This is a genomic window from Fictibacillus gelatini DSM 15865 (genome assembly GCF_000430745.1).
Lineage (GTDB): Bacteria > Bacillota > Bacilli > Bacillales > Fictibacillaceae > Fictibacillus_A > Fictibacillus_A gelatini.
This window is the reverse complement of sequence record NZ_KE387231.1, coordinates 1-90,243: the sequence shown is the minus strand read 5'-3', so window position 1 is coordinate 90,243 and position 90,243 is coordinate 1. Positions and strand designations below refer to the sequence as shown.

Below are 90,243 nucleotides of genomic sequence, written 5' to 3'. Positions count from 1 at the left end.
CTTTGCTTGCATGCTCTGCTGCTTCTGAGTTCACTTTGTTTGCAAGAGAAGAATGAGCTTTCTTTGCCTTTTTCTCTAGCTTAACGGCTTTTTTCCTTGCCGCTTTTTTAACTTTCTCAGCAGCTTTTGAAGAATGGTTTGCGACTTCGGCTTTATGTGTTGCCATATGATGTTGAACCGCCTTTTCCATTTTATGACCGGCAGCCTCAGCATGACCCCCGATGAAAACGGAAACCGATAAAACCCCTGCAAATACGAATGATTTTAATAGTGTTTGATTTACTTTTTTCATAGTGTATCGCTCCTTAATTTTCATTTTTTAGAATTTACTATAATGAAAAAGTAAGAAGCGCTTTTGGCGGTTTAGTTGGCGGTGCGTTCACCCATTGGTTCCGAAGCTGTTTCGTCCTTGCCACAAAAGGATGAATTAATTTATTTTCCTCCAGGGCATTATGATTAAAAATAAAAGCCTTCAAATGGAAAGAAAAAGACCCATGTCCGCCGGTGTTCCCTCCTTCACCAGAAGAAGGAGCTTGAGAAGAAGACGGAATCACTGCCTTGTCGGACTGTTTAGTATCGCGTTCCGGCACTGATTTCCGTTTCGGCCCATTCTTTTTGACTTTATGTCCGCTTTCATCTTTCTTTGTATCTGTTAGCGAGACATCCTTTTTACTAACCGTCACGGTCCTTTCAGTTAAAGGATAAACTGCCGCCTTTTTATCGACTTTCTTTTGTACAGGCTGAATTTTCCGTTTCCACTTTTTCTGTTTCTTATGAGTTGAAACAGCTCTTTTTGCCTTTGTCAAATGATCTCTTTTTTTCACAAGATGAGATTTGCCCTTTTTTCGTACATTATGTAGAGGAAAATCCTCTTCTTGTTTTGGCTTTATTTTTATCTTCGATTCCTTTGGGCGAGTCGAATTTTGCATGTTATATGCATGCTTCGAAACTTTTCTTTTCACAATGTTGGCATTTCGCCGGATCGCTTTCTTTTCGATTTTTTGAGTCTCTTTTTCAATTTTTTGCTTTAATTGTTGCCCAGATGGTCCGGGTGTTTTTTTAGTTACTGGTTTCAGCTTTTTCTCTAAACCGCGGACTCTTTGATCGGCGATTTTTTCAGGGATGTTCTTGCCATGAAGCCCATTCCCATTTGCGAAAGCCTCCGTTGGAAGGAAAAATACCGCACCAATAAACAAGCTAAACAAAAGAAAGCTTGTCAGTCGCATTTTTTCACCTCCTCCCTCGCAATCTATTCAAATAGTATTCAGCGAAAAAAGGAGATTTTTGTCGGTATACGCCAAAAACAGGTCTTCTTTCCTGGTTTTTTAGAAAAAACCGCCTCGAAAACGAAGCGGTTTAAATTAAATTTTGCTGTTTTCAATTTCTTCAACAAGTTCGGAAAGCTCTGCCCAGCGATTCATTTTTTGCTCAAGTTGAGCCGCTACTTCCTTCTGCTCACGAAATAATTCGTCAATGACGCCATAATCGCTACCCGCTTCAAGAATTTGTTTTTCTAGCTCCTCGTGCTTATCTTCCAATGCGGCGATTTCATCTTCAATTGTTTCCCATTCTTTTTGTTCTTTATAGGAAAGCTTTTTTCGCTTTTCTTTAACCGGCTTCGTAGAGGTTTCTTTCGGACAAATGGCCGTTTTTTCCTCTCTTTCCCTTTTCAATTCCAAATACTCCGAATACGTTCCGTCAAAACGCCTGATTTCGCCGCTTCCTTCAAAGGCAAATAAATGATCTGTCGTCCGGTCAAGAAAATAGCGGTCATGAGAAACGGTAATAACCGCCCCTGGAAACTGTTCCAAATAATCTTCCAGGATCGAAAGTGTTTCAATATCGAGATCATTGGTCGGTTCATCTAAAAAAAGAACATTTGGCTCTTCCATTAAAATGCGAAGTAAATAAAGCCGCCTTCTCTCTCCTCCCGATAAGCGGGAAATGTACGTCCACTGCAGCTCAGGGGTAAACAGGAAGCGTTCAAGCATTTGTGATGCAGTGATCGTTTGTCCGTCTTTCGTTCGGATCACTTCCGCCGCTTCACGAATGTATTCAATTACGCGCATTGACTCATCCATCTCTTCATTGTTTTGCGTATAAAAGCCTAATTTAACCGTTTCGCCCACTTCGACATGCCCGGAATCAGGAAGAATTTTACCGGCCAATACATTCAGCAGCGTTGATTTTCCGCTTCCGTTATTCCCGATAATTCCGAGGCGGTCATCTGGCATGACGATATAACTGAAATTTTTAAACAATAGCCGGTCTCCATAAGACTTCGATATTCCTTCGATTTCGAGCACCTTTTTACCGAGGCGGTTCGATCCAATCGCCATATCGAGCTTCTCTTTTTTCGCCGGTCCTTCCATATCACGAAGTGCTTCCACCCGCTCTACACGTGCCTTTTGTTTCGTCGTCCGCGCTTTTGCTCCCCGCTTCAGCCAGGCGAGCTCACGACGAAGAAGATTTTGCCTTTTTTGTTCCGAGGCGGCTTCTCTCTCCTGGCGCTCTGCTTTTTTTTCTAAAAACATTTCATAATTTCCTTCATAGCTGTACAACTTGCCGCCGTCAAGTTCCAGCATCCGGTTCGTCACCCGGTTTAGAAAATAGCGGTCATGGGTGACCATTAAAAGCGCCCCTTTATATTTCGCTAAAAAGTCTTCCAGCCATTCTACAGTTTCATTATCAATATGGTTCGTCGGCTCATCCAATATTAAAAGATCTGCCGGCTGGATGAGGGCACGGCTAATAGCGACCCTCTTTTGCTGGCCGCCTGATAGTTCGGCAATGTTTTGCGTCAGGTTAACAATGCCGAGTTTGCTCAATATTGTTTTCGCCGCCGTATTCGCGTCCCATGCATCCATCGCATCCATTTTTTGCTGGAGGGTAAACAGATGGCTTTGCCGTTTTTCATTTGTCGGTTCTTCTTCCAATGCTTTTAACGCTTGTTCATATTCTTTCATTAATCGGATAAGCGGCGCGTCACTATAAAAAACCGCATCTAGCACGCTCATGTTTTCGGGGAACTCAGGCGTTTGCGGTAAATATTCAATATGAAAATCGTTCGCATGAATGATTGATCCGCTGTCCGGTGACTCAATTCCAGCAATAATTTTTAACAGGCTCGATTTTCCCGTCCCATTCACTCCAATAATGCCTATTCGCTGCTTTTCACTCACCGTAAATGAGATTTGTTCAAATAACGTTTTATCCCCATAACTTTTTGTTACATTTTCAACTGATAATAGACTCATCTTTTATCCCTGCTCACTTTTTATAATTTCTACGATTATTTTATCAGAGAAATGGGTATGGAAAAATGGAAGTCCTGTTTTTACATAAATTGTATTGTATAATAAAAAATATCTTTTAATTTTAAAAAAGGGGGAACTATTCATGAGAGCAGAAGACGCAGTTGCAGGTCTATTTTTTGGCTTCATCGGTATAGTTTATATTCTTGTACTTTTGTTCATGGTCGTCCTAACAATTGTTTTTATTTTCAAGGCAATGTCGTTTATGAAACGGAAAAATGAAAGCGACCAAATTCTTAACCAAAATGTCCAACGACTCATCGGGCTTCTTCAACATAGCATAATTGAAAAAGAAGGGATCGAGCTTCCAACTGGCCCTCTAGCGGGCGGTGAGGAAAAATCAAAGGCTAATAAGGAAACGCTTGATCCTATCGAGGAGCAAAAATAAGCAAAGGGCCTGAAAAACAGGCCCTTTGCTTATTAATCTCCGTCAAATATATTAAACAGCCCTTTCGCTATGCTTCCTTCATCTTTTGAACCAGGAATCGCGGCAACTACCCGGCTGGCCAAACGGCTAAATGGCAATGATTGAACCCATACTTTTCCCGGACCGCGCAATGTTGCGAAGAACAATCCTTCGCCCCCGAACAGCATCGTCTTTACGCCTTTTACAAACTCAATGCTATAATCCACATCTTTCGTCATGGCAACAAGACACCCTGTATCTACCCGGAGCATATCGCCCGCCTGGAGCTCTTTTTCGATAATGGTTCCCCCGGCATGAACAAATGCCATTCCATCTCCTTCAAGCTTTTGCATAATAAAGCCTTCCCCGCCAAAGAACCCTGTACCGATTTTCCTTTGAAACTCAATTCCAACCGATACTCCTTTCGCAGCGGCTAAAAAAGAATCTTTTTGGCAAATGATTTTTCCATCATATTCACTTAAGTCCATTGGAACAATTTTCCCCGGATAAGGAGCGGCGAACGAAACGTGTTTTTTTCCTGTACCTACATTCGTAAACGTTGTCATGAATAAACTTTCGCCTGTTAATAGACGTTTTCCCGCACCGAATAATTTTCCCATGAATCCGCCCTGGTTTGTACCATCGCCAAAGATCGTTTCCATTCGGATATCTTGATCCATCATCATAAGCGCTCCTGCTTCAGCAATGACCGTTTCATCTGGATCAAGCTCCACTTCGACAAATTGCATATCATCTCCGTAAAGCTTGTAATCAATTTCGTGGTTATTCATATTTCTCCTCCTCGAATTATGTAAAACATAAACTTATTTTACCATATGCTTGAAATTGTATCCTTCTTTTGATTCGCCATTTTTAATACTTTTATCTTTAGTGAACATACTAAAGCCAAAAGGAGGGAAGCAAATGAAGAAAGAGAAAAAAGGGTCTGAAAATGAAGGGCGTGACCAGCTGTACCTCGATATTGACCGAATGATTAACGAAGGAATGGCCGGTGGAACAGTTGCAAGTGAATATGATTTAAATCAAATCGGCTATACGACTGGCATTACTGATCAAGAAGAACCCCCTATTAAACAAGAAGAAGAATAGTCCTCTTAACAAGAGGGCCTATTCTCTTCTTTTTTTCAAAAAACTTTAGTCTTCAAACCTTTTAATATCAACTTTTTTCATTCTTTGCTTATCCTGTACTCTTTGCAGCCGAATATACAGGAAGCCCTTTTTATAAAACGCTTGAACCGGTTCACTTTTAACTCTGAACGGAAGCTCGACTTCTCTTTCAAAGCTGCCTGTAGCAAATTCTTCATTGACCGGCCGATACTTCCCTTTTTTTACATGTGTGCTCCCTTTAACTTTTATGGAATGAATGTCAACATAAATTTCGACATCATCTGGCCCTTCTACTCCGGGAAGCCGAAATACACATAATATTTCTTTATCTGATTCGTATACATTTACGGGTGGATTATTCGTTGTTCGTTTTTCTTGCGTTATGGGAGCAAAAAAACTTTGACCAAGGTATTGATCGGCATACTGTTTCCATTCCATCATTTTTTTCCAATGATCCATAGAGCATAATCCACCCCCCTTTTCACTCCAAATTTTTATTCTTGACGTGCGCCTGCGCCTGCTCCACCGGCTCCTGCACCGACTCCAGCTGCGCCGCTAACCGCTCCTGCTCCGGCTCCTGCTGCCCCGCTACCGGCACCAGCACCTACCCCTATTGGCAATGAAATGAGTGGCTGCCCCACTTGTGGTGCGGGAGCGGTAAACCCGCCTGTATTCGCTAAATTTGCAACAGCTCGAATCATCCCTGAACTGCCAATTTGAAAAACAGAAGAATTCGACACTCCGTCCACTCTCAGCTGATGAATGACAATGGATTGATTGACAAAGAGGTTCATATTATCTCTCCTCATTCATTTCCTTCGCCCGAAGGATCGCTTACTAAATCTGAAGGGCTGCCTTGCAGCATCCTTACATTGATGGTTCTTGATTGTAAATGGATGCTTTTGGTTGAACCGACATGAAGCGTTGCCGAGGTCGAAACGAGAACGATAGTAACCGAATTCACTCGAATGAAAGGGTCTTCGTTAAACGTTATTTTCCGAACCTTTTTCACTTCTGGTAGCACGGGATTCGGCTTTGAAAATATTTTATAATGAGCGAAATCCGGGATTTTCTGCACCTGATTATTCATCTCGGGGGACTGAAAAGCCATGATCCACGCTGTGCTATTAATGGTCTCGCTATCGCCAACTTCAAATACTGCTGTACTTGTGACATTGACAATGTTCATATGGTCAACTGCTGAAGTACGTTTAATCATGTTCCCCTCGCGGCGCGCTTACCGGCGGCAGTCCCACAATTAATGATTCAGGAGGCGTATCAAAAAAGGAGACAAGATTAATGTCATCGGTGTCGCCAATAAGTAGAACAGATGCTGCGGTGACCGCAACCATCTGGATGGATCCAACCGAGATTTCACGATTTGTCACCTGAAAGTTCATCGTCTTCTCCCCCCGTACTGTTATTCCTTAAATTTCTAATAAAGTTCTCTAATCCAGTTTTAATATCCACTTTCACTTTTTCAACTATCGAGGAAACGAAGTCCTCATCGTTCCGATTTAAATGTTTCATATATTCTAAAATTCGATTAGGGATTTGTTTTTTAATATCCGTTAAAATAAATTGCCGGTATGGCCCATCAAGCGGATGGCCATACTGTTGTTCAAATTGCATTAAGTCCTCGAGGCCTGCGCTATTTAAATATTGATCGACCTGGCTGCTAATCTGGTTAAATGCATCGTCGGTCACCTGATCGACAGAATCCTCTCCCGATAATGTCTTCCCATTGACCGTAAAATCATCCACCAGTCCTTTTTCATCGGCTCCTGACGTTAAGCCTATGTTTAATGTTCCTTCCAACCGTTCTATTTTTAATTGATCGAACTTATACTCGATTTTCGTAGTCATCGACTTTTGTTTCAGGTTGTTGACTTCTTCCCTGAGCTGATGAACTTCCTTTTTCAATTCATCAATCTTTGCTTGCTGAGCTGTAGCCATCGCCTGAAGCTGCTGTATATATTGGTAAAAATTATATCCATCAGCCATCATTATCATCTCCTTAGTAAGTTTTATGCCCCATTCCAAATAAATTTGCATAAAACTTAAAGAGAGCAATCTTACAGGCCATCACCGATAATGGAGTCATCAATTTCATTATTATCAATTGTATACGTTACGTTATGTCCATTTTTCACGTCGATATTATAACCGGTCACGAAAGAGCCCGACCCCGCAAATATCTTTGAATAACTTGTTGGCGTAATGTATTGCACATCGCCAATGTTCATTACCCCGCTCGTAGAAATAACCGTTAATTTTATCGATCCAACAATAGCAGGCATATAAAACATCCTTTTTTCATTCTTAGTTCTAACGTATGTTCATTTGTTTTTGGGTGTTCATACTACTTTATTTTTTTATTATCGTTACACGTTTTCCGCATCATTCTCATACATCTAAAGTAAAGAATATCCTGGGTCATGTATTGGAAGTAAATTACGAGAGGAGAGTTACTTTTGCCTTCACTTATTGTTGCACCAATTAAAATTACATCCGTTGGGGATGGAACCGTTAACTTTGGAGACACCCTGTTAATTAACCCGAAGAGTACCGCAAAAACGTATACAGGTTCCGGTGCAGCGTGTACCGGTGACTTCCTTCAAACAATATCTTTTGTCAGCAATACGAACACGATTGATACCGATGCAGCTGACGCCAATACTCCAGGCGGATTCTAGCGATTTATAAAAGCTCCTTGAAGCCCCGCCAAATAAGAAAAGGAGGTTATGAATGAATGTCTGAAGGACCTTTATCACCGTTTTTTAATGATAAATCTCTTTCAAGCTGGATCAAGTCATTAGAAGAATTCATCGATAAAAGTTTCCAGCAATATAATCATATGATTGAAAAACTTTCTTTTCCCGTAGATGTTTATGAATCAAAAGACACGTACGTCATTCAAGCGCAATTACCCGATTACCACCGTGACCATATTCATCTAGAAGTACTTGAGAGGGCGATTCGTATCATGGCACACGCTAGTGATGGAACGGAATTGGTAAATGATAAAACAAATTTCTCACAATTCAGCCAGGCGGTAAGACGTACAGAACGAGTCATTCCTTTGCCTTTTCCGGTTTCACAGGATGATGTAAGGGCAACCTTTGGGAATGGAATTTTAAAAATTTATGTAAAGAAGAAGAGAGCAACCAATTATATTGATGTTGAACCAGAATTCATTAATGAAGATGACTAGCACCTGTAGAAAAAACTACAGGTGTTTTTCATTGTCTTTCTTTTACAGATTTTCCGAACGAGAAAGCCCATCGCCTTTAGGCATGGGATGAACGTGAGGCTTCGATGTGGTCATAGGTTGTAAACGTTCAACCTCTAAATTCCGTTTATTTTTTTATTAAAAAGTGTTCTAATTTTTCGACTTCAATGGTAGAATAAAACCATATACGAATATATGTTCTGGCTTGTGAAAAACCAAAGGGAGGTGAGTCGAAATGTTTGTCACCCATTCTTTTCGCATTCCTTATGATCCATTGATTTATAAACAATTGCGAAACATGCAACGTGAAGCGGCTTCGGTTTGGAATGATATTGTCCGGGAAGCAACGAGTTATTTCTTCACCTTTAAAAAATGGCTCAGTAAATCAGATATTCAAGCTGCACGAAAAGGCTCCTATAATCTCCATTCCCAAACTGTTCAAGCAATAGTCGATAAATACGATGCCAACCGCCAGACGACCCGAAAACTACGAAAGTCAGATAAAAAAATAAAGTACCCCTGGAAAGAAAAGTATTATTATTGTATTCCGCTCAAACAAGCCTCTATGGACATTTCAGACGAAACGATCGGCATCAAAAAAGCAGAGTATCGCCTGTCTCTTGTCGACTTCGTTACAAAAAAGAAGAAGAAAAACTGGAATGAGAAGTTTCCGAAAAGAAATGAACAAGTGATCATTCCGAACCTCGCAAAAGAACCATTAAAAAATTGTAAATACGCTGAAATCGTTTGGAAAAACGGTGCCTATTGGTTTCATTATTCCATTAAAGTACAAGAAAAAGACCTTTCTTCCTTACCTTTATGTCCTGCCGGAGCGGACTTAGGGGAAATCCATGCCGTCACCGTAGCGACCGAAAACAAAGCGCTCGTCGTCTCTGGACGTGCCATTCGAAGCATCTCTCAATTTCGCGCCAAAGTGATGGCTAACCTTCAAAAGAAAATGTCCCGATGTAAAAAGGGCTCCCGCCAATGGAAAAAATACAATACCGCAAAGAAACGAATCCGCCAGAAATCTAGCAACCAATTAGCAGACCTCGAACATAAAACAACGAAAGAAGTCATTCTATTTTTAGAAAAGGAAAATGTTACGAATCTTGTCATCGGACGGGTGGGAGGGATTGAGAAAAATACAAAAAAAGACAAAAAGAAAAAGTCGAAAACAACAAAAGTCAGAAGGCAACAGCTTTCTCTTTGGAACCAGGGAAAGATTAAACAAAAGCTAACGTATAAGGCAAAGCTTAAAGGCATCAAAGTGGAAGAAACGGAAGAAAGCTATACGTCCCAAACTTGTCCGTTCTGTCATGGAAGACATAAAACCAATGGTCGTCCATTCAAATGTTCTGTCCGCAAAACAGAAATCCATCGGGACGTCAACGGTGCCCAAAATATCGCCCGGAAGAGATACCCGATGGAAGTAAACACCCAGCTGGAAGTCATATTTAAACAACCGGTCTGGTACAAACGCTATCTAAGTAAGAATAACCATAATCAACTACGGTGTAAAAGTATCGCCAGAAGGATGGCGTAGTAGGCACTGACCTTGCCCACAGGAAGTCGTGTTCCGACATCTTGTGTTGCTCACCCAAGTCTGACCGCTGCTTCTTCTCTGGGAGAAAGTAAGTTGGATGTTTGTGAGAAAGCAACCACGGTTAGAATCCTACTATTGCCTATGACAGTAGCTTGTGGCTTTGACCGTGGGAGTAGGTCAAATTATAATAATGAAGAATGAATGGAGGGACTTTACTTGAATTTACCTGACGATTTTGTACAGCGAATGAACCAACGATTAAAAGATGAAGCAGAGGCTTTTCTCTCTACATATGAAAATAAAAAAACAAGCGGATTGCGCGTCAACCCGCTAAAACTTACGGTAAATGCGTTTAAGGAACTTTTCCCTTATCATTTAGAAGAAGTTCCATTTTGTCCAACAGGTTTTTATTATAATGACGATATTCAGCCAGGAAAACATCCGTTTCATCATGCCGGCCTTTATTACATTCAAGAACCGAGCGCGATGTTTGTCGCCGAGACGCTTTCCCCCAAACCGCATGAACGGGTTCTCGACCTTTGTGCCGCTCCCGGGGGGAAAACGACACAGCTTGCGGGAATGATGAAAAATAAAGGGCTTCTTATTGCCAATGAAATCCACCCAAAACGAGTACGAGCATTAAGTGAAAATGTTGAACGGATGGGAATTACAAACTGTATCGTTACAAACGAAACCCCTGAACGACTAGCAGAGAAGTTTCACGGTTTTTTTGATAAAATCCTTGTCGATGCTCCTTGTTCGGGTGAAGGCATGTTTCGAAAGGATCCGGAAGCCATTCAATTTTGGAGCCGTGAGCATGTTGAAGCAAGTGCTCATCAGCAAATCCACATATTACACTCTGCCTATCATATGTTGAAGGAAGGCGGCACACTTGTTTATTCCACTTGTACATTTTCACCAGAAGAAAATGAGCAAACGATCGAAACGTTTTTAAATGAACATCCTGATATGGTGCTCGTTCCAATTGAAAAACAGGACGGCATCAAATGTGGTGTACCCGAGTGGACAAAGGGAAACCTTACAGACATTAGCATGACAGCACGCCTCTGGCCTCATTTTGTCAAAGGAGAAGGACATTTTGTCGCCAGGCTTAAAAAAGAAGGATCAACACCAGAGTGGAACGGACGTTATGCCAGCTCCAATGTTGGAAAATCCCAGTTAAACGATTTCCGCATATTTGAAAAAAATTATTTAACGACATCTATATCTCGAACGATTCTGGCTTTTAAAAACCAACTTTATGCCCTGCCAGAAAACTGTCCGTCACTTGAAGGAATGAAAGTGGTCCGTCCAGGTCTTCATCTTGGAGAACTAAAGAAAAACCGATTTGAACCAAACCATGCACTATCCCACGCTTTACGTCCAGACGAATTTAAATACTCTTGCTCATTTCATCCAGATGACGACGCTTGGAAAAAATATTTGCGTGGAGAAACATTGGAAACAGGAAAGGACCGGGGCTGGATGGCGGTAACGATAGAAAATTTTCCTCTTGGTTGGGGAAAGGAAACGAAAGGAATATTGAAAAACTTTTACCCGAAAGGATTGCGTAAATGAGTGCTTTTGGCAAAAGCAAAAAACTCTTTCCGATATGACAACTATTCATTTTAGATTAAACCGGCGAGGAGCGAAGTGATGCTTCTAAAAAATCCCCCTTACCACCAGTTCAAAGGGGGATTTTCCCTAAACTTACACCCCACCGCCATCGCCAGGTTTGGGCTGCAAAAAGAAAAAGACAAAGATGACTAGCAATAACGCTGCTATAAAAATCGCACCCGTTGGCGGCTTAATCGTAGGAATATTTGTTAAAGCCAATGCACTCACTCCTTCATCAACTGATTCACCAATTCTTGATCAATATAAAAATGTTTTGATATCACTTTAAAATCCGTAAGAATCTCTTTTAAATCCGGGGTGTCTGGTACAGTACTCGGCACCCCCGTAATCGGCCCGCCAATGTTGAGAGTGAAACGTTTAGACGTAAGAAAGGTGCCCCTGACATTAATTTGGTCGGCTATCAATAATATCGCCAGAATGATATCGATTACATCAACGATGGCATTCACCGTTTTACTTCCAGATTTACTTTCAAGCCGGCTCGCACCCGTGAGTGGTCCGCCAACTGTAAGCCGAAATCCCCCTGGCGTTACAAAAACCCCAATAATGGTAATTTGTCCGGTCAGTAATAAGACAGCGGTAATGATATCGATATTGCGTTGAACAAATCGAATGGCTTTTTCTTCATTTTGAATTTCACTGGTGTTCAATATCATCACGCCCCCCTTTAACCATACTATTCCGTTACTGCCCAATGGTGAACTTTCACCATCTGGCTGCAATTGAAACAGGAGGGATTTAAGAAATGATAAACTGCAGGGGCATACGTCCGTTTTTTAACTGCCTACGGATAGATGTCTTGTACAACCTTTTTTTAATTGACATATTGTAAATATATGCAAGAAACACTTCTAAGAAAGCCTTTTGCCGCCCATTCACATGAATCGTATACATTTTATGTAAAGGGCTATTTTTCACAAAGCAGAGGCTAAGTAAAGGATGAGAGTACATGTCTAAACGTCAATTTATGCCATTTGGTTATGGTGCTTCAATGTATCCTTATGGTCCGGCCGGATCTGCCATGGGCATGGGAGGGTACGGTTACGGGGCTTATCCCGGTTACGGGGCTGGAGGATACGGAATCGGGGCTGGTGCATACCCTGGTTATGCCGGCGCAGGAAGCTATCCCGCTTATCCGGCTGCTCCCGGTTACGGTGTGGGAAGCTATCCGGGATATCATCAAGGCTGCGGTTGTGGCCATTAATAGTTGTCAAGTCCAGTGTTCTAAGTTAACGCTGGACTTTATTTTGTTACAAAGAACCATCTAACTTCATATGATAATCAATAGGTACACATCATACATTTCATTATAAAAAGAGCCTCTTTATAGAAAGGAGGTTTACGAATGAGCCATCACAATAAGCCGAAAGTGTATGTGAATCAACTTTACCCTGATCATACCCAGCCTTTTCATGCTACACTTGATGACCCCGCCCCTATTTTTACAGCACCCGCTTTTGTCAACGGAGAAATAAAAAAAGTGAATTTAGAAGATTATCGCGGAAGCTGGGTCATTTTATTTTTTTACGGCAGCGATTTTACGTTCGTTTGACCGACAGAATTAGCAGCGGTCGCTGCTTTATATGACGAATTCAGAAAGCTTCAAACGGAGATTTTAGGAATCAGTACCGACAGTGTTTTTGCCCATAAAGTGTTTAAGGACGTTTCGCCAAAGGCGCGAACCGTTCAATACCCACTCGTTAGCGATCGAACACAGGCGATCAGCAGAGCCTACCGCGTTTTGGATGAAAAGACCGGCGCATCCTTTCGAGCCACTGTCTTTATTAACCCGGAAGGAACAATCGCAAGCAAGCAAATTTACCCTTCTGAAGTCGGAAGGAATGCTTATGAAATATTGCGCCTTCAGCAAGCCTTAATCTTTGGGGAAAACAGCCAGACCGGAGTGCCGGCAAACTGGGTTCCGGGAATGCCCGGCCTTCAAATGGATACAGAAAACATCGGCAGGTATTAAACGTCTCCTTATATCAGGGGGCGTTTTTCATTACAAAAAAACACTAAATTCCAAAAATAATGAAGACTTTGCTTTAAGATCACTGTTTTTTTGGTATAATGATAAGGTACAATAGAAGCTCCTCAAGGGTGGCGGCTCACTCCCCGGTAGAAAGGGGGTGAAGCGCTTGTCAGACTATGAATCCATTTCGTTAATGTTAAGTTTCGGAATGCTGCTCATAGCCATATTGACATTTAACCAAAAGAAATAAACCACCCTTGAGCCTCGCAAGCCAGGTGGTTTATTATCCTTGTCTTGTTATGAGCTGCCCCTTTTAAAGGGCAACATGCCTATTGTACAAAGGCCCATTGGTTCGCTACACCGTGGGTCTTTTATATTATTATTCTATTCCCTTATATATATGTTCATTATACAACAAAATTCAGGCTTGTCCATAATTAAGTTGTTAAAGTGGCTTTGTTTTGATCTAGAGACGCGGAATTGGGCGGAGCCGGCAAGCTAGCTCCAGTTTAATCGGCCAGTCGTCCGGACAGCAATTCTTTCGTGAACTTTAGCCATTCTCTGGCTGCAAAAGAAAGATACTTATCCTTTTTCCAAATCATCGTCAAATGCCATGGGATCGTCGGTTTTACAAGCTTGATCACTTGAACATTTTTCGAACGAATGTTACGGCAAATCGGTTCGGGCAGAAAAGCAACACCAAGACCTTCAGCAACCATTTCACTAATAAAGTCCCATTGCGAGCTTCTGTACATAATATGCGGTTTAAACCCGGAACGAATACATTCTTGAATGATTCGATCATGAAGTGCAAAATCTTCCCGAAACAAAATAATGGATTCATCTTTTAATTCACCTAAAGCAACTTTCGTTTTGCCAGCGAATCGATGCCCATTATGAACGACTAAACGAAGCTCTTCTTTCACAAATGTAAACGTATGAAAAACATCTTTTTGGACAGGGGACAACGCAACGCCAACATCAAGCTCGCCACTCATCACTTTTTCCTCTACTTTAATCGATCCTTCCTCCACTAAATGTATAGATATTCCTGGATATTGAGCTTGGAATTTTCCAAGAATCGCCGGAAAAAAATTCGAGCCAATCATTGGAGGCAGCCCGATCTTAATCGTCCCTTTTTTAAAATTCACAAGATCTTCAAGTGGATGCATGAGATTTTCGAATGCTTCTACTACTTTTTGTGCTTGTTTATAAACGATTTCTCCAGCATCCGTCAATTGAATGCCTTTTGACAGACGCTCGAAAAGCAAAACCCCCCATTCTTCTTCCATGTCTTTAATCATTTTGCTAATGGTTGGCTGTGAAATATGCAGTTTTTCCGAAGCCTTCGAAAAGCTTTTTTGCCTTGCCACTTCAAGAAAGTAATTTAAATGGCGAATGTCCAAATCACTGCCTCCTTCGATATAGATTTAATCAATACAAACCATTCCAAATATGTATTTTACCTATATCATTTCATCCTGTACACTCATTAACGGAAGGTGACTATTTTATGAAAAAACTATTGAACATCATACTCCAAATTGGATTATTATTTGCATTTTCAATCATAGGAAACGGAATTTCCTCCTATTTACATCTCCCGATCTCTGGAAGCATTATTGGCATTTTCCTTGTCTTGCTTTGCTTAAAATGTAAAATGATTAAGCTCAAGTGGATTGAGGATGGAGCAAATTGGTTGCTGGCCATATTGCTTTTATTTTTTATCCCTTCAGCGGTTGGAATTATTCAATATAAAGATGTGATTCAGTCTAGCGGCATGCGTTTATTTGTTGTCATTAGCTTCAGTACAATATGCGTCATGGCCTCTACCGGATGGATTGCAGAATTAATTAGAAAAAGAAAGGGAAAGGCACTATGATCATCGGAATATTGAGTTTATTAGTTACGATCGTCGTATTTTGGGTGGCGCAAAAATGCTATTCTTACAAACGGCTGCTCATTTTTTCGCCCGTATTATTAACGCCGGCCATTTTATGTACACTTCTTATCGTTTTCCATATTTCGTACGAACATTACAATGCCGGCGCAAAATATTTAACAGACATGCTTCAGCCGGCGACAGTCGCGTTTAGCGTTCCTCTTTATAAAAATGCAAGGCTGCTTAAACAATACGCCATTGAAATCATCGTCAGTTTGCTTTGCGGATCGCTACTTGCGATGACAACATCGATGTTTTTAGCAGAATGGATGCATTTGACGCCAGAAATGATTAATAGCCTCATTCCCCGTTCCATTACAACGCCAATTGCAATGACCGTCTCACAAACGATTGGCGGCATTCCGACGATGACCGCTGTCTTTGTCTTATTTACAGCACTTGTCGGAGCTGTCGTTGGCCCGCTATTAATCAAATATGGCAAGATCCATAATAAAATTTCAAAAGGCCTGTTGCTCGGTATGGGAGCGCATGGGACCGGAACAGCTATGGCGCTGGAATATGGCCAGGAAGAAGGAGCCATTGCCAGCCTTTCAGTCGTCCTTGCCGGGATTTTCACTTTGCTTTTTTCTCTATTCATTCATTTTTAGATGGCCAGGATGAAATCATTGAATGTAAACTCGTAGATAAGCTACACTAAACCCAAAACGTTTAGGAGATGAAATAATGAATTCTGTCATTGAAACATTACTTGCACATAGCTCTGTTCGTTCTTTCCAGGAAAAACAACTTTCCGAAGAACAAATCCGGACGATTGTAAAAAGTGCTCAGGCTGCTTCGACTTCCAGTTTTGTTCAAGCTTATACGATTATCGGGGTAAAGGACCCTGAAAAAAAAGAAAAGCTCGCCATTCTTGCCGGAAATCAATCTTATGTCGCGAAAAACGGGCATTTCTTTATCTTTTGTGCGGATCTCCATCGCCATTTGCTTGCTGCCGAGATGGAAGGCCTGGCTTCTAAAGATGTAAGCGAGTCTCTGGAGTCAACGGAAATGTTTATGGTTAGTTTAATCGATGCCGCCCTTGCCGCCCAAAATGCAGCGATCGCCGCTGAATCCATGGGACTTGGCATTTGCTTTATTGGCGGCATTCGCAACCATTTACCTGAAGTATCCGAACTATTAAAAACACCGGATCGCGTTATTCCTTTATTCGGGCTTGCCGTCGGTTTTCCCGATAAAAAAGTTGGAACGAAAGAGCGGCTGCCATTTGAAAACATTTATCACGAAGAGGAATATTTACAAGATAAGGATCAGTTAAAAGAACAGCTCACCGAATATAATGATGTCATTTCAGCTTACTACAATGAACGAACAGGTGGAAAACGGAAAGATCGCTGGACAGAACAAATTGCGGTGAAATTAACCAATCCTGCGCGGCTGTACATGAAAGAGTTTTTACAAAGCAAACATATTCCGCTTAAATAAAAACAAGGTGTTGCATCACGCAACGCCTTGTTTTTCTTCCTCATAAGATCTTTTTTTGGGGTAAATGCTAATTCCTGTAAACCCCAGAATCATCGTAAATAATGGTGACAAGTAAAGGAAAAAAGCATATGGTAGATAGGTTAAAACCGATATTCCCAATGTTGAGGCAATAAACGCGCCGCATACGCTCCACGGAACTAACGGGTTAATAAGCGTTCCCCCATCTTCCAATGTTCTTGATAGGTTAATTAACGGCACATTTGCTTTTTTGTAAACGTCTTTAAACGCTTGTCCCGGCAATAAAGCTGACAAATATTGCTCACCCGCAAGAAGGTTGACTCCAATAGAGGATAAGGCCGTAGCCGCAATCAAAGACCCCGGTTTCGTTAAAGCATGGCTAAAACGGCTAAGAATGAGATCAAACATGCCAAGTTCTTTAATTAAACCGCCAAGCGCAAGAGCAATCACGATTAAGGAAATCGACCACATCATCGATTGCAATCCACCTTTATTCACAATTTGATCCACGGCCTTATTCCCTGTCTCAAGGTTCATTCCATTTTGCAAAACGGTCATCACTTTCGCTGCTGTCATGTCCGGGATAAGAACAAACGCTGTAATCACTGCAGAAAGAACACCCGCCAATAGTGTAGGGACAATCGGAAACCGCCTGTAAGCCAGCACCATGACAATAAAAGGCGAAATTAATGTAAACGGACTAATTGGAAAATGAGCCCCCAATGTTTGCTTCAATTCCTTCAAATTCGATAGTTCTTCCACTCCGTTAGTAACACCGTGGCCCATAAAGAGAAAAATGATGCTTGTGACGAAGAGCGCCGGGACCGTTGTCCACATCATATGCCGGATATGATCAAACATATTCACGCCGACAATACCGGGCGCCAGGTTCGTCGAGTCGGAAAGCGGCGACATTTTATCTCCGAAAAAAGCACCGGAAACAATGGCTCCAGCCGCCAAACCCGGATTCACATGCATGACCCCCGCAATTCCCATTAACGCAACGCCAACCGTTCCGACTGTCGTTAAGGAGCTTCCAGTAAATGTAGAAACAAGGATCGTAATAAATAGAGCGCTTAAGGCAAACCATTCTGGGCGAATCACATCAATGCCGTAATATAATAAAGTCGGAACCGTACCGCTCATCATCCAGCTTGAGATCATTAACCCTATAATAAACAAAATAAGCATAGGCTGTAATCCGGTATTAATTCCGTTTAAAAGACCCTTTTCAATCGTTTTCCAGCTTGCTCCGAAAAAAGAGGCAGCTGTACCTAAAACAATCAGGCAAAATAATAAAGGGATATGAGGGTCGACTTTTAAAAATACTAAACTCGAGAACATAACAATAAATAATAAAGCAAACATTACTAGAACCGTCGGCAAATTCATCCGCTTATTCATAAGTGGGCTCCCTTCTAAGATGTCTGGACTATTTTATACTTAAACGCCTAACTGCTTAAACGCTTTTAAGCATTAAAGTTAATGACATTAATAATTCTATATATCATTAAAATAACTGTCAATACTCCTATAAAAAAACGTCCGGCTCCGAATGTGGAACCAGACGTCATTTTGCTAAATGATTTTTTGGTTAACTGCAGATGGCTCTTCTACACCATTTCTTTTCGTTTTAAAGCGATAGTAGAAATAACATGCTAAATAGAACGGAACCCCGCAGTATAAGGCAATGCGTTGATCTGCATCAAATGCCATGCTGACCATCACAAGCAAGTTCAAGATGAGTGAAAGCATTGGCAAGTACGGATATAACGGCGTTTTAAATTTAAGGTCTTCCACTTTTCCGCCGTTTTTCACATAATGTCTGCGAAATGCCAGTTGGGATGCGCTTAAAGCAATCCAACCGATTTGCGCGCCTAATCCAGCGAGTGAGATAAGCCATAAATAAACGGTATCAGCCGCTACAAAACTTGAAAGAAGTGATAAACAAGCAATTGCCAGTGTAAGAAGAAGCGCATTCATTGGCACCCCTCTTTTGTTAACTTTTCCAAGCGCAGGGCTTGTCATTTTTTCTTTCGATAAAGAATAAACCATCCTTGTTGCAGCATATAGACCGGAGTTAGCTACAGATAAAAGAGCCGTCAACACTACAAAGTTCATAATATCAGCCGCATATGGAATACCGATACTATCAAATACAGCGACAAAAGGGCTTTCAATTCCGTTCGCTGTTTCCCACGGAATCATCCCTGCCACTACGAAAATAGCAAGAACGAAGAAAAATAATGTGCGCCAAACCGTTTGACGGATGGACCTTGGAATCGTCTTTTCCGGATTCTCACTTTCACCAGCTGCAATCCCGATGAGTTCGGTGCCCTGGAATGAGAAGTTAACCCCGAGCATTGTGATTAATAGACCATGTATTCCATTTGGCAAAATGCCTGTTGACATAAAGTTAGAAAACATTGGAGCTTCTTGTCCGCCTTTCATGTGGATCAGCCCGAACATAGCGGCCCCGCCAAGAACGATGAACAGAATGATTGCAAGCACCTTAATGCTGGCAAACCAGAACTCCGCTTCACCAAAAGCTTTTGCCGATAAGGCATTCAATAGGAACAAAAGCCCGATAAAGACTAAACACCAGACCCAAATTGGCGAATCCGGAAACCACCGTTTCATTAGCCCGGCGGCCGACAATGATTCAAGCGCAACCGTAGCCGCCCATCCAAGCCAATAAAGCCAGCCAATGGCAAATCCTGTCGGCGCTCCGATAAACTTTGTTGCATACGCCTGAAACGAACCTGATACAGGCATCGCAACTGTTAATTCACCAAGGCAAAGCATCGTTAATAACATAATGAAGCCGCCGACCATGTACGATAGGATCGCTCCGAGCGGCCCTGCTTCATGAATGGTGTTTCCTGTGTTAATAAAAAGCCCCGTTCCGATGACCCCTCCTAAGGAGATCATAAACAAGTGCCTTGATTTCATGCTCCGTTTTAATTCTTGTTGTTGATTTCCTGATGTATTCATACCATCTCTCCTTGATGTTTTTTAGAGGTTGGGTTGTATACGCTTACAATGAAAACGCTATTGAATAATGGCGTAGTTGTATTTTATCACCTTTTGTCGAATTTGAAAAATGCTATTTCTTCCAAGTGTTCGGAAAATTGATAGATAAATTCCTTGTGCTGTATAACTATTCAACCTCTTTTCCAAGAAAAGGAGACCGTTTTAACCTGACTATATTATTTCCCGTATTTTGTCGGGAAATGTCTTTTGTTTCTATAACTTATACAATTTATAAACATTCAAAAAAATAATTTATAAAAAAAAGAGCAGTTTTGAAATTATTCAAAAACTGCCCGTTAAGCTAAGTCCAACTTCTCGTATAATTGAAGAGGTTCTTTTCAATTTCATCTGCCGGCAATGGCTTGCTGAAGAAATACCCTTGTCCTCTGTCACACAGGTGGTCTTGCAAAAAGGAAAGCTGTTCTTCAGTTTCCACTCCTTCTGCAATTACCTTAAGCTTTAAGCTCTGTGCAAGTGCGATAATCGTTTTCATAATGGCGGCGGTATCGCTTTCTTCTAAGTCCCATATAAAGGACCGGTCAATTTTCAATGTATCAATCGGAAACCGTTTTAAATAGCCCAGAGATGAATAGCCCGTTCCAAAATCATCAATCGAGATTTTTATTCCCATATCTTTTAATTGGCGCAGCTTGTCCACAATCTCCCGCGCATTTTCCATTGCGCCACTTTCCGTAATTTCAAGTTCCAAATAGCACGGATCCAAATTGGTCTCTTTTAAAATTTGCGCAATGGTAGCGACAAGATTATGCGCTTTCATATGAATAGCTGAAAGATTGACGGAGACAGGAACACGTGGAAAACCACGGTTATGCCAATCTTTATTTTGTTTACACGCTTCCCGGAGCACCCATTCCGAAATCGGGATTATAAGCCCGGTTTCTTCAGCTAATGGAATAAATTGATCAGGTGGAATATTTCCGCGCTGTCCATGCCTCCAGCGCAATAATGCTTCAAATCCTATTAATGCTCCGGTTTCGATATTTACCTGTGGCTGAAAATGAAGCTCGAACTCTTTTTTTTCCAGAGCCTTGCGAAGTTCTTTCTCCAATGCCACCCGCTTCGTGATCGAGTCATTCATTGCTGCTGTATAAAGCTGAAATGTATTTCTTCCACACTCTTTCGCCCGGTACAGTGCCGTATCCGCGTTTTTCATCAAACTATATGGATCAGCGCCATCATGGGGATAAAGGCTGATTCCAATGCTTGGTGTAATAAAGATTTCATGGTCTTCTATCCGGAATGGGCTTGAGAACACATAAAGAATACGCTCAGAAATTGTAGCAATGTCTTCCTGGGCAGCTGCCGGAAGCAATAGGCAAAATTCATCTCCTCCTTGCCTCGACACAGTATCCCCTTTTCGCAAACAGCGCAACAACGCTTTAGCGACTTCTTTTAACAATGCATCTCCAAATGCATGCCCTAACGTATCATTGACGAATTTAAAACGGTCCAAATCGATAAACATAACCGCAACTTCCTGCTCTTCACGCTGCGCCTGCTCGAGCGCGATTAACAGGCGATCCTCAAACAGCCTTCGGTTCGGCAAACCCGTAAGCGGATCATAATAAGCCATTTGATTGATTTGTTCCTCAGCCCTTTTCCGTTCCGTTATATCCCTGATGATGCCGCTAAAGTAAATTTCATCATCCGTTTCCCATGTGCCAATTGAAAGCTCTAACGGAAATTCGGTTCCCTCTTTTCTCTTCCCAACTAACTCCACCGTTCTTCCAATCGCTTTCGGCTCTTTCGTTTGTAAAAATCGAGTCATTCCTTTTTTGTGTGCCTCTTGAAACCGATCCGGCATAATGACTGTCAGCTTCTTTCCGATGATCTCGGTTTTCTTATGCCCAAATAGCCGTTCAGCCCCGCTGTTCCATGAAATAATGTCCATCTCGCTATTGGCAATGACGATCGCATCATTGATCGATTCCATTATTGTGCGAAATTTATTTTCAACATCTCTTAATTTTACTTCTAGTTCCTGCGTGTTTTGCCTGTTGCCGCTTGCTGCATTTCGCTCCATTTAACTTTTCCCCTCAAGCCAGTATCGACATATGAAAAATCCCTTCTACTCGTAGAAGGGAAGACTATTCACCTGATTCAATTTTACTATATCCTTTATAATTCGCAATCATTTGATTAAAGCGGGTGTTCAAAATGTTTAGGCTGTTTGACCTTAAGTAACACTCACTTAAAGGTCTTTGAACTTGTATCCCTGTCCTTTTATTGTCTTAATATATTCCGGCCTTTTCGGGTTTTGTTCAATTTTTTCACGAAGGCGGCTTATATGGACATCTACAATTCTCGCGTTTCCTTTAAAGTCCGAGTTCCATATAGCTTGAAGCAGAAGCTTTCGGCTCAACAGGCGCCCTTTATTTTTTATAAGAAAACTAAGCAAATCAAATTCTTTCTTCGTTAGCTCAAGCTGTTTTCCTTTAACAAAGACTTCATAGTTTAAAAAATGTATCTTAATATCGCCGATTTTCATTTCGGCAGATTGGTTTCGTCGTTCAGTTTCCATCATATTTATTCTATGAACTCGTCTTAAGATAGCCTTTACCCTGGCAACAACTTCACGAGGGCTGAAAGGCTTTGTCAAATAATCATCGGCCCCTAATTCAAGGCCAAGCAGTTTATGGCATTCATCTACTTTTGCCGTTAATACTAAAATTGGCGTATTGATTCGTTGTTCCCGAATTTCTTTACATACTTCCAGCCCATCTTTTATAGGTAGCATTAAATCAAGAATCATTAAATCGGGGTTTTCCTCTTTCGTTAAGCGTAACGCTTCTTTGCCATCCGTTGCGGTAATGACCGTAAACCCCGCTTGCTCAAGAGTAAATTGTAATAATGCAAGAATAGAAGTTTCATCATCGACAATCAATACCTTTTGCCCCATCGGAAGTCCCCTAATTTCTTCTCTTTTAGCACTGGCATTTCGTTTTACCTAAACATAAAGCAAAATTATCCAAACCGGCCAGAGATGTATTCCTCCGTTTTTTGGTTGGACGGATTTGTAAAAATTTTATCCGTCTGGTCAAATTCCACGAGCTCTCCGCTTAAAAAGAACGCCGTTTTATCGGATATCCTTGAGGCTTGTTGCATGCTGTGTGTAACAATGATAATGGTGTACTCTTTTTTGAGCTCCATAATCAACTCTTCAATTTTTGCAGTAGAGATTGGATCTAGAGCTGAAGCCGGTTCGTCTAAAAGCAAAATTTTAGGATTTACAGCAAGCGTTCTTGCGATGCAAAGCCTTTGCTGCTGTCCCCCGGAGAGGCTAAGCGCCGAATCGTGCAAGCGATCTTTCACCTCTTCCCAGAGCGCCGCTTTTCTTAGACTTTCTTCCACGATTTGGTCAAGCTTCTTTTTCGAACGTATGCCGTAAAACTTTAAGGCGTGCGTGATATTATTGTAAATTGACTTTGCGAATGGATTCGGGCGTTGAAACACCATTCCGATTTCTTTCCTTAGAGCGACAACGTTAATATTGTCTTCAATTAAATTGACATCTTCGTAAAGAATGATACCTTCGCTTCTTGCTCCGGGAATTAAATCATTCATCCGGTTGATGCTCCGCAAAAAAGTTGATTTTCCGCAACCAGAAGGGCCGATGAGCGCCGTTACTGCATTTTTTTCAATCGTAAAGGAAATATCTTTGACAGCGCGATGATTGCCGTAATAAATATTTAATTGTTTGACGTCAAGCGCAGTTTCTTTACGTTCATGAGCCTCGCTTATTTCAAATTCAGGTTTCATTTTTGTCAGAAGCATAACGTTTCACCCATTTCTTTTATTTTGCAGCCGTCAGTTTTTTATGAACGAGACTTCCAATCCATCTTGCCAGCAAATTAAATAGAAGAACTGATAAGATGAGAACGGCAGAAGAACCATCTGCCACTTCCTGAACATCAGGAATCAGCCCTTGCGTGTTCACTTTCCAAATATGCACGGCAAGTGTTTCAGCCGGACGAAAGATATTTAATGGAGACGTCTCATCAAACGGATTCCAGTTCGAAAAGTCAAGTCTCGGAGTCGTTAAACCCGCTGTAAAAAGCAATGCAGCAGCTTCACCAAATACGCGGCCAGATGCTAAAATAACTCCTGTTAAAATGGTTGGAAAGGCACTTGGAATCAAGACCGTTTTAATGGTATGCCAGTGCGTAATCCCAAGCGCAAGACTCGCCTCTTTTTGGTCTCTTGGGACGGAACGGATGGCATCTTCACAAACCCTTACTAAAACCGGCAAATTAAAAATGGTAAGCGCAAGTGCCCCGGAGAAAATCGTATATCCCCATCCCGTTAAATTTACAAAAATCAACATCCCGAACATCCCAATAACGATGGACGGCAATGATGCTAATACTTCAATACAGGAACGAATAAAATCGGTTATCTTTCCTGGCTTTGCATATTCAGCCATGTAAATTCCACCACCGAGTCCAAGAGGGACAGCAATCATCATTGTGATTAAAAGAATATAAAAAGAATTAAATAACTGATTGCCAATACCGCCACCCGCCTGGAAATCACTCGAAGGAGAAGTCAGAAAGTCCAATGTCAATTTTCCAAATCCGCGATATAGAATGTAACTTAACAAACCAACTAAAACAAAAATAATGATCGCTGCAATGGCTGTAAAAACGCCCGTTGCAATTTTATTGGCCACTCTGCTATTCATCGGTATTGCCTCCTGGATGAAAGATAACGAATGATTAAAATAAAGATAAATGACATGATTAATAAAATAAGTGCTAAAGACCAGAGTGCATTATTTTCCACACTGCCATATGTCGTATGGCCCATATTCAATGTAATAATTGTCGTTAACGTCCCGGCAGAATCTAAAAGTGATGACGGCAATTCTTTCGTATTTCCAATTACCATCTGAACAGCAAGTGCTTCTCCAAACGCGCGGGCCATTCCTAAAACGATCGCTGTCAAAAGCCCGGGTAAAGCTGCTGGCACCAACACACGGTATATTGTTTGCCATCTCGTTGCCCCGAGCGCGTACGAAGATTCCCTTAATCCTCCAGGAAGTGACCTGAGTGTATCGGTCGCAATACTTGTAACCGTCGGCAAAATCATTACTGATAAGACGATCATGCCTGAAAGGAGGCTAAATCCCTGGCCGCCGACATGGTTGCGAACAAATGGCACTAAGACAGTAAGCCCAATAAAGCCATAGACTACTGATGGAATCCCTACTAACAATTCAATGACTGGTTGAAGAATTTTGCGACCCCATGATGGCGCAATCTCTGTCATGAAGATTGCCCCGCCAATTCCAAGGGGTGCGGCGATCAGTGCCGATAAAAACGTAACGGCAAATGACCCAAAAATAAACGGAAGGGCACCATAGGAAGGGCCGTTCCCTCCATCTTTCCCCATATCCCATACTGTTCCAGTTAAAAATTCAACAGCATTTATTCCATTTACTAAAAAGGACTGCAACCCTTTTGTACCTAAAAAAATCGTAATGGAAATCGTTGCGGCAATAATGAGAATGGCACTAATGAGAACAATTGATTTCCCTCTCATCTCCATTTTTAATGCTGCACGATTCGATTTTTTCAACAACCGCTCGCTTGCAGTTGAAAACTCTTTCGCCATGTTGCTCCCCTTTCTAAACGTTACAAGAGGGTAATTATCCAATCGGATAGTTACCCCGGGTTGTAAGTGTTTTGACTTATTTCACATTGCTTATTTTTCCTTCAGCATTGCGCTCGACTTTCATTTTTGACACAGGAATATATCCTTGTTTTGCAACAACGCCGTTTTGCACTTCATCGCTCATTAAATAGTCAAGGAACTGTTTAGCAAGCCCTTTTGGCTCACCTTTTGTATAAGAGTGTTCATACGCCCAAATCGGAAATTTCCCATTGATGACATTCTCTTCTTTAGGCTCTACTCCATCGATGCTTAAACCTACCACTTTATCATCATTTAAATAAGATAGGGCAAGGTATCCGATCGCTCCAGGCGTTTCAGAAATAATTTTCTTTACCGTGTTCGATGAATCTTCAGTAACGCCTTCCGCTGTTTTTGCACCATTTAAACCATATTTAACGAATACTGAACGAGTTCCGGAAGAATCCGGACGGTTAACAAGCGTGATTTTTTGATCTTTTCCACCGAGTTCTTTCCAGTTCTTGATTTTTCCTGAAAATACTTTAATTAAATCTTTTTTCGAAATATCTTTAATACCAACATCAGGGTTTACCGCAGCCGTAATGCCGACAACGGCAATTTTGTGATCGACTAAATCTTTAGCATTGATTCCTTCTTTTTCTTCCGCAAATACGTCAGAGTTTCCGATTTGTACAGATCCTTCAGAAACCTGGCTGAGTCCTGTTCCGCTTCCGCCGGCTTGAACTTGAATGTCAGCTTTCGTATTTTTTTGCATAAATTGTTCAGCTGCTGCCGCTGCGAGTGGCTGCATTGCGCTTGAACCGGAAACAACAATTGAGCCGGAACCTTGTTCTTCCTTCGCTCCATTATTTTTATTTTGCGAATTGCCCTGTGCATCTTTGTTTCCACATGCAGAGGCAAGGAGTAACATTGTTAGGGTTAATGCGAAAAGCATGATTTTTTTAATGTTCATTGATTTTCTTCCTCCTCATAAATGGACTGTCTTTTTAAAGAAATTGCATCCCCGAATTGCGTTTTTTTCTTGTTTGAAGAGCATTCCCCCCAGGACTTGTTTTGCTTTACATACTAACCATAAAGCTTTTTTGTTTAGCTAGATTGAAGCTAATGTAAAGGTTTTGTAAATAAAGACAACCTGGTCTATTTTCCATATCAGCTCATATGCTATACCGAACAATAAAAGGGATGGGGGTTGTATTTTGTGGCTGGAACGAATGTAGGAAAGGCAGAAATAACGAATGAAATGGTAAGCCGTTTTCACGAATTAAGTGTACAAGCTAAAGAAATTGAAGGCGAACTGAAGGAACTTAAAAAACGTTTTAATGCTTATTTTGATCAAACGGTAGGGGAAAATAGTAAAGGCGAATTATGTATCGGCGATTTTAAATTGCAGAGGCAAATACGGAAAACGGAAAACTATCATGAAACAAAAACGGTCCAAAAATTAGAAGAGCTCAATTTAACTGACTGCATTCGCATTGTAAAGCAACCGGACAAAGAAAAGATCGATGCCGCCCTGACACTTGGAATCATTCCCGAATCTGTATTAAATGATTGTCTTGTTCAAAAATTTGCGCACGTAGTCGTTGTTAAAAAAACAAGATCCCGACTGTAAAACATACAGTCGGGATTCTTTCAATAGGTTTTTTAATTAAATTTAATAATATCGACTTTACCACTTTTAATTTTCAGAATTCTGTTGTATACTAATTGTAACAAAAGGTTCACAAAATATCCTTACTTTTGTCACACTTGTAAGCGGTATCTACCAGATAGGAGTGATTTGAATGGATGTTTTTGTAGTTTATTTATTAGTTGCGACAGCTACACCGCTGTTTTTATGGGAACATAGTAAAAAATTAGCTCTTGCCCAGCTGCCGTTTATTGCATGTATTTGGGCTTACTTCATACTTTATTTCACAACCACTATCGGCACAACAGCTCATATTCTTTTTGGCATTGTGTTTGCCGCCAATATTATTTTTGCTCACATCGCTGCTTACCTTATTTATATCGCACCAGCGATTAAACGCAAAAAAATGCAAAATAAAAATCTTATTTATAAATAATACTTGATACAGACAAAGCCTCTTGCTATTCGCAAGAGGCTTTTGTTATTCAATCAAAACTATTTATTAGAGCCCATGTCCATATCACTCATGTTGTGTCCATCATGCTCCATGTTATGCTTTTCATGTCTTTCATGGCTGTTGTGTTTCTTTTTATCCATTGGCATATCGTGATACATTCCTGGCATCGCCATCACCCAGACTGAACCGGCTGCAACTGTAATCGCGATAAATGCCGCGTAAATCATCGTTCCTGTTTGAATGCCTTTCGATCCTTCTTTAATATGCATGAACATAAGAAGCTGAAGGACCGCTTGTAAAAAGGCGAAGATAAAGATGATGATTAGCTTTGCTTTAACTGAAAAATTCGTGTGCAAGGCAAACCATAAAGCAACAATCGTTAACACAATTGAAAGCACGAAACCGACAATATGGGACCACGGGAAATGGTTGTGTGATGTATTTTGTTTTGCTGCCATTACATCATCACCCACCCTGTCAAATAAACTGCTGTAAAGATGAAAATCCATACAAAGTCGAGGAAGTGCCAGTAAAGACTTGAAATAAATAATTTACGTGTCGTTACGGGCGTTAATCCACGGCTAGCAACTTGAATCAAGATACAAATGATCCAGCCAACCCCCATCGTTACGTGCAATCCGTGCGTACCAACAAGGACGAAGAACCCGGATAAAGCGGCACTAGTTTGAAGCGATGCCCCTTCTCCAACGTAAGAAATAAATTCGTCGATTTCAAATCCAAGGAAACCGAGTCCAAGCAATAACGTAATAATCATCCAGACGACTAATCCTTTTTGATTATTCCGTCTCATTTCATGAATGGCAAGACCACATGTAAAACTACTTGCTAGTAGTAAAAACGTTTCAATTAACACACCTTTAAGTTCAAAGAGATCCGTTAACATTGGACCGCCGGCATTTCTGTGCATGAGCACAAGGTACGTTCCAAATAATGTCGAAAACAGCGCGACTTCCGCTCCGAGGAAAACCCAGAAGCCAAGAATATTTAAGCGACCTTGTTCGGATTGATATTCTAAAGGCGTGTTAGAATCGTACTTTTCACTATGTTCCATTATGTCACGCCTCCTTTATACCGTAATATTTTCTGTTTCTTTAATTTCTTCAACACTGACATGATAGCCGTCGTCATAATCAAACGAACGAAGAGCTAAACAAAGCAAGATTCCTGCTCCTCCGACGATTGCCATCGGCCACCATTCCCAGACAAGACCAAAACCGGCAATAAAGAGGAATACAGACATGACAAACGGTCTTCCCGAGTTGCTTGGCATGTGAATCGGTTTAACTTCTTCAGGCTTAAGCTTCATAGAAACGCCTTCTTGCTTCATTTTCCAGAATGCATCATAGCCTGTTACTACAGGGATTTTTGCAAAGTTATAGTGTGGCGGAATCGCTGATGATGTTGCCCATTCAAGCGTACGTCCATCCCAAGCATCCCCTGTTTCTTCACGTTTGGAGTGACGGAAACTGTAGTAAACGTTGTATACGAGAACAATAAAGCCAGCTCCCATTAAAAATGCCCCAACAGTTGAAAGCATATTAAGGCTGAACCATCCAGTATCTGCTCCGTATGTGAAAATACGGCGAGGCATTCCATCGAGTCCTAAGAAGAACTGTGGCAAGAAACAAATGTTAAATCCAATGATGAATAACCAGAAACACCATTTACCAAGCCGTTCATTTAACTTATGGCCAAACATTTTCGGATACCAGTAATGGAACCCGGCAAAACAGCCAAAAACAGTACCGGCAATCAACACATAATGGAAGTGTGCGATTAAGAAATACGTATTATGGTATTGATAGTCCGCTGCGGCCATCGCAAGCATAACACCTGTCACACCACCGATGACAAAGTTTGGTATAAAGGCAAGCGCCCATAACATCGGCGTCGTAAATTGAATTTTTCCTCGATACATCGTAAACAGCCAGTTAAATATCTTAACCCCTGTCGGAATAGAAATAAGCATCGTTGAAATCGAGAAGAAATCGTTCACTGCCGCTGTGTTACCCATCGTAAAGAAGTGGTGAACCCAGACGATAAAGCTAAGCACAGAAATAACGATCATTGAATAAACCATTGCTTTATAGCCGAATATCGTTTTCTTAGCAAATGTGCTAATAATATCTGAAAACATGCCGAAAGCAGGTAAAATAACGATATATACTTCCGGGTGACCCCATAACCAGAACAGGTTGGCCCACATCATATCTAAACCGCCGCCATCTAAAGTAAAGAAATGGCTGCCGAAAAGACGGTCAAATGTCAATAATGCTAATGCTACCGTTAAAATCGGGAAAGCAAAAATAATGATGACACATGTAATTAACGAAGACCATGTAAACATCGGCATTTGGAATAGCTTCATTCCCGGTGCACGCATTTTGAAGATCGTTACAAGGAAGTTAACCCCTGTTAACAAGGTACCAATCCCTGATAGCTGCAAGCCGAGAAGGTAATAGTTTTCCCCTGGTCCCGGGCTCATTTCATTACTGGCAAGCGGCATGTAACTCGTCCAGCCAGCATCAGGTGAACCGCCAATGACAAAAGAAATGTTAAACAGCATCGCTCCCATAAAAAATGACCAGAAGCTGATGGCATTTAAATATGGATAGGCAACATCCCGTGCGCCAATCTGAAGCGGTACCGCTATGTTCATTAAGCCAATGATAAACGGCATTGCCATAAATAGAATCATAATTGTACCGTGTGTTGTGAAAATTTCATTATAGTGCTGTGACTCTAAAAATTTCGCATTTGGTACAGCAAGCTGCGTACGCATTAACAGGGCATCTACTCCTCCCCTGAAAAGCATGGCTATAGCAGCGATAATATACATAATCCCAATTTTTTTATGATCAACTGTGGTAAGCCATTCTTTCCACAGCCATTTCCACTTTTTAAAATACGTTAATACAAAAACGATCGCAACCATTGTTAATACGATCGATACGTCCGCACCATAAATAAGCGGATCGCCGGTTACAAAAAACTTGTCTAAACTCATTATGCTTCCTCCTCTCTTAATGAGATTGAGATTCTTCTTTTCCTAATTTTTTGCGCACTTTCAGTGCATACTCCTGGTCTTTCGCGTGATCGACCCATTTTAAATGAGTAGAAGAAAACGTCATTTTCTTCACATTGCCTGGCAACATTAAGTGATCATATTGATCTTTCGTTAGTTTAGGTGCTTTGCTTTGAGTATCTTTTACCCAATTATTGAAATCATTCTCCGTTTGCGCCTTTACTGTAAAGGTTTGGTTCGCCATTCCTTTTCCGGTAAAGTTTGAATTTCTTCCTAAGTAAGTACCTGTATGATCGGCCTGCAAGTATAGTTTCGTCTCCATTCCAGCCATACCATATTCCTGTCCGCCTAATTGAGGAATCCAAAACGACGACATGGAATCTGCTGATGTAATTTTAAACAAAATTGGACGATCTTCCGGAATGTTAATATAATTGACCGTCTCTATATTTTGTTTCGGGTAAGTGAACACCCATTTCCAATCAACTGACGTGGCATGAATCACAAGCGGATCTTTATGTGATGTTGCTTTTGGAGGTTTATCCAACGAATGAATCGTTTTTACAGTTGGAACGGCAAGGGCAATGACAATCACGATCGGAATGGCCGTCCAAAGAACTTCGAGCCACTTGCTTCCCTCTTGCTCAGGATCATATCCTTTATGCCCCACTCGATCCCGATATTTAACAACGATCCATGTAAACAAAACAAAAACAACAACGACGATAAATAGCATGAAACCAATAGACCAATTAATCAAATCTTTTTGTTGTTCTGCTACAGGACCCTTTGGATCAAGCACGGTTAATTGACAACCGCCTAACAAAAAAACGGCAAACATTAGCCCAATAGTGACTAACGATTTGAATGGCTTAAACACCACATTCACCTTCCTTCTAATAAACATATAAACAAAATCGACGAAAACGAAACCACACATTAATAGTGTGTTCAAAAAGGAGACAAAAAAGCCGAAAGATCTAAAAGACACAGCTTCTTCAGTTTAATACATCGAGTGATATGAACGCAAGCTGGTGAAGCGATCATGGGCTTTTTCCGAACTTTTGAACTACACTTAATAGTAAGTATCATTTCTATAAATAGCTTTTGCTTATATATCCTAGCAAAGTACACGCTTTAAAAATACACGTTTTGAAAAGTGACATGGTTTCTTCATGAATTGCTCACGACTTTTTCACATTTCTTTCATAAATTAGCCACAATATTACCAGGTAATACCTAACATGGGATTGAAAGAGTTTTCAATTTAAATACAAAAAAAGAGCAGACGTATACGCCTACTCTTTTTAATAATACCGTTTAGACCCTAAATAACGTTGTTTCCAATAGGAGTTGCTCATCAATGCTGTCGTTACCCCTGTTTTCTCATCGCCGCAGTGGACAAATTGTCCCTTTCCTATGTAAATACCTACATGTGAAGCACCGGGCTTGTACGTTTCAAAAAAGACAAGATCGCCAACCTGGGGCTCAGAAAGTTTCTTTCCTTCCTGCCACATTTGGGAGACGGTTCGCGGTAACTGAATGCTATTTTTGCTATAAACATATTGGACAAATCCACTGCAGTCAAATCCTTTAGGGGTTGTTCCTCCCCATACATACGGCTTGCCTAATAATTCGATAGCATCAGCGACGACATTAATCGGATTGAATGAAGGGTTATTGGTCTTAGGAGTTGAAGTTCCTTTTTCCAATTGTTCATCGATCTTTTTTAAAGTAAGCGAATCGGCCTGTCCGGTTACAGGAAGTCCTGTACTTGACTGAAAATCACTGACAGCACGTTTCGTAACCGTACCAAAATACCCGGTTACTCCTACTTTGAAAAAGCCGAGAGTCTTTAAGTTAAATTGCAATTGTTCTACTTCTTTGCCGCGCATTCCTTCTTTTAAAACAACATTTGTCTGAGTCGTGGTCGGCTTCGGTTTTGGCTTTGGTTTTTCGGGTTTTGGCATAATGTTTTTATACAACATATGAAGTGTTGTTTCATCCGCGATCCCTGTCACTTTTAACTTTCTCGTTTTTTGAAAATCTTTTACCGATTGCTCTGTAACTATTCCGAAATACCCGGTTACTCCTGCTTTAAAAAAGCCAAGTTCTTTTAATCTGGTTTGCAGTTTTTCAACATCCTTCCCTCTCATCCCAATCTTTAATGGCTTGTTTTTACCCGCCGAAGAGGCACCGTCTTGCTTATTCTCTTTTTTATAGAGCCGATCAAGTGTTGATTGATCAGCGATCCCCGTTACCTTTAGCCTTTTTGAACGCTGGAAGTCTTTCACCGATTGTTCGGTAACTGCACCGTAATATCCGGTCACACCCACTTTAAAAAATCCGAGTTCTTTTAACTTGATCTGCAGCTTTTCAACTTCTTTCCCGCGCATTCCTTTCTTTAACGTTGCGGAAGATTTTGTAGAAGTTACCCGTTTGGCCGTAATGCTTTTTTTCGAATACTTGGTAAGCATTCGATATGTATTCTTGCCAACAACCCCATCAACCTGTATCCCCATATCTCGCTGAAACTTTTTTACTGCGTCTTCCGTAATTTTCCCATAATACCCGGTAGCTTCAGGATAAGTAAAATACCCATACTTTTTCAATCGCGATTGAAGTTCCCTTACATCTGCATGCTTCATGCCTTTGTGAAGCGTATGATCTCCAAATGCAGCCTTACCTACAATAGGTGCTGCCATAAATGAACCTGCTACCGCCGAAGTAAATACAACCGTTTTAAGTACCGTATGTCTCCCCATCTTTCCCCCTCTTTCTTTTCCAATTTTCACACTATTAAAACAAATTATAGAATAAATCTACATTTTTGACCATCCTTTGTACTCCTACTGTCAAAAAATTCTCTCTTTCTTTAAATCGGTTTAAATTTGAATCTTTTTAGCGAAAAAAGAAAAAACTGCAATCCTTTGTCGGATGCAGTTTTAATCCATATAACGATGTAATGTTTCTTGAATGGAGCGGTTGATCCCCTTCACATCAACCGATTGAACAGGCGAATTGGTAAGTTTGTATTTTTGTTTTAATGAGATAATTTTATAAACGCTAGAATTAATTTTGCTTTCTGGTACTGTTCCTTTTTGGACAGCTGACTTAATCGCTTTGATTACTGTAATGACTTGATTGTAGTCATGGCCGATTAATATGACATCGCTTCCGCTATTTACAGATTTGACCGCCGCATCTCCGATTGAATAATGTTTCGTGATCGCACCCATCGTCATGTCATCGGTCATTACGACTCCTTTGAACTTCATTTCTTTTCTCAACACATCGGTAATCATTCGTTTCGAAAAAGTTGCCGGGTTGCTCGAATCAATTTTCGGCAAAAGAATGTGCGCTACCATAACTACATCCGCACCTTTTGTAATCGATTGCTTAAACGGGACAAGCTCGAATTTCCGTAATTGGTCGAGGTTTTTAGTAACCTTTGGCAAACCGATGTGTGAATCTACCGATGTATCGCCGTGCCCGGGAAAATGTTTAACGACCGGGATAACATTTTGCCCTTTGATCCCTTTCATCGTTTCAATCCCGAGATGACTCACCTTTTTTGAATCAGAACCGAACGAACGATCACCGATTACCGGATTGTTCGGATTGCTGTTAATATCAAGAACGGGGGCAAAATCAAGATTAAATCCGATCGCCTTTAGTTCCTTACCTAATAGAGTCCCGATTTCATATGAAAACTCCGGACGATTTACTTTTCCAATCTCTCCGCTACTCGGTATTTTTTTCCAGTCGTCCGGCAAACGCTGGACACGTCCGCCTTCCTGATCCACCCCTAAAAAAAGAGGCATTTTGTTATCTGAATTTTCTTTTTTAAGCCCATTTAATAAAGCCAGCGTCTGGTTAGTAGATTGAATGTTAGGCTTATAGAGTATAACCCCACCGACTTTATACCGATCAATTAACGTTTTCGTGTTGGCATTCATTGTCGTTCCGTCAATGCCGGCAAAGATCATTTGCCCAATTTTCTCATCGAGCGACATCTTCGCAATTATTTTTTCCGTACTATTTTCATTCTGATTCTTTTGTTTCGATTCAGTTGCTTCATCATCCGTTTTAACAACCGTCTCGCTCTTATGGTTGCCGCAAGCCGTAATCGAAAGAAAGAGGAATAGAATAACAATCGCCTTTACCATTTTCATCCTCTAACCCCCCTTGATAGAATGAGAGGGCATGTACGATTCATGCCCTCTGTAAAACCGTTCACAACCGCCCTTATTCCCACTTGTATGGCGTTTCCTGATACACATAGTAGTTCAGCCAGTTGGAGAAAAGAAGATGGGCATGTGAACGCCATTGATGCAACGGTTTCTCATTTGGATTATCATTCGGAAAATAATGTTCCGGGACTTGGACATCCAGACCTTTAGCGAGATCGCGCTCGTATTCCTGGGCAAGCGTTTGTCCATCATATTCCAAATGGCCTGTCATCATAATATGCTTTTCGTCTTTAGAAATAATTAAAAACGGGCCGGCCTCATCCGAATGTGAAAGCAAGATTAAATCATCATGTGACATTAGTTGCTCCATCAAAATATCCGTATAGCGGGAATGCGGAGCTGTAAATTCATCATCAAATCCTCTTACTAGTTTAACAGTAGGATGAGTAATGCGGTGTTTATACACACCGGAACATTTTTGCTTCAACTCAAACTTATCAATCCCATAGTGATAATAAAGGGCGGCCTGTGCTCCCCAACAAATGTGCAGTGAAGAAGTCACATTCGTTTTTGACCATTCCATAATTTCTGTCAATTCATTCCAATAATTCACTTCTTCAAAAGGTAACAATTCAACAGGCGCTCCGGTAATAATCATGCCGTCAAAACGACGGTGTTTTACATTTTCAAATGTCGTATAAAACTGCTCAAGGTGTGATTTGCTCACATTTTTTGATTCATGTGTCGCCGTATGGATAAAATTAATGTTCACTTGAAGCGGGGTATTTCCAAGAAGACGCAATAGCTGAGCTTCCGTCTTTTCTTTTTCCGGCATTAAATTCAAAATCAAAATATTTAAAGGACGAATATCCTGGCTGCTTGCCCGTTCATCGTCCATTACAAAAATATTTTCCTTTTCAAGAATTTCTCGTGCTGGTAATCTCTTAGGAATGTTAATTGGCAACGGTCTATCCCCCTATGTTCGAATTTTCAATAAATCTATTATAAAGGGCGATGCACTATTCAGCAATGGATTCGTGTCCGCTCCCAAAATTTTACTTCTCCATTGTTGAAGAGCCATTCTCCAATCGAGTAAAAATTTGATTATTTACTTTACGGAATGATGGAATTGTATGTTGGACATTTGAAAGCAAGACAACATAAATACGTCCGTCCCGGCTGTATCCATTCATTCCTTCAAAACCCGGCATAACGCCATGTGAGTAATACTTATCGCGATTTACATACCAGCCAAAACCATAATATGCTTTAAATGGAGCATTTATCTGTTGATAGCTATTTTTTGAAACCAATTTCCCTGTACGTAACGCGTTATCAAACTTATATAGATCGTAAGCCGTCATATAAATGTCTCCGCATCCCAATAATTGTGAAAAATGAGGGATAGCTGGCTTATAGAACCCGAAAGTCGTGTTAAAGTAACCGGTAGAAGGATGCTTCTCTTTACGAAAATCCTCGCCGAATCCGGAGTGGTGCATCCCGGCTTTTTGAAAAATATGATCCTTTATATATTGATGTAAAGTTTCGCCTGAAACTTTCTCAATAATAAGCCCAAGAAGCGTGTAATTGGAATCGGAATAATTCCATTCTGTACCGGGGGGAAAAAGCAAAAAGCGGGCGTCCATCTCAATTTTCTTTAAAAGCGCTTCTTTTGACATTCTTCTGCTCGTTTCTGAACGATAAGGCAGTCCCGACGTATGTGTCAGCAAATGATACAGTTTAATGTCATCGGCATAAGGAAAAGATGGGAAATACTTTGACAGCCGATCATTGATGTTCACTTTCCCTTCTTCTTGAAGCTGCATAAACGCTGTTGAAACAAACGACTTCGTAATTGAACCGATATAATAGACGGTTTCCGGATTGTTCATGCTCCCTGTCTTTACATTTGAAAAGCCAAAGCCTTTATTTAGAATCGTTTTACCGTCTTTTACAATAACCGCTGTGCCATTAAAATGGATACGCTTTAAATAGTCATCTACCCTTTCTTTTTCCATCCATTCAAGTGAAGATTTTTTCGTTCTTTTCACACTTTGCGGCGTTTGGTCACAATAGTCACAAAAAGCTCCCCCAACAATCAATAGACAAAGAAATGTAGCAATAATAATTGTTTTTTTGTTAAGCATAGTAAAGCTCTCTTATCATTATTTAAACTAACAATATTATAGTATAGCCCTTTTAAGAGTACCAGTTTAACATCACTGCATTTCCCCACATGCCAAATATCCTTTTAAATTCGCGATCGATACCGAGCCAGGTTGTAAATTGACAAATTTTTCTTTTGTATTCAAAATTATATTGTTATGATAATGAACATTCAAATTTTTGGGAGATGATCAAAAAAAGCTTAACCAGCAATTTAAAGCTGGTTAAGCTTTTAATGGTATTTAACAATCGCGATAATCCCCTCATCATCATCCAGCACGAGCTCTATTCCGGCTGAAACCGGGTCGATGTTCGTTTCGCTATCAAGCCAAAAGCGAAGCGCTTCAATAATGTTTGCCTCAATCAATACTTGCTTTCTTCCGTTTGCGTAAACTTCGGCAGAGAAACCGTAATCGTCGTCATAAAGCAGCTCTACCTCAATCTCTTCAGGCGTCATCCCCCGTTTATTTGCTGTAAATAAACAAAGCGCGTTGACAACATCCTGTTCGAATAGTGTTATCTTCTCCATGGGTTGTACTCTTCTTTCTTCCTTTTATTTTTGAAAAACCTGAAGATGCTGGTAATGACTGAAATGAGCACAATAATCGCCAGAACATTAACCATCAACCCTAAGATGGAGCCCAGGATGCCGAGGTGCCCGAATAGCCCGCCAAACAATAGTCCTGCAAGTCCGCCAAGCATTAAGCCTTTTAAAAATCCGCCGCTTTTTTTGGAAGTCTTGGAACTGTTAAACATGTTCGTTCCTTTTTGCTTGTTCGTTTGATGATTGTTCTTATTGAATATAGAACCATTGCTTCCTTTATTCGTCTTAAATGACTTCACGCCGGATCGATAGCCTTTCGCCATTGCCTGGTCCGAACTTTTATGGAAAACAGCATCTCCTACAGGCGTTAACAATAAGGTTAAAACTGTTAAAGCTGCAATTATTTTTTTGAACACTTACAAATTCCTCCCTTATAGTAGAAACCGCTTCTTGACTACTATTACGTAGGGGAAATTAAAAAGTTTCAACTTTTTTTCAGGCAGGGATTGATTTATTTGCACAAGAACGAAACGCTGCCCAGACCGTCAAATTGAGCTAGACATGAATCTCCCGCTTCAAAAGCGACCGCTTCAGATAAAGCGCCGCTTAAGACGATGTCTCCTTTTTTCAAGCCTTCGCCACGCTCCCCCAGCTTATTAACCGCCCAGGCAACGGCTTGAGCGGGATTCCCGAGCACAGCAGCGCCCGCTCCAACTGTAGCCACTTCTCCATTTTTAGACATGACCATCCCGATCTCCGCCAAATCAATGGAGTCTGGAGACACCCATTTGCTTCCTACTATAAATTGCGCAGAAGAACAATTATCCGCAACAACATCGACAAGTGTAAACTTGAAGTCTTTATACCGGCTGTCGATAATCTCAATGGCGGGCGCAACATATTTCGTAGCACGTAATACATCAGCAGCAGTAACATCCTGCCCTTGCAAATCTTCCCCCATTAAAAAAGCAATTTCCGGCTCGGCTTTCGGATGGATAAAACGTCTATAGTCAACCGGCTCCCATTCTACACTAAGCATATTGTCCAACAAATACCCATAGATCGCTTCATTAATTCCCATCATCTGTTGCTTCGCCTTGCTCGTTAAACCAAGCTTAACCCCTATTCTTCTGGCTCCATCGGCGATTTTCCGGTCGATCAGCTTCTTTTGCAGTTCATATGCTTCCTTAATTGTCAATTCAGGATTTTGGTCGGTCAGTTTATGAACTTCCCGAACTTCTTGCTCAGCCGCTAAAAGATAGTCGATCATTTCTCTATCCGTTCTTTTTGTTATCATCGTCCCTAAACCTCCATTTTCGCTCTCGAAAGTTCGGCGGCGACATCCAAAATCATATCTTCCTGTCCACCGACGACTTTCCTTTTGCCTAACTCGATTAAAATATCACGCGGGTCGATGCCGAATCGTTTCCCCGCCCGTTCAGCATGCAGCAAAAAGCTGGAATAGACGCCTGCGTAGCCCATAATCAAACTTCCTTTTCCTATTTCCTGCGGCCTTGGCAGCATTGGGGCGATGATGTCCTCCGCCAAATCGATCATTTGATATAAATTAACCCCTGTATCAAGCCCCATTCGGCGCAGCACGGCAAGGAGCACTTCCGTTTGTGTATTTCCGGCACCTGCTCCTAAACAGCGCACACTTCCATCGATTCTTGTTGCGCCTTCTTCAATTGCCGTTATGGTGTTTGCAACGGCCACTGATAAATTGTTATGGCCATGGAACCCAATTTCAATCTCAAGCGAAGCTCTAAGCGCCCTCATTCGTTCACGGACTTCATGCGGAAGCAGAGTGCCGGCCGAATCCGTTACATACACTGCCTCAGCTCCATAACTCTCCATCAGTTTTGCTTGTTCGACAAGCTTCTCGACAGGTGCTGAATGAGCCATCATTAAAAAGCCAACCGCTTCCATTCCCAGTTCACGGGCCAAATAAATATGTTGGGCGGAGACGTCCGCTTCTGTAACATGTGTCGCTACTCGGACCAATCCCGCCCCAAGCTCGCGTGCCTTTTTTAATTCGTGCACCGTCCCAATCCCCGGGAGCAAGAGCACAGCAACCGTTGCCTGTTTACATGCCTGAACTGCCGCCTCGATCAATTTCATTTCATCGACGAGCGATTGGCCATACTGGATGGTCGAACCTCCCAATCCATCGCCGTGGCTTACTTCAATATAATGCATTCCTGCTTCATCGAGGGCTTTTGCGATAGTGTACACTTGTTCTTCCGTAAATTGGTGGGCAATCGTATGGCTTCCATCGCGGAGGCATACTTCCGTCAGCTTGATTGGTTTCTCACTATTTCGTTTCAAGCGTCTCAACCCTTTCTTCATCTTCCGTTCTATCTAATTGTAAAATTTGACGGGCGAAATCCTCTCCTACTCGGACAGCTGCGGCCGTCATAATATCCAGATTTCCGGCGTAAGGAGGAAAATAATCGCCGGCGCCTTCCACTTCCAAAAAAACAGTTACACGGTTCCCGTCAAATAACGGCTCTTGTTTTAAACGATATCCAGGCACATATTCCCGAACTTTATTAACCATTTCTTCAATTGATTGCCGGATGCCTTTTTCATCCATGTTCTTTACTTCACAATAAATCGTATCGCGCATCAGGATTGGAGGTTCAGCGGGATTGAGGATAATGATCGCTTTTCCTCTATCCGCCCCGCCTACCTGTTCAATCCCGCGGCGTGTTGTAATTGTAAATTCATCGATGTTTGCCCGAGTACCAGGACCCGCGCTTCGGCTTGAGATCGTTGCGACAATCTCGGCATATGCGACATCAGCTGCCCGATTAATGGCATAAACGATCGGAATGGTCGCCTGTCCCCCGCACGAAATCATATTGACATTTTTCGCCTTTACCTTTTTACCGGAGTTTACTGCTGGACAAAGAAAAGGGACGATTGCCGCCGGCGTTAAATCAATCGCCAACGTTCCTAACTCATCTAATATTTTTGCGTGTCTTACATGCGCTTTTGCCGATGTCGCATCAAATGCGATGTCCGCAATGTCCGGGTGATCAATTAACCCTTGAATGCCATTGGTAAAAATTTGATAGCCTGATTCCTTTGCCCGCTTTAACCCTTCTGATTCCGGATCAATTCCAATCATCGCTGTCAACTCAACCCAATTACTTCGCTCTAACTTATACATTAAATCCGTTCCAATATTGCCTGAACCGATAATGGCTGCTTTTACTTTACGCATTGCAGTTCACCTCGCTTTTTACTCAAAGCTAACGGACACCGAACCGAGAGAGCCAAACTGTGCGGTAATGGTGTCGCCTGCCGCTACTTCAATAGCCCCGGATAACGCTCCAGGTAAAATCAGTTCACCTGCTTTTAGCGGAATATCATATTCATAAAGCTTATTCGCAAGCCAGGCGACGGCATGAGCCGGATGTCCAAGCGCAGCCGCACCGGCGCCAGTTGCTGCCACATCCCCATTTTTTAAAAGCACCATGCTCGTGCTCCTCAAATCAAGTGCTGCCATCTCCCTACGTTGTTCACCAATTACAACTTTTGCGGACGAGCCGTTGTCGGCAACCGTATCTTCCAGTTTAATGTTCCAGTCCGAAATGCGGCTGTCGATTATTTCAAGTGTAGGAACCAGGAATTCGGTAGCCATCATCACATCAATAAACGTAACGTTTGGCTTAAATAAATCCGCTCCAAGAATAAACCCGATTTCCGCCTCCACTTTCGGCATTATCATTGAATTCATTTGAACGGTTTCCCCGCTCTTCACTTTCATATCATCAAACAAATGGCCATAATCCGGCTCGTCAACATTGAGCATCTTTTGCATCGCTTTGCTCGTCAAGCCTACTTTCTTCCCGATAACTTTTCTGCCGTCTTTCAGTCTTCTTTTTACCGCTTCCAATTGTATGCGATAAGCATCGTCGGCTGTTAACTCCCGATAACGGGTAGTCAGCGGATCTATTGGTTGTTTTGACAGTTCCGCCTTAAGCAATTCTTCGGCTAATTCTTCGATAATGGATGGCATTCAATCGTTCTCCCTTCCTTTTGAAAAACCACGAAGGCAAAGTCAAAGCCATTCGTGGTTCTTCCATTTTTATAATTTCATCGTTACGGTCTTCGCCTCTGTATAAAATTCAAAGCTGTGTCGTCCGCCTTCACGGCCGATCCCGCTCGCTTTGCTGCCGCCAAATGGCGTCCGTAAATCCCGTATATACCAGCAATTAATCCAGAGCAGCCCGGAATTTACAGCGGCTGTCACCCGGTGTGCCCGCCTGATATCGTTCGTCCAGACAACGCCTGCCAGACCATAAATTGAATCGTTAGCGATGCGGATCGCATCTTCTTCCGTCTTAAACGGGATCGCAACAAGCACAGGGCCAAAGATTTCTTCCTGAGCCACACGCATTTTATTATCCACATCATAAAGAACAGTTGGTTCGTAAAAGTTGCCTTTCTCAAGGCCGGCTACCTTTTTGCCACCACAGGCAAGTTTTGCACCTTCGCCTAATCCTATCTCCACATATTGATGGACAGTTTCTAAATGGCTTTCGGAAACGAGCGCTCCCATATCTGTCGCTTCATCAGTCGGATCACCGACGTTAATCTTCCTTACCGCTTCCACAAACTTTTCAAGAAACCGGTCGTAAATGCTTTCTTGAATGAGAAGCCTGGAGCCCGCCAGGCAAATTTCCCCCTGATTACGGTAAATGGCGTCGATTGAACCTTTGACCGCTTCGTCTAAATCCGCGTCGTCAAACACGATATTCGCCGATTTCCCTCCTAACTCGAGCGAGACCGGGATCAAGTTTTCGGCGGCATTTTTCATAATTGTTTTTCCGGTTTTCGATTCCCCGACAAAGGAAATGCGTCGAACATTCGGATGAGTGGTCATCGCCGTTCCCGCCGTGCTACCAGGACCAGTAATAATATTTAAGACACCCGGGGGAAGCCCCGCTTCATTGGCGATTTCTCCAAGCATGACGGCGCTCAGTGGCGTATATGAAGCCGGCTTGACGACTACCGTATTCCCCGCAGCGAGCGCCGCAGACGCTTTCCACGTCAGCTGCATAAATGGAAGGTTCCACGGTATAATGAGGCTTGTCACCCCTGCAGGTGCATATTTTGCATAAGACATGATGTTGTGCTTATCATAGTGCTCATGGACGACGTACTTGGCCATTTCGGCAAAAAAGCGGAAATTGGAAGCGGCGCGCGGAATGTCAAAACTGCGGCTTTCTTTAATCGGCTTGCCGACATCAAGCGCTTCAATGTAGGCCAATTCATCTACTTTTTCCATGATCAAATCCGACATCTTGCATAAAATAGCGGATCGTTCTTCCACGGGCATCCCGCTCCATACTCCGCTTTCAAACGTCCTCTGGGCCACCTCAATCGCCCGCTGTACATCCGCCGCATCGCCTTTGGCTACTTCCGCTAACTTCTCATTCGTGGCGGGATTCATCGTTTCAAAGGTTTGTCCGGAAATAGAATCAACATATTCTCCATCAATAAAAAGCCTGGCATCTTTTATGGTCACTTTTTCGGCTAAAGCATCTGTGCCCATCATTTCGCCCCCTTTATTTTGCAATTTCAAGTATCATCTCGATTTCAATCGCCGTATTATTCGGCAGCTGTGCCATGCCTACTGCTGAACGGGCGTGCCTACCTTTTTCGCCAAAAACTTGAACCAATAAATCAGAAGCTCCGTTCATCACTTTCGGCTGGTCAATGAAGTCTTCCGCGCTGTTTACAAAACCGAGAATTTTGACGACCCGTTTCACTTTACTTAATTCGCCTAATTCGTCCTTTACAACGCTTAATAGATTGAGCATCGATTGCCGTGCCGCTAAATAGCCTTCTTCGACCGTCAGATCCCGGCCGATCTTCCCATGATATTGGTCTACCCCCTGTCCTGCAGTAAATAATAGATTCCCGACTCTTACACGGCTCACATAGTTGCCAACAGAAGGGCGAACCGGAGGCAATGCCAGCCCCAATTCTTGCAATTTACTCTCCGGCGTTTGTACGATTTGCAAGCACAACACCTCTTTTCTTCTTTTCGATTGATAAAAATTTCGCAGCATTTTCTCCTAGCATCGCTTTCTTCTGCTCTTCGGTAAGTTCTAATGTCTCATCAATGACTTTTCCCGGCTCGATCTCGCGAAGTAAGAATGGATAGTCGGATCCCATGAATAATTTCTCGTGCCCGAATCGTTCAATCATATAGCGAATATTCATAGGATCATAGGTTAAAGAATCAAAGAAAAATTGCTTTGCATAAAAGCTTGGCGGATGTGTCGTCATCCTTAAATGCGGCCAAACATTCCAGCCCTGGTCAAGACGTGGAAGCAAGTAAGGGAAGGAGCCTCCCCCGTGGGCAAAACAAATTTTCAAGAGCGGATATTTCTCCATCATGCCGCTCCAAATAAGGGTCGCTGCCGCCAGCGCCGTTTCACTCGGCATGCCGATCGTATACATGAAATTATGGCGCGGCATACGGTCGCGGCCGAGCGTCTCCCACGGATGAACAAAAATGGGCACCTCCCATTTTTCCGCCATCTCAAAAAAGTCAATGAACGACGGATCATCCAGATTCTTCCCGTTAACGTTTGTCCCGATTTCAATCCCGTGAAGGTTCAGTTCATTTATGCAACGTTCCATTTCTTTGATGGCGGTCGGCCCGTCCTGCATTGGAACCGTGCCAAGCCCGACAAAGCGCTCTGGATGTTCGGATACTGTCTCCGCTATAAAATCGTTTTGGATTTTAGCCATTTCGGCCGCTCGATTTGCCGGTGCCCAGTAAGAAAACGTAACCGGAATAGGAGACAGCACTTGGATGTCTACACCTTCACGATCCATATCCTCTATCCGTTTCTTCGGAGACCATACCTGGTCGGTTACATCGCGAAAGTTTTTTCCGCCTACCATAATGCGTGCGCCGCACGTGCACGTCCTCTCCAGCACTGGCCAACGCCCGCCGCCGTATTGTTGTTCAAAATCGGGGAAATTCTCCGGAATGATATGGGTATGGAAATCTATTCGCACTTCCATTCACCTACAGTTTCCGGCATTTGATACCCGCATTTTTGGCATGTCCGTATATGTTCATTCGAATTAAAGCTATGAATCGCTTGCTTCACCTGTGTTTCAATGTCATTTAATTGAACTGTCACACGATGCATTTCGTGATTGCATTTATCACAAAACCAGACGAAGTCTTCAAGCTCCCCTTCCTTCCGTTTCCGCTCAATGACCAGGCCGTACGTATCGGCTACGCGGTGAGGGGAATGCGGCACCATGGCCGGCAGCATAAATACGTCGCCTTCTTTGACCGTGACGACTTTCCGTTCCCCTTCTTCCGTCATAATTTCGACATAACAGTCACCCTTTATCTGGTAAAAAAATTCGTCAGAAGGATCGACATGAAAATCACGCCTTTTATTCGGCCCGCCGATGATCATCGCGATGAATTCGGAATCTTGCCAGATAACTTTATTGTTGACCGGCGGCTTCAATAATTCTTTATTTTCTTCAATCCACTTTAACAAATTGAATGAACGTAACGTTTCCGTTGCTGGCATATGATAAACCTCCTGATTGTATTAAAATTTTATTAAACATGAATATATCCCAGTTCCTTTGAAATAAGATCAGCTGTTTGTACGACATGTTTCAAAATTTCCTGCCTGTACCTTCCCTGCATGTAAGAAGGCTCGCCGACCAGATTAAGGGCGGCAATGGTCTGTCCGGTGTATGAACGGATCGGCGCAGCTATCCCATAAAGCCCGAGCTCGTTCTCATTGTCACTTATCGAATAGCCGCGGTGACGGGACTCATTTAGATCCATTTTCAGCCGGTTGGGGCACGTGATCGTGTTCGGCGCCCTCCGAATTAAGCCTTTTCTAATTGTCGCCTGGACTAATGAAGGATTATAGGAAAGCAACACTTTCCCGGTGCTTGTGCAATAGGCCGGTTTTCTTGCACCGACGTGCGTATCAATGTCCTCTATTTCTTTTGATGCCGCTTTCAAAACAAAAATGACTTCTCCTTCATCGTACATGCCGATGTGGACCGTTCCGCAAAATCGTCTGACCAACCCTTCTACTAATGGAAGCGCCCCATTTAAAATGTCCTGTTGATACATCACCTGATTGCCCCATTCAAGCAACTTCCAGCCTAACCTGTATTTTTTCTGGCTATCCTTAATGAGCATCCCTTCCTGACACAATGTGTTCAGCAAATGATGGACGGTGCTTGGGCTCATGCCCAGTTTCTCAGCGATTTCCAGGTTGCCTAACACCGGTTCATCGTTCGAAAAGCAATTAAGAATTTTGGCAATCTTATGGACAGAGCCAATCAATTTCAATTCTCCTTCCGTAGAAAAAAGATTTACAGGCTTACTGTTTTCTCCTGAAGCACTCCATCAAGCGCTTCATCGACCATTGAAAATGAATGTTTCTGTTTGTAACTCATATAAAACATGCCCAGCTTTCTAACCGGATCTCCCGAATAATAGCGCTCATATTGGACTAGCCGCTGTCCAAAGGCTTCGCCGCATAAATCCCATGCTAGCTTAAAAAGCCGGACCCGTTCGAGTGCCGAAACTCCAGAACGGCCACCATAATATTTATCGAGGTCTTCTCGCAAATCAACCTGATCAAAATCGCTTCCAGTCGGTGACATTAAGAGACCGCCGGCGCCAATCGTTTGGATTATTTCAATCGCACGCGGGTAAGCTCTCGGCAAAATTCCGCGAATCGTCTCAAGCGGGACACTGGCCGGAATAGCTTCCCCTCTTTCGTTGACCGAAAATTCGATTTCCGCCGTGCGAAGCAAAGCTCGAATCGTCTCTACAGACTGGATCAATTCGCCTAATTGTGTCTGCACATTCAGGTATCCGTCTACACCGATGGCATCGGCCAATCTTGCAGCGACCTGGGCGGCAAATCGAAGTTTCACAAGTCCACGCACTCCATTTTGGTGTGTGTTCTGGCTTAAGCCTGTTTTTGAATAAAGCTGATTCGCCGCTTCGATATTGTTATACATGAATACCCGATTCCACGGAACAAGCACGTCATTAAATACTAATACAGCGTCCATTTCCTCAAAACGCGATGCAAGAGGATGGTCGAACAATGGCCGCTTTCCATTTTGCATCGGTTCACGGCATAAAATGCGAAGTCCCGGAGAATCGATCGGGATCGCGAATGACAAGGCATACCGTTCATCACCCGGCTTAAAACCAGGGAAGGAGTAAATGATCACTTCATCCGTAATCGGCGCCAATGTCGCAAGCATTTTTGTTCCCCGCACGATCAGGCCTTCAGATGTTTCTTCGACAACGCCTAAATGCGTGAACATGTCTTTTTGTTGATGAGAAGGCTTGCTCCGATCATTTTGCGGGTTAATGAGAGCATGGGTTAAAAAAAGGTCATTGTCGCGAATATATTTATAATAGTTTTGAATATTTTCTGCCCATTCCGGGTTGTATTGTTCGAAGAAATCTGGGCTTGAAGCCATCGAGGTAACGGTGACATTCAAAAAGTCCGGCGTTCTCCCCATCAACCCAAACGTTGATTCCGCCCAGGCTTCAAACAATGCCCTTCGCCTCATTAAATCCTCGTAATTTTTTGGAACGATAAATGCATTGGACACCCTTTCTCCGGTTTCTTCACAAATGGTTGTAATTTTATCCTGATACTCTGGATCATGCTGCATATCATACAACTTTGCGATTTCAAGGATCGGTTGCCTGAACACCTCCTCATTAACTATATCTGTTACTTTCCTACCCGAAAGCCAGATTTCAGGTCTTCTCGATTTCAGCCCGTTGATATACTGCTCGCCTGTACGAATCCCCATGACACCAACTCCTATTTTTATTGAATATTTTGTTTCTTACTATAATTGAAAGCGCTTTCTATTCTCAACGGAGTTCTTTCACAATATGAAATCCAGAAGTTTTTTTATTTTTTTCTGCAAAAAACCTTGATTGCTGTAATAACAATCAAGGTTTGTCTGGAGAAGTTCGTGTTTCCTATAATAGGACTTTGACGTTTTTGGCGTCATTCCTTCTCATATTCATGAGTTATTTTCTATTGGTCTTGTTGAAATGTCTCTCTGCGGACAACAGTACTTTTTGTGCTCACTGTATAAATCACTGCTGCTGCCCATAACGTAATAATTATTCCATATATTAACCACGGGTTGGGTACATTCCATGTGGTTACTAAAGTCCTCACATTCGTAAAAATAATCAGGCCTCCGACTAAAACGCCTAACAAATACGATGGCATGATCCGGACAAGCCATGCGGCAATTGGTGCGGCGATGACACCGCCTAGCATTAATGTAAGGACCCAAAACCAGTTTACCTGCTCCCAGCCTAATGAAACGATAAAGCCTACTGTGGCCGCAAGTGAAACGACAAACTCACTCGTATCGACTGAGCCGACGGCTTTTCGAGGGGTTGTTTTTTTCGCAAGCAGTACCGGGGTAGAAATCGGGCCCCAGCCTCCTCCTCCTGTTGAGTCAAAGAATCCTGCGATCAGCCCGAGTAAGACGTACTGCTTTTTCGACATTGGTTTTGAATTGGCTTCATTTTTGGCTGCCGTCTTGCTCATAAAACGCCATAAAATATAAATTCCAAGAATTAATAAGAAAATCGAAACGTATGGCTTAATCAGGCTGCCGGGCAAGTTGCTTAGAAAGCAAGCGCCTACAAATGCGCCGATAGCACCCGGAACAATAAGCCGAAGGACTATTGTCCGATCCACATTTCCAAAGCGAATATGGGAAACACCGGAAGCGGCTGTTGTAACAACTTCTGCCATGTGAACAGAAGCAGATGCAATTGCCGGTGATACGCTGAATGCTAATAATAATGACGAAGAAGTTAACCCGTAGGCCATCCCTAATGAGCCATCGATGAGCTGTGCCAAAAACCCAATGAAAGCAAAAATGATTAATTTACGCATATTTTTCTCTCCTTTCACATCGAAACACGGAATCCCGGATTCTCGTGAGCGGCACGGGGTAAGTTCGCCCTACGCCTTGAATTGAAATCATACTATGTCATTGGTATTAAAAACTCGGTGGGGCTAAGCCTTAGGCGAAAGCAACACCGTAGTTGCCCACTTATCCCTCGAATTGCAATCATAGTATGCTACTGGTATAAAAAAAGTCCCTACCAATGTTGGATAGGGGCCTTCGGTTTTTCCGATCAGCATTTTTAATTTAAGAATATTTAAACACACCAATTCCGATTTGTAAACTGGGTATTTAAAAATTTTTCTTTTTCTTCGAACATTCTTCCAAAATTTAAGATTGTTGCATCTATTGTCTTCATTGCTCGAACGGGGATATAATCAAAAAAGAATCCAAATTTAGAAAAGGTGCAAATAACATGAGCATATTATCAGTCAAAAACTTAAGCCACGGTTTTGGCGACCGGGCCATTTTTAATGATGTTTCCTTCCGCCTTTTAAAAGGAGAGCATATTGGCCTTATCGGGGCAAATGGAGAAGGAAAATCGACATTTATGAACATTATTACAGGAAAGCTTCAACCTGACGAAGGGAAAGTGGAATGGGCGAAAAAAGTACGGGTTGGGTATCTCGATCAACATACCGTGCTCCAAAAAGGGATGACTATTCGCGATGTGCTAAAAAGCGCGTTCCAATATTTATTCGATCTTGAAGCGGAAATGAATGAGCTCTATGCCAAAATGGGCGAAGCGTCACCTGAGGAGTTAGAGAAGTTGCTTGAAGATGTTGGCCCCATTCAAGATACCCTTACAAATAATGATTTTTACATTATTGACGCGAAAGTGGAAGAAATCGCCCGCGGATTAGGGTTAGATGAGATCGGGCTTGAGCGCGATGTTCATGAATTAAGCGGCGGACAGCGGACAAAGGTATTGCTCGCCAAGCTGCTTCTCGAAAAACCAGACATCCTGCTGCTCGATGAGCCGACGAACTATTTGGATGAACAACATATTGAATGGTTGAAACGTTATCTTCAAGAATATGAAAATGCGTTCATTTTAATTTCCCACGACATTCCTTTTTTAAACAGTGTCATTAATTTAGTTTATCATATGGAAAATCAAGAATTGAACCGTTATGTCGGCGATTATACAAACTTCCAGCAAGTGTATGAAGTGAAAAAACAGCAATTGGAAGCAGCTTATAAAAAACAACAACAAGAAATAGCGGAATTGAAAGATTTTGTAGCCCGGAATAAAGCTAGGGTCTCAACAAGGAACATGGCGATGTCCCGTCAAAAAAAGCTGGATAAAATGGAAGTGATCGAACTTGCAAAAGAAAAGCCGAAACCGGAATTTCATTTCAAGGAAGCGCGGACAAGCGGCAAAATGATTTTTGAAACGAACCACCTCGTTATCGGCTATGATGAACCTTTATCAAGACCGCTAGATTTACGGATGGAACGCGGGCAAAAAATCGCTCTTGTCGGGGCAAACGGGATCGGTAAAACAACACTTTTAAGAAGCATTCTCGGGGAAATCAAGCCGATTTCCGGGACCGTTGAACGCGGTGAGTATTTACACATCGGCTATTTTGAACAAGAAATGAAAGAAACGAATAACCATACGTGCATTGATGAAATTTGGAATGAATTCCCCTCTTTTTCCCATCATGAAGTCCGTGCAGCTCTTGCCAAATGCGGGCTAACGACAAAGCATATTGAAAGCAAAGTATCTGTCTTAAGCGGTGGTGAAAAGGCAAAAGTGCGGCTTTGCAAGCTGATCAACAGCGAAACGAACCTACTCGTTCTTGATGAGCCGACCAACCATTTGGACATTGATGCGAAGGATGAATTAAAGCGTGCCTTAAAAGCTTATAAAGGAAGTATTCTTCTTATTTCCCACGAACCAGAATTTTACCGGGACGTTGTAACAGATGTCTGGAATTGCGAATCCTGGACGACAAAGGTGTTTTAAGCCTAAAGAAGGTGCGACTGGCTGATAAACTATTGAATTTGGCTGATATTCGACTAAAAGTGGCTGATTTCCCAACGAAAGTGGCCGATAAGTTACCGAATACCAATCACTAAATCGTAAAATGGCTGTCGAGAATTTCTCGACAGCCTTCAACTTAACTGCTATTGTTCCAAATAATAATCAAATACCATGCTCCCGGCCCCAACGGTTACCGCATTGTCTCCTTCTGATGCTTTGTGAAATTGAATTTGATAGTGAGGATAATTCTTTAGCCGGTCCTTCGCCGTTTCCGAAGCGACTTCATAAAAAGGCTCATGGGATCCTAAAACGCCGCCGATAATGACGACTTCCGGATGAACGAGGTAAATAAGATTAGAAAGAGCAATCCCGTAATAGAATGCGGCATCGCGAACAATCTCTGAGCATAGCGGATCATCCTGCACAATCGAATACAAAATATGGTCAAACCGGATATCTTCTAATTGATTGACCATTCTTTTAAGCAAAGATGGCTTTCCCCGCTTGAGTTGTTTAATGACTTCGATCCGAATTGCCGAAAGACTGCTGTACGCTTCAAGGCAACCGTATGCTCCACACGAGCATTTAAGGCCGTGTACATCTACAATCACGTGGCCAAATGCACCTTCCATATCCACATTCCCTCGAACAACCTGTCCTTTCGAAATCACTCCACATCGAATGCCGACTCCCGACATCGTATACACGAGATTATCTGCTGTCTTCCAGTGATTTCTCCGATATTCGCCGAGCGCAGCAAGATTCGCCCCATTTTCTAACAAAACAACAGTGTCAAAAGCCTCTTTTAACCGGTTAACAAGATTTACATTTTCCCATCCTTCCGACAAAAAATGCTTCGGGTTAAGGAACACACCTTTCTCGCGATCTAGCGGGCCAACCGCGCCTACACCAATTCCAAGCAAACGGCCAAGAGGAATATTCCTGCTTTCCAACATTTGTTGAATCTGTTCACATATAAAATGTAACGTATAATCGGCCGTCGTGCTTGAAGTCATGTCCAATTTAATCGATTGCAAATGATTCAACTCAAGGTCAAGAAGGGCGATTTTAGTAGATACACGGGTAATGTCGACACCGATTAAATAATAGTTGTCTGGTTTAATGACATACATCGCCGGTTTTCGCCCGCCTGTTGATTCACCCTGGCCGCTTTCATAAATGAGGTCAGCCTCGACAAGTTCATCTATTAACCGTGCGCATGTTGCCTGCTTGTATCCCGATAATTCAACGAGCTTGCTTTTGCTAATCGGGCCAAATTTATATATTAATTCATACAAACGTTTTAAACTTTTCATTTTTGGAGACATTAAACCAATAAATTGTTTGAGCATCATTTCCTCCAGATGGAATTACGTTCTTCAATATTATAACTTTTATTGACATGATAACGTCAACTCCTACTATCACCTTCTTTCATTTTCACATTTCCATCCGAAACTTATTTTCATTTTGAATAAAAGTTCGTTTACAGATTGGCACTTCTATTTTAAAATTAAGGTGAATAAGCAATTATTTATTGGTAAATAAGAATATGTTTTTATCAAAATGATAAATACTTTTTGCATATTCCTTGAGATGAGGTGATAGGAATGGGGGAAGGAAGCAAATTCACATTAATTTGGAAGGTCTTTTTAACTTTCTTAAAAATAAGCCCTATAACATTCGGCGGCGGATATGCAATGATCCCGTTGTTGGAAAAAGCGATTGCAGAAAAGAATCGTTGGGTGAAAAAGGGAGAAATTGCGGATATTTTGGCTGTTGCCCAAACCGTTCCCGGATCGATCGCCGTTAATACAGCAACATTTATCGGCTACCGGTTAGCTGGTATTTCTGGTGCTATTTCAGCAACGCTCGGCATTATTGCCCCAACATTTTTCATGATTATTCTTCTTGCCGCATTATTTCTTGGCTTTCAACACGAGCCGCTGGTCCACGCCGCTTTTCTTGGAATTCGCCCTACAATTGTCGCCTTAATTTTATTAGCAGCTTTCAAGATCGGAAAAACAGCCGTCATTGATAAAACAACTCTGTTCTTAACAGCGGCCAGCTTACTTGTCTTTCTTTTTGTTCCCGTTCAACCGATATTTGTTTTATTGTGCGGCGCTTTGGCAGGTATCATTCTCCAGGCGAAAGGAAAATCAAAACAATTTGTCGAGAACTATGAACATGCAAAAACAGGTGGCAAATAGGAGATGAGATAGATGGTATTGTGGAACCTTTTTGTTTCTTTTATAAAAATAGGCTTCGTTTCATTTGGCGGCGGATATGCGATGATCCCGGTCATTCAATATGAAGTTGAAAAGCACGGTTGGCTATCTGTACAGCAATTCACTGATGTTATCGCTATTAGCGGGATGTCCCCCGGGCCGATTGCAGCTAATGCTGCTGTTTTTGTCGGCTACAAAGCTGGAGGAATTTCAGGTGCGATCATTGCCATTTTGGCGATCTCCGTCCCTTCTTTAATCATTGTCCTTCTCGTTTCCCTTGTTTTTACAAAGGTGCAACATCAACCAATGATTCAATCAGCTTTTTACGGATTACGACCGGTTATAACTGGAATGATAATTTTTGCGGCAGTTCAATTCGCCATCCAAAATAACCTCATTGGAATTCATCATTTTCATGTAACAAGTCTCCTCTTCCTGTTCGTTTCATTAGGATTACTTCTTTTTACGAGACTTCATCCTGCTTTTGTCATTCTTCTGTCAGGCATCGCGGGAATCATCGTATATTTTTAATTTTCCAGGCATAATTTACCAATACCCTGGTAATATACTATAAGATTTTCATTTTCAAGAAGTAGATTTACTAAGAAATGAGGGAATGCATGAAAAAGTCGTCCTTTTTTGTGCTGGCTTGCTTCATGTGTTTAGGGATTGGCGTTACGCCGCGTTATGCGTCGGGAAACCAATCAAGATTTTTCCTCATTCGAGATGAAGCATTAATTGGTGATCATGCTTCATTATCTCTTTTAAAAAAATGAATGATGTAAGACATTGCATCTTGCACTACGGGCGGCAAATAGCGATTAGAATGATAAGCCATGTAGACCATCCTGTTCGGTGTAGGGTTAGTTAGTTTAAGTATGTTAATTCCTGAAAGAGAAGAGTATTTTAAATAATTTTCAGGGAGAATGGAAACGCCGAGCCCTGCTTCTGCTAAACTGCATGCCATCTCAAGCCTCTCTACTTCATACGTGCTTTTCGGATCAAAACCCGCCGTTCGGCAAGCTTCTGTAATTTTTTGATAAGATGGATACCCGGGTTGGCTAAGAATGAGGTTCTCATTTTCAAGCCCGGATAAGTTTATCGATTTTAGATGGCAAAAGGGATGGTTTTGGGGTGTAACTAAAACATATTCTTCATTATATATTGGAATAAACTTCAAATGGCTATGTTCTATTTTTTGGGGAGCGATGCTCAAATGGACATCATGTCGATTTAAAGCTTCTTCGATATCCCTCATTCCGATCATTTCTTTAATTTTAATGTGTACGTTAGGATATTTATTTCTGATTTTAATAATAATCTTTGGAATCCAGTATTTCGAAGATTCAATGATTCCGATCTTTAATGTCCCTGCACCGGTGTACTTGACTTCCTTCATCTCTTTCTGAACATGTTCGAATTGGCTTAAAATCCCGAGGACATGTTGATAAAACACAGCTCCTGATTCAGTAAGGCCAACTTCTCTCGTCGTACGTTCAAGCAATTTGCATCCTAATTCTTTTTCTAATGATTTTATCGTATTGCTTAATGATGGTTGGGAAACATGCAATTCTTCTGCCGCTTTTGAAAAATTTTTATGCCTCACAACGGATTCAAAATATTTTAGATGGCGAATATCCACTAATTTGTCTCCTCTAAAAAGTTAATTTATAGCTATAAATTATAAATATATAAAAACCATGTATTAGAAATTATAAAATGATGCCTTTATAATTTCAAATAAGACAAAATGATCTGAATGGATCTAATCGTTTTAATAAGTCTAATATCACTGGAGGTTAATTTTTCATGTACAAAATGGCAGATGCTTCAGTTTGGACAGGGCGGACAGATAGCGACACGGTAAAAGAGATGTTTCGGCTACATCAAGTCGTTCAGGTAGAAAATTTAGAGAAATTTAATGAAAAGCAAAGCGGGACAAGCTTTGGGATTATTGGATTTAAGAGTGATGAAGGAGTTAGAAGAAATAAAGGACGGGTTGGAGCTTCAAGTGCTCCAGACGAAATCAGAAAAGGAATGGCTTCATTGCCATACCTTTCGCCTGACATTAACTTGTACGATTTCGGCAATGTTACTTGTGAGGATGGTGAGCTGGAAAACGCGCAAAAAGAACTGGGCGAAGCCGTTAGCAAACTACTTGGTCTGAATATTTTCCCGATCATTATCGGAGGTGGCCATGAAGTCGCTTACGGGCATTTTCTTGGCGTGAAGGGACATGTGGCCGGACAAGAAAGCATTGGCATCATCAACATAGACGCCCATTTCGACATGCGCCCATATGACGAAATGACATCGTCCGGGACAATGTTCAGGCAAATATTAGATCATCATAAAAATTGCAGCTATTTGGTTGCCGGCATTCAAAAAAGCGGAAATACAAAGTACTTATTTGATACCGCAAAAGCCTACGGATGCGAATACATTTTAGAAGAAAACATCCATAGCGGCAATATGGGTGAAGTGATGGATCGGATCCATCGTTTTATTGAGAAAAATGACCACATTATGCTTACGCTGTGCAGCGATTGCATAGGTGCAAGCTTCGCACCCGGTGTCAGCGCCCCTTCCCCGTTCGGGATGGATCCGAAGGTTGTGAAACAGCTGATTAAGCATATTGTTTCACAAAATAAAGTGATCAGCTTTGACATTGCTGAAATCAATCCTCTTTTGGACGTGGATGGCCGGACGGTAAAGCTTGCCGCTCAAATGCTGCATGAACTTATCTTTAACAATGTTTCTGTCGAATAAGGCAAAGCCTCTTCTGAAGAGGCTTTTCTTATTACACATTGATTTTTTTATAGTGAGCGGCAATCGCTACAATCATCGCACCCATGCGCTCATGTTCAGGGACAATGACACGCTGCACTCCTCTTTCAGTCAGCTCGCTTCCGGTTACTTTTCCGACAGCTGCCGCCACTACCTTTTCCTGAAAGGCTTCAATCATTTGCGGCAATACCGCAAGCTTTTCTGCCGTTTTAAAAAGTACCCTGACCTGCGGTGAGGCGGTAAAAGCAACAACATCGACCGTTCCGTTGATAATTTCTTCAATCAATTGATAAACGACATTTAGATTGGGAACAACCGTTTGATAAGGCAGCACCTGAAATACGTCCGCATTTCGTTCTTCAAACCATTGAACCAATTTGGGAACAGGCTCTCCATGAAGCTGCAAATAAATGTTTTGCTGATCAAAAGAAAACGGCTCTAGCGCGCGCAGTAATCCGTCATTTGTTCCATCATCATCGATGACAGCTGGCTCAATTCCGTATTTTTTCATGATTTGGGCCGTTTTATAGCCACGAACGGCAATTCTTGCTTTTATTAGCGCTTCTATAAACGCTTGTTGTAGATTTAATTGTTCCGCTGCATCAAATAGTACAGCTGATCCAATTCCGGTTGTAAATACGGCCCAATCCGTTCCATCTTCTATGACTCTTCGAATATTTGGTTCCAATTCCTGAACCGAACATTTTTTTGTCTCCTGAATCGGCCGCTGTACCGAAATTCCTCCTTGCTTTTCAATTAAAGCGGAAATTTCTTCTATTTTTCGAGATCCTGTTAGGACTACACGTTTTCCTTCTAACGCCCTCACGTTCCCATCCCCTTTTATTTTGATTTTGTTATCAAATAAAATCCTATTAGTTTTCTATTGAATTTGCTTCCATTATACTAAACATTATGAACAATTTCTTCAGTAAGGGATGATGTCAATGGAGTGGAGACATGAAACGCTGCCTTATAGGATAAGTGATCGCAAGGAATTATTAGAACTGGACAAGATCCATTCCTGGCTTCAAACAAGCTATTGGGCTGCTGAACGGACAAAAGAGACGATTGAAAAAAGCATCAATGGCTCCCTATGTTTCGGGATTTATAGCGAGTCAGGCCAGGTGGGGTTTATGCGGATTGTAACAGATAAAGCAACCTTTTCATGGATATGCGATGTGATCATTGACCCTCATCATCGAGGAAAAGGCTTAGGAAAATGGCTTATGCAATATTTAGTGGAACATCCTGATGTTTCCGGCACGAAAATGGCATTAGGGACTCGCGATGCCCATGGGCTTTATGAGCAATATGGCTTTGAGCGCCAGGAAACGATGCGCCGGAAACCTTGAGTCACGAAAATGAAATCAATTGACGTTTCGTCTCGCTAGACCGGTTCTATCGGACAGAATTTCGCCCCCAGCACTTATTTTTGTCCTTGAGAACCGTTCTATCGGACAAAATTTTGTCTCCAGCACTCATTTTTGTCCTTGAGAACCGTTCTATCGGACAGAATTCCGCCTCCAGCACTTATTTTTGTCCTTGAGAACCGTTCTATCGGACAAAATTTTGTCTCCAGCACTCATTTTTGTCCTTGAGGCTCGTTCTATCGGACAGAATTCCGCCTCCACCCCTTATTTTTGTCCTTGAGAACCGTTCTATCGGACAGAATTCCGCCCCCAGCACTCATTTTTGTCCTTGAGACCTAATTATTGGCCATTCCCCATGGTTCCGGCGAGGTTTGTCATTTGTCCCAAGGATATAATTCTTCAAGCCTTTATACCTTGAACTATACTTAGCTAATGTCTTTATGAAATTGACTATAATAGAGTCCATAGTAAAACCCTTTTTGTTTAAGAAGCTCAGGGTGTGATCCTTTTTCAGTAATTTTACCATCTTGAAGAACAAGGATTTGATCAGCTTTTTGAATCGTATTTAGCCGGTGGGCGATGACAAAGCTTGTTCTGCCTTTCATGAGCCGGCCGAGCGCTTCTTGTATTTTTAATTCCGTGATCGTATCGATGCTGCTCGTTGCTTCATCCAAAATTAAGATCGCAGGATCAGCAAGAATCGCTCTTGCAATTGAAAGGAGCTGCTTTTGCCCCTGGCTAATTCCCCCGCCGTCTTGCCCGAGAATGGTATCATATTGGTCGGGGAGCTTCTGGATAAAGGAGTGGGCATTTGCCAGCATCGCTGCCTCTTCAACTTCCTGATCGGTTGCGTCAAGCCTTCCGTAACGGATATTTTCCCGCACAGTCCCTTGAAATAGAAATGAGTCTTGTAAAACAAAACCCATATGCTGGCGAAGGCTTTCCCTTTTGACCGTCGATAGATCATGGCCATCAATAAAAATCGCCCCGCTATCAACCGTATAAAAGCGGGATAATAGATTAATGATCGTCGTTTTCCCTGCTCCCGTTGGACCGACTAATGCAACCGTCTCACCAGGCTTGACTGTAAAATTGATGCCCCGTACCGTATCTCCCTTTTTTTCATAGGAAAAAGAAACGTTTCGAAATTCTACTTCGCCTTTTACTTCCGCTAGACAGACGGAATCTTTTTCATCTCTCATTTCTTCGTCTTCATCCAATATTTCAAACACTCGATCCGCTCCAGCAATAGCGGAAAGCAGCGTATTGAATTGATTGGAAAGGTCGTTGAGCGGACGTGTAAATTGTCTTGAATATTCAACAAAAATAACGATCACCCCGATTGAAATCGTTCCTTTTAAGGCTAAAATCCCCCCGATGCCTGCAATAATGGCGAAGCTTAAATTATTTAATACGTTCATCAATTTTGGAATAAAGCCGGAATATGACTGGGCCCAGAAGGCGGATTCTTTTAATCTTCCACTTTTCTCCATAAATTCATTGATGACTTTTTGTTCCTGGGAAAACGTTTTGACAATCCGCTGGCCGGAAACAATCTCTTCAATGTAGCCATTGAGTTCGCCAAGGTTTCGCTGTTGCTCCTTAAACAACAGACCCGTCCGGTTCGTAATCCATTTCATTCCAAAGAACATTAACGGTACGATGACTAATGTAACAACTGTAAGAAGCGGGCTTAAAGCAAGCATGACCGCAACCGTACCGATCAACGTTATCAAGCTGGAGAACACTTGAATCACCGAATCGTTTAGTGTGGAGCTTACATTTTCGATATCGTTCGTCACCCTGCTCATTAATTCTCCATGCTGACGCTTATCAAAAAACGAGATCGGTAATTGATGCAGATGCCGGAAAAGCTCGTTTCGCATTTGAAAAACCGTTTTTTGCGCAATGCCGATCATCCAAATGTTTTGCAGCCAGAGCGAAGCGGAATAAAGGATATAAACTCCGGCCAATTCAAGCAAAAGAATCCAAAGCCCTTTATAACTTCCTGTAACGATAAATTTATCAATTCCTTTTCCAATTAAAAAAGGGCCATATAATCCTAAACCGGAACTGAGAGCGACTAAAAGCAAAACAGCCGCCAGCAACCCTTTATTATATGAAAGATATCTCCATATTCTCTTTACTGTACCAATCTTCGCTTTTGGTTTCTTTCTCTTGAAAGTACCGTCTTCGTTTTTTTCTTGATGGTTGACTTTTCTATATCGGAAAGGTTGACCCCACTCTTTAAGCATACCGGGCATCTCCTTTCCCAAATTGAGATTGGAAGATTTGCTTGTAAAGAGAAGAATGCTTTAATAGCTCCTCATGCGTTCCTTTCGTTAGCAGCCTTCCATCTTCAAGAAGCAAAATGTTGTCCGCTTCCATTGCCGTACTAATTTTTTGCGTAATAATGAACGTCGTACACGTATAGTTTTTCAAACATGCAAGAAGTCTCGCTTCCGTTTTTAAATCGAGCGCGCTTGTGCTATCATCGAGAAGAAGAATTTTCGGATTCCTAACGAGCGCTCTTGCAATTGAAATCCGTTGCTTCTGGCCGCCGGAAAGATTGACTCCTTTTTGGCCGATGATCGTTTCATATTGATCAGGCAATTTACAAATCGTTTCATGAATTTGTGCATTTTTTGCCGCCTTGATTATTTCTTCCATTGCTGCACCTTCTTTTCCCCAGGCGATGTTCTCTCTAATCGTACCTGTAAAAAGCAGCGCTTCCTGAGGTACATAACCGATTTGTTTTCTGAGACTATCCAATTTTACCGTTCGAATGTCCCGTCCATCGATAAAGACAGCCCCTTCATTAACATCATAGAGTCGGGGGATTAATTGAAACAACGATGATTTTCCTGATCCTGTCGCACCCATAATAGCCACCGTCTGACCGGCGTCAGCTGTAAACGACAAGTTTTGAAGAACAGGTTCATCCGTTCCTGGATAGCGAAATGAAACATTTGCGAACTCCACGTTTCCTTCGACTTTTTTTATTGAGGTAGCGTCATCTTGATCAAAGAGATCGATGTCCGTTTCAAGCACATCCGAAATGCGTCCCGCTGATGCTTTTGCACGGGAAAAAGCACGAATGATAAAAGAGAGCGGAGAAAAGGCAGTAGTGATTCTTGTTGCATAATTAATAATTGCGACCACTTCCCCGACTTTTGTTTCCCCGCTATGGACTTGTACATTTCCGAACCAGAGAATGCCCATAATGCCTAAATTCATGACTAAAAGCAAAACCGGCATCGTCGTTTCCATAAGCCTTAGCACGGAGACTGTTTGATTTTTCAAATCTTCATTTGCCTTTTTGAACCTGCTGACTTCAAAATCTTTTCGCAAAAACGCTTTAATAAGCCTGATGCCCGCTAAATTCTCCCTTATCACGCCATTAACCGAATCGAGCCTTTTTTGGACCGATTGAAACTGTCTTGTGCCTCTATTCATCGCCCAGATTAAAAATGCGATAAGGAGAGGGATAATGATGGCTAAAAAAATAGCCAGCTTGAAATTGACGATGAGCGCCATGACCGTCCCGCCAATAACCATTAAAGGGGCACGAAGCATAATGCGCAAACTCATAAATACAGTACTCTGGATTTGCGTAATATCATTTGTCATTCTCGTAATAAGTGAAGAGGTTGGATATTGATTGAAGTTGGCAAATGAAAAAGATTGGATCTTTATAAATAGCCTTTTCCTTATATCATAACCGAAGCTCTGGCTTACATGGGAAGCGTAAAAGGAATTGATAATCCCACCTATAAAGGCAAAGAAGGAAATCGCCAGCATGATTCCTCCCCATGTCATCACAACTGGAAGATCTTTATGAAGAATGCCATTATCAATAATTTTTGACATGAATAATGGCTGAAGCAGGTCGACGACGAGCTCAACGAACATAAAAAATATGGCGATTACGATTGAAATTCGGTAAGGCTTTAAAAGCGAAAACACGTTAGACATGCCTGATCCTCCAAACCACGGTTCTTTGCTGATGCTGTTTTGCAATTGTAATCCTTTTCATTTCTAACTATAGCGGTTTTTGTCCCGCTTTTTAAATTATTTGTCCTTCTCATTTTGATTCAATAAATCAAACAAACGTTTAATTAACATATCAGTTCTGTTCTTATAAAGTTTAAAGGACGAAATCTGATATCAACAGATTTCGTCCTTTTTGGTTAATTATTAATATAGCGTTCAAACACAAAGCCAAAATCTTTCACATTGTATTGCTTTTTGGCAGATACAAGCCAATCGAAAGCTCTCTGGTTCAGCTCAGTAAACTGGTCTACGATATTGCCTTCGGCCGGACCCATGCGGTTTAATGTTTTTGAAGCAAGTTCAAGACTCTGCTGTGCATAGTCTAAAATGACTGCATTGTCGCTTGAAATTTCGGCAATTTTAAGGAGCGCTTTATATAAATCTTTCAATTCTTCAAGATGCTTTTTATGCACATCAATTGAATAAAATTGTTCATCGCCGATTTTGAACTTTATTTCAACGTCTATATCTACCGTTCCGGCGGTTTCAAGCGTTACATGGGAGATTTTATTTTTGTAATAATCGAAGCGCCGCAAAACACGCTTTTTGCTAACCGCACTTGTTCCATCCAGATGAATGAGAGCCTTGTTCGTAAAACAATACTCATCCGACTTTGACTTGATGACAAAAAAGATTTTCTCATTATCTTCATGCATTACGTAATCATCGACATCCGTTTTGTTGTAATCTTGAGGTTTAATGACACTTCCTACATCACTTAACCCGAGTGCATCAGCCGCTATCTTCCCAAACATTTTTCCAACCCTTTCAATCATTTTTTAATAGAGCCTGAAAAATTTCTATGTTTCTACTAAATTTTTATCTGCATTCGATTTAATTCCATTTCGATCATAGCACATATTCCATGAAATCCCAAACGAAAAATCCCGTTTACAAACGGGATTTTTGCCTCTATATTTCTACCGTCCAATTAAAGACATCTTCTTCTTTTCCTAATTGGATGTTGGTGATGGATTGATAGATTTGTTTCGAAAGCTCGCCGGTTTCGTAGCCATTAACAATGATCTTTTCACCTTTGTAGTTAAGCTCCCCTACAGGTGAAATGACAGCAGCGGTTCCGGTGCCAAATACTTCTTCCAATTCGCCATTTTGGTGAGCCTTGATAATCTCGTCGATAGGAATCCGCTCTTCCCGAACTTTAACTCCCCAATGCTTTAACAGATGGATCACCGAGTCTCTCGTTACACCGCCAAGAATGCTGCCGTTTAATTGAGGTGTCACCACTTCGCCATTCACTTTAAAGAAAATATTCATGCTTCCGACTTCTTCAACATATTTTTTCTCAATGGCATCCAGCCATAGTACCTGGTCGTAGCCAAGTTCTTCCGCTTTCGTTTGCGCTTTTAAACTCGCGGCATAATTTCCCGCTGTTTTTACATAGCCTACACCGCCAGGGACAGCACGTACATAGAAGTCCTCAACAAATATTTTGACAGGATTTAATTGATCGGAATAATAGGGCCCTACCGGTGATAAAATGACCATGAATTTATACTGCCCTGCAGGCCTTACCCCTAAATATGGCTCTGTCGCAATAATGAAAGGGCGAATATAAAGAGATGTTCCCTCTTCCGTAGGGATCCATTCTTTTTCTAATTCAAGCAGTTGTTGAATTGCTTCTAACACTAATTCTACATCGACAGTAGGAATCCCCATTCTTTCACATGATAAATTCAATCTTTCGATGTTTTTTCGTGGCCTGAACAGCAATGCCTTTCCTTGAGGTGTTCTGTAAGCTTTCAATCCTTCAAAAATCGCCTGCCCGTAATGAAAAACCATTGCAGATGGATCGAGAACTAACGGTTCATAAGGCGTTATTCTCGGATGGTGCCAACCTTTATCCTCATTATAGTCCATGACAAACATGTGGTCAGTAAAGTATTTCCCAAAACCCAATGCATGGGCAGGCAACTTTTCTTTATTCTCCTTTGCTCTAATTAATTCGATCAATTGATTCAACGGTAAGCATCCCTTTCTTGATTTTCGACTTATTTTATTTTTTCATTCGATTATAACAATTTAAAAAATAGAATTCTAGAGAAATTAACCATTTCCATAATTTATCGGTAAAATTCTACTCCGTACGAATGAATGTTTTGTATTTCTGATTTTTTTTGGCTATACTTATAGTGCCTGTTCAAAAAGGAGGACTTTAGCCCCCTCTTTTAGGGCGTGTTTAAAAAGGAGGTATTTATTCAATGAATAAAACAGAATTAGTAGCAAGTGTTGCTGAAAAAAGCGGATTAAGTAAAAAAGATGCCGCTCAAGTTGTTGATTCATTATTCGAATCGATCACTGAGGCATTAAAAAATGGCGAGAAAGTACAATTGATCGGATTTGGGACATTTGAAGTTCGTGAGCGTTCCGCCCGTAAAGGACGCAACCCTCAAACCGGAGAAGAAATCGATATCCCTGCATCTAAAGCTCCTGCCTTTAAGCCAGGGAAAGAATTAAAAGAAGCAACAAAATAAGATGAGCCTTAGCGCTCATCTTATTTTTATTCCCTGCTTATTTTTTGAAACAAACCGGTTCCCTGTTATCCAAAAACGCCACGGGTAGTCCTTTGCTTCTCCCGAGTTCTCTATTCCTATTCTTGGCCCTCGTGAGATCTCTGCCGGCCTGTACCCTTCAGCTAAATATAAAGGAGGATTCGTGAACATCCGTCCATAGTCTTCCATACCAATCCCAAATGCCTTTGTTAATTTTCCGGGACCGTTACTCAATTCCCTTTCATTCTTCGCCCCTCTTCGTTTATACATAAGATCCACCCCGCAATAAGGTTCGAGCGCACGAATCAACACTGCTTCAGGTTCATCGATTCCGCCGCTAACGACATTCACGAGGCAATGAGTGTGCATCGTATACGTATAAACGTGCCCGGCCTCATGAAACATAACTTCTGTCCGTTTCGTTCTCCTGTTCCCGAAACTGTGGGCCGCCCGATCTCCAGGTCCAATATAGGCTTCTGTCTCAACGATAAATCCCGAAGCAATTCCTTCCTCTGTTTCTTTGATTAGTAAACAGCCAAGCAAGGCCATTGCAAGCTCTATTGTCGGTTGTTGAAAAAATTTTTCTGGCAAAGGGGCGGGATGATGATTCTTCATTGTTCCTGTCCTTTCCGCTAAACCTATTATTTCCGGTGCATCTTAAATTCCAGGAAAAGCTCATTGTAATGGGCAAGCATGCTCTTTCCGAGATTTTCATACACTTCCAGCTTTTTCGTCGTTTCTGGATCAGGATAAAACCGCTTGTCATTTGCAATGTTTTTCGGCAAATAGTCGAGCGCCTTTTTGTTTGGCGTGGAATAGCCAATATATTCGGCATTTTGCGCAGCATGTTTCGGATCAAGCATGAAATTGATAAATTGATGGGCCCCATCTATATTTTTTGCCGTTTTCGGAATGACCATGTTGTCAAACCATAAATTTGAGCCTTCTTTTGGTATAACATAATTCAGCTCTTTATTTTCACTGATCATTTCCGCCGCTTCGCCGGACCAAACCACGCCTACTGCAGCTTCTCTATTTGCAAGCAGAATTTTAATTTCATCTCCTATAATCGCTTTTACATTCGGAGTGAGCGAAGCCAGCTTCTTTTTCGCTTCTTGAAGATGGGCTTCGTTCGTATCATTAAGCGAATAGTGAAGGCTATTCAGTCCCATTCCCATAACCTCGCGGGCACCGTCAACAAGCAAAATTTGATTGCGTAAATCTTTGTCCCATAAGTCATTCCAGTTTGTAATCTTTTTTCCTCCAAGCATGGAAGAATTGTAGGCGATCCCAACCGTCCCCCAAAAATACGGGATCGAATATTTATTGTTCGGATCAAATGACAAATCCATAAAACGAGGATCAATGTATTTCAAATTCGGAAGCTTTGAATGATCGATCGGAATAAGCAGATGCTCTTCTTTCATTTTGCTGATCATATATTCAGAAGGCACAGCAACATCAAATGTTGTTCCGCCCTGGGAAATTTTTGTCATCATTGCTTCATTAGAATCGAACGTTTGGTAAATGACTTTAATCCCTGTCTCTTTTTCAAATTGCTTGATTAAATCCGGATCAATATAATCGCCCCAGTTATAGATGGTTAATGTATTGTTCCCCGAATACCCTTCCGTCATGTTCAAACGGGCGGCTAAAAACATTAAGCCAAATGCGACAATGAATATCGTAGCGAAAACACGCACTAGCTGTTTCATCGGCCTCTTACCCCCATTCCGTTTGACTTGCCGGTTTTCTTATTCACAAAATAATAGCCAACGACAAGCATAATCGTAAATAAAAAAATTAGAGTCGACAGCGCGTTAATCGACAATGATATTCCTTGCCGGGCTCTGGAGTAAATTTCAACGGATAAGGTGGAAAAACCATTTCCCGTTACGAAAAACGTGACCGCAAAGTCGTCCAGCGAGTAGGTCAGCGCCATAAAGAACCCTGCAAAAATGCCCGGAGTAATAAATGGGAGCACAACTTTTGATAGAACTTGCCATCGGTTCGCCCCTAAATCACGGGCTGCATCAACCAATGTCGGGCTCATCTCCTGTAGCTTTGGCAGTACCATAATGACGACGATCGGAACGCTAAAAGCAATGTGTGAAAGCAGCACGGAAATAAACCCGAGCTTAATGCCCATAATCGTAAAAAGAATTAAAAAGGATGCGCCAATAATAACATCAGGACTTACAATCAATACGTTATTGAGCGTTAAAAGCGAATTTTTCACTTGCCGTTTCCTCAACATTTGAATCGCAAGTGCGCCGATGACACCGAGAATGGTCGAAATGGCGGCTGATAGTAGCGCAATGACAAGCGTATTTAAAACGATAATAAACAGGCGCGTGTCGTGAAACACTTCTTTATACCATTCAAGCGTAAACCCTTTAAAATCGTGCATTGAACCGCCGCTATTGAACGAATAGTACATCAAATAAAAAATCGGAGCGTAAAGAATAACAAAGATGACAATTAAATAAACGTTTGCCAGTTTTCGTTTTGCTCTCATGTGACATCCTCACCTCCGACTTCCTGTTAAAATCATGATGATGGCCATCGCAATGATTAAAAAGACAGCGATGGTCGAGCCCATTCCCCAGTCCTGGGTAACGAGAAAATGCTCTTCAATTGCCGTACCGAGTGTAATGACGCGGTTTCCGGCAATTAATCGGGCCAGCATGAATAAAGACAATGCCGGAATAAAGACGGCCTGGCACCCCGACTTTACCCCATCAAGCGTCAATGGAAAAATGACACGCCGAAATGTCGTCCACGGCGAAGCTCCGAGGTCGCGTGCCGCATCAACAAAAGACGGGCTTAGCTCTTCCAGCGAGTTGAAAATGGGCAAAATCATAAAAGGAATGAAAATATAAACCGATGTAAAGACAAAGCTAAAGTCGGTGAATAACAGCTGTTTTTGCCCGATTCCGAGCGTTTCCAGAAGCGCATTTGCCGGGCCGAACGCACCAAAGATGCCGAGAAAGGCATACGCTTTTAAAAGCAAATTGACCCATGTCGGCAAAATAATGAGAAGCAGCCACAGTTGCTTATGTTTCGTTTTCGTTAAGAGAAGCGCAGTTGGATATGCAAGCAAAAGGCAGAATACTGTAATTAAGAAAGCATACCAGAATGAGCTGAGCGTCATGCGTAAATAGACCGGTGTAAAAAACTTTTTATAATTTAAAAGCGTAAAATGCCCTTCAATATCGAAAAAAGAATAATAGACGACAAGAACAATCGGCGCAATGACGAAAAGGACAATCCATAACACATAAGGAATTAAATAGATATTTCTCGTTCTACTTTGCATGGCCGGCCTCTTCGTACGCTTCCAGGCGTTTATCAAATTCTTCTTCCGTTTCTCCAAAACGCATGACGTGGATCGCCTCAGGATCAAACGTCAGGCCAATGTTATCGCCAACTACCGCTTTTTTCGTTGAATGGACGAGCCATTCATTGCCGTCTTCATCAAAACAACAAATCTCATAATGGACTCCGCGGAACAGCTGGGAATCGACGCGAACTTGAAGTTTCCCTTGTTCAGGTGTCGTAATTTGCAAATCTTCCGGTCTGATGACGGCTTCAACGGATTCATCAGGATGAAAACCGCCGTCCACACATTCGAATTGCTTCCCATTAAATTCAATGAGAAAGTCCCGGATCATTTTCCCCGGTACGATATTTGATTCTCCTATAAAATCGGCAACGAACCGGTTGATCGGTTCATCATAAATATCCGTCGGCGTCCCGCTTTGTTGGATTTTCCCTTCATTTAAAACAAAGATTTCATCAGACATGGCGAGCGCTTCTTCCTGGTCGTGGGTGACGAAAATAAAGGTAATTCCGAGCCGGCGCTGGAGTTCTCTTAATTCATATTGCATTTCGGTTCGTAGTTTCAAATCAAGGGCTGAGAGCGGTTCATCAAGTAAAATGACTTCTGGCTCGTTGACGATCGCCCGTGCAATCGCAACCCGCTGCCTCTGCCCACCAGACATCTCCCTGATTTCCCGTGCTTCATAGCCAGCGAGATTGACAAAACGAAGAGCTTCCTTTACTTTTTCCTCAATGTCGGACTTTTTCATTTTTTTAATCTTTAGTCCAAAGGCGACATTTTCAAATACATTCAAATGCGGAAATAGTGCATAGTCTTGAAAGACCGTATTGACCTGGCGCTTATTAGCTGGAAGGTTATTAATCACTTTTCCGTTAAAGTATATCTTTCCTTTTGACGGCTCGATAAATCCTGCAATTAGCCGCAGAATCGTTGTTTTCCCGCAACCTGAAGGACCAAGCAGCGTATAAAATTTCCCGCGCTCGATTTCAAAACTGACATCATTAAGTACAGCGGGGTCGTCATCATATTGTTTCGTGACATGTTCAAAGCGAATAATCGTGCGATCTGCCATTGTAACACTCCTATCGGTTAGATTTATAAATAAGAATCTGTGGCAACAAGAAGCAACTCTGACGGGCCATCATCGTCATTGATGATCTGGTGTTCATCTGATGCATGAAAGTAGATCGATTCACCTGCTTTCGCAAAATAGGTCCGTTTGCCCAATCTGACGGCAATACGGCCGCTTAATACAAAGGCAAACGTTTCAGAAAGAGACGGCTCAAACTGTTTGAACTCCCCTTTTGCCTGTAGCGTCAAGCGAACAGGTTCCATTTCTTTTTCGTTCGACTCCGGTACGAGCCATTGAATGCGGTAACCCCGTTCTTCATCAATGAATCCGGTTTGATCCTCTTCCTTGTAAACGACTTTTTGTTCCCGTTCTTCTTCATCAAAAAACTGTTTCGGGGTGCAGCCAAGCACTTCTAAAATGTCAAAAAACGTCTCCATTGATGGCGAGCTTAAATCTCGCTCCAACTGCGAAATGTACCCTTTGCTTAAATCTGTGCGCTCTCCAAGTTCTTCCTGAGTCAACCCTTTTTTCAAGCGCAAATTTTTTATTTTTTTCCCAATTTGCATCGTGTACCCTTCCATCCTGTTTACTAATAGTAAACTTCAAGACAATAAAGTTTATTGATGCAAAACTCAAAGTTTACTATAAATCTTAGTCTATTATACATAATGATGGAGGAAATGAAATAAGAATTTTTTTCTGCAATCAAGAAAGAATTAAGAAATGCCAGGTTTTCACTGTGTGAAGACAAAAATGTGGATTTTTCAGAAAAAGTTTGGCGGAACATTTGCTAATTGTACGTTTAACGCAATAAAAAACTTGAGCGCGGGAAATCCCCGCGCCCAAGCTTCTTATTGATACATCGCTTCTCGTTGTTTTTTCAGCTCTTCATTTTCTAAATACTCGTCATAGGTCATCTGTTTGTCGATTAAGCCGTTTGGCGTGATTTCGATAATGCGGTTCGCAATCGTTTGGACGAATTGATGGTCATGAGATGTGAAGAGAAGCGATCCTTTATAGTTAATCAATCCATTGTTAAGCGCCGTGATCGACTCGAGATCCAGATGGTTCGTCGGATCATCCAGGAGCAACACATTGGCCCCGCTCAGCATCATTTTCGACAACATGCAGCGAACTTTTTCCCCGCCAGATAAAACGGTGCATTTTTTCAATACTTCTTCTCCGGAGAACAGCATTCTTCCAAGGAATCCGCGTAAGAAACTTTCCGTTTGATCATTTGGCGAATATTGTCTTAGCCAATCGACCAGGTTCAATTCGCCATTCTCGAAGTATTTCGAGTTGTCTTTCGGGAAATAAGCCTGAGACGTTGTGACGCCCCATTTATACGACCCGCTGTCCGCATCCATTTCTCCCATAAGAATTTTAAACAATGTCGTAATCGCAATTTCATCTTTGCCGACAAATGCAATTTTATCGCCTTTGTTCATCATAAAGCTGACATTGTCGAGCACTTTTACTCCGTCAATCGTCTTCGTAAGCCCTTCGACGCGTAATAGATCGTTTCCAATCTCCCGTTCAATCGCGAAATTCACGTATGGATAACGGCGAGTTGAAGGTTTAATGTCATCGAGCGTAATCTTCTCGAGCAGCTTCTTCCTTGACGTCGCCTGTTTGGATTTGGAAGCATTCGCGCTAAAGCGGGCGATAAAGCTTTGCAACTCTTTAATTTTTTCTTCTTTTTTCTTGTTCGCTTCCTGTGCCATTTTTAACGCGAGCTGGCTTGATTCATACCAGAAGTCGTAGTTGCCGACATACAATTGGATTTTGCCAAAATCGAGATCCGCCATGTGCGTACAAACTTTGTTCAAGAAATGGCGGTCGTGGGATACGACAATAACGGTATTTTCAAAGTTAATAAGGAATTCCTCAAGCCACTGAATCGCCTGAAGGTCCAGGTGGTTCGTCGGCTCATCCAATAGGAGGATATCGGGCTTTCCGAACAGCGCCTGTGCTAAAAGAACTTTCACTTTTTCCGCGCCTGTTAATTCGGCCATTTTTTTATTATGGAGCTCTTCCCCGATTCCTAGCCCTTTTAAAAGGATCGCCGCTTCAGATTCTGCCTCCCAGCCGTTTAGCTCGGCAAATTCACCCTCTAATTCTGCGGCTCGCATTCCATCTTCATCCGTGAAATCAGGCTTCATGTAAATCGCATTTTTTTCCTGCATGACTTCATACAAACGCGCATGGCCCATAATGACCGTCTGAAGCACTTCATATTCTTCATATTCGAAATGGTTTTGCTTTAAAACGGCAAGACGCTCCCCCGGAGTAATATGAACATCGCCCGTTTGCGGTTCAATCTCGCCTGAAAGTATTTTTAAAAAGGTCGATTTACCCGCGCCATTGGCACCGATTAACCCATAACAGTTTCCAGGAGTAAACTTAATATTCACTTCTTCAAAAAGCTTTCGCTCACCATAGCGAAGCCCTACGTTCGTCACTGTAATCATTGAATTTCTCCTTCTACTTATGCTATTACTGATTGTATCATAGATTGGCAAAGGAAATTAGTGCAATTAGTGGAAGTTCTTAATGTTATTTAAATTTCATTTTTCGGATCATCTGGTTGATGACTTCTGAAAATACAAGGCCAAAAGCGATGGCCCCGGATATCATGAAGGCTTTTGCCGCCAATTGAATCGCGATATTATAATCATTTTCAACAAAATTCCTCATTGCATCATAGGCGAGTCCGCCGGGGACTAACGGGATGATACCCGCCACACTATAAATAATGATTGGCGTTTTGTACCTTTTTGCAAAAAAATGGCTAATTACCGCGACAAAAAAGGCGGCGATCGACGTAGCCAACACTTGATCGACTTCTTCTATATCTAGTAGAAAATAAATAATCCAACCGAGCATGCCGACAATCCCACATTTTAACAACGTTTGTCTTGGCACGTTGAACAGGATACCAAAGGCCCCGGAGGCGATAAAACTTGTCACTAATTGTTCGATCATCGTCATTGTCATCCACTCCGTTAAAATAATGAAAACATAATGGCGATTCCTGTTCCAATGGCAAATGCCGTTAAAAAGGCTTCGGCGCCTTTCGACAATCCTGATACGAGGTGACCGGCCATTAAGTCTCTGACTGCATTCGTTATTAAAAGTCCGGGAACTAAAGGCATGACTGAACCGATAATGATTTTATCGAGCTCATGGCCAATTCCGCTTTTAACAAACGAAAGCGACAATAATCCGATGAGGAGAGAGGACAAAAATTCGGCAAAAAACTTGATCTGGATCAAACGGTGAAAATAGACGAGACATAAAAAGCCCGCACCGCCGGAAATAAGGGCAGGAATAAAATCATCCCATCTTCCGTGGAACATGATTAAAAAACAACCGCTGGCAATCGACGAGGCCGCAATTTGCAGCCATATCGGATACGCGTGATTTGCCTTTTCCGCTTGTTTTAGCTCTTTATATGCTTCTTTTAATGTTAAAGCCCCGCTGCTGATCTTTCTTGAAATGCTGTTGACGATTGTAACTTTCTGCAAATCCGTCGTCCGTTCCGAAATCCGGATTAATTTTGTTGGTTCGATCCCATCGATGGAGAAGATAATTCCGGTAGGCGTGACATAGCTGTGGGAATGATGAATTCCGTATGAAGCAGCGATGCGCATCATCGTATCTTCCACCCGATACGTTTCCGCCCCGCTTTCAAGCATTATTTTCCCGGCAAGCAGGCAAATTTCAATAACGTCATGTATGTGATTCGACTGATTGGCCATTCCATCCGCTCCGATAACTTTAAGCTTCTTGAATGAAAATTATATCATGAAATTTTATTTTTACAATTGAGGAAAGGTATCTAGTATGAGGTAAAATAAAGAGTATCATTTGATTGTTGTTTTAACTTCATCATAATATAACGTCAGTTCCTGTTGGTTCATATCGTTAATATGGTTCGTGTATGTTTGCGCCTTTTCTTTCATACCTTTTTCATAAAAATCACTGTACCCTTTTATATACATTGAGCGATACTCTACTTCTTGATTAATAGCTTCAATAATCGATCCTTCGCTGTTGTCCGTTTCCTTTTGAATGAATTTTGCCAGTTCCATGCTCAACGCTTCCATAACGTTAAGCTGCTTAATAAAGCGATTCGCTTTATATCTTAAATCCAGTTCATCCTCAAATTTATGAACTATATTCCTTTGCTCCATATGCTCACCTCACTTTCCATTTTGCAACTTGAAAATTTTTGAAACCTCTTCTTCTTTTTCAAAAAAACGTTCAATTTGTTTTTTTATGTTGACTATTAACATTTTTTCTTTTGCAATTTCTTTCTCGTAAAACGAAAACATTTCATCAAAACTACCGGTAAATGTTTGATTTAATGGTTTCAAATCTTCATGAACGGTAATTTTTTTCAACGTATACACTTCCTGGGCGTCGCTAGTGAACTTGCCTAATAAATGTTGATAAGACCCGGGTTTTCTTCCATATCGTTAATTTTCTTTAATAAATCGCTTTTTCGATAGTGCAAATCTTCAACATATTCGTCATGGTACACTTGTTTTAACTTTTTTAAAACTTCTTCTTTTTCGTGGCATATTTCTAACCCTTTATTATAAATTCTTACCGCCGAGGAAAGATTGACCTTTATTTTTTTCCCGCTTCCTTTAAACCAGATCAAGTCACCGGCTTTGTTATACGCCTTTCCGCTCTTTTCACCTAATCCGTTAATGACACTTAACAAACCGTGAGCATTTTTGCTTGAGAGGAAAATTTCCTTTAGATTTTTCGTATTCTCTTTAATGATTTTAAGCTGGCCTTTAATATCTTTATATTTTTGTTTAATTTTCTTATACACTTCAATGATTTCGTAAATTTTATATCCCTCATAGATAGGATTCAAAAATAAGAATCCATTCCATTCAGCAGCGTCTTTAACGGCATTTTGAATATCTTTCAAATCGTTTTCTATTGTTTTTACCGCGTGTATAACGTTATCTTTTTCTTTCTGGCTCATGTAATCGAGTTCAACGAAGATCTCAAAAATAGGGTCTAAATTTTTATATAAAACCGATACTTTTTCAACAAGAGCTGGAATTTTTACTTTCATATCGAGAGCGTTAGAGACGGCATCTTTTATAATACTTCCACCGTGTAAAAAGTAGTCGGACGTATCATATTCTAATAGTTTATCAATAAATTTTGGATCAAGCCCGGCCATTGCTTTTACGACGCCGTCGAACCCTTGATTATTATAGACATCCGAGTATTTTGATAAATAAGTCTGAATCGCTTTCATGTCTTTATCGGAAATCTTTTCGATAAGTGCTCGGATTCGGGAACTTTTCGCAGGATCAATAAAGTGACGGTCGCCAACATCCATAAATCCCCGAATAATACTCGCCGCATAAAGCATTTCCTCTTTTGCGGTCAAATGATGAATCTTTTTCCCTATTTCTTTGTAGTACTCCTCGGCAAAAGCTTTTAATTTGGCAGGGTCGACGTTGTAGATTTCATTGTAGTTGTTGGGGTTTAAATTGAATTTTTTAGAAATTGTCCTCCAAAAACTACCGTCTATTTTTGCAAGTTGATAAAAGCTTGGGGGAGCATCATTTATAACATAAACATTCTGAAATTGATTTGTAATCAGTTGTATGGTTTGTATTAAGTTCCCTCCTAGAGAATGACCAAGACCAAATTTCTTTAATGGCGTTTTCATTTTTTTTGACGCCATCTCTTTATTTATTTTTTTATTTACTTTTTCATCAAAACGTTTTGCAGCTTCATATTGTTTATCATTTTGTCCAATGAATATACCAAAAAGATTATACATCCAATCTTGAGGTCTCCAATTGTCTTTTTCTTTTATTTCACTTCCCCTTGTGATTGTGTAAGCCTGATTAATTCCTTTCTTTTCGTCATAAAAATGAATAACCGTTCCATCAAAGCCATAATCTTTTTTCTTGAGTTCTTTCATATCATCGGAACAGTAAATTTTTATATGAGCAGGTGGTTCTTTTCCCGTCTCTTCAATATAAATTCTTTTTATCTCTTCAACAGTAATGTCACCATACTCCAAATTCATAATTCTGGCACGTAGCATGTCCGTGTTTAATACTTCTTTGTTTAAATCCTTTGTGATTTCTCTCACCTCGATTCTTTAATTCTTAAATTTAACTGATTCCATCAACATTTTTGCTTTCTCTGCTTCTTTTTTAATATCTATATTGCATTTTTGTTTTTCATCCAAGCATGTAACATCATAGAAAAATCTAACTGCCTGATCCCCAGAGTTGGATTTAATATAACTGAAAAATCCATAAAACACTCCATTATTTTCATCATTAACTCTCTCTGTATCTTTTGCAAAATAGATGGTCTTATCATCATAGTTAAATTTACTATACTCACCTTTATAATGAATATAGTCTGATAAAAGATTTAGATTTACATCTATATCGTTTGTTATCTCTCCTTTTTCGTATGTGTTTCTCACATAATACGAAATATTGTCTTTTTTACTGCTCTCACCAAAATTAATTGCTTCGTAATAATCTTTATGCCTTTCATAATACGCTTCATCCATATTGGCGTTTTTCGGATACAGCATTGTATATCCGCCGGTTTTCGATTTGAACAAATAATATCCTTCTCTCACTTCTTTTGGGGAATCCATGAACTCTCTTGTGAATTTATCATTGAATGCGACGGTATCTGGCAATTTCTCAGATTGGTTTTCTTTATCCATTTTCCCGCAACCTCCTATTAAAAATAGTGTTAAAATAAATATAAATAACAGCGACCTCTTCAAGTGCAGAACTCCCTTCAACAGTTCTTAATATTCGATTTACCCTGCCACAACTTGTTCAAAACGTCAATATATGTCAGATAATCTTAATTCAAATGTTTCGTCATGTGAATCTTCATATTCACTATCGCTCATAAGTTCATCATAATAATTACACCCTGATAATAACAGGCAAAGAATTAAAAATACTAAATACCTGCACCCTTTACTGGTCATTTTAAATTGCCTCCCCCTTTCAATTATTTCACTTCTATCTTAAACAAAAAAGGCTTTAATTTGCTTTCAAGTGTATTTTCTTCGCCGCGCATATATACAGTGATTTCCTTTGTCTGAATTTTAATCGGTGGAAAGAGAAGAATGGCTGTTCTTTTTTCCCGGGCTTAATCCATCAGGAAATTCAGTATAATCTCTTATACGGCCCGGAGACTTAATGCCATATTTGTTGCCTCCTTCTAACAGATTGAAGGAATAAATATTCGGGTAAATTTTTCTATTTGTTTTATTTTCAACCGTCACAAACACCCTTGTTTCTTCTTTCGCAATCTCAACTTTATTAACTGTAACCTGGAATCCATCCCGATTTTCCTTTTGATTAACCGATTCTCATTCCTTATCCTCCCTGCCCTATCATTCTATCCGAGCTTCGGTATCTTACTATATATTTTCAAGGAAAATTCGCCTCCTGCATAGTACTATCTTTTTCTAGTACCCCCATGTCAAAAAGATCTTCACCAAAAGAAAAAGCCTTGCCCAAAGGCAAGACTTCTTGCGAATTTTTACTTTCCTACCAAAACATCGGCTTTGTCACCATAAACCAGAGCATGATAAGCAAAAGGATAATGTACGTCCAGATCGAACGGCTTAGCCTTTGAACGAGAGTCTCTCTGTTATGGCCAGGTTCGTTGAATTTACGAATGGATGGTGAAAACGCTCTAGCTAAAAAGAACAGGGAGCTTATCATCACGAGCAATGTCATGTCAATCCATGACGTTTTCCACGTCCATGGTCCCATCCATACGAGCAATATTCCTGTGACAACAAGGACGTGGCCGGAATGCTTTGCCAGCCTGACGACAAAACGGAACAGTCCCAAATGTTCATTCAGCACCGGTTGCTCAGCCGTTCGCAGTTTTTTAACGAAAGGAAGCAATACGAAGAAAGGACCAATCGATAAGATGACACTGAAAATATGTAAATAAAGAATAAAACGGTAAAACATCTACGGTAACAACCAATCAGCTTTCGACTGGCCGAAACTCATGGACCCATACTCTCATATGCGGCAGCCATGGCATTCCTGGATGAAACGACAAGATGGCTTCTTTATATTCTTCCACGTTTCTATATCCTTCCTGGCGGGCGTGTTCATCCGTTAATTCACCGAGAGTTTGTGAATAGACGTTCTCAACAACAAATTGCTTGCCTTCTAACGTCATAATTTCTCCGATGTCCGCATATCGTCCATTGCGGCGAGTCGCCGTTTTTTCTCCGGCAAGAACTTTTTGAATATCTTCTGGAACCGTTACCAGCCGGTCAATCGTGCATGTTTTTGGCGGCAAGGCATTTGATTCATTTTGATTTGTCATTGCATAATCCTCCTTTAGTTCGAATTATCCATTCTCCAGTTTATCCTTTATAAAGAAAAGATAACCGATCACTATTATTCTACTTCCATCCGTCCTTGAAGACAATTCACAAGACAATTTTTATGCCTATTGCCACTCGTTTTTTATGCGGCAATAGGCATTGGTACGGATTTAAACATATTGAACTTCTTTGATTACACCCATCATCCATTCATTTTGGCGTAGCTTTAATTCGAATAGTGTCATTGGATCGGTAAACAATTCTTTATTCGCTTCCATTTGATCTAATGTGTCCTGGCTTTTCTGGATTTCTAAATGCGTTTCTTCAACTGTCCGGGTTAAGACAGCAAATGGATTTTTAAAAAACATCGAAACATCTCGTTCTAATGCTTTTTCAAACAGTTCAAATTGCAATAGGAAGGTTTTTGTGACCGATTCGGCTGTGTCCTTATAATTTTCTTGTTCAATAAACTTTTTGTATTTGTTATAGAGCATCGTTTTATTTTGCGAAAGCCCGCCCAATAGTTTTCCGGCGCTTTTCAGTAAAAACCGGGACGGCGAAAACCGCAAAAAGATGTTGATTTTGTCCATTGGAACGCCGCTCGTCATACGGTCAGTATCGCGCCGCCAGTCGTCGAGCACTTGAAAATCGCAGGCAAGCTCCATTCGTTTTTCCCCATACAACTTATTAAACCCTTCGCTCATTTCGTCTAAATAAGACTTGCATTCATCGAAATCTGCTTTTGCATCGTTGATCCATTGCTGCATGTCTCGATAAACCTTAGGCAATAACGTGTTTTGTAAATAGTCCTGAACCCGATTATTCATTTCTTCATTTAATTCAAGATGAATTTTTCGGAAGTCACTGTTTTCCTTAATCAAGCTTGAGGCGCCCTGCAGAAGTTTCGGAATGGACTCAAGCATTTCTTTTTTCATTTCCTCTTTAATTGTAAGGAAGCGGTTGTTTATGTCGAGAATTTTATCTTTCTCAAGGTCACTAAGTTGATGAATCGCTCCGTTCAATTTAGTCACCATTTCTTCATTCCATTGGATCGATTCTCTTAAGCTATTTTCCATTTCCTTTCGCTTTTCGGTTAAATACGTTAACACCTGGCGAATGAAGGTTACGACTTTTCCACTACGCACCTCTTTGATCTTTCGACTCTTGAAGTTCTCTGTAAGAAATTCCGTCAAATCGTCAAGCTGCCTTCTACCTTCATATTGTGCGGAATATGGAAGCACGTTTGCATTCGGAAATGTCTCTTTTATTTTTGAAATTGTATGATTTACCGTCTCAGCAGCTTCCTCCTCACTTTCAAACACATCCATTTGATTGAGCACAAAATGAATAGGAAGATTCGGCGCTTTATCCTGTATTTCTACTAAAATATCACGTTCCCTGTTCGTAAAAGGCGACGCTGCATTTAAAACAAACAGCAAGCCGTCTGCAAAATGCAAGTAGTTGAAGGCTTCATTTCTCCGATTACGAATGCCGTTAAAGCTCGGAGTCGTTATAATGGCCAGCTCATTTTCGCCTAAAAACCGGCCTGGCAGCTTACATTCAATAAGAGCTTTTCCCTGTTCACCTTCAGCATCCGTAACGTTTGAAATGGGTTGAATGTATTCATCTGTTATTTCGCTAATTTCTTCATGTTCACCGTTTTTAAAAATGACGGCGGTTGAATGCGGAATTTCAAGTGCCTTTTCTTGAAGCAGCGAATTTATAAAAGATGACCTTCCATTCCCGCTCGTTCCGGTAACTAATAAATAATGAACGTGTTGATCTAAAAGTTCATTAACCATCCAATCAAGCCGCTGACCTACTTCCAGGTTATGACTGGTCGCCCACTCTTTTATCTGTTGAAACAGGTGTAAACTATTATCGAGTCCATTCGGGTCATGTTTTGAATTCAATAAAAGCTGTCCGGCATCCGTTACAGTTGATTCATTTATTGTAGAAGGAAAAATTTCGTTCCACGCCAATACGGCAGCTGAAGCGAATAATGCTTTTGAAACGTCGACGATTCTTAGCCAATTCGTTAACAAATTAGGGATAATTTCCGATAATTCTTTAATGAAATACTTCCCATTTATCAAATCGACATATGTTTCTTCGTATAACAAGGCCAGCTCGTGCCATGATTCTTGATTTATTTCAAATTTTAAGAAAAGGTTATTAAACTCTTGAATCCACATTAAATATGATTCTTGATCCTTATAGCTATTCCATAGCGATGAGACCATTTGTTCAAAACGCGCTTGATCAATAGAATAAATGGCGGTTAAAATTTGGTTAAAATAATCCGGTTCATATGTTATTGTCAACCCTTTGTCAATATAGGATCTTAAAATATCAAACCATTCGATCTTCTCTGTTCTTAACGCTTCATTAACTGCAAGCTCAATCGCCGCGCTCCAATCCTTATGCTCCTCAAAGAAAGCCCGGGCGATTTCAGTAACATTAGGATAATCCGGGTTGTACGAAACAACGTTCTTAATCACTTCTTTCGCCTGTTTGAAGTTGGCTTGTTCTATGTATAGTGAAATGAGTTGCAAGGCGATTTCCGTATTAAGGGTCATATCTTCTGCCGTAATTGAATTGTAAATTCCTTCAGCAGTCGATAAAAAACCGATCTCAAAATAAGCATCGGCCATATTCTTTTGGGCCCATGGCACGAGTTCATTCGTTACATTTTCCCATTTATAAATGGCCGCCTCAAAATCTTGATGATGGAAATATACCTCTCCCTGGGCAAAACGGATAGGCGATAAATCAGACAAGTTTTCCCGTTGCTCTTTCACATAAAGTTCTCCGAGCACTTGAACGGGATGCACATTTTCATCTTCTGTCATAAACGTTTCATAAAACGTCTTTTCAACCAATTGTTTCTCTATGGTCATTTTTTATCCCCCGAAAAAAATCATTTTTTATATTTATTCCTCTATTTCAATAAAATGAAACTACAATCTCTATTCTAGTATTCTAACAAAGTTTTTATTACGATTTATTTCATTTTGCTTTCTTTTTTGATACAAAACAAAAACAGATGTAAGGCAATCCGCTTTACACAACGAAAAGATCGAGATACCCTTAAGATATAGTTTTCGAACTGAATTAAAGGGGATTTTACAGTGACTTTTTATTCAACTGCGGATTCATCCGTAAACACATATAAAGATTCAAGAGTACTTGTCATGACCTCGGTCGACGCAGAAAGGGATGCTGTTTTGCGTGGCCTTCATGGCGAAAGGCGTTTTGATGTAAAATTGGCAGGAGTCGGGCAAGCTGCGGCTGCAGCAAACACAGCGGCTGCACTTGCGACCGCTAAATATGATCTCGTTGTGAACGCTGGAATCGCTGGCGGCTTTGCTTGCCAGGCTGAAATTGGCTCGCTTGTTATTGCAAACGACATCGTTGCAGCCGATCTCGGTGCAGAATCCGCTGAAGGTTTCTTGAGCCTCGATGAACTCGGTTTCGGCTCCTCACGTGCTCCTGTTGACTTGAAGCTCGCAGAACAGGCAGCGAAGGCGCTTAAGGAAGCCGGGCTTCCGGTTACCACCGGGCCGATATTAACTGTTTCGACGGTTACTGGAAGCGATAAAACTGCACAAGAATTAGCGGCACGGGTTCCCGGGGCAGCAGCTGAAGCAATGGAAGGATACGGCGTAGCGATTGCAGCCCGGCATTATAATCTACCGATTCTTGAAATCCGGGCCATTTCAAATCAAGTTGGCCCGCGCAACAAGGACGCATGGCGGATTAAAGAAGCTTTAAATATGTTAGAAAAAGCGAGTAACGTATTATTGGAGGTTTTAAAATGAGAATTGCCTTCTCACCTTGTCCAAATGACACATTTGTTTTTCATGCATTAGTGCATGGGCTCGTTCCCGGTGCACCAGAGTTTGATGTCACCTATGCAGACATCGATATCACTAATAACCTTGCCACGGATCCGAACGGGCCGGAAATATTGAAGATTTCATATGCGGCTCTACCATGGGTATTATCCGATTATGCATTGCTCCCATGCGGCGGAGCGCTCGGAAGAGGATGCGGCCCGCTCGTTTTGACAAAAGACGATGAAACCAGTCCGGAAGCCCTGTCCGGCAAGCGGGTTGCCGTTCCAAGTGAACGTTCAACCGCCTACCTCTTGTTCAGATTATGGGCAGCACAAAACGTTCCCGGCGGCATTGGGGAAATTGTCATTATGCCGTTTCATGAAATCATGCCGGCCGTTCAGGACGGCAAAATCGATGCAGGGCTCGTTATCCATGAAGCGCGTTTCACCTACCCGGAGTACGGGCTCCATCTTATGGCTGATTTAGGAAACTGGTGGGAAGAAGATACCGGTTTACCGATTCCGCTTGGAGCGATCATTGCGCGCAGGGGACTTGACGTCGGGAAAATTTCCGGGTGGATCCGTGCATCGGTCGAATACGCATGGAAACATCCAGAAGCGTCTCAAAGCTACGTTCTTGATCACGCTCAGGAAATGGATCCTGAAGTCGCAAAGGCGCACATTAACCTTTATGTCAATGATTTCACAGCAGACTTAGGCGAAGCCGGATATGAAGCGATCACCACTTTGCTTAGCCGGGCAGCCAATGAAGGACTCGTTCCGAAATTTGATTTAGATTTATTAAAAAAATAATTGATCGGCACCTTTGATTATAAATAGTTGAAGGTGCCATAATATTACACTTTACAAGAACGTATGTTCCCATTATAATAAAGATAATGGGAGTGATGAAGATGGAAGAACTTCTTGATTGGATCAACAAAATGGAAGTCGAAATGGAACTCATTCTGAAAAAGCTGGACGAACTCCAAGAAAGATATTCCGGTGATTGATTTTTTTATAGATTACACTTGAAAAATTCACGTTTTCCCTGCTATATCGCTCTTATTCTTCTTGGAAAAGGCTCAAGAAGAATATAAAAAAGAGGAGGCGGTCGGTTAGGTGGTACCCATTCGTGAACTTGGATGACAAGCCCACTTAACATGATAAACCTCTTCAAGCACCTGATTATTGTTCTTCTCCCTAATTTTTCAGCAGCATTTTTCTCAACAACATTAAGAACTCATCATCGCTTTTGTCGCTTTTGCGATAATCCAAATTATAGGAAAACATCATCCTAACGAGCAAAAAAGCTGTAAGCGGCAATGGCACGTTTTCTAATTCTCCATTATTTATCCCTTCTTCAAGCAAATGCGTCACCATCCTTACCGCATCTTCTTCGGACTGCTTGAAACAAAGGCTAATCTCGGGAAGACGAGCTTGTTTATACTCTTGAAAGAGTGTTGATACAAATGGATCATGACAAGACTCTTCACTAATATATTGAAGAAGCCGCTGCAGCCTTTGCACAACATCGGCATTACTTAAATGCTCGTTTTTTGCCTTTTCTCGAATCCTTATAATATGTTGCATGTAACAATCAAGCAGAATCTCTGTTTTATCGTCATAGTAGTAATAAACCGTTCCTTTTCCGATACCCGCCTTTTTTGCGATTTGATCGACCGTCGTATTCCGCACGCCCTGTGAAGAGAATAACCTGGTCGCTGCTTTGATTATTCTAATTTTTTTGTCCTCTTTGTTTTCCATTCTTAGCACCTTTATCCAGTCTATTTTATACCATTATACTGATCTTTGCTGATGAATCAAATAATACTAACAAATGTGATATAAGCACTAATAGAAACAGGCAGAGATAGGACTAAACTCGTATTTTCAAGCAAATCGATTATAATTGTTTGCCTTTCATTGTCTTGCGATTTACCATTAAAATATGACCAAAATCAGAATTCAGTCGAATTCATTCTATTTTTTTACGATGATTCGACTGAATTTGCAACTTGGTCGACTTTTTCGAGGGGGCTTTGATAGGAGACCAACGAAAGAAAGAAGGCAATAGAATGTGTGGAATTGCAGGCTGGATTGATTGGACAAGAAATCTTTCCGAACAACAACCTATTTTAAAGAAAATGACGGATCGCATTATACATCGAGGACCGGATGCGGACGGGTTTTGGTTTTCAGAGCGTGCGGCATTTGGCCATCGTCGTTTGATTGTCATTGATCCGGAAGGCGGACTCCAACCAATGCTTTATCAAGATGGCGAATATACAATAGCCCTGACCTATAACGGGGAGCTATACAATTACAAGGAGTTGCGCAAAAAATTAATAGAAAAAGGCCACCACTTTCAAACCAATTCAGATACAGAAGTATTGCTTCATGCCTATTTAGAGTGGAAAGAAGATTGTGTGAAACACTTTAACGGCATTTTTGCGTTTGGAATTTGGGATGAAAGACGCCAGCAGCTTATGCTCGGTCGAGATCATCTAGGAGTGAAGCCTTTATTTTATACCGTGCAGGGCAGTGCCATTATTTTCGGTTCTGAGCTGAAAGTACTGCTTTCCCATCCGCTGGTAAAAACAGAGGTAGATCGCGAAGGGCTTGCTGAAGTGTTCGCCCTCGGACCGATGCGAACACCCGGAAATGGCGTGTTTAAAAACGTAAAAGAAGTACGGGCAGGCCATTACATGACGTTTACGGCCAATCGGGTCAAAACGGAACGCTATTGGAAACTTGAAAGCAAAGAACATACGGATGACGTAGATACTACCGTTCAGACGATTCGTTCGATATTAGAAGATACCGTCAAACGCCAATTACTATCCGACCGTCCGCTTGTCACGATGCTTTCCGGCGGACTTGATTCGAGCGGGCTAACCGCTATGGCAGGCGCTGAATATAGACGGAACGGAAAAACGCTGCATACGTATTCAATCGATTTTGTCAACAATGAAAAGGATTTTGAGCAGGATTTTCTTCGCCGCGATCTCGACGAGCCATGGGTAAAACGGGTATCAGAGCATGTCGGAACTAACCATCATTCAATCGTTCTTGGAGCTGACAAGCTAGTCGAGAATTTGCTTGTTCCGATGCGGGCCCGGGACCTGCCTGGCGTCGGGGAGCTTGAAACATCCCTTTATCTTTTGTTTAAAGAAATGAAAAAGAATGCAACCGTCGCCCTTTCCGGCGAATCGGCGGATGAAGTCTTTTCCGGCTATCCATGGTTTTATCAAGACCAGTTTTTAAATGCTAATGTGTTTCCGTGGAATGTTAACCTTGGCTATTTTTCTAGTATTCTATCTGAAGATTTAAAAGAGAGCATTCAGCCCGAACTATACCAAAAACAAAGATTTTTGGAAGCGCTCAGTGAAGTTCCTTTTCTAGAAGGAGAAGAAGATTTGCAGGCAAAACAGCGGCAAATGTCCTATATGTTTATTACCAGATTCCTTCCGTTCATGCTTGATCGAAAAGACCGCTCTAGCATGATGACAGGATTTGAAGTACGCGTACCGTTCTGCGATTACCGGCTTGTCGAATATTTATGGAATGTGCCATTTGAATTGAAAAGCATCGACAATATTGAAAAGGGAATTCTTCGCCGGGCTTTTGAAGGCTATCTCCCAGACGATGTGCGCAATCGGAGAAAAAGCGCCTATCCAAGCACAAAAGATGCCGCATATTTAAAAGGGGTCAGCAACTGGATGGTCGATGTATTAAACGATCCAAATTCACCGATTTTACCGATGATCAACAAAGAACGGGTCCGCACTATCGCCGATGGCAACGATAAAACAATAAACGGAACAGAGGCTCGCGGATTGATCGATTATCTTCTTCAAGTGAACTATTGGCTTAAAGAATATGATATTAGTGTCCGGATCTAACACTTTTTTGAAAATGTCTCGTTTATCGGGGCATTTTCTTAACTTTCAAAACGAAAATCTGCAATTGGGTAGAACATTAAAATCATGATAAGATAAATAGCGAGGATCGAAAAAGGAGATGAAGAAAAGTTGAAAAATGAAATCATTGAACGATTCACTTCCTATGTGAAAGTGGACACACAGTCTGATGAAAGCAGCAGCACATGCCCTTCAACACCCGGACAGCTGGAACTCGCTCGTATGCTTGTAGAAGAATTAAAGTCGATCGGCATGGAGGAAGTGACCATGGATGAAAATGGATACGTCATGGCAACGCTCCCTTCTACTACAGAAAAAGAAGTACCAACGATTGGATTTTTAGCTCATGTCGATACGGCAACTGATTTTACCGGAAAAAACGTCAATCCACAAATCGTTGAAAACTATGACGGAAAAGATATTATCTTAAACAAAAGCTTAAATGTCGTCCTTTCCCCAAAAGACTTCCCGGATCTAGAAAAATATATCGGGCATACGCTTATTACGACTGACGGGACAACGCTTCTAGGCGCCGACAATAAAGCGGGTATTGCTGAAATTATGACTGCGATGGCGTATTTAATCCAGCACCCTGAAATCAAGCACGGAAAAGTTAGAATCGCTTTCACGCCTGATGAAGAAATCGGACGCGGTCCCCACAAATTTGATGTAAACGCCTTCAATGCAAAATTTGCCTATACGGTTGACGGCGGGCCTCTTGGAGAGTTGGAATATGAAAGCTTCAATGCCGCTGCAGCCAAAATCACGATCAGAGGGAAAAATATCCACCCCGGTTCAGCCAAAGGTAAAATGGTCAACTCCGCTAAAATCGCGATGGAATTAAACAATCGCCTTCCGCAAGAAGAAGCGCCGGAAACAACGGAAGGATACGAAGGCTTCTATCATTTAATTTCAATTAACGGCGATGTTGAAGAAACAAAACTGCACTATATTATCCGTGACTTTGACAAGGAAGAGTTTCAGGCAAGAAAAGCCAATTTAGAAGCAATCGTAAATGAGTTACGAAAAACATATGGTGAAGAAAATATTCTTCTTGAGATGAACGATCAATATTATAATATGAAAGAAAAAATCGAGCCAGTTAAAGAAATCGTCGATATTGCCTATGAAGCGATGGAGAGCCTCGGCATTCAACCGAATATTAAGCCGATCCGCGGCGGTACAGACGGTTCCCAGCTATCGTATATGGGGCTTCCGACACCAAATATTTTCACTGGCGGGGAAAACTATCACGGCAAGTACGAATTTATTTCAGTAGACAATATGATTAAAGCGACCAACGTGATCATTGAAATTATTAAACGCTTTGAACAGAAAGCATAGGAAGCGGACACTTAAAGCTAACCTTATTTAGCCGGGTTAGCTTTTTATGTTTTTCACCTGATCATATTCTACAATTTTTAACATAAAATAAAGTACCACGACTATTGCTTTTCAAGATCATGTATCCCTACCAGCACTTGTTTGATATGATTTATAAAGGGTATGTATTGAAAATAATATCAAGTATTGTGAATATTTTGCCGTTATGCTACATTATATGGAAGGTTTTTTAGCAAAACGATAGATCCATTAGTAGTTTTGGTTATGATCAGGACGGAGTTGTTTGAAAGGAGCATTTTTCATCATGGAGGCATTACTTGAAGAAATTAAGCAAGAGGTGATGGAGATATTTGAACACCTTCATCACCATCCAGAAGTAAGCTGGAAGGAAATTGGGACGACAAAATTTATTAAACAAAAGCTCGATTCATATGGCTGCCGTACGTATACCTTTGATGATTGTACGGGGGTCATCGGCGAAATTGGTGAAGGTTCTCCCGTCGTTGCCGTCAGGGCCGATATGGATGCTCTCTGGCAAGAAGTGGACGGTGAATTCCGGGCGAACCATTCTTGTGGACATGACTCCCATATGACAATGGCGCTTGGTGTTCTTCTTCTTTTAAAGAAATTGAAATCATTGCCCGTCGGAACGATTCGCTTTATCTTTCAACCTGCCGAAGAAAAAGGCGAAGGGGCTCTGAAAATGATTGAAAAAGGCGTCGTTGATGATGTCGATTATTTATATGGCGTTCATTTGCGGCCGGTTCAGGAAACAAAAAACGGGCACGCAGCACCCGCCATCATCCATGGTGCCAGCCAATATATTGGAGGAACGATTATCGGGGAAGATGCTCATGGGGCAAGGCCGCACCTTGGCACTAACGCAATTGAAGTGGCATCGACGCTCGTTCATGAACTGGCCCACATTCATATTGACCCGATGATCCCTCATTCTGTCAAAATGACGATGCTCCGTGCCGGCGGAGAATGTTCCAATATTATTCCAGGTCAGGCGGAATTTAGCCTTGACTTAAGGGCGCAAACGAATGAAGTGATGGAAACGTTAGTCGAGCATGTGAAAATGGCGGCAGATTCTGTGGCGAATTTTTACCAGGTGAAAATCGACCTCGTCATCCCGCCACATCTTGCCGCTGCCCGGGTGCACCCCGAGGCCCAGCAAATGATGGCTGAAGCAATTTGCGAAACGATTGGAAGCGAAAACTTAGATCTACCGCTCGTTACAACAGGCGGAGAAGATTTTCATTTCTATGCATTAAAACGGCCACATTTAAAATCAACGATGCTCGGGCTTGGGTGCGGACTTGAACCTGGTCTTCACCACCCCCACATGACGTTTGACCGGGAAGCTATTTTAAAGGGCATCCACATATTAGCAAAAGCCGTATTAAATACGCTTGAAAAAGGAAATAGCGAAAGAGGCAAAATCCAGGAGCTTAGCACAACATAACAATTTAGTGTTTACTCAAGTTTTTCCAAAAACTTGAGTAAACTTTTTTTGAATAACCGGGCGTTTAGTGACGATTAAAGAAAATACTTTGCGAATTTTTATACATTTTGTTTACATTCTTAATTAATTTGAATATAATATAATTAGAATTAATCGCTACCGTTCTTTTGTGGATGGTAGGCCAAGAACAACAGGGGGATGCTTGCATCCCCCTGTTTTATTTTATGGGAGTGAGGGCTTATGATCTCTGCCAGAACTGCTTTGTTTATTGATGGCGGGTATTTAGATAACATATTACGTGCATTTGGAAAAGCAAAGATTGATTACGAAAAATTAGCAATGTGCATGAGTGAGGATCGCCAATTGCTTAGAGCCTACTATTACCACTGCTTACCGTACCAGACCTCACATCCAACAGAAGAAGAAAGCAAACAATTTTCTAATGCACAAAAATTTTTCCGAAAGTTAAATAGACTAAACAGTTTTACAGTACGTGAAGGAAAGCTTGCTTTTCGCGGTATAGACGATGAAGGAAGAACGATTTTTGAACAAAAACGTGTTGATGTTTCTTTAGCTACAGACATTGTATTACATAGTACAAAACGCTTGATCACTCATGCCTCATTATTGACAGGCGATAGTGATTTTCTCCCCGCCCTCGAAATTGCTAAATCCGAAGGTGTACATTTAACCTTATTTTATTCTGATAAAGAAGATACCCTTCCACATGATGAATTATTAGATATTGTTGATGAAAGAAAGGTTATAGACTATAACTTTATCGATTCATTGAGACGGTAATTGCCTTAAATATGGAAAGTATAAAGGACTGGGAATGCTTTATTCCTAGTCCTCGTCTTTTGCATCCCAATCTTCGGGAATCGGTTCATTCATATATTCTTCGACCATTTTTTTATACTTTTCCATTTGCTCAAGGTGGGTGTTGAATTGCTCTTTATTGATCAAATATTGCGTCCCGTCATGAATCGCGCGTATCCTTTTTTGCAGGATAAGGTTTTCAATATACGATTCAGGGAGCGATAAATATTCAGCGGTTTCTTTGATTGATAGGTACATATTATCACCTCAACATTCAATGCCAACATAATTTAGAAGTACAGCGATCAGTGAAATAAAGAATTATGCAATCTAAAGTCGGATTTTCTTCATAAATAGCGAGGAGCCATTATAAAAACTCTTGATGGTACTCTATAACTGTTTCATCTTTCCAAATTGGTGCTCTTCCTTTTTTCATTAATTGAAAATTTGTCATGCCAGTATCAGGATCGATTCTCTTATAATCGATATCAATCCTTTGAAAAACCCGTCTGCTAATATCTCTTTCTTCTCCATTAATCTTCTTTTTTCCAGTATAGTCCACAGCTTTATAGTTTTTATAGTCTTTACCTGTACCCTTAGTATACTCCTTCACCACTTTCTTTTCGATACCTGTAATCGCCTTTTTCCCGAGTTTGGTGACGCCTTTTTTATAAGTCTTCCGGGGACGGCATCATGCTGCGATTAATTGCTCGTCTGCATCCGGGCGTTTGTTTTCATAAGGATTGGCCTTTTTGCGCAAAGTTTGCTAGTGTGACATTATAGGCGACACTTTTTCTATTTTAATGTTAAACATAAAAAAACCTTAACTAGCATGTTGTGCTAATCAAGGTCATAATCCATTAAAAAGGGAACTCATTTAGTAAGTATTTTTTGTTCTCTATTTAGGAAATCATTAAATAAGTTAACAAGTCTGATAACATTCTTCTCTTGTGAATATTGCGAAGGATTAAAGTCATCATTAGGCGCTAGATAATTAATAAAGCTATCCATATCTTCTGGATAATTAAAGTCAGCATACACTTCAGCAACCTTATCTAATAACTTCTCAAAATCATCATGATGAATCATTTTTAAGTATGTAAGTAAAGCAAATCTCCATTTTCTTATTTCAAACTGCCAAACATCGGCGTCTAGGTTCAAATCATCAATGTTCGACTCTTTCAATATATTCACCAGTAAACTCTCGTAATCGAAATCATCCCCACCCCATGCAAGCTGAATAATGTTTTGATTGTTAGCTTCAGGATGGCTACTTAAAAACTCAACTGCATAATTTGTTATGTCACCATATTTAATTAGATCAAGTTTTAAGCCCACATATATTGTTTTCCAATCGTAATTTATTTTGTTTTGCTTGAAAATATCTATCAACATATCCACTAATCACCTTCATTCTTTGGGTCTTTGGTTCGGAGCTCCTGTTATTTGCCCATTAGGAATAAATCTTCTATGTGTAACACCTTTGGCTGGGTCAACAATCCACTCAAATATACCGTTTTGGTCTTTAACAGTTGTTATTCTCTCTTTAATCCTTAAGTTTTTATTATATAAATCTTTATAGTCGTAATACTTCATTCCGCCTTCAATTTGATATAATTTCCTTTTAACTCCGTCACCACCAACTATCTCAAATTCTTTAGCATGCGGAGTATAATTATCAATAATATCATTAAAACCATGTTGGCCGTCCGGTTTCTTTAAGGCACTTCCCGATCTTGTATTATCGAGAACCGGATGTGAAATATTTTTACGCGTACCTCCAGTACACTCCTTCGCCAATTTCTTTTCGATACCCGTAATCGCCTTTTTCCCGAGTTTGGTGACGCCTTTTTTTATAAGTCCTCCGGGGACGGCATACTCTGCGATTTCTAATGGAGTGCCTTCAAATGGGGAATCTAATTCTCGGACCCCTCCTGCCCGGTTTTTTGGTACCTTATCGACAATTTGATATTGTTTATTAAAATTCTTGTCTTTATATTCCCTTACAATCATTCCATTGGCGAGGATATGGTAATCACCGTCATATTCCGCATATTCGTCAATGACATGAACCGTTTTGATTTTTTGTTCCTGTAGCGTTTCAAATTCTTCTTTCGTTACGTTTTTATTTTGTAACTGTGCGATGTACGAAGACGCGATTAATTGTTCGTCCGCATCCGGGCGTCTATACTTGTTTTCATAAGGATTTGTCTTCTGGGCAAGGTCGCCTATCAAGTCATTATAGGTTTCATACGATGTGATTTGTTTTACCGAGTAATTTGAAATAGTCACTTCGCCGCTTTTGATTGCCGAGCTGATCTGGTTGATATAGTTTGCCATCAAGGCGAGGTCTTGTTCTACCGTTTCCAGCGCGGCGGTTTGCGCTTTATCAAAGGCGTGAAGCTGTTCGATCGTCGTTTTCGCATGTCGTTTCGCTCGCCAGATGTTTTCCACCACTTCTGTTTCATCAAGGAAAGGAAGATCAACAATATCCCGGACTTCTTTCATCGCCTTGTTCGCTTCATCGACGATCCCGATGGTTGTTGTCTCTATTTTATGAAGTCCCGCTCTTACATCATGATCCAAAAAACTTTCGCTAATAAAGCCGTTTGGATCAGGCTCAAAATTTTTCAGCTGATTTTTGATCGATGTTAAAATGGCTTCATAATCTTTAATGAACGATTCAAAATAAAGCAAAAACGAAAGGTGGCATTCCTGATAGAACAAACGGATCGCCTGCCC

95 protein-coding genes and 1 pseudogene are annotated in these 90,243 nt (G+C 41.3%); 26 read left to right on the top strand and 70 right to left on the bottom strand.

What is annotated here, in order from left to right; all coding sequences use genetic code 11:
• From H538_RS26395 to H538_RS0120065, 3 genes and pseudogenes are all read right to left on the bottom strand, one after another.
• Window positions 1–292, bottom strand: a pseudogene (locus tag H538_RS26395) (hypothetical protein); the annotation flags it as partial.
• A gap of 37 nt (window positions 293–329) precedes the next feature.
• Window positions 330–1,226 (bottom strand): hypothetical protein, encoded by an 897-nt coding sequence (locus tag H538_RS0120070; protein WP_026679088.1) that lies wholly within the window; start codon window positions 1,224–1,226, stop codon window positions 330–332.
• A gap of 135 nt (window positions 1,227–1,361) precedes the next feature.
• Window positions 1,362–3,257, bottom strand: a complete 1,896-nt coding sequence (locus tag H538_RS0120065; RefSeq protein WP_026679087.1) for an ABC-F family ATP-binding cassette domain-containing protein — start codon at window positions 3,255–3,257, stop codon at window positions 1,362–1,364.
• Between the two features lie 142 nt (window positions 3,258–3,399).
• Between H538_RS0120065 and H538_RS0120060 the strand changes: the two genes are divergently transcribed.
• Complete coding sequence (locus H538_RS0120060) at window positions 3,400–3,702, top strand: hypothetical protein (RefSeq protein ID WP_026679086.1); 303 nt, start codon at window positions 3,400–3,402, stop codon at window positions 3,700–3,702.
• A gap of 32 nt (window positions 3,703–3,734) precedes the next feature.
• Here H538_RS0120060 and H538_RS0120055 read toward each other — a convergent pair whose 3' ends face one another.
• A complete protein-coding gene (locus tag H538_RS0120055) occupies window positions 3,735–4,511 on the bottom strand; it encodes a TIGR00266 family protein (RefSeq protein WP_026679085.1) in 777 nt (258 codons plus the stop codon).
• Between the two features lie 133 nt (window positions 4,512–4,644).
• Here H538_RS0120055 and H538_RS26520 point away from each other — a divergent pair, with 133 nt between their 5' ends.
• Window positions 4,645–4,830 carry a hypothetical protein gene (locus tag H538_RS26520; RefSeq protein WP_026679084.1) on the top strand — a complete coding sequence of 62 codons (186 nt, stop codon included), beginning with the start codon at window positions 4,645–4,647 and terminating at the stop codon, window positions 4,828–4,830.
• Between the two features lie 45 nt (window positions 4,831–4,875).
• Here H538_RS26520 and H538_RS0120045 read toward each other — a convergent pair whose 3' ends face one another.
• The 6 genes from H538_RS0120045 to H538_RS0120020 all read right to left on the bottom strand — a co-directional run bounded on the left by H538_RS0120045 (window position 4,876) and on the right by H538_RS0120020 (window position 7,148).
• Complete coding sequence (locus tag H538_RS0120045; protein ID WP_026679083.1) at window positions 4,876–5,307, bottom strand: Hsp20/alpha crystallin family protein; 432 nt, start codon at window positions 5,305–5,307, stop codon at window positions 4,876–4,878.
• Between the two features lie 35 nt (window positions 5,308–5,342).
• Window positions 5,343–5,642 (bottom strand): spore germination protein GerPB, encoded by a 300-nt coding sequence (locus tag H538_RS26515; RefSeq protein WP_051291592.1) that lies wholly within the window; start codon window positions 5,640–5,642, stop codon window positions 5,343–5,345.
• An 11-nt stretch (window positions 5,643–5,653) separates the two neighbouring features.
• On the bottom strand, window positions 5,654–6,067 hold the full coding sequence (locus H538_RS0120035; protein ID WP_026679082.1) for a spore germination protein GerPE: 414 nt from the start codon (window positions 6,065–6,067) through the stop codon (window positions 5,654–5,656).
• Complete coding sequence (locus tag H538_RS0120030) at window positions 6,060–6,248, bottom strand: hypothetical protein (RefSeq protein WP_026679081.1); 189 nt, start codon at window positions 6,246–6,248, stop codon at window positions 6,060–6,062. Before H538_RS0120030 ends, H538_RS0120035 begins: the two co-directional genes overlap by 8 nt.
• Entirely contained in the window at window positions 6,223–6,852 is a 630-nt protein-coding gene (gerPC, locus tag H538_RS24630; protein ID WP_051291591.1) for a spore germination protein GerPC, read from the bottom strand. The genes H538_RS0120030 and gerPC overlap by 26 nt, the downstream gene beginning before the upstream one ends.
• Window positions 6,853–6,923: 71 nt before the next feature.
• On the bottom strand, window positions 6,924–7,148 hold the full coding sequence (locus H538_RS0120020) for a spore germination protein (protein WP_026679080.1): 225 nt from the start codon (window positions 7,146–7,148) through the stop codon (window positions 6,924–6,926).
• 174 nt (window positions 7,149–7,322) lie between these two features.
• On the opposite strand from H538_RS0120020, the gene H538_RS0120015 reads away from it, so the two are divergent.
• The 4 genes from H538_RS0120015 (at window position 7,323) to H538_RS0120000 (ending at window position 11,204) form a co-directional block, all read left to right on the top strand.
• Entirely contained in the window at window positions 7,323–7,544 is a 222-nt protein-coding gene (locus H538_RS0120015) for a spore germination protein (protein ID WP_026679079.1), read from the top strand.
• A gap of 56 nt (window positions 7,545–7,600) precedes the next feature.
• Window positions 7,601–8,062, top strand: a complete 462-nt coding sequence (locus tag H538_RS0120010) for an Hsp20/alpha crystallin family protein (protein ID WP_026679078.1) — start codon at window positions 7,601–7,603, stop codon at window positions 8,060–8,062.
• A 253-nt stretch (window positions 8,063–8,315) separates the two neighbouring features.
• Window positions 8,316–9,626: an RNA-guided endonuclease InsQ/TnpB family protein gene (locus tag H538_RS0120005; RefSeq protein ID WP_026679077.1), complete on the top strand. Its 1,311-nt coding sequence runs from the start codon at window positions 8,316–8,318 to the stop codon at window positions 9,624–9,626.
• A gap of 216 nt (window positions 9,627–9,842) precedes the next feature.
• On the top strand, window positions 9,843–11,204 hold the full coding sequence (locus tag H538_RS0120000; RefSeq protein WP_026679076.1) for an RsmF rRNA methyltransferase first C-terminal domain-containing protein: 1,362 nt from the start codon (window positions 9,843–9,845) through the stop codon (window positions 11,202–11,204).
• A 132-nt stretch (window positions 11,205–11,336) separates the two neighbouring features.
• On the opposite strand, the gene H538_RS27000 is transcribed toward H538_RS0120000, so the two are convergent.
• Window positions 11,337–11,462, bottom strand: coding sequence for a hypothetical protein (locus H538_RS27000; RefSeq protein ID WP_281172206.1), 126 nt, complete (start codon window positions 11,460–11,462; stop codon window positions 11,337–11,339).
• Between the two features lie 5 nt (window positions 11,463–11,467).
• Entirely contained in the window at window positions 11,468–11,920 is a 453-nt protein-coding gene (locus H538_RS0119990) for a hypothetical protein (RefSeq protein ID WP_026679075.1), read from the bottom strand.
• A gap of 293 nt (window positions 11,921–12,213) precedes the next feature.
• Here H538_RS0119990 and H538_RS24625 point away from each other — a divergent pair, with 293 nt between their 5' ends.
• From H538_RS24625 to H538_RS27180, 3 genes are all read left to right on the top strand, one after another.
• Complete coding sequence (locus H538_RS24625) at window positions 12,214–12,468, top strand: hypothetical protein (RefSeq protein ID WP_051291590.1); 255 nt, start codon at window positions 12,214–12,216, stop codon at window positions 12,466–12,468.
• Between the two features lie 141 nt (window positions 12,469–12,609).
• A complete protein-coding gene (locus H538_RS24615) occupies window positions 12,610–13,236 on the top strand; it encodes a peroxiredoxin (protein ID WP_245595285.1) in 627 nt (208 codons plus the stop codon).
• A gap of 157 nt (window positions 13,237–13,393) precedes the next feature.
• Window positions 13,394–13,486 carry a putative holin-like toxin gene (locus tag H538_RS27180; RefSeq protein WP_407636414.1) on the top strand — a complete coding sequence of 31 codons (93 nt, stop codon included), beginning with the start codon at window positions 13,394–13,396 and terminating at the stop codon, window positions 13,484–13,486.
• A gap of 259 nt (window positions 13,487–13,745) precedes the next feature.
• On the opposite strand, the gene cidR is transcribed toward H538_RS27180, so the two are convergent.
• Entirely contained in the window at window positions 13,746–14,642 is an 897-nt protein-coding gene (gene cidR, locus H538_RS0119965; RefSeq protein WP_026679074.1) for a cidABC operon transcriptional activator CidR, read from the bottom strand.
• 107 nt (window positions 14,643–14,749) lie between these two features.
• On the opposite strand from cidR, the gene H538_RS0119960 reads away from it, so the two are divergent.
• From H538_RS0119960 to nfsA, 3 genes are all read left to right on the top strand, one after another.
• The gene (locus H538_RS0119960; RefSeq protein WP_026679073.1) at window positions 14,750–15,118 is read left to right on the top strand and encodes a CidA/LrgA family protein; all 369 of its coding nucleotides are present in this window, start codon (window positions 14,750–14,752) and stop codon (window positions 15,116–15,118) included.
• Entirely contained in the window at window positions 15,115–15,786 is a 672-nt protein-coding gene (locus H538_RS0119955; protein ID WP_026679072.1) for a CidB/LrgB family autolysis modulator, read from the top strand. Before H538_RS0119960 ends, H538_RS0119955 begins: the two co-directional genes overlap by 4 nt.
• Window positions 15,787–15,862: 76 nt before the next feature.
• Complete coding sequence (nfsA, locus tag H538_RS0119950; RefSeq protein WP_026679071.1) at window positions 15,863–16,621, top strand: oxygen-insensitive NADPH nitroreductase; 759 nt, start codon at window positions 15,863–15,865, stop codon at window positions 16,619–16,621.
• Between the two features lie 15 nt (window positions 16,622–16,636).
• Here the strand turns inward: nfsA and nhaC are convergent, their stop codons facing one another.
• The 8 genes from nhaC to H538_RS0119910 form a co-directional block, all read right to left on the bottom strand.
• The gene (nhaC, locus tag H538_RS0119945) at window positions 16,637–18,043 is read right to left on the bottom strand and encodes a Na+/H+ antiporter NhaC (protein WP_026679070.1); all 1,407 of its coding nucleotides are present in this window, start codon (window positions 18,041–18,043) and stop codon (window positions 16,637–16,639) included.
• Between the two features lie 174 nt (window positions 18,044–18,217).
• On the bottom strand, window positions 18,218–19,633 hold the full coding sequence (locus H538_RS0119940; RefSeq protein WP_026679069.1) for an amino acid permease: 1,416 nt from the start codon (window positions 19,631–19,633) through the stop codon (window positions 18,218–18,220).
• 340 nt (window positions 19,634–19,973) lie between these two features.
• On the bottom strand, window positions 19,974–21,716 hold the full coding sequence (locus H538_RS24610) for a putative bifunctional diguanylate cyclase/phosphodiesterase (RefSeq protein ID WP_051291589.1): 1,743 nt from the start codon (window positions 21,714–21,716) through the stop codon (window positions 19,974–19,976).
• Between the two features lie 168 nt (window positions 21,717–21,884).
• Window positions 21,885–22,592, bottom strand: coding sequence for a response regulator transcription factor (locus H538_RS0119930; RefSeq protein ID WP_026679068.1), 708 nt, complete (start codon window positions 22,590–22,592; stop codon window positions 21,885–21,887).
• Window positions 22,593–22,657: 65 nt separating this feature from the next.
• Window positions 22,658–23,452 (bottom strand): phosphate ABC transporter ATP-binding protein PstB, encoded by a 795-nt coding sequence (gene pstB / locus H538_RS0119925; RefSeq protein ID WP_035351789.1) that lies wholly within the window; start codon window positions 23,450–23,452, stop codon window positions 22,658–22,660.
• A 34-nt stretch (window positions 23,453–23,486) separates the two neighbouring features.
• A complete protein-coding gene (gene pstA / locus H538_RS0119920) occupies window positions 23,487–24,374 on the bottom strand; it encodes a phosphate ABC transporter permease PstA (RefSeq protein ID WP_026679066.1) in 888 nt (295 codons plus the stop codon).
• Window positions 24,371–25,306 carry a phosphate ABC transporter permease subunit PstC gene (gene pstC / locus H538_RS0119915; protein WP_026679065.1) on the bottom strand — a complete coding sequence of 312 codons (936 nt, stop codon included), beginning with the start codon at window positions 25,304–25,306 and terminating at the stop codon, window positions 24,371–24,373. The genes pstA and pstC overlap by 4 nt, the downstream gene beginning before the upstream one ends.
• Before the next feature lie 76 nt (window positions 25,307–25,382).
• Window positions 25,383–26,297: a phosphate ABC transporter substrate-binding protein gene (locus H538_RS0119910; protein ID WP_026679064.1), complete on the bottom strand. Its 915-nt coding sequence runs from the start codon at window positions 26,295–26,297 to the stop codon at window positions 25,383–25,385.
• Window positions 26,298–26,543: 246 nt separating this feature from the next.
• Between H538_RS0119910 and H538_RS0119905 the strand changes: the two genes are divergently transcribed.
• Together H538_RS0119905 and H538_RS0119900 are read left to right on the top strand one after the other, a co-directional pair.
• Window positions 26,544–26,957, top strand: a complete 414-nt coding sequence (locus H538_RS0119905) for a hypothetical protein (RefSeq protein ID WP_026679063.1) — start codon at window positions 26,544–26,546, stop codon at window positions 26,955–26,957.
• Window positions 26,958–27,129: 172 nt separating this feature from the next.
• Window positions 27,130–27,411: a spore morphogenesis/germination protein YwcE gene (locus H538_RS0119900; RefSeq protein WP_026679062.1), complete on the top strand. Its 282-nt coding sequence runs from the start codon at window positions 27,130–27,132 to the stop codon at window positions 27,409–27,411.
• A gap of 59 nt (window positions 27,412–27,470) precedes the next feature.
• Here H538_RS0119900 and qoxD read toward each other — a convergent pair whose 3' ends face one another.
• The 21 genes from qoxD to H538_RS0119795 form a co-directional block, all read right to left on the bottom strand.
• Window positions 27,471–27,890: a cytochrome aa3 quinol oxidase subunit IV gene (gene qoxD, locus H538_RS24605; protein ID WP_081412738.1), complete on the bottom strand. Its 420-nt coding sequence runs from the start codon at window positions 27,888–27,890 to the stop codon at window positions 27,471–27,473.
• On the bottom strand, window positions 27,890–28,504 hold the full coding sequence (qoxC, locus tag H538_RS0119890; RefSeq protein ID WP_026679061.1) for a cytochrome aa3 quinol oxidase subunit III: 615 nt from the start codon (window positions 28,502–28,504) through the stop codon (window positions 27,890–27,892). Before qoxC ends, qoxD begins: the two co-directional genes overlap by 1 nt.
• A 15-nt stretch (window positions 28,505–28,519) precedes the next feature.
• Window positions 28,520–30,460 carry a cytochrome aa3 quinol oxidase subunit I gene (gene qoxB / locus H538_RS0119885; protein ID WP_026679060.1) on the bottom strand — a complete coding sequence of 647 codons (1,941 nt, stop codon included), beginning with the start codon at window positions 30,458–30,460 and terminating at the stop codon, window positions 28,520–28,522.
• Window positions 30,461–30,476: 16 nt separating this feature from the next.
• Complete coding sequence (gene qoxA / locus H538_RS24600; protein WP_081412746.1) at window positions 30,477–31,358, bottom strand: cytochrome aa3 quinol oxidase subunit II; 882 nt, start codon at window positions 31,356–31,358, stop codon at window positions 30,477–30,479.
• 427 nt (window positions 31,359–31,785) lie between these two features.
• Window positions 31,786–33,243: a C40 family peptidase gene (locus H538_RS0119875; protein ID WP_026679059.1), complete on the bottom strand. Its 1,458-nt coding sequence runs from the start codon at window positions 33,241–33,243 to the stop codon at window positions 31,786–31,788.
• 180 nt (window positions 33,244–33,423) lie between these two features.
• Window positions 33,424–34,653 carry a beta-N-acetylhexosaminidase gene (gene nagZ / locus H538_RS0119870; RefSeq protein ID WP_026679058.1) on the bottom strand — a complete coding sequence of 410 codons (1,230 nt, stop codon included), beginning with the start codon at window positions 34,651–34,653 and terminating at the stop codon, window positions 33,424–33,426.
• 73 nt (window positions 34,654–34,726) lie between these two features.
• On the bottom strand, window positions 34,727–35,635 hold the full coding sequence (gene metA, locus H538_RS0119865) for a homoserine O-acetyltransferase MetA (protein ID WP_026679057.1): 909 nt from the start codon (window positions 35,633–35,635) through the stop codon (window positions 34,727–34,729).
• 91 nt (window positions 35,636–35,726) lie between these two features.
• Entirely contained in the window at window positions 35,727–36,818 is a 1,092-nt protein-coding gene (locus H538_RS24595; protein ID WP_051291588.1) for a serine hydrolase domain-containing protein, read from the bottom strand.
• Between the two features lie 251 nt (window positions 36,819–37,069).
• Window positions 37,070–37,366, bottom strand: coding sequence for a YxcD family protein (locus H538_RS0119855; protein WP_026679056.1), 297 nt, complete (start codon window positions 37,364–37,366; stop codon window positions 37,070–37,072).
• Window positions 37,354–37,797, bottom strand: a complete 444-nt coding sequence (locus H538_RS0119850) for a hypothetical protein (RefSeq protein WP_026679055.1) — start codon at window positions 37,795–37,797, stop codon at window positions 37,354–37,356. The genes H538_RS0119855 and H538_RS0119850 overlap by 13 nt, the downstream gene beginning before the upstream one ends.
• Window positions 37,798–37,892: 95 nt before the next feature.
• Window positions 37,893–38,678: a 2-keto-4-pentenoate hydratase gene (locus H538_RS0119845; protein ID WP_026679054.1), complete on the bottom strand. Its 786-nt coding sequence runs from the start codon at window positions 38,676–38,678 to the stop codon at window positions 37,893–37,895.
• A gap of 5 nt (window positions 38,679–38,683) precedes the next feature.
• Window positions 38,684–39,709: a 4-hydroxy-2-oxovalerate aldolase gene (gene dmpG / locus H538_RS0119840; protein ID WP_026679053.1), complete on the bottom strand. Its 1,026-nt coding sequence runs from the start codon at window positions 39,707–39,709 to the stop codon at window positions 38,684–38,686.
• Window positions 39,696–40,610 carry an acetaldehyde dehydrogenase (acetylating) gene (locus tag H538_RS0119835; protein ID WP_026679052.1) on the bottom strand — a complete coding sequence of 305 codons (915 nt, stop codon included), beginning with the start codon at window positions 40,608–40,610 and terminating at the stop codon, window positions 39,696–39,698. Before H538_RS0119835 ends, dmpG begins: the two co-directional genes overlap by 14 nt.
• Before the next feature lie 18 nt (window positions 40,611–40,628).
• Window positions 40,629–41,408: a 2-keto-4-pentenoate hydratase gene (locus tag H538_RS0119830; protein ID WP_026679051.1), complete on the bottom strand. Its 780-nt coding sequence runs from the start codon at window positions 41,406–41,408 to the stop codon at window positions 40,629–40,631.
• Between the two features lie 69 nt (window positions 41,409–41,477).
• On the bottom strand, window positions 41,478–42,947 hold the full coding sequence (locus tag H538_RS0119825; RefSeq protein ID WP_026679050.1) for an aldehyde dehydrogenase: 1,470 nt from the start codon (window positions 42,945–42,947) through the stop codon (window positions 41,478–41,480).
• A 13-nt stretch (window positions 42,948–42,960) separates the two neighbouring features.
• The gene (locus H538_RS0119820) at window positions 42,961–43,419 is read right to left on the bottom strand and encodes a RidA family protein (RefSeq protein ID WP_026679049.1); all 459 of its coding nucleotides are present in this window, start codon (window positions 43,417–43,419) and stop codon (window positions 42,961–42,963) included.
• Window positions 43,391–44,434, bottom strand: coding sequence for an amidohydrolase family protein (locus H538_RS0119815; protein ID WP_035351734.1), 1,044 nt, complete (start codon window positions 44,432–44,434; stop codon window positions 43,391–43,393). Before H538_RS0119815 ends, H538_RS0119820 begins: the two co-directional genes overlap by 29 nt.
• The gene (gene nbaC, locus H538_RS0119810) at window positions 44,419–44,964 is read right to left on the bottom strand and encodes a 3-hydroxyanthranilate 3,4-dioxygenase (RefSeq protein WP_026679047.1); all 546 of its coding nucleotides are present in this window, start codon (window positions 44,962–44,964) and stop codon (window positions 44,419–44,421) included. Before nbaC ends, H538_RS0119815 begins: the two co-directional genes overlap by 16 nt.
• A gap of 32 nt (window positions 44,965–44,996) precedes the next feature.
• Complete coding sequence (locus H538_RS0119805; RefSeq protein WP_026679046.1) at window positions 44,997–45,743, bottom strand: IclR family transcriptional regulator; 747 nt, start codon at window positions 45,741–45,743, stop codon at window positions 44,997–44,999.
• 29 nt (window positions 45,744–45,772) lie between these two features.
• Window positions 45,773–47,245: a 4-hydroxyphenylacetate 3-hydroxylase family protein gene (locus H538_RS0119800; RefSeq protein WP_026679045.1), complete on the bottom strand. Its 1,473-nt coding sequence runs from the start codon at window positions 47,243–47,245 to the stop codon at window positions 45,773–45,775.
• Between the two features lie 233 nt (window positions 47,246–47,478).
• Window positions 47,479–48,360 (bottom strand): sulfite exporter TauE/SafE family protein, encoded by an 882-nt coding sequence (locus H538_RS0119795; protein WP_026679044.1) that lies wholly within the window; start codon window positions 48,358–48,360, stop codon window positions 47,479–47,481.
• Between the two features lie 428 nt (window positions 48,361–48,788).
• On the opposite strand from H538_RS0119795, the gene H538_RS0119790 reads away from it, so the two are divergent.
• Window positions 48,789–50,345 carry an ABC-F family ATP-binding cassette domain-containing protein gene (locus H538_RS0119790; protein ID WP_026679043.1) on the top strand — a complete coding sequence of 519 codons (1,557 nt, stop codon included), beginning with the start codon at window positions 48,789–48,791 and terminating at the stop codon, window positions 50,343–50,345.
• A gap of 161 nt (window positions 50,346–50,506) precedes the next feature.
• On the opposite strand, the gene H538_RS0119785 is transcribed toward H538_RS0119790, so the two are convergent.
• On the bottom strand, window positions 50,507–51,715 hold the full coding sequence (locus tag H538_RS0119785; RefSeq protein ID WP_026679042.1) for an ROK family protein: 1,209 nt from the start codon (window positions 51,713–51,715) through the stop codon (window positions 50,507–50,509).
• A gap of 258 nt (window positions 51,716–51,973) precedes the next feature.
• On the opposite strand from H538_RS0119785, the gene H538_RS24590 reads away from it, so the two are divergent.
• Both H538_RS24590 and H538_RS0119775 read left to right on the top strand, forming a co-directional pair.
• Window positions 51,974–52,573 (top strand): chromate transporter, encoded by a 600-nt coding sequence (locus H538_RS24590; protein ID WP_051291586.1) that lies wholly within the window; start codon window positions 51,974–51,976, stop codon window positions 52,571–52,573.
• Between the two features lie 12 nt (window positions 52,574–52,585).
• Window positions 52,586–53,122: a chromate transporter gene (locus H538_RS0119775; RefSeq protein ID WP_026679041.1), complete on the top strand. Its 537-nt coding sequence runs from the start codon at window positions 52,586–52,588 to the stop codon at window positions 53,120–53,122.
• A gap of 214 nt (window positions 53,123–53,336) precedes the next feature.
• Here the strand turns inward: H538_RS0119775 and H538_RS0119765 are convergent, their stop codons facing one another.
• On the bottom strand, window positions 53,337–54,233 hold the full coding sequence (locus H538_RS0119765) for a LysR family transcriptional regulator (RefSeq protein WP_026679040.1): 897 nt from the start codon (window positions 54,231–54,233) through the stop codon (window positions 53,337–53,339).
• Window positions 54,234–54,400: 167 nt separating this feature from the next.
• Between H538_RS0119765 and hutG the strand changes: the two genes are divergently transcribed.
• Complete coding sequence (gene hutG, locus H538_RS0119760) at window positions 54,401–55,360, top strand: formimidoylglutamase (protein ID WP_026679039.1); 960 nt, start codon at window positions 54,401–54,403, stop codon at window positions 55,358–55,360.
• A 31-nt stretch (window positions 55,361–55,391) separates the two neighbouring features.
• On the opposite strand, the gene H538_RS0119755 is transcribed toward hutG, so the two are convergent.
• The gene (locus H538_RS0119755; protein ID WP_026679038.1) at window positions 55,392–56,204 is read right to left on the bottom strand and encodes a uroporphyrinogen-III synthase; all 813 of its coding nucleotides are present in this window, start codon (window positions 56,202–56,204) and stop codon (window positions 55,392–55,394) included.
• Between the two features lie 118 nt (window positions 56,205–56,322).
• Between H538_RS0119755 and H538_RS0119750 the strand changes: the two genes are divergently transcribed.
• A complete protein-coding gene (locus H538_RS0119750) occupies window positions 56,323–56,730 on the top strand; it encodes a GNAT family N-acetyltransferase (RefSeq protein ID WP_026679037.1) in 408 nt (135 codons plus the stop codon).
• Between the two features lie 443 nt (window positions 56,731–57,173).
• Here H538_RS0119750 and H538_RS0119745 read toward each other — a convergent pair whose 3' ends face one another.
• From H538_RS0119745 to H538_RS0119730, 4 genes are all read right to left on the bottom strand, one after another.
• A complete protein-coding gene (locus H538_RS0119745; protein ID WP_026679036.1) occupies window positions 57,174–59,003 on the bottom strand; it encodes an ABC transporter ATP-binding protein in 1,830 nt (609 codons plus the stop codon).
• Window positions 58,996–60,723, bottom strand: a complete 1,728-nt coding sequence (locus H538_RS0119740; RefSeq protein ID WP_026679035.1) for an ABC transporter ATP-binding protein — start codon at window positions 60,721–60,723, stop codon at window positions 58,996–58,998. The genes H538_RS0119745 and H538_RS0119740 overlap by 8 nt, the downstream gene beginning before the upstream one ends.
• Before the next feature lie 215 nt (window positions 60,724–60,938).
• Complete coding sequence (locus tag H538_RS0119735; RefSeq protein ID WP_026679034.1) at window positions 60,939–61,556, bottom strand: PH domain-containing protein; 618 nt, start codon at window positions 61,554–61,556, stop codon at window positions 60,939–60,941.
• A gap of 157 nt (window positions 61,557–61,713) precedes the next feature.
• Window positions 61,714–62,781, bottom strand: a complete 1,068-nt coding sequence (locus tag H538_RS0119730; protein WP_026679033.1) for a branched-chain amino acid aminotransferase — start codon at window positions 62,779–62,781, stop codon at window positions 61,714–61,716.
• Between the two features lie 239 nt (window positions 62,782–63,020).
• Between H538_RS0119730 and H538_RS0119725 the strand changes: the two genes are divergently transcribed.
• Window positions 63,021–63,293 carry an HU family DNA-binding protein gene (locus tag H538_RS0119725; protein WP_026679032.1) on the top strand — a complete coding sequence of 91 codons (273 nt, stop codon included), beginning with the start codon at window positions 63,021–63,023 and terminating at the stop codon, window positions 63,291–63,293.
• Window positions 63,294–63,308: 15 nt separating this feature from the next.
• Here the strand turns inward: H538_RS0119725 and H538_RS0119720 are convergent, their stop codons facing one another.
• The 16 genes from H538_RS0119720 to H538_RS0119640 all read right to left on the bottom strand — a co-directional run bounded on the left by H538_RS0119720 (window position 63,309) and on the right by H538_RS0119640 (window position 79,009).
• A complete protein-coding gene (locus tag H538_RS0119720) occupies window positions 63,309–63,926 on the bottom strand; it encodes a DNA-3-methyladenine glycosylase (RefSeq protein ID WP_026679031.1) in 618 nt (205 codons plus the stop codon).
• A gap of 26 nt (window positions 63,927–63,952) precedes the next feature.
• Window positions 63,953–65,026 (bottom strand): ABC transporter substrate-binding protein, encoded by a 1,074-nt coding sequence (locus H538_RS0119715; protein ID WP_026679030.1) that lies wholly within the window; start codon window positions 65,024–65,026, stop codon window positions 63,953–63,955.
• A complete protein-coding gene (locus tag H538_RS0119710; protein WP_026679029.1) occupies window positions 65,023–65,829 on the bottom strand; it encodes an ABC transporter permease in 807 nt (268 codons plus the stop codon). The genes H538_RS0119715 and H538_RS0119710 overlap by 4 nt, the downstream gene beginning before the upstream one ends.
• A gap of 9 nt (window positions 65,830–65,838) precedes the next feature.
• Window positions 65,839–66,630 carry an ABC transporter permease gene (locus tag H538_RS0119705; RefSeq protein ID WP_026679028.1) on the bottom strand — a complete coding sequence of 264 codons (792 nt, stop codon included), beginning with the start codon at window positions 66,628–66,630 and terminating at the stop codon, window positions 65,839–65,841.
• Window positions 66,620–67,726, bottom strand: coding sequence for an ABC transporter ATP-binding protein (locus tag H538_RS0119700; RefSeq protein ID WP_026679027.1), 1,107 nt, complete (start codon window positions 67,724–67,726; stop codon window positions 66,620–66,622). Before H538_RS0119700 ends, H538_RS0119705 begins: the two co-directional genes overlap by 11 nt.
• A gap of 23 nt (window positions 67,727–67,749) precedes the next feature.
• The gene (locus H538_RS0119695; RefSeq protein WP_026679026.1) at window positions 67,750–68,292 is read right to left on the bottom strand and encodes a helix-turn-helix domain-containing protein; all 543 of its coding nucleotides are present in this window, start codon (window positions 68,290–68,292) and stop codon (window positions 67,750–67,752) included.
• A 285-nt stretch (window positions 68,293–68,577) separates the two neighbouring features.
• Window positions 68,578–70,197 carry an ABC-F family ATP-binding cassette domain-containing protein gene (locus H538_RS0119690; protein ID WP_026679025.1) on the bottom strand — a complete coding sequence of 540 codons (1,620 nt, stop codon included), beginning with the start codon at window positions 70,195–70,197 and terminating at the stop codon, window positions 68,578–68,580.
• 85 nt (window positions 70,198–70,282) lie between these two features.
• Window positions 70,283–70,717, bottom strand: coding sequence for a threonine/serine exporter family protein (locus tag H538_RS0119685; RefSeq protein WP_026679024.1), 435 nt, complete (start codon window positions 70,715–70,717; stop codon window positions 70,283–70,285).
• A gap of 14 nt (window positions 70,718–70,731) precedes the next feature.
• Window positions 70,732–71,487, bottom strand: coding sequence for a threonine/serine exporter family protein (locus H538_RS0119680; RefSeq protein ID WP_026679023.1), 756 nt, complete (start codon window positions 71,485–71,487; stop codon window positions 70,732–70,734).
• Between the two features lie 105 nt (window positions 71,488–71,592).
• The gene (locus tag H538_RS0119675; protein ID WP_026679022.1) at window positions 71,593–71,922 is read right to left on the bottom strand and encodes a hypothetical protein; all 330 of its coding nucleotides are present in this window, start codon (window positions 71,920–71,922) and stop codon (window positions 71,593–71,595) included.
• A 9-nt stretch (window positions 71,923–71,931) separates the two neighbouring features.
• Window positions 71,932–72,132, bottom strand: coding sequence for a hypothetical protein (locus H538_RS26860; RefSeq protein WP_245595284.1), 201 nt, complete (start codon window positions 72,130–72,132; stop codon window positions 71,932–71,934).
• A gap of 35 nt (window positions 72,133–72,167) precedes the next feature.
• Window positions 72,168–73,865 (bottom strand): DUF6792 domain-containing protein, encoded by a 1,698-nt coding sequence (locus H538_RS24585; RefSeq protein ID WP_245595283.1) that lies wholly within the window; start codon window positions 73,863–73,865, stop codon window positions 72,168–72,170.
• A gap of 9 nt (window positions 73,866–73,874) precedes the next feature.
• Window positions 73,875–74,462 (bottom strand): hypothetical protein, encoded by a 588-nt coding sequence (locus H538_RS0119665; RefSeq protein WP_026679021.1) that lies wholly within the window; start codon window positions 74,460–74,462, stop codon window positions 73,875–73,877.
• Window positions 74,463–75,306: 844 nt separating this feature from the next.
• The gene (locus H538_RS0119650; protein WP_026679019.1) at window positions 75,307–75,741 is read right to left on the bottom strand and encodes a hypothetical protein; all 435 of its coding nucleotides are present in this window, start codon (window positions 75,739–75,741) and stop codon (window positions 75,307–75,309) included.
• A 16-nt stretch (window positions 75,742–75,757) separates the two neighbouring features.
• Complete coding sequence (locus tag H538_RS0119645) at window positions 75,758–76,108, bottom strand: ASCH domain-containing protein (protein ID WP_026679018.1); 351 nt, start codon at window positions 76,106–76,108, stop codon at window positions 75,758–75,760.
• Window positions 76,109–76,279: 171 nt separating this feature from the next.
• Window positions 76,280–79,009 (bottom strand): P-loop NTPase family protein, encoded by a 2,730-nt coding sequence (locus H538_RS0119640; protein ID WP_026679017.1) that lies wholly within the window; start codon window positions 79,007–79,009, stop codon window positions 76,280–76,282.
• Between the two features lie 231 nt (window positions 79,010–79,240).
• On the opposite strand from H538_RS0119640, the gene H538_RS0119635 reads away from it, so the two are divergent.
• Window positions 79,241–79,930, top strand: a complete 690-nt coding sequence (locus H538_RS0119635; RefSeq protein WP_026679016.1) for a futalosine hydrolase — start codon at window positions 79,241–79,243, stop codon at window positions 79,928–79,930.
• Window positions 79,927–80,760 (top strand): 1,4-dihydroxy-6-naphtoate synthase, encoded by an 834-nt coding sequence (locus H538_RS0119630; protein ID WP_026679015.1) that lies wholly within the window; start codon window positions 79,927–79,929, stop codon window positions 80,758–80,760. Before H538_RS0119635 ends, H538_RS0119630 begins: the two co-directional genes overlap by 4 nt.
• A gap of 390 nt (window positions 80,761–81,150) precedes the next feature.
• On the opposite strand, the gene H538_RS0119620 is transcribed toward H538_RS0119630, so the two are convergent.
• Window positions 81,151–81,723 (bottom strand): TetR/AcrR family transcriptional regulator, encoded by a 573-nt coding sequence (locus H538_RS0119620; RefSeq protein WP_026679014.1) that lies wholly within the window; start codon window positions 81,721–81,723, stop codon window positions 81,151–81,153.
• A gap of 302 nt (window positions 81,724–82,025) precedes the next feature.
• On the opposite strand from H538_RS0119620, the gene asnB reads away from it, so the two are divergent.
• From asnB to H538_RS0119595, 4 genes are all read left to right on the top strand, one after another.
• Window positions 82,026–83,852 carry an asparagine synthase (glutamine-hydrolyzing) gene (gene asnB / locus H538_RS0119615; RefSeq protein ID WP_026679013.1) on the top strand — a complete coding sequence of 609 codons (1,827 nt, stop codon included), beginning with the start codon at window positions 82,026–82,028 and terminating at the stop codon, window positions 83,850–83,852.
• A gap of 129 nt (window positions 83,853–83,981) precedes the next feature.
• Entirely contained in the window at window positions 83,982–85,214 is a 1,233-nt protein-coding gene (gene pepT, locus H538_RS0119605; protein ID WP_026679012.1) for a peptidase T, read from the top strand.
• Window positions 85,215–85,518: 304 nt separating this feature from the next.
• Window positions 85,519–86,682 carry a M20 peptidase aminoacylase family protein gene (locus tag H538_RS0119600; RefSeq protein ID WP_026679011.1) on the top strand — a complete coding sequence of 388 codons (1,164 nt, stop codon included), beginning with the start codon at window positions 85,519–85,521 and terminating at the stop codon, window positions 86,680–86,682.
• Between the two features lie 240 nt (window positions 86,683–86,922).
• Window positions 86,923–87,483, top strand: coding sequence for an NYN domain-containing protein (locus H538_RS0119595; RefSeq protein ID WP_245595281.1), 561 nt, complete (start codon window positions 86,923–86,925; stop codon window positions 87,481–87,483).
• Window positions 87,484–87,528: 45 nt separating this feature from the next.
• Here the strand turns inward: H538_RS0119595 and H538_RS0119590 are convergent, their stop codons facing one another.
• From H538_RS0119590 to H538_RS25235, 4 genes are all read right to left on the bottom strand, one after another.
• Window positions 87,529–87,759, bottom strand: coding sequence for an excisionase family DNA-binding protein (locus H538_RS0119590; RefSeq protein WP_026679009.1), 231 nt, complete (start codon window positions 87,757–87,759; stop codon window positions 87,529–87,531).
• Between the two features lie 109 nt (window positions 87,760–87,868).
• A complete protein-coding gene (locus H538_RS24580) occupies window positions 87,869–88,114 on the bottom strand; it encodes a hypothetical protein (protein WP_245595280.1) in 246 nt (81 codons plus the stop codon).
• A gap of 260 nt (window positions 88,115–88,374) precedes the next feature.
• Window positions 88,375–88,896 (bottom strand): DUF2247 family protein, encoded by a 522-nt coding sequence (locus H538_RS25820; RefSeq protein ID WP_081412736.1) that lies wholly within the window; start codon window positions 88,894–88,896, stop codon window positions 88,375–88,377.
• Window positions 88,897–88,911: 15 nt separating this feature from the next.
• A partial coding sequence (locus H538_RS25235) for an LXG domain-containing protein (protein WP_211235583.1) occupies window positions 88,912–90,243 on the bottom strand: 1,332 nt, incomplete at its 5' end.

What these genes read in the sequence shown, in the direction of transcription:
- H538_RS0119690 (WP_026679025.1), bottom strand. Translation starts at nt 70,197, where the DNA reads ATGATTACAGTGACGAACGTAGGGCTTCGCTATGGTGAGCGAAAGCTT.
- H538_RS0119790 (WP_026679043.1), top strand. Translation starts at nt 48,789, where the DNA reads ATGAGCATATTATCAGTCAAAAACTTAAGCCACGGTTTTGGCGACCGG.
- nhaC (WP_026679070.1), bottom strand. Translation starts at nt 18,043, where the DNA reads ATGAATAAGCGGATGAATTTGCCGACGGTTCTAGTAATGTTTGCTTTA.
- H538_RS0119855 (WP_026679056.1), bottom strand. Translation starts at nt 37,366, where the DNA reads ATGGAGAAGATAACACTATTCGAACAGGATGTTGTCAACGCGCTTTGT.
- qoxC (WP_026679061.1), bottom strand. Translation starts at nt 28,504, where the DNA reads ATGGAACATAGTGAAAAGTACGATTCTAACACGCCTTTAGAATATCAA.
- H538_RS0119650 (WP_026679019.1), bottom strand. Translation starts at nt 75,741, where the DNA reads ATGTTTTACCGTTTTATTCTTTATTTACATATTTTCAGTGTCATCTTA.
- H538_RS0119960 (WP_026679073.1), top strand. Translation starts at nt 14,750, where the DNA reads ATGAAAAAACTATTGAACATCATACTCCAAATTGGATTATTATTTGCA.
- H538_RS0120055 (WP_026679085.1), bottom strand. Translation starts at nt 4,511, where the DNA reads ATGAATAACCACGAAATTGATTACAAGCTTTACGGAGATGATATGCAA.
- H538_RS0120035 (WP_026679082.1), bottom strand. Translation starts at nt 6,067, where the DNA reads ATGATTAAACGTACTTCAGCAGTTGACCATATGAACATTGTCAATGTC.
- H538_RS0119830 (WP_026679051.1), bottom strand. Translation starts at nt 41,408, where the DNA reads ATGCCATCCATTATCGAAGAATTAGCCGAAGAATTGCTTAAGGCGGAA.
- H538_RS0120065 (WP_026679087.1), bottom strand. Translation starts at nt 3,257, where the DNA reads ATGAGTCTATTATCAGTTGAAAATGTAACAAAAAGTTATGGGGATAAA.
- H538_RS0119750 (WP_026679037.1), top strand. Translation starts at nt 56,323, where the DNA reads ATGGAGTGGAGACATGAAACGCTGCCTTATAGGATAAGTGATCGCAAG.
- H538_RS0119900 (WP_026679062.1), top strand. Translation starts at nt 27,130, where the DNA reads ATGGATGTTTTTGTAGTTTATTTATTAGTTGCGACAGCTACACCGCTG.
- H538_RS26520 (WP_026679084.1), top strand. Translation starts at nt 4,645, where the DNA reads ATGAAGAAAGAGAAAAAAGGGTCTGAAAATGAAGGGCGTGACCAGCTG.
- H538_RS0119825 (WP_026679050.1), bottom strand. Translation starts at nt 42,947, where the DNA reads ATGGGCACAGATGCTTTAGCCGAAAAAGTGACCATAAAAGATGCCAGG.
- H538_RS0119845 (WP_026679054.1), bottom strand. Translation starts at nt 38,678, where the DNA reads ATGATAACAAAAAGAACGGATAGAGAAATGATCGACTATCTTTTAGCG.
- H538_RS0119725 (WP_026679032.1), top strand. Translation starts at nt 63,021, where the DNA reads ATGAATAAAACAGAATTAGTAGCAAGTGTTGCTGAAAAAAGCGGATTA.
- H538_RS0119705 (WP_026679028.1), bottom strand. Translation starts at nt 66,630, where the DNA reads ATGCAAAGTAGAACGAGAAATATCTATTTAATTCCTTATGTGTTATGG.
- H538_RS0119720 (WP_026679031.1), bottom strand. Translation starts at nt 63,926, where the DNA reads ATGAAGAATCATCATCCCGCCCCTTTGCCAGAAAAATTTTTTCAACAA.
- H538_RS24625 (WP_051291590.1), top strand. Translation starts at nt 12,214, where the DNA reads ATGTCTAAACGTCAATTTATGCCATTTGGTTATGGTGCTTCAATGTAT.
- H538_RS0119745 (WP_026679036.1), bottom strand. Translation starts at nt 59,003, where the DNA reads ATGCTTAAAGAGTGGGGTCAACCTTTCCGATATAGAAAAGTCAACCAT.
- H538_RS24590 (WP_051291586.1), top strand. Translation starts at nt 51,974, where the DNA reads ATGGGGGAAGGAAGCAAATTCACATTAATTTGGAAGGTCTTTTTAACT.
- qoxB (WP_026679060.1), bottom strand. Translation starts at nt 30,460, where the DNA reads ATGAGTTTAGACAAGTTTTTTGTAACCGGCGATCCGCTTATTTATGGT.
- H538_RS0119795 (WP_026679044.1), bottom strand. Translation starts at nt 48,360, where the DNA reads ATGCGTAAATTAATCATTTTTGCTTTCATTGGGTTTTTGGCACAGCTC.
- H538_RS0119590 (WP_026679009.1), bottom strand. Translation starts at nt 87,759, where the DNA reads ATGTACCTATCAATCAAAGAAACCGCTGAATATTTATCGCTCCCTGAA.
- pstA (WP_026679066.1), bottom strand. Translation starts at nt 24,374, where the DNA reads ATGAATAGCAGAGTGGCCAATAAAATTGCAACGGGCGTTTTTACAGCC.
- H538_RS0119680 (WP_026679023.1), bottom strand. Translation starts at nt 71,487, where the DNA reads ATGGCCAATCAGTCGAATCACATACATGACGTTATTGAAATTTGCCTG.
- H538_RS0120020 (WP_026679080.1), bottom strand. Translation starts at nt 7,148, where the DNA reads ATGCCTGCTATTGTTGGATCGATAAAATTAACGGTTATTTCTACGAGC.
- nbaC (WP_026679047.1), bottom strand. Translation starts at nt 44,964, where the DNA reads ATGCCAGCAACGGAAACGTTACGTTCATTCAATTTGTTAAAGTGGATT.
- H538_RS0120045 (WP_026679083.1), bottom strand. Translation starts at nt 5,307, where the DNA reads ATGGATCATTGGAAAAAAATGATGGAATGGAAACAGTATGCCGATCAA.
- H538_RS25820 (WP_081412736.1), bottom strand. Translation starts at nt 88,896, where the DNA reads ATGTTGATAGATATTTTCAAGCAAAACAAAATAAATTACGATTGGAAA.
- H538_RS0119700 (WP_026679027.1), bottom strand. Translation starts at nt 67,726, where the DNA reads ATGGCAGATCGCACGATTATTCGCTTTGAACATGTCACGAAACAATAT.
- H538_RS0120070 (WP_026679088.1), bottom strand. Translation starts at nt 1,226, where the DNA reads ATGCGACTGACAAGCTTTCTTTTGTTTAGCTTGTTTATTGGTGCGGTA.
- H538_RS0119735 (WP_026679034.1), bottom strand. Translation starts at nt 61,556, where the DNA reads ATGTTTGGGAAGATAGCGGCTGATGCACTCGGGTTAAGTGATGTAGGA.
- H538_RS0119940 (WP_026679069.1), bottom strand. Translation starts at nt 19,633, where the DNA reads ATGAATACATCAGGAAATCAACAACAAGAATTAAAACGGAGCATGAAA.
- H538_RS0119875 (WP_026679059.1), bottom strand. Translation starts at nt 33,243, where the DNA reads ATGGGGAGACATACGGTACTTAAAACGGTTGTATTTACTTCGGCGGTA.
- H538_RS0120010 (WP_026679078.1), top strand. Translation starts at nt 7,601, where the DNA reads ATGTCTGAAGGACCTTTATCACCGTTTTTTAATGATAAATCTCTTTCA.
- H538_RS24595 (WP_051291588.1), bottom strand. Translation starts at nt 36,818, where the DNA reads ATGCTTAACAAAAAAACAATTATTATTGCTACATTTCTTTGTCTATTG.
- H538_RS0119645 (WP_026679018.1), bottom strand. Translation starts at nt 76,108, where the DNA reads ATGACAAATCAAAATGAATCAAATGCCTTGCCGCCAAAAACATGCACG.
- H538_RS0119815 (WP_035351734.1), bottom strand. Translation starts at nt 44,434, where the DNA reads ATGGAAGTGCGAATAGATTTCCATACCCATATCATTCCGGAGAATTTC.
- H538_RS0119800 (WP_026679045.1), bottom strand. Translation starts at nt 47,245, where the DNA reads ATGGGGATTCGTACAGGCGAGCAGTATATCAACGGGCTGAAATCGAGA.
- qoxD (WP_081412738.1), bottom strand. Translation starts at nt 27,890, where the DNA reads ATGGCAGCAAAACAAAATACATCACACAACCATTTCCCGTGGTCCCAT.
- H538_RS0120060 (WP_026679086.1), top strand. Translation starts at nt 3,400, where the DNA reads ATGAGAGCAGAAGACGCAGTTGCAGGTCTATTTTTTGGCTTCATCGGT.
- pstC (WP_026679065.1), bottom strand. Translation starts at nt 25,306, where the DNA reads ATGGCGAAAGAGTTTTCAACTGCAAGCGAGCGGTTGTTGAAAAAATCG.
- H538_RS0119665 (WP_026679021.1), bottom strand. Translation starts at nt 74,462, where the DNA reads ATGGATAAAGAAAACCAATCTGAGAAATTGCCAGATACCGTCGCATTC.
- hutG (WP_026679039.1), top strand. Translation starts at nt 54,401, where the DNA reads ATGTACAAAATGGCAGATGCTTCAGTTTGGACAGGGCGGACAGATAGC.
- H538_RS0119630 (WP_026679015.1), top strand. Translation starts at nt 79,927, where the DNA reads ATGAGAATTGCCTTCTCACCTTGTCCAAATGACACATTTGTTTTTCAT.
- H538_RS24610 (WP_051291589.1), bottom strand. Translation starts at nt 21,716, where the DNA reads ATGGAGCGAAATGCAGCAAGCGGCAACAGGCAAAACACGCAGGAACTA.
- H538_RS0119715 (WP_026679030.1), bottom strand. Translation starts at nt 65,026, where the DNA reads ATGAAACAGCTAGTGCGTGTTTTCGCTACGATATTCATTGTCGCATTT.
- H538_RS0119775 (WP_026679041.1), top strand. Translation starts at nt 52,586, where the DNA reads ATGGTATTGTGGAACCTTTTTGTTTCTTTTATAAAAATAGGCTTCGTT.
- nagZ (WP_026679058.1), bottom strand. Translation starts at nt 34,653, where the DNA reads ATGAAAATGGTAAAGGCGATTGTTATTCTATTCCTCTTTCTTTCGATT.
- H538_RS0119835 (WP_026679052.1), bottom strand. Translation starts at nt 40,610, where the DNA reads ATGCGTAAAGTAAAAGCAGCCATTATCGGTTCAGGCAATATTGGAACG.
- pstB (WP_035351789.1), bottom strand. Translation starts at nt 23,452, where the DNA reads ATGAAACCTGAATTTGAAATAAGCGAGGCTCATGAACGTAAAGAAACT.
- asnB (WP_026679013.1), top strand. Translation starts at nt 82,026, where the DNA reads ATGTGTGGAATTGCAGGCTGGATTGATTGGACAAGAAATCTTTCCGAA.
- H538_RS0119600 (WP_026679011.1), top strand. Translation starts at nt 85,519, where the DNA reads ATGGAGGCATTACTTGAAGAAATTAAGCAAGAGGTGATGGAGATATTT.
- H538_RS0119785 (WP_026679042.1), bottom strand. Translation starts at nt 51,715, where the DNA reads ATGCTCAAACAATTTATTGGTTTAATGTCTCCAAAAATGAAAAGTTTA.
- nfsA (WP_026679071.1), top strand. Translation starts at nt 15,863, where the DNA reads ATGAATTCTGTCATTGAAACATTACTTGCACATAGCTCTGTTCGTTCT.
- H538_RS0119740 (WP_026679035.1), bottom strand. Translation starts at nt 60,723, where the DNA reads ATGTCTAACGTGTTTTCGCTTTTAAAGCCTTACCGAATTTCAATCGTA.
- H538_RS0119675 (WP_026679022.1), bottom strand. Translation starts at nt 71,922, where the DNA reads ATGGAGCAAAGGAATATAGTTCATAAATTTGAGGATGAACTGGATTTA.
- H538_RS0119695 (WP_026679026.1), bottom strand. Translation starts at nt 68,292, where the DNA reads ATGCAAATTGGGAAAAAAATAAAAAATTTGCGCTTGAAAAAAGGGTTG.
- H538_RS26515 (WP_051291592.1), bottom strand. Translation starts at nt 5,642, where the DNA reads ATGAACCTCTTTGTCAATCAATCCATTGTCATTCATCAGCTGAGAGTG.
- H538_RS0119910 (WP_026679064.1), bottom strand. Translation starts at nt 26,297, where the DNA reads ATGAACATTAAAAAAATCATGCTTTTCGCATTAACCCTAACAATGTTA.
- H538_RS0119990 (WP_026679075.1), bottom strand. Translation starts at nt 11,920, where the DNA reads ATGATATTGAACACCAGTGAAATTCAAAATGAAGAAAAAGCCATTCGA.
- H538_RS0119710 (WP_026679029.1), bottom strand. Translation starts at nt 65,829, where the DNA reads ATGAGAGCAAAACGAAAACTGGCAAACGTTTATTTAATTGTCATCTTT.
- H538_RS0119930 (WP_026679068.1), bottom strand. Translation starts at nt 22,592, where the DNA reads ATGGGGCAAAAGGTATTGATTGTCGATGATGAAACTTCTATTCTTGCA.
- H538_RS0119955 (WP_026679072.1), top strand. Translation starts at nt 15,115, where the DNA reads ATGATCATCGGAATATTGAGTTTATTAGTTACGATCGTCGTATTTTGG.
- H538_RS0119640 (WP_026679017.1), bottom strand. Translation starts at nt 79,009, where the DNA reads ATGACCATAGAGAAACAATTGGTTGAAAAGACGTTTTATGAAACGTTT.
- H538_RS0120030 (WP_026679081.1), bottom strand. Translation starts at nt 6,248, where the DNA reads ATGAACTTTCAGGTGACAAATCGTGAAATCTCGGTTGGATCCATCCAG.
- H538_RS0120005 (WP_026679077.1), top strand. Translation starts at nt 8,316, where the DNA reads ATGTTTGTCACCCATTCTTTTCGCATTCCTTATGATCCATTGATTTAT.
- H538_RS0119685 (WP_026679024.1), bottom strand. Translation starts at nt 70,717, where the DNA reads ATGACGATGATCGAACAATTAGTGACAAGTTTTATCGCCTCCGGGGCC.
- gerPC (WP_051291591.1), bottom strand. Translation starts at nt 6,852, where the DNA reads ATGGCTGATGGATATAATTTTTACCAATATATACAGCAGCTTCAGGCG.
- H538_RS0119595 (WP_245595281.1), top strand. Translation starts at nt 86,923, where the DNA reads ATGATCTCTGCCAGAACTGCTTTGTTTATTGATGGCGGGTATTTAGAT.